General features: G+C 36.2%; 136 protein-coding genes, 2 tRNA genes, 1 other RNA gene and 3 pseudogenes (2 of these 142 cut by a window edge). 25 read left to right on the top strand and 117 right to left on the bottom strand.

The genetic code is table 11. The annotated features are described in order from the left end of the window. Nucleotides 1-722 carry the 5' portion of an arginine deiminase gene (gene arcA, locus A5816_RS03565; protein ID WP_086310730.1) on the bottom strand. The gene continues 508 nt to the left of window position 1, outside the view, so the window shows 722 of its 1230 coding nt (coding positions 1-722); the start codon lies at nt 720-722; its stop codon lies beyond the left edge, outside the window. 460 nt (nt 723-1182) lie between these two features. Between arcA and A5816_RS03560 the strand changes: the two genes are divergently transcribed. Then, entirely contained in the window at nt 1183-1884 is a 702-nt protein-coding gene (locus A5816_RS03560; protein ID WP_086310729.1) for a Crp/Fnr family transcriptional regulator, read from the top strand. 61 nt (nt 1885-1945) lie between these two features. On the opposite strand, the gene A5816_RS03555 is transcribed toward A5816_RS03560, so the two are convergent. The 8 genes from A5816_RS03555 to galE all read right to left on the bottom strand — a co-directional run bounded on the left by A5816_RS03555 (nt 1946) and on the right by galE (nt 9429). Further along, nucleotides 1946-2635 (bottom strand): CpsD/CapB family tyrosine-protein kinase, encoded by a 690-nt coding sequence (locus A5816_RS03555; protein WP_086311164.1) that lies wholly within the window; start codon nt 2633-2635, stop codon nt 1946-1948. A 377-nt stretch (nt 2636-3012) separates the two neighbouring features. Continuing rightward, nucleotides 3013-4029: a tRNA (adenosine(37)-N6)-threonylcarbamoyltransferase complex transferase subunit TsaD gene (tsaD, locus tag A5816_RS03550; protein WP_086310728.1), complete on the bottom strand. Its 1017-nt coding sequence runs from the start codon at nt 4027-4029 to the stop codon at nt 3013-3015. After that, nucleotides 4026-4490 (bottom strand): ribosomal protein S18-alanine N-acetyltransferase, encoded by a 465-nt coding sequence (gene rimI / locus A5816_RS03545; RefSeq protein ID WP_086310727.1) that lies wholly within the window; start codon nt 4488-4490, stop codon nt 4026-4028. The genes tsaD and rimI (A5816_RS03545) overlap by 4 nt, the downstream gene beginning before the upstream one ends. A 6-nt stretch (nt 4491-4496) precedes the next feature. Beyond that, the gene (gene rimI / locus A5816_RS03540; RefSeq protein WP_086310726.1) at nt 4497-5039 is read right to left on the bottom strand and encodes a ribosomal protein S18-alanine N-acetyltransferase; all 543 of its coding nucleotides are present in this window, start codon (nt 5037-5039) and stop codon (nt 4497-4499) included. Next, entirely contained in the window at nt 5023-5745 is a 723-nt protein-coding gene (tsaB, locus tag A5816_RS03535) for a tRNA (adenosine(37)-N6)-threonylcarbamoyltransferase complex dimerization subunit type 1 TsaB (protein WP_206676050.1), read from the bottom strand. Before tsaB ends, rimI (A5816_RS03540) begins: the two co-directional genes overlap by 17 nt. Before the next feature lie 193 nt (nt 5746-5938). Beyond that, complete coding sequence (locus A5816_RS03530) at nt 5939-6919, bottom strand: LacI family DNA-binding transcriptional regulator (protein WP_086310724.1); 981 nt, start codon at nt 6917-6919, stop codon at nt 5939-5941. A 24-nt stretch (nt 6920-6943) separates the two neighbouring features. Next, a complete protein-coding gene (galT, locus tag A5816_RS03525) occupies nt 6944-8428 on the bottom strand; it encodes a UDP-glucose--hexose-1-phosphate uridylyltransferase (protein WP_086310723.1) in 1485 nt (494 codons plus the stop codon). Nucleotides 8429-8439: 11 nt separating this feature from the next. Next, complete coding sequence (galE, locus tag A5816_RS03520; RefSeq protein WP_002308878.1) at nt 8440-9429, bottom strand: UDP-glucose 4-epimerase GalE; 990 nt, start codon at nt 9427-9429, stop codon at nt 8440-8442. A 247-nt stretch (nt 9430-9676) separates the two neighbouring features. On the opposite strand from galE, the gene A5816_RS03515 reads away from it, so the two are divergent. After that, nucleotides 9677-9844, top strand: coding sequence for a DUF3042 family protein (locus A5816_RS03515; protein WP_002288457.1), 168 nt, complete (start codon nt 9677-9679; stop codon nt 9842-9844). Between the two features lie 62 nt (nt 9845-9906). Here the strand turns inward: A5816_RS03515 and A5816_RS03510 are convergent, their stop codons facing one another. From A5816_RS03510 to A5816_RS03465, 10 genes are all read right to left on the bottom strand, one after another. Then, a complete protein-coding gene (locus tag A5816_RS03510) occupies nt 9907-11718 on the bottom strand; it encodes an FAD/NAD(P)-binding domain-containing protein (protein ID WP_086310722.1) in 1812 nt (603 codons plus the stop codon). Then, nucleotides 11715-12080 (bottom strand): DUF488 domain-containing protein, encoded by a 366-nt coding sequence (locus A5816_RS03505; protein ID WP_086310721.1) that lies wholly within the window; start codon nt 12078-12080, stop codon nt 11715-11717. Before A5816_RS03505 ends, A5816_RS03510 begins: the two co-directional genes overlap by 4 nt. Nucleotides 12081-12237: 157 nt before the next feature. Beyond that, nucleotides 12238-12633: a rhodanese-like domain-containing protein gene (locus A5816_RS03500; protein ID WP_002400381.1), complete on the bottom strand. Its 396-nt coding sequence runs from the start codon at nt 12631-12633 to the stop codon at nt 12238-12240. Nucleotides 12634-12650: 17 nt separating this feature from the next. Beyond that, on the bottom strand, nt 12651-13613 hold the full coding sequence (locus tag A5816_RS03495) for an ROK family glucokinase (protein ID WP_002400383.1): 963 nt from the start codon (nt 13611-13613) through the stop codon (nt 12651-12653). Further along, the gene (locus tag A5816_RS03490) at nt 13613-13825 is read right to left on the bottom strand and encodes a YqgQ family protein (RefSeq protein WP_002293902.1); all 213 of its coding nucleotides are present in this window, start codon (nt 13823-13825) and stop codon (nt 13613-13615) included. The genes A5816_RS03495 and A5816_RS03490 overlap by 1 nt, the downstream gene beginning before the upstream one ends. A 20-nt stretch (nt 13826-13845) precedes the next feature. Next, the gene (locus A5816_RS03485) at nt 13846-14544 is read right to left on the bottom strand and encodes a rhomboid family intramembrane serine protease (protein WP_002308868.1); all 699 of its coding nucleotides are present in this window, start codon (nt 14542-14544) and stop codon (nt 13846-13848) included. Nucleotides 14545-14563: 19 nt separating this feature from the next. Next, nucleotides 14564-15106 carry a 5-formyltetrahydrofolate cyclo-ligase gene (locus A5816_RS03480; RefSeq protein ID WP_086310720.1) on the bottom strand — a complete coding sequence of 181 codons (543 nt, stop codon included), beginning with the start codon at nt 15104-15106 and terminating at the stop codon, nt 14564-14566. A gap of 133 nt (nt 15107-15239) precedes the next feature. Further along, nucleotides 15240-16244, bottom strand: a complete 1005-nt coding sequence (locus tag A5816_RS03475) for an iron ABC transporter permease (protein WP_086310719.1) — start codon at nt 16242-16244, stop codon at nt 15240-15242. Further along, nucleotides 16241-17230, bottom strand: a complete 990-nt coding sequence (locus A5816_RS03470; protein WP_002329357.1) for an iron ABC transporter permease — start codon at nt 17228-17230, stop codon at nt 16241-16243. Before A5816_RS03470 ends, A5816_RS03475 begins: the two co-directional genes overlap by 4 nt. Further along, nucleotides 17227-18033: an ABC transporter ATP-binding protein gene (locus A5816_RS03465; protein ID WP_010732393.1), complete on the bottom strand. Its 807-nt coding sequence runs from the start codon at nt 18031-18033 to the stop codon at nt 17227-17229. The genes A5816_RS03470 and A5816_RS03465 overlap by 4 nt, the downstream gene beginning before the upstream one ends. A gap of 165 nt (nt 18034-18198) precedes the next feature. Between A5816_RS03465 and A5816_RS03460 the strand changes: the two genes are divergently transcribed. Beyond that, on the top strand, nt 18199-19155 hold the full coding sequence (locus tag A5816_RS03460; RefSeq protein WP_010732392.1) for an ABC transporter substrate-binding protein: 957 nt from the start codon (nt 18199-18201) through the stop codon (nt 19153-19155). A gap of 73 nt (nt 19156-19228) precedes the next feature. Here A5816_RS03460 and A5816_RS03455 read toward each other — a convergent pair whose 3' ends face one another. Further along, on the bottom strand, nt 19229-19747 hold the full coding sequence (locus A5816_RS03455) for a dihydrofolate reductase (RefSeq protein WP_086310718.1): 519 nt from the start codon (nt 19745-19747) through the stop codon (nt 19229-19231). Between the two features lie 87 nt (nt 19748-19834). Next, nucleotides 19835-19999: a 50S ribosomal protein L33 gene (rpmG, locus tag A5816_RS03450; RefSeq protein ID WP_002320810.1), complete on the bottom strand. Its 165-nt coding sequence runs from the start codon at nt 19997-19999 to the stop codon at nt 19835-19837. Nucleotides 20000-20211: 212 nt separating this feature from the next. Between rpmG and A5816_RS03445 the strand changes: the two genes are divergently transcribed. Further along, nucleotides 20212-20658: a DUF2188 domain-containing protein gene (locus tag A5816_RS03445; RefSeq protein ID WP_002338848.1), complete on the top strand. Its 447-nt coding sequence runs from the start codon at nt 20212-20214 to the stop codon at nt 20656-20658. 80 nt (nt 20659-20738) lie between these two features. Here the strand turns inward: A5816_RS03445 and asnB are convergent, their stop codons facing one another. The 4 genes and pseudogenes from asnB to A5816_RS03425 form a co-directional block, all read right to left on the bottom strand. Then, entirely contained in the window at nt 20739-22634 is a 1896-nt protein-coding gene (gene asnB / locus A5816_RS03440) for an asparagine synthase (glutamine-hydrolyzing) (RefSeq protein WP_002335776.1), read from the bottom strand. A gap of 343 nt (nt 22635-22977) precedes the next feature. Further along, nucleotides 22978-23091, bottom strand: a pseudogene (locus A5816_RS16020) (linear amide C-N hydrolase); the annotation flags it as partial. Between the two features lie 194 nt (nt 23092-23285). After that, a tRNA-Ser gene (locus A5816_RS03430) sits at nt 23286-23373 on the bottom strand. A gap of 143 nt (nt 23374-23516) precedes the next feature. After that, nucleotides 23517-24083, bottom strand: a complete 567-nt coding sequence (locus A5816_RS03425) for a TetR/AcrR family transcriptional regulator (RefSeq protein WP_002308856.1) — start codon at nt 24081-24083, stop codon at nt 23517-23519. A gap of 255 nt (nt 24084-24338) precedes the next feature. Here A5816_RS03425 and A5816_RS03420 point away from each other — a divergent pair, with 255 nt between their 5' ends. Together A5816_RS03420 and A5816_RS03415 are read left to right on the top strand one after the other, a co-directional pair. Continuing rightward, nucleotides 24339-25670: a DUF1576 domain-containing protein gene (locus A5816_RS03420; protein WP_002338850.1), complete on the top strand. Its 1332-nt coding sequence runs from the start codon at nt 24339-24341 to the stop codon at nt 25668-25670. Then, on the top strand, nt 25636-25989 hold the full coding sequence (locus A5816_RS03415; protein WP_002338851.1) for a hypothetical protein: 354 nt from the start codon (nt 25636-25638) through the stop codon (nt 25987-25989). The genes A5816_RS03420 and A5816_RS03415 overlap by 35 nt, the downstream gene beginning before the upstream one ends. Before the next feature lie 89 nt (nt 25990-26078). Here the strand turns inward: A5816_RS03415 and A5816_RS03410 are convergent, their stop codons facing one another. Both A5816_RS03410 and A5816_RS03405 read right to left on the bottom strand, forming a co-directional pair. After that, entirely contained in the window at nt 26079-26498 is a 420-nt protein-coding gene (locus A5816_RS03410) for a cupin domain-containing protein (protein WP_010732335.1), read from the bottom strand. Beyond that, nucleotides 26499-26843 (bottom strand): carboxymuconolactone decarboxylase family protein, encoded by a 345-nt coding sequence (locus A5816_RS03405; RefSeq protein WP_010732334.1) that lies wholly within the window; start codon nt 26841-26843, stop codon nt 26499-26501. 371 nt (nt 26844-27214) lie between these two features. On the opposite strand from A5816_RS03405, the gene A5816_RS03400 reads away from it, so the two are divergent. Together A5816_RS03400 and A5816_RS03395 are read left to right on the top strand one after the other, a co-directional pair. Beyond that, the gene (locus A5816_RS03400) at nt 27215-27811 is read left to right on the top strand and encodes a TVP38/TMEM64 family protein (RefSeq protein ID WP_002329369.1); all 597 of its coding nucleotides are present in this window, start codon (nt 27215-27217) and stop codon (nt 27809-27811) included. A 126-nt stretch (nt 27812-27937) separates the two neighbouring features. Further along, nucleotides 27938-29737, top strand: a complete 1800-nt coding sequence (locus A5816_RS03395; RefSeq protein ID WP_038398723.1) for a glycerophosphoryl diester phosphodiesterase membrane domain-containing protein — start codon at nt 27938-27940, stop codon at nt 29735-29737. 277 nt (nt 29738-30014) lie between these two features. On the opposite strand, the gene A5816_RS03390 is transcribed toward A5816_RS03395, so the two are convergent. Next, nucleotides 30015-30227 (bottom strand): hypothetical protein, encoded by a 213-nt coding sequence (locus A5816_RS03390; RefSeq protein ID WP_002329372.1) that lies wholly within the window; start codon nt 30225-30227, stop codon nt 30015-30017. A 448-nt stretch (nt 30228-30675) separates the two neighbouring features. Here A5816_RS03390 and A5816_RS16210 point away from each other — a divergent pair, with 448 nt between their 5' ends. The 3 genes from A5816_RS16210 (at nt 30676) to A5816_RS03365 (ending at nt 32524) form a co-directional block, all read left to right on the top strand. Beyond that, nucleotides 30676-30825 (top strand): hypothetical protein, encoded by a 150-nt coding sequence (locus tag A5816_RS16210; protein WP_002293931.1) that lies wholly within the window; start codon nt 30676-30678, stop codon nt 30823-30825. 270 nt (nt 30826-31095) lie between these two features. After that, nucleotides 31096-31482 carry a YxeA family protein gene (locus tag A5816_RS03380; RefSeq protein WP_086310716.1) on the top strand — a complete coding sequence of 129 codons (387 nt, stop codon included), beginning with the start codon at nt 31096-31098 and terminating at the stop codon, nt 31480-31482. A 739-nt stretch (nt 31483-32221) separates the two neighbouring features. After that, nucleotides 32222-32524 carry a DUF5960 family protein gene (locus A5816_RS03365; RefSeq protein WP_038398716.1) on the top strand — a complete coding sequence of 101 codons (303 nt, stop codon included), beginning with the start codon at nt 32222-32224 and terminating at the stop codon, nt 32522-32524. 538 nt (nt 32525-33062) lie between these two features. On the opposite strand, the gene bsh is transcribed toward A5816_RS03365, so the two are convergent. After that, nucleotides 33063-34037: a choloylglycine hydrolase gene (gene bsh / locus A5816_RS03360; RefSeq protein ID WP_002287105.1), complete on the bottom strand. Its 975-nt coding sequence runs from the start codon at nt 34035-34037 to the stop codon at nt 33063-33065. A 162-nt stretch (nt 34038-34199) separates the two neighbouring features. Here bsh and A5816_RS03355 point away from each other — a divergent pair, with 162 nt between their 5' ends. Continuing rightward, complete coding sequence (locus A5816_RS03355; protein WP_002295273.1) at nt 34200-34457, top strand: hypothetical protein; 258 nt, start codon at nt 34200-34202, stop codon at nt 34455-34457. A gap of 369 nt (nt 34458-34826) precedes the next feature. Here A5816_RS03355 and A5816_RS03350 read toward each other — a convergent pair. From A5816_RS03350 to A5816_RS03235, 24 genes are all read right to left on the bottom strand, one after another. After that, nucleotides 34827-34900, bottom strand: a tRNA-Ile gene (locus A5816_RS03350). A gap of 377 nt (nt 34901-35277) precedes the next feature. After that, nucleotides 35278-36309: a GH25 family lysozyme gene (locus A5816_RS03345; RefSeq protein ID WP_086310714.1), complete on the bottom strand. Its 1032-nt coding sequence runs from the start codon at nt 36307-36309 to the stop codon at nt 35278-35280. Beyond that, nucleotides 36306-36590, bottom strand: a complete 285-nt coding sequence (locus tag A5816_RS03340) for a phage holin (protein WP_086310713.1) — start codon at nt 36588-36590, stop codon at nt 36306-36308. Before A5816_RS03340 ends, A5816_RS03345 begins: the two co-directional genes overlap by 4 nt. Next, nucleotides 36583-36972, bottom strand: a complete 390-nt coding sequence (locus A5816_RS03335; protein ID WP_256925990.1) for a hypothetical protein — start codon at nt 36970-36972, stop codon at nt 36583-36585. Before A5816_RS03335 ends, A5816_RS03340 begins: the two co-directional genes overlap by 8 nt. Nucleotides 36973-36984: 12 nt before the next feature. Beyond that, nucleotides 36985-37113 carry an XkdX family protein gene (locus A5816_RS03330; protein WP_086310712.1) on the bottom strand — a complete coding sequence of 43 codons (129 nt, stop codon included), beginning with the start codon at nt 37111-37113 and terminating at the stop codon, nt 36985-36987. Nucleotide 37114: 1 nt separating this feature from the next. Further along, nucleotides 37115-37561, bottom strand: coding sequence for a hypothetical protein (locus tag A5816_RS03325; protein ID WP_086310711.1), 447 nt, complete (start codon nt 37559-37561; stop codon nt 37115-37117). 11 nt (nt 37562-37572) lie between these two features. Next, nucleotides 37573-39672, bottom strand: coding sequence for a BppU family phage baseplate upper protein (locus tag A5816_RS03320; RefSeq protein WP_086310710.1), 2100 nt, complete (start codon nt 39670-39672; stop codon nt 37573-37575). Continuing rightward, nucleotides 39672-40721, bottom strand: coding sequence for a hypothetical protein (locus A5816_RS03315; protein ID WP_086310709.1), 1050 nt, complete (start codon nt 40719-40721; stop codon nt 39672-39674). Before A5816_RS03315 ends, A5816_RS03320 begins: the two co-directional genes overlap by 1 nt. Further along, nucleotides 40722-41741 (bottom strand): phage tail protein, encoded by a 1020-nt coding sequence (locus A5816_RS03310; RefSeq protein WP_086310708.1) that lies wholly within the window; start codon nt 41739-41741, stop codon nt 40722-40724. 8 nt (nt 41742-41749) lie between these two features. Further along, the gene (locus A5816_RS03305; RefSeq protein ID WP_086310707.1) at nt 41750-42577 is read right to left on the bottom strand and encodes a phage tail family protein; all 828 of its coding nucleotides are present in this window, start codon (nt 42575-42577) and stop codon (nt 41750-41752) included. Then, on the bottom strand, nt 42567-47576 hold the full coding sequence (locus tag A5816_RS03300; protein WP_086310706.1) for a transglycosylase SLT domain-containing protein: 5010 nt from the start codon (nt 47574-47576) through the stop codon (nt 42567-42569). Before A5816_RS03300 ends, A5816_RS03305 begins: the two co-directional genes overlap by 11 nt. 18 nt (nt 47577-47594) lie before the next feature. Beyond that, the gene (locus tag A5816_RS03295) at nt 47595-48215 is read right to left on the bottom strand and encodes a Gp15 family bacteriophage protein (protein WP_086310705.1); all 621 of its coding nucleotides are present in this window, start codon (nt 48213-48215) and stop codon (nt 47595-47597) included. A gap of 5 nt (nt 48216-48220) precedes the next feature. Next, on the bottom strand, nt 48221-48649 hold the full coding sequence (locus A5816_RS03290) for a hypothetical protein (RefSeq protein ID WP_086310704.1): 429 nt from the start codon (nt 48647-48649) through the stop codon (nt 48221-48223). Nucleotides 48650-48699: 50 nt separating this feature from the next. Beyond that, nucleotides 48700-48954, bottom strand: coding sequence for an immunoglobulin-like domain-containing protein (locus tag A5816_RS16490; RefSeq protein ID WP_373404613.1), 255 nt, complete (start codon nt 48952-48954; stop codon nt 48700-48702). A gap of 265 nt (nt 48955-49219) precedes the next feature. Continuing rightward, nucleotides 49220-49477, bottom strand: coding sequence for an Ig-like domain-containing protein (locus tag A5816_RS03280; RefSeq protein ID WP_179189708.1), 258 nt, complete (start codon nt 49475-49477; stop codon nt 49220-49222). Continuing rightward, nucleotides 49477-49986 carry a phage tail tube protein gene (locus A5816_RS03275; protein ID WP_086311162.1) on the bottom strand — a complete coding sequence of 170 codons (510 nt, stop codon included), beginning with the start codon at nt 49984-49986 and terminating at the stop codon, nt 49477-49479. Before A5816_RS03275 ends, A5816_RS03280 begins: the two co-directional genes overlap by 1 nt. 50 nt (nt 49987-50036) lie before the next feature. Further along, nucleotides 50037-50426 carry a minor capsid protein gene (locus A5816_RS03270; RefSeq protein ID WP_086310701.1) on the bottom strand — a complete coding sequence of 130 codons (390 nt, stop codon included), beginning with the start codon at nt 50424-50426 and terminating at the stop codon, nt 50037-50039. Continuing rightward, nucleotides 50426-50776 carry a minor capsid protein gene (locus A5816_RS03265; RefSeq protein WP_086310700.1) on the bottom strand — a complete coding sequence of 117 codons (351 nt, stop codon included), beginning with the start codon at nt 50774-50776 and terminating at the stop codon, nt 50426-50428. The genes A5816_RS03270 and A5816_RS03265 overlap by 1 nt, the downstream gene beginning before the upstream one ends. After that, nucleotides 50776-51123 (bottom strand): putative minor capsid protein, encoded by a 348-nt coding sequence (locus tag A5816_RS03260; RefSeq protein WP_010738765.1) that lies wholly within the window; start codon nt 51121-51123, stop codon nt 50776-50778. The genes A5816_RS03265 and A5816_RS03260 overlap by 1 nt, the downstream gene beginning before the upstream one ends. Then, nucleotides 51120-51521, bottom strand: coding sequence for a hypothetical protein (locus A5816_RS03255; protein WP_086310699.1), 402 nt, complete (start codon nt 51519-51521; stop codon nt 51120-51122). The genes A5816_RS03260 and A5816_RS03255 overlap by 4 nt, the downstream gene beginning before the upstream one ends. Nucleotides 51522-51525: 4 nt before the next feature. Next, complete coding sequence (locus tag A5816_RS03250; protein ID WP_086310698.1) at nt 51526-51885, bottom strand: hypothetical protein; 360 nt, start codon at nt 51883-51885, stop codon at nt 51526-51528. After that, nucleotides 51885-52241, bottom strand: coding sequence for a fibronectin type III domain-containing protein (locus A5816_RS16205; RefSeq protein ID WP_172891819.1), 357 nt, complete (start codon nt 52239-52241; stop codon nt 51885-51887). Before A5816_RS16205 ends, A5816_RS03250 begins: the two co-directional genes overlap by 1 nt. After that, a complete protein-coding gene (locus tag A5816_RS03240) occupies nt 52231-53193 on the bottom strand; it encodes a hypothetical protein (protein WP_010738769.1) in 963 nt (320 codons plus the stop codon). Before A5816_RS03240 ends, A5816_RS16205 begins: the two co-directional genes overlap by 11 nt. Before the next feature lie 19 nt (nt 53194-53212). After that, on the bottom strand, nt 53213-53791 hold the full coding sequence (locus tag A5816_RS03235; RefSeq protein ID WP_045172268.1) for a phage scaffolding protein: 579 nt from the start codon (nt 53789-53791) through the stop codon (nt 53213-53215). Nucleotides 53792-53903: 112 nt separating this feature from the next. Between A5816_RS03235 and A5816_RS03230 the strand changes: the two genes are divergently transcribed. After that, on the top strand, nt 53904-54284 hold the full coding sequence (locus A5816_RS03230) for a DUF2513 domain-containing protein (protein WP_086310697.1): 381 nt from the start codon (nt 53904-53906) through the stop codon (nt 54282-54284). Nucleotides 54285-54297: 13 nt separating this feature from the next. Here A5816_RS03230 and A5816_RS03225 read toward each other — a convergent pair whose 3' ends face one another. The 21 genes from A5816_RS03225 to A5816_RS03130 all read right to left on the bottom strand — a co-directional run bounded on the left by A5816_RS03225 (nt 54298) and on the right by A5816_RS03130 (nt 68651). Continuing rightward, nucleotides 54298-55434 carry a phage minor capsid protein gene (locus A5816_RS03225; RefSeq protein WP_086310696.1) on the bottom strand — a complete coding sequence of 379 codons (1137 nt, stop codon included), beginning with the start codon at nt 55432-55434 and terminating at the stop codon, nt 54298-54300. Between the two features lies 1 nt (nt 55435). Next, nucleotides 55436-56995: a phage portal protein gene (locus tag A5816_RS03220; RefSeq protein WP_086310695.1), complete on the bottom strand. Its 1560-nt coding sequence runs from the start codon at nt 56993-56995 to the stop codon at nt 55436-55438. Further along, nucleotides 56989-58314, bottom strand: coding sequence for a PBSX family phage terminase large subunit (locus tag A5816_RS03215; protein WP_086310694.1), 1326 nt, complete (start codon nt 58312-58314; stop codon nt 56989-56991). The genes A5816_RS03220 and A5816_RS03215 overlap by 7 nt, the downstream gene beginning before the upstream one ends. Beyond that, a complete protein-coding gene (gene terS, locus A5816_RS03210) occupies nt 58280-58990 on the bottom strand; it encodes a phage terminase small subunit (RefSeq protein WP_086310693.1) in 711 nt (236 codons plus the stop codon). The genes A5816_RS03215 and terS overlap by 35 nt, the downstream gene beginning before the upstream one ends. Nucleotides 58991-59032: 42 nt before the next feature. After that, nucleotides 59033-59257 carry a hypothetical protein gene (locus A5816_RS03205; RefSeq protein WP_086310692.1) on the bottom strand — a complete coding sequence of 75 codons (225 nt, stop codon included), beginning with the start codon at nt 59255-59257 and terminating at the stop codon, nt 59033-59035. 63 nt (nt 59258-59320) lie between these two features. Beyond that, entirely contained in the window at nt 59321-59977 is a 657-nt protein-coding gene (locus A5816_RS03200; RefSeq protein ID WP_086310691.1) for a hypothetical protein, read from the bottom strand. A 106-nt stretch (nt 59978-60083) separates the two neighbouring features. After that, on the bottom strand, nt 60084-60674 hold the full coding sequence (locus A5816_RS03195; protein WP_086310690.1) for a hypothetical protein: 591 nt from the start codon (nt 60672-60674) through the stop codon (nt 60084-60086). A gap of 22 nt (nt 60675-60696) precedes the next feature. Next, on the bottom strand, nt 60697-61704 hold the full coding sequence (locus A5816_RS03190; RefSeq protein ID WP_086310689.1) for a Kiwa anti-phage protein KwaB-like domain-containing protein: 1008 nt from the start codon (nt 61702-61704) through the stop codon (nt 60697-60699). A gap of 370 nt (nt 61705-62074) precedes the next feature. Beyond that, entirely contained in the window at nt 62075-62542 is a 468-nt protein-coding gene (locus tag A5816_RS03185; protein ID WP_086310688.1) for an ArpU family transcriptional regulator, read from the bottom strand. Between the two features lie 255 nt (nt 62543-62797). Further along, nucleotides 62798-63115 (bottom strand): hypothetical protein, encoded by a 318-nt coding sequence (locus A5816_RS03180; RefSeq protein WP_045172277.1) that lies wholly within the window; start codon nt 63113-63115, stop codon nt 62798-62800. 146 nt (nt 63116-63261) lie between these two features. Further along, entirely contained in the window at nt 63262-64224 is a 963-nt protein-coding gene (locus A5816_RS03175; protein ID WP_086310687.1) for a Lin1244/Lin1753 domain-containing protein, read from the bottom strand. Nucleotides 64225-64242: 18 nt separating this feature from the next. Next, nucleotides 64243-64956 (bottom strand): putative HNHc nuclease, encoded by a 714-nt coding sequence (locus tag A5816_RS03170; RefSeq protein WP_086310686.1) that lies wholly within the window; start codon nt 64954-64956, stop codon nt 64243-64245. Further along, nucleotides 64953-65852, bottom strand: a complete 900-nt coding sequence (locus tag A5816_RS16485; protein ID WP_256925988.1) for a DUF1351 domain-containing protein — start codon at nt 65850-65852, stop codon at nt 64953-64955. Before A5816_RS16485 ends, A5816_RS03170 begins: the two co-directional genes overlap by 4 nt. Next, nucleotides 65853-66563, bottom strand: a complete 711-nt coding sequence (locus A5816_RS03160; protein WP_086310685.1) for an ERF family protein — start codon at nt 66561-66563, stop codon at nt 65853-65855. Then, nucleotides 66560-66754, bottom strand: a complete 195-nt coding sequence (locus A5816_RS03155; RefSeq protein ID WP_086310684.1) for a hypothetical protein — start codon at nt 66752-66754, stop codon at nt 66560-66562. Before A5816_RS03155 ends, A5816_RS03160 begins: the two co-directional genes overlap by 4 nt. Next, nucleotides 66747-67067, bottom strand: a complete 321-nt coding sequence (locus A5816_RS03150; RefSeq protein ID WP_086310683.1) for a hypothetical protein — start codon at nt 67065-67067, stop codon at nt 66747-66749. Before A5816_RS03150 ends, A5816_RS03155 begins: the two co-directional genes overlap by 8 nt. 39 nt (nt 67068-67106) lie before the next feature. Further along, nucleotides 67107-67292, bottom strand: a complete 186-nt coding sequence (locus tag A5816_RS03145; protein WP_086310682.1) for a hypothetical protein — start codon at nt 67290-67292, stop codon at nt 67107-67109. A gap of 16 nt (nt 67293-67308) precedes the next feature. After that, nucleotides 67309-67539, bottom strand: a complete 231-nt coding sequence (locus tag A5816_RS03140) for a helix-turn-helix domain-containing protein (protein WP_002290430.1) — start codon at nt 67537-67539, stop codon at nt 67309-67311. Then, nucleotides 67536-68090 (bottom strand): hypothetical protein, encoded by a 555-nt coding sequence (locus A5816_RS03135; protein ID WP_086310681.1) that lies wholly within the window; start codon nt 68088-68090, stop codon nt 67536-67538. The genes A5816_RS03140 and A5816_RS03135 overlap by 4 nt, the downstream gene beginning before the upstream one ends. Nucleotides 68091-68153: 63 nt before the next feature. Next, complete coding sequence (locus A5816_RS16200) at nt 68154-68306, bottom strand: hypothetical protein (protein WP_179189687.1); 153 nt, start codon at nt 68304-68306, stop codon at nt 68154-68156. A gap of 120 nt (nt 68307-68426) precedes the next feature. Then, complete coding sequence (locus A5816_RS03130) at nt 68427-68651, bottom strand: helix-turn-helix domain-containing protein (protein ID WP_002320146.1); 225 nt, start codon at nt 68649-68651, stop codon at nt 68427-68429. Nucleotides 68652-68805: 154 nt separating this feature from the next. Between A5816_RS03130 and A5816_RS03125 the strand changes: the two genes are divergently transcribed. The 5 genes from A5816_RS03125 to A5816_RS03105 all read left to right on the top strand — a co-directional run bounded on the left by A5816_RS03125 (nt 68806) and on the right by A5816_RS03105 (nt 73145). Continuing rightward, on the top strand, nt 68806-69177 hold the full coding sequence (locus A5816_RS03125) for a helix-turn-helix domain-containing protein (RefSeq protein WP_002320147.1): 372 nt from the start codon (nt 68806-68808) through the stop codon (nt 69175-69177). A 6-nt stretch (nt 69178-69183) separates the two neighbouring features. After that, on the top strand, nt 69184-69612 hold the full coding sequence (locus tag A5816_RS03120; RefSeq protein WP_086310680.1) for an ImmA/IrrE family metallo-endopeptidase: 429 nt from the start codon (nt 69184-69186) through the stop codon (nt 69610-69612). A gap of 64 nt (nt 69613-69676) precedes the next feature. Continuing rightward, nucleotides 69677-70996 carry a DUF4041 domain-containing protein gene (locus tag A5816_RS03115; protein WP_086310679.1) on the top strand — a complete coding sequence of 440 codons (1320 nt, stop codon included), beginning with the start codon at nt 69677-69679 and terminating at the stop codon, nt 70994-70996. Between the two features lie 72 nt (nt 70997-71068). Further along, a complete protein-coding gene (locus tag A5816_RS16480) occupies nt 71069-71761 on the top strand; it encodes a hypothetical protein (protein WP_256925987.1) in 693 nt (230 codons plus the stop codon). Between the two features lie 160 nt (nt 71762-71921). Beyond that, complete coding sequence (locus A5816_RS03105; protein ID WP_086310678.1) at nt 71922-73145, top strand: site-specific integrase; 1224 nt, start codon at nt 71922-71924, stop codon at nt 73143-73145. A 103-nt stretch (nt 73146-73248) separates the two neighbouring features. On the opposite strand, the gene A5816_RS03100 is transcribed toward A5816_RS03105, so the two are convergent. Both A5816_RS03100 and gdhA read right to left on the bottom strand, forming a co-directional pair. Continuing rightward, on the bottom strand, nt 73249-74595 hold the full coding sequence (locus A5816_RS03100) for a glucose-6-phosphate isomerase (protein WP_086310677.1): 1347 nt from the start codon (nt 74593-74595) through the stop codon (nt 73249-73251). A gap of 111 nt (nt 74596-74706) precedes the next feature. Beyond that, entirely contained in the window at nt 74707-76056 is a 1350-nt protein-coding gene (gene gdhA / locus A5816_RS03095; RefSeq protein ID WP_086310676.1) for an NADP-specific glutamate dehydrogenase, read from the bottom strand. A 116-nt stretch (nt 76057-76172) separates the two neighbouring features. Between gdhA and A5816_RS03090 the strand changes: the two genes are divergently transcribed. Beyond that, nucleotides 76173-77426, top strand: a complete 1254-nt coding sequence (locus A5816_RS03090; protein ID WP_086310675.1) for an NAD(P)/FAD-dependent oxidoreductase — start codon at nt 76173-76175, stop codon at nt 77424-77426. Nucleotides 77427-77496: 70 nt separating this feature from the next. Here A5816_RS03090 and ybaK read toward each other — a convergent pair whose 3' ends face one another. The 3 genes from ybaK to A5816_RS03075 are packed head-to-tail and all read right to left on the bottom strand — an operon-like array spanning nt 77497 to nt 79951. Next, nucleotides 77497-77982 carry a Cys-tRNA(Pro) deacylase gene (gene ybaK, locus A5816_RS03085; protein WP_010732283.1) on the bottom strand — a complete coding sequence of 162 codons (486 nt, stop codon included), beginning with the start codon at nt 77980-77982 and terminating at the stop codon, nt 77497-77499. 22 nt (nt 77983-78004) lie between these two features. Beyond that, nucleotides 78005-78757, bottom strand: a complete 753-nt coding sequence (gene aroD / locus A5816_RS03080) for a type I 3-dehydroquinate dehydratase (protein ID WP_086310674.1) — start codon at nt 78755-78757, stop codon at nt 78005-78007. A 15-nt stretch (nt 78758-78772) separates the two neighbouring features. Next, complete coding sequence (locus A5816_RS03075; RefSeq protein ID WP_010732281.1) at nt 78773-79951, bottom strand: class I SAM-dependent rRNA methyltransferase; 1179 nt, start codon at nt 79949-79951, stop codon at nt 78773-78775. Between the two features lie 228 nt (nt 79952-80179). On the opposite strand from A5816_RS03075, the gene A5816_RS03070 reads away from it, so the two are divergent. The 3 genes from A5816_RS03070 to A5816_RS03060 all read left to right on the top strand — a co-directional run bounded on the left by A5816_RS03070 (nt 80180) and on the right by A5816_RS03060 (nt 83696). Then, nucleotides 80180-82300 (top strand): LTA synthase family protein, encoded by a 2121-nt coding sequence (locus A5816_RS03070; protein WP_086310673.1) that lies wholly within the window; start codon nt 80180-80182, stop codon nt 82298-82300. Nucleotides 82301-82471: 171 nt separating this feature from the next. Continuing rightward, complete coding sequence (locus A5816_RS03065; protein WP_038398678.1) at nt 82472-83197, top strand: FtsX-like permease family protein; 726 nt, start codon at nt 82472-82474, stop codon at nt 83195-83197. Further along, entirely contained in the window at nt 83187-83696 is a 510-nt protein-coding gene (locus A5816_RS03060; RefSeq protein WP_038398676.1) for a hypothetical protein, read from the top strand. The genes A5816_RS03065 and A5816_RS03060 overlap by 11 nt, the downstream gene beginning before the upstream one ends. A 72-nt stretch (nt 83697-83768) precedes the next feature. Here A5816_RS03060 and A5816_RS03055 read toward each other — a convergent pair whose 3' ends face one another. The 3 genes from A5816_RS03055 to A5816_RS03045 are packed head-to-tail and all read right to left on the bottom strand — an operon-like array spanning nt 83769 to nt 86264. Beyond that, the gene (locus tag A5816_RS03055) at nt 83769-85217 is read right to left on the bottom strand and encodes a HAMP domain-containing sensor histidine kinase (RefSeq protein ID WP_002290405.1); all 1449 of its coding nucleotides are present in this window, start codon (nt 85215-85217) and stop codon (nt 83769-83771) included. Next, entirely contained in the window at nt 85217-85933 is a 717-nt protein-coding gene (locus tag A5816_RS03050) for a response regulator transcription factor (protein ID WP_002290404.1), read from the bottom strand. The genes A5816_RS03055 and A5816_RS03050 overlap by 1 nt, the downstream gene beginning before the upstream one ends. Continuing rightward, a complete protein-coding gene (locus A5816_RS03045; RefSeq protein ID WP_002290403.1) occupies nt 85914-86264 on the bottom strand; it encodes an SdpI family protein in 351 nt (116 codons plus the stop codon). The genes A5816_RS03050 and A5816_RS03045 overlap by 20 nt, the downstream gene beginning before the upstream one ends. A gap of 143 nt (nt 86265-86407) precedes the next feature. On the opposite strand from A5816_RS03045, the gene A5816_RS03040 reads away from it, so the two are divergent. From A5816_RS03040 to A5816_RS03030, 3 genes are all read left to right on the top strand, one after another. After that, nucleotides 86408-87181: a Cof-type HAD-IIB family hydrolase gene (locus tag A5816_RS03040; RefSeq protein WP_002290402.1), complete on the top strand. Its 774-nt coding sequence runs from the start codon at nt 86408-86410 to the stop codon at nt 87179-87181. Between the two features lie 171 nt (nt 87182-87352). Continuing rightward, nucleotides 87353-87719: a transfer-messenger RNA gene (ssrA, locus tag A5816_RS03035) on the top strand. A 221-nt stretch (nt 87720-87940) separates the two neighbouring features. Next, nucleotides 87941-88243, top strand: coding sequence for a DUF5960 family protein (locus A5816_RS03030; RefSeq protein WP_086310672.1), 303 nt, complete (start codon nt 87941-87943; stop codon nt 88241-88243). Nucleotides 88244-88277: 34 nt separating this feature from the next. On the opposite strand, the gene A5816_RS03025 is transcribed toward A5816_RS03030, so the two are convergent. The 35 genes and pseudogenes from A5816_RS03025 to A5816_RS02865 all read right to left on the bottom strand — a co-directional run. Further along, the gene (locus A5816_RS03025) at nt 88278-89546 is read right to left on the bottom strand and encodes a LysM peptidoglycan-binding domain-containing protein (RefSeq protein ID WP_086310671.1); all 1269 of its coding nucleotides are present in this window, start codon (nt 89544-89546) and stop codon (nt 88278-88280) included. Nucleotides 89547-89556: 10 nt separating this feature from the next. After that, complete coding sequence (locus A5816_RS03020; protein ID WP_002325376.1) at nt 89557-89820, bottom strand: holin; 264 nt, start codon at nt 89818-89820, stop codon at nt 89557-89559. Nucleotides 89821-89834: 14 nt separating this feature from the next. After that, the gene (locus A5816_RS03015; protein ID WP_002325375.1) at nt 89835-90041 is read right to left on the bottom strand and encodes a BhlA/UviB family holin-like peptide; all 207 of its coding nucleotides are present in this window, start codon (nt 90039-90041) and stop codon (nt 89835-89837) included. A 77-nt stretch (nt 90042-90118) separates the two neighbouring features. Continuing rightward, nucleotides 90119-92356, bottom strand: coding sequence for a BppU family phage baseplate upper protein (locus A5816_RS03010; RefSeq protein WP_086310670.1), 2238 nt, complete (start codon nt 92354-92356; stop codon nt 90119-90121). A gap of 23 nt (nt 92357-92379) precedes the next feature. Continuing rightward, nucleotides 92380-94671, bottom strand: a complete 2292-nt coding sequence (locus A5816_RS03005; RefSeq protein ID WP_086310669.1) for a phage tail spike protein — start codon at nt 94669-94671, stop codon at nt 92380-92382. Between the two features lie 9 nt (nt 94672-94680). Then, nucleotides 94681-95418, bottom strand: coding sequence for a phage tail protein (locus tag A5816_RS03000; protein WP_002305373.1), 738 nt, complete (start codon nt 95416-95418; stop codon nt 94681-94683). Nucleotides 95419-95468: 50 nt separating this feature from the next. Then, a pseudogene (locus A5816_RS16690) lies at nt 95469-96893 on the bottom strand (phage tail protein); the annotation flags it as partial. A 120-nt stretch (nt 96894-97013) separates the two neighbouring features. Beyond that, nucleotides 97014-99173, bottom strand: a pseudogene (locus A5816_RS16685) (phage tail tape measure protein); the annotation flags it as partial. 16 nt (nt 99174-99189) lie between these two features. Continuing rightward, the gene (locus tag A5816_RS02990; RefSeq protein ID WP_002305377.1) at nt 99190-99372 is read right to left on the bottom strand and encodes a hypothetical protein; all 183 of its coding nucleotides are present in this window, start codon (nt 99370-99372) and stop codon (nt 99190-99192) included. A 2-nt stretch (nt 99373-99374) separates the two neighbouring features. Further along, nucleotides 99375-99737 carry a hypothetical protein gene (locus A5816_RS02985; RefSeq protein ID WP_002286510.1) on the bottom strand — a complete coding sequence of 121 codons (363 nt, stop codon included), beginning with the start codon at nt 99735-99737 and terminating at the stop codon, nt 99375-99377. Beyond that, on the bottom strand, nt 99734-100234 hold the full coding sequence (locus A5816_RS02980; protein ID WP_086310667.1) for an immunoglobulin-like domain-containing protein: 501 nt from the start codon (nt 100232-100234) through the stop codon (nt 99734-99736). The genes A5816_RS02985 and A5816_RS02980 overlap by 4 nt, the downstream gene beginning before the upstream one ends. A gap of 40 nt (nt 100235-100274) precedes the next feature. Further along, complete coding sequence (locus A5816_RS02975) at nt 100275-100886, bottom strand: phage tail protein (RefSeq protein WP_086310666.1); 612 nt, start codon at nt 100884-100886, stop codon at nt 100275-100277. Nucleotides 100887-100897: 11 nt separating this feature from the next. Further along, nucleotides 100898-101302, bottom strand: coding sequence for a hypothetical protein (locus tag A5816_RS02970; protein ID WP_002319774.1), 405 nt, complete (start codon nt 101300-101302; stop codon nt 100898-100900). Then, nucleotides 101295-101696: a hypothetical protein gene (locus tag A5816_RS02965; RefSeq protein WP_002318246.1), complete on the bottom strand. Its 402-nt coding sequence runs from the start codon at nt 101694-101696 to the stop codon at nt 101295-101297. Before A5816_RS02965 ends, A5816_RS02970 begins: the two co-directional genes overlap by 8 nt. After that, nucleotides 101686-102039 (bottom strand): head-tail adaptor protein, encoded by a 354-nt coding sequence (locus A5816_RS02960; protein ID WP_002318247.1) that lies wholly within the window; start codon nt 102037-102039, stop codon nt 101686-101688. Before A5816_RS02960 ends, A5816_RS02965 begins: the two co-directional genes overlap by 11 nt. Next, a complete protein-coding gene (locus A5816_RS02955) occupies nt 102029-102340 on the bottom strand; it encodes a hypothetical protein (RefSeq protein WP_086310665.1) in 312 nt (103 codons plus the stop codon). Before A5816_RS02955 ends, A5816_RS02960 begins: the two co-directional genes overlap by 11 nt. Next, entirely contained in the window at nt 102337-103212 is an 876-nt protein-coding gene (locus tag A5816_RS02950; RefSeq protein WP_086310664.1) for a hypothetical protein, read from the bottom strand. The genes A5816_RS02955 and A5816_RS02950 overlap by 4 nt, the downstream gene beginning before the upstream one ends. Nucleotides 103213-103221: 9 nt before the next feature. Then, nucleotides 103222-104382 (bottom strand): phage major capsid protein, encoded by a 1161-nt coding sequence (locus A5816_RS02945; protein ID WP_002318250.1) that lies wholly within the window; start codon nt 104380-104382, stop codon nt 103222-103224. Next, nucleotides 104382-105068 carry a head maturation protease, ClpP-related gene (locus tag A5816_RS02940; RefSeq protein ID WP_002334510.1) on the bottom strand — a complete coding sequence of 229 codons (687 nt, stop codon included), beginning with the start codon at nt 105066-105068 and terminating at the stop codon, nt 104382-104384. Before A5816_RS02940 ends, A5816_RS02945 begins: the two co-directional genes overlap by 1 nt. Continuing rightward, nucleotides 105031-106209 carry a phage portal protein gene (locus A5816_RS02935; protein WP_086310663.1) on the bottom strand — a complete coding sequence of 393 codons (1179 nt, stop codon included), beginning with the start codon at nt 106207-106209 and terminating at the stop codon, nt 105031-105033. The genes A5816_RS02940 and A5816_RS02935 overlap by 38 nt, the downstream gene beginning before the upstream one ends. 19 nt (nt 106210-106228) lie before the next feature. Next, nucleotides 106229-107923 carry a terminase TerL endonuclease subunit gene (locus A5816_RS02930; protein ID WP_086310662.1) on the bottom strand — a complete coding sequence of 565 codons (1695 nt, stop codon included), beginning with the start codon at nt 107921-107923 and terminating at the stop codon, nt 106229-106231. Beyond that, nucleotides 107901-108215 (bottom strand): P27 family phage terminase small subunit, encoded by a 315-nt coding sequence (locus tag A5816_RS02925; protein WP_002286538.1) that lies wholly within the window; start codon nt 108213-108215, stop codon nt 107901-107903. The genes A5816_RS02930 and A5816_RS02925 overlap by 23 nt, the downstream gene beginning before the upstream one ends. A gap of 102 nt (nt 108216-108317) precedes the next feature. Further along, nucleotides 108318-108599 carry a hypothetical protein gene (locus A5816_RS02920; RefSeq protein ID WP_086310661.1) on the bottom strand — a complete coding sequence of 94 codons (282 nt, stop codon included), beginning with the start codon at nt 108597-108599 and terminating at the stop codon, nt 108318-108320. 4 nt (nt 108600-108603) lie between these two features. Continuing rightward, complete coding sequence (locus tag A5816_RS02915; RefSeq protein ID WP_086310660.1) at nt 108604-108948, bottom strand: HNH endonuclease; 345 nt, start codon at nt 108946-108948, stop codon at nt 108604-108606. A 25-nt stretch (nt 108949-108973) separates the two neighbouring features. Continuing rightward, the gene (locus A5816_RS16195) at nt 108974-109141 is read right to left on the bottom strand and encodes a hypothetical protein (protein ID WP_179189686.1); all 168 of its coding nucleotides are present in this window, start codon (nt 109139-109141) and stop codon (nt 108974-108976) included. A 451-nt stretch (nt 109142-109592) separates the two neighbouring features. Next, nucleotides 109593-109805 carry a hypothetical protein gene (locus tag A5816_RS02910; protein WP_086310659.1) on the bottom strand — a complete coding sequence of 71 codons (213 nt, stop codon included), beginning with the start codon at nt 109803-109805 and terminating at the stop codon, nt 109593-109595. A gap of 23 nt (nt 109806-109828) precedes the next feature. After that, complete coding sequence (locus A5816_RS02905; protein WP_086310658.1) at nt 109829-110065, bottom strand: hypothetical protein; 237 nt, start codon at nt 110063-110065, stop codon at nt 109829-109831. 237 nt (nt 110066-110302) lie between these two features. Continuing rightward, nucleotides 110303-110719, bottom strand: a complete 417-nt coding sequence (locus A5816_RS02900; RefSeq protein WP_010729117.1) for an ArpU family phage packaging/lysis transcriptional regulator — start codon at nt 110717-110719, stop codon at nt 110303-110305. Nucleotides 110720-111058: 339 nt separating this feature from the next. Beyond that, a complete protein-coding gene (locus tag A5816_RS02895) occupies nt 111059-111355 on the bottom strand; it encodes a hypothetical protein (RefSeq protein ID WP_086310657.1) in 297 nt (98 codons plus the stop codon). Next, the gene (locus A5816_RS02890; protein ID WP_086310656.1) at nt 111355-111561 is read right to left on the bottom strand and encodes a hypothetical protein; all 207 of its coding nucleotides are present in this window, start codon (nt 111559-111561) and stop codon (nt 111355-111357) included. Before A5816_RS02890 ends, A5816_RS02895 begins: the two co-directional genes overlap by 1 nt. Further along, complete coding sequence (locus A5816_RS02885; RefSeq protein ID WP_086310655.1) at nt 111558-111761, bottom strand: toxin PIN; 204 nt, start codon at nt 111759-111761, stop codon at nt 111558-111560. The genes A5816_RS02890 and A5816_RS02885 overlap by 4 nt, the downstream gene beginning before the upstream one ends. Nucleotides 111762-111780: 19 nt before the next feature. After that, entirely contained in the window at nt 111781-112101 is a 321-nt protein-coding gene (locus A5816_RS02880) for a hypothetical protein (RefSeq protein ID WP_086310654.1), read from the bottom strand. A gap of 92 nt (nt 112102-112193) precedes the next feature. Further along, nucleotides 112194-112595: a hypothetical protein gene (locus A5816_RS02875; RefSeq protein ID WP_086310653.1), complete on the bottom strand. Its 402-nt coding sequence runs from the start codon at nt 112593-112595 to the stop codon at nt 112194-112196. 122 nt (nt 112596-112717) lie between these two features. Then, on the bottom strand, nt 112718-112960 hold the full coding sequence (locus tag A5816_RS02870; protein WP_086310652.1) for a hypothetical protein: 243 nt from the start codon (nt 112958-112960) through the stop codon (nt 112718-112720). Beyond that, on the bottom strand, nt 112957-113038 hold the final stretch of the coding sequence (locus A5816_RS02865; protein ID WP_086310651.1) for a hypothetical protein. 116 nt of this gene lie beyond the right edge of the window; 82 of the gene's 198 nt are visible here — the last part of the coding sequence; its start codon lies off the right edge, out of view; the stop codon is at nt 112957-112959. Before A5816_RS02865 ends, A5816_RS02870 begins: the two co-directional genes overlap by 4 nt.

Below are 113038 nucleotides of genomic sequence, written 5' to 3'. Positions count from 1 at the left end.
TCTAAAGCTTTTGCATTTGTTCGTTGAGAAATCCCAACTGCTACTACTTTATCGCTTAAGATTAATTCGTCTCCACCTTCGATATGATCTGGATTTTCACGATCCAACCATACTTCGATCCCTTTATTGGCAAATCTTGGATGATGTTTCAAAATATATTCTGTAAACATCGATTCACGACGACGTGCTTCAAAAGTCATCTTATTGACGGTCATCCCATTTCCCATTGATGCGGAAGGATCGCGTGTAAAGTACAAGTTTGGCATTGGGTCCATGTAAAATGGATAGTCGTCGTCTGCTGAAAGATCATATAGGCTGCTAGAACGTACCTCGATATCTTTTGTACGTACCCCAGCCATGATTTTATCTACCATTTCTTGTGTTTCCATTGATAGAAGGAACTCATGAAGACCATCTCTTACTGCATTCGATACGATATGAGATTCATCCAACATTTTATTCAAGAATTGTTCTTTGACGTTGCCTGCGTCAATCGCTTCTGCTGCTAATTTTTCCAAGTAAAGAGTTTCGACGCCTTCGTTTTGCAAGGTCTTTGCAAAGTTGTCATGTTCTTCTTGAGCAATCGGAAGATATGGAATATCATCAAACAACAGACGATCCATAATATCTGGTGTCAAATTTTCCACTTCTTGTCCAGGCCGTTTCAGTAAAACTGTCTTTAATTTCCCTATTTCAGAGAAAACGTGAATAGGTTTATCCATGTTGTGTTGCCTCCTTCTTTTTGATTACATGTATAGGATAGCCTCCTTTTGTAATCACTTTCATAATTTTGTCTCATTCAAAATGAGACATCCCTCACATTAATATTCGATAATTAAATAATTAAACGTTTTTCTAATTTTAAGCGTAATTTATTCATTTTTTATTCTGTATACACTTCCAAAAAAATATTTATTCATCTAAAAAATTTTTTTGAATAAATTGAAAAAATAAACTATACTAACATTGTTAGCGTTTGCTATATGTATTATTATTGTTTTTTATACACAAATACTTATCTTCAAAATAAATTATTCAATGTGAATGTATATTTTTTACATAATAACAAATTAAATTTGTAAAGTATTAAAACTTATGTGTAATCCAGATATGTTAAAACTTTACAAATTCTTTAAAAAAAGTAACAATAAATATAGTGAACAATAAGGAGAGGACTTTTTAATGCGTGTTAATAAAATCGATTTTCACTTTTCAAAACTCAGATATCAACCTGATTTTGAACATTTCTCGGATGAAGAGTTCCAACAGATCAAGGAACATACTGTTCTTCGTTCCTATAAGAAAGGACAAATCCTTTTTGATGATGGAGATCCTAGACAACGGTTATATATCTTGACCAAAGGACTTGTTCGTTTAGAACGTTACGATGAAAGTGCCACCTATTATTATTATGATTACGTGACTACCAATAACCTTTTTCCTATGTCAGGAATGTTCGGAGAAGAGACCTACACTTATACAGCTCAAGCGATGACTGATATCGAAACTTTCTATCTTCCTGTTTCCTACTATGAAAAATTAGCACGAAAAAATCCTGAACAACTGATCTATATGATCCAAAAAATTTCTAAAGTAGTCGAAATACATGAGTTACGTATCCAAATTGGATTAACTTCCAGTGCTTTTGACCGAGTGAAACAAAATCTATTCATTTTGAAAGAAGAACTTGGCGTACCAACAAAAGACGGCCATATCACCATTCCTTATCCAATTACCTTAAAAGAATTAGCAGTGAATAGCGGCACGACACGGGAAACTGCTGGACAAGTAATCAAACAACTACGTGATTCAGGATTGTTAGATTATCACAAAAAGCATTTTACTTTCTGTAAGACCGCTACTACTCCAGCTATGAGAGAATAACGCGACAAAAATAAACAGCGATCCTGATATTTATCGGAGTCGCTGTTTATTTTTGTTTCGTCTATTCAAGTGATTGGTAATAATAAGTGAGATCACTCTCTTTTTTTGTTCCATTGTAAACTACACCTAATATATTTGCTTTTGCAATCTGCAACAGTTCTTTCGCTTTTAACAACTCTTGTTTCTTTGTCTTTCTTTCTCTGACAACAAGTAGCGTTCCATCCGTTTTTGCTGCAAGGATTTGAGCATCCGTTACAGTTGCTACCGGAGGCATATCAAAGATGACCAGATCAAAGTCAAGTATCAGTTCCTCTATTATCTCTTCCATTCTTTTCGTCCCTAAAACTTCCGAAGGATTCGGCGGCTTTGGACCACTGGGCAAGACCCAAAGATTTTCTATATGTGTTTCAGTTATGTAATCGTCCGCTATCCGTTCACGCTCACTAAGTAAATTACTCAATCCTTCATTATGTGGCAATTGAAAAGACAATGCTACAGTTGGTTTCCTCAAATCCGCATCTACAAGTAAGACCTGTTTTCCACTATTTGCAAAAACTACTGCTAGATTAGCGGCAGTAATAGATTTCCCTTCATCTGGGCCGGAAGAAGTGATGACCAATGTATTCAATTCCCGATCAATCGCTGCAAACTGGATGTTGGACCGGATCGTTCGATATTTCTCGGCAGTAATCGATTGATCAGCTAGTGCAACTAAAGGAACCGGAGAGGCAGCTATTTTCTTTTTTTTCATATTCTCTCTACTTTCTTTTTTCATTTTGTATTCAGACTTTCTATGTACACGAATAAATCCTATGATTTATTGAATTAATCATAGCACAGGAAAAAAACGAACACAATTTATATAATAACTATTTTTTATTATATAAAATAGCATAAAACGTTTTGAAAATAAGCTCTAATATAAATTTAAATAACACATACTATTAAAAGTAGACAAAAAAATAGGGTTGTGACAAAAATCTGTCACAACCCTTATTACAATAAATAGTGTTCAAAAGCTTGCATCTACGGTAATAAATTCAACCAAATCAAAAACATGTGAAGCTGTTTTTTTCTTTGCTGTTCTTATAACTTGATGCAAGGCAGCTTTTTCGCACTCTCTTTCATTTATTCAGATAAAACCAAGCTTGGATCAGCATTCAACTGATAGCTGGCAAAATTTCTTTTTTGCATTTCCACATGTGCTGCTGCTCCAATCATTGCAGCATTATCTCCACAAAGTCTCAGAGGTGGAATCACTAATTCTACTTCAGGGAGTTTAGCTGACAGAGCAGCTTGCAATCCTTCACGCAACCCTTGATTGGCCGCTACACCTCCAGCTACAATCAGTTGCTTGACTGGATAATTTTGACACGCTCGAAGTGTTTTAGTAATCAATACATCAATCACACTTGCTTGAAAGCTAGCTGCTAAATCATTTTTGTCTAGATCTTCTCCACGCTGTTGTGCATTATGCACCAAATTGATAAATGCACTTTTTAATCCACTAAAACTGAAATCATAATTATCTTCATGGATCATCGCTCGTGGAAAATGATAATTATCTTTTCCTTGATGAGCTAGCTGATCGATTTCTTTTCCACTTGGATAAGAAAGACCTAATACTCTTCCAACTTTGTCATAAGCTTCTCCTGCTGCGTCATCTCTTGTCTCCCCAATGATTTCATATGATCCATCTTCTTGCATATAGACTAATTCTGTATGTCCTCCGCTAACAAGAAGTGCCATCAATGGAAACTGGAATGGTTTGACCAGACGTGCGGCATAAATATGACCTGCCATATGGTTCACAGGAATCAGCGGCAATTGGTGTGCCCAAGCAAAAGCCTTAGCTGCAGAAATACCAATCAATAAAGAGCCGACGAGTCCAGGCCCATAAGTGACAGCGACTGCCGATAAATCTTTTGCCGATACACCAGCTTCTACCAGTGCATCTTCCAAGCATAAGGTTATTTGTTCTACATGATGGCGGCTAGCTACTTCAGGCACCACTCCGCCAAAACGTTTATGACTGTTTATTTGGGAAGCAACGATGTTAGATAAGATCTCTGTTCCATTTCTAACGACCGCTACACTCGTTTCATCACAACTTGATTCAATTGCCAGAATCAATTCTTCATTCATTTTATCGTCTCCGTTTTTAACTTTCTGCTCATAATGATCGCATCTTCTGTCGGATTGCGATAATATGATTTCCGTTTACCTAATATACGGAACTTTTCTGATTCATAAAGTTTTCTTGCTGCTTCATTAGACAGACGTACTTCTAAAAAAACATGCAGCGAATCTTTTATTTGTTCCGCAATCAGCAGATGTAGCAAATGCCGTGCATAGCCTTTTCCTTGTTCTGAAACTGCAACAGCGATATTTGTGATTTCGACTTCATCCATTACTTTCGAATACCCGACAAAACCACAGATCTGGTTATCTTCAACTAAAAGCAAATAATCCGTGTGGGGCTGTTGGATATCTGTCAAAAACTGCATCTTCGTCCAAGGTGAGCCATATGGATAAGCATTTTCGCTAATTGCCCATACGCATTCTGCCAAATATGCTTCTTCAAAATCTTTTTTTCTGCAAATCAACTAATCTCACTCATTTTCTAAAATTTTTATCATATCCAACGCATCTTCTTTTGTTTCAGTGTAATATCTTTTTTTGATCGTCGTTGCTTGAAACCCTAATTTCCGATAAAGTCTTTGCGCATCCTGATTACTCATACGTACTTCCAATGACATCGTCTCACAGCGATTCATTATAGCAAAGTTCTCGATTTCGTCAATAAGCAGCGAACCGATTCGTTTACGCTGATATGCCGGTCGAACAGCAATATTCGTGATATGACAATCTAAACCGAACGCCCTTGAACCGACAAACCCGATCATTCTTCCATTATCAAAGATCCCTAAATATAGATGAGGGAGCGGTGACTTCAACTCTGACATAAAAGCACTTTTTGTCCATGGCAACTCGCCATTATAGACTTCTCGTTCGACATCCAACAGCTCTTTGATATCTTCTGTAGTCAATTCTCTTAGTATATAGCGACGATCGATTTGTTCGATTGTTTTTTCTGTATAGATCATTTTATCTTGAAAAAGGCTTCTAGCATATGCTTTAAATTTTTTCAACATAGCTTTCGTCTCCAGGCGTGTGCGTCTCTAACCATTTCTCTTCAGCTTCTACTCGTTTTAAATAACGAGGGAGAAAAGCTTGTTTATCTGCAGCTGGTTCATCCAACGCACCTAATTGAGCCACAGTCACACCACTTGGGATATCCCATGCTGGAACTGTATTAATCATCGCATCAGGCAGCATTTCTTTTATTTCAGAGATGAATTTATGACAATCACTCCCAACGAAATAAATAGCTTCATTCAGCTCTTGTAGTTGTGCAAACAAATCAGAAGCAGCAATATGTACATCTTCAAGTACAGTTTCTAATCTATTTTCTTTCCAGCGGTATGCCCCAGCATAGACATTTTTTCTTCGAGCATCAAACATGGGCACAATCATTTTATTCACCCCGACGCAATTAGCCGCGATGGCTTTCAGGCTAGACACTCCTATTAGATCTTTATCTAGTGTATAAGCAATCGTTTTCGCTGTCGTTACACCTATACGAAGTCCGGTATAAGAACCGGGACCATCAGAAACCGCGATTCGGTCAATGTTTTGGGGACTCATTTGAAGATCTGCAAACAATTGGTCAATGGCAGGCATCAGCGTCACACTGTGGTTGCGTTTGATATTTGTCTGTATTTGCCCAAGAATTTGTTTGTCTTCCACCACACCGATCGCCAAAGTTTGATTTGCAGTATCTATTCCTAATGTAATCATATATTTGATCCTTTCTGCTATAACATTCTTGCCTTCCATTGTAGCATACTTTTTTATTCCAATGATGAAAATATCAAAGGCAAAACTAGTACAATGATACATGATTATCTGCTGACCGGCAAATCTAGTTTCTTCTTTACATACACAAAAAAAGCTGCGGTATCACGACACTTTACCACAACTTTTTCTTTTTTTATTTCGTCGACTCTCGAACAATCAACTCTGTTTCCACAATGATTTTTCTTGAAACTGGTGCTTTGGAATTACTTAGTTGAAGGATCGTCTCCACTGCTAGCTCTCCCATCCATTCCGTATAAACTTTCACAGTAGAAAGAGAGGGTGTTACATATTTCGCTACACTGACATCGTTGAAACCCATCACGGAAATATCTTCTGGCACCGTTAAACCTGTTTCTTGAATCGCTTTCAGCGCGCCAATCGCTAATGCATCATTAGCCGCAAAAAGTGCATCAGGAATCTGCTCATTTGTTTTTAAATATTTTTTAACCGCTTGATAGCCTGACTCGACAGAAAAATCTGCTTCGATAATTGAACCTTCGTCGTAGCCTTTTTCTGCTAAAACTTGTTGGAATGCCATGATTCTAGGATCCCTTAGTCGCTGATGGTTTTTCTTTGTATATTCTGTTCCAGCAAGCATCGCGATATGTTGTGCATCCTGGGAAACAAAGTGCTCAATGACTTTTTGAACACTCGACTTAAAATCGACAACTATAGAATCGATTCCTTGAGAAGTGCCATCAGAATCTACCAGAAGCAGGGCTTGTTGAGATTGTTTCAAATCCAACAGCTGAGCTTCATCGAATTTCCCTAATGCGATCGTTCCATCCGCTGGAAGCTCACTAATGGAATCCCACGTTTCTTTCAACAAAGTAACGTTTGCTTCTTCTGCCTTTTTTTCGATTCCTAAACGAATAGACAAATAATAAAGATCTTCAAGTTCTTCTGTATCATCGTACCATTGGATCAGACGAAGGGTTTGCTTAGCATTCGCTGCATTTTTGCGGTGCTTCGTATAATTCAAGCGTTCCGCTGCTTCAAAAATTTTTTGCTTTGTGGCTAAGCCGACGGAAAGTTCAGGATCGTAGTTGAGCACTCTTGAAACAGTAGCAGGAGAAACTCCTGCCAACTGAGCGATGTCTTTAATTGTTGCCATTTGTCTCTCCTCCTTTTTTTCCGTTTATAAAATCGCAGTAAACCGCTCAAACGCTGCTTGACCTTTTTCATCTCGCTTGAATACTCCAGCATCTTCCAAGACACGAGCAAAAACCTGACCTACAGCTTTTTGTACAACATCAGTGACCGCGTCTTTCGTCAAATCAGGATGCTCTTTTTTCAACTGTTCTGCCCATGGACGATGATATTCAGCCATCTGGTTTTCTTCTCCCAATAAGAACCGCTCTACTTCTGCTAGTTCCGGTTTCAAACGAGGTGGTAAAACAGCAAGCCCCATTACTTCGATCAATCCAATGTTCTCTTTCTTGATATGTTGGACATCTTTATGCGGATGAAAAATACCATCAGGATGTTCATCTGAAACATTATTGTCTCGAAGGACAAGGTCCAGTTCAAAATAATTGTCCCTTCTTCGTGCAATTGGCGTAATCGTGTGGTGTGGTGTACCATCTGCTGAAAAAGCCTGGATTTCTACTGTTTCATCCGAATATTCTTTCCACTTTTCCAACACTGAATTGGCTGCTTCAATCAGCAACTCTTTATCTGTTGATTGCAAACGGATCACAGACATCGGCCATTTCACAACTCCTGCGATGACTTGCGGATAATCTGCTAATTTGATGAGTTTTTCTATTGGTGCTTTTGCCATAGGAAATTCATGACGTCCTGCCTGATAATGATCATGAGAAAGAATCGATCCTCCAACAATCGGCAAGTCAGCATTTGAACCAACAAAGTAATGAGGCAAGACTTCAGTAATCCGAAGCAGTCTAACAAATGTTTCCTTTGAAATTTTCATTGGGCGGTGCTGCTCCGATAAAATGATCGAATGCTCATTGTAATAAGCATAAGGAGAATATTGGAATCCCCAGCTTTCACCGTCTAGATTCATTCGAATGATTCGATGATTGGTACGGGCTGGATAATTCAAGCGTCCTCTATATCCTTCATTTTCCATACACAGCATACATGTAGGATAATCTACTTTGGCTGCCTCGCGTTCTGCCGCAATTTGTTTTGGATCTTTTTCTGGTTTAGATAAATTGATCGTGATTTCCAATTCACCATATGCTGACTCTGCTGGAAATTTGATATTTTTAGCGATGGCTCTTGTTTTGATGTAATCATTTTTCTTACTTAAATCAAAGAAATAATCAGTTGCTTCCTCTGGACTTTTCGAATAATGCTGTGCAAAGAATGCATTGACAACGGAAGGCGGCGGTGTAAGAAAATCCATCAATTGTGCTTCAAAAATCTCTTGTTCTGCTGGTAATTCTGAAAGAACACCATTTTCTCTTGCCTTAGCGACAAGCTGGTCCAATAAGTCTACTGATTCTTCCTTAACTGGTCTTACTTCGACGCTTTCTAGAGCGTCTTCTCCTACCATCCCTAAAAGACGATTCTGTAAATATAAGCGGTCCATTTCCATCCATCCGCCAGCTTCGATCGCAAGTGTGGCAAAATCACAAATCGTTTGACTGATTGACATATCTCATTCCCCTATTCTTCATAACCATTTGGATGGCTGACATGCCAATCCCATGCTGTTTTGATAATTGCTTTGATATCTGTGTATTCAGGTTTCCAGCCCAGAATCTCTCTCGCTTTTTCACTTGAAGCGACTAATCGGCTAGGATCTCCAGCTCTTCTTGGTGCTATTTCTGCTGGGATTTCTTTCCCTGTCACTTCTCTAGCTGCTTCTAACATTTCTTTGACCGAGTACCCTTTATTACTGCCTAAATTGAAGAAGTTGCTTTCGTTTCCTTCTTTCAAGTATTCCAAAGCTAAAATATGTGCGGCAATCAAGTCTTCTACTTGAACATAATCTCTAATACATGTTCCGTCTGGTGTATCGTAATCGTCTCCATAAACAGCCAATGCTTTTCTTTGACCAAGAGCTACTTGTAAAATGATTGGGACAAGATGCGTTTCTGGTGTATGATCTTCTCCGATAGATGCATCTGCTTTTGCTCCGGCTACATTGAAGTAGCGCAAAGCGACATAGCGCATGCCATACGCTTGGTCACACCACTTCATCATTTTTTCCATCATCAATTTGCTTTCACCATACGGATTTTTAGGATTAGTTGGTGTATTTTCCGTGATTGGAGACTCTTTCGGCTCTCCATAAGTTGCTGCAGTAGAAGAGAATACGATTTTATTCACGTTGAACTCATGCATAACTTCAAGTAAGATTTGCATACCATATACGTTGTTGTTAAAATACATCAATGGTTTTTCGACAGATTCTCCTACTAAAGAGCTTGCAGCAAAATGGATTACTCCTTCAATCGGTTCCTTTTCAAATACGGAACGTAGAAATTCTTTATCCCGAATATCACCTTCATAAAAATGAGCATCTGGATGTACTGCTTGTTTGTGACCTGTGAGTAAATTATCTACCACAGCGACTTGATACCCCTTTTGAACTAGCTGGTCTACAGCGTGCGAACCGATATAGCCGGCTCCGCCTAGTACTAAAATTGTCATAAAAAACACTCCTTTGATTAGTGAAATTGTGTTTGTTGATTCTATATAATTTAAAAAACGAAGTCTACTTTTATGGTGGAAAAGAAGAAAGTAAAATTTCGTAAATATATCTGGTAAATTTATAATAAAACATTTAGTAAACATTTTCAAGGATTTTTTGCAAAGGTTTACAAACAAACGTAAAACTAGCCTTTTTTTCTCTTTTGTTCCATAATAGATATAACAAATAATAAATGAGGTGGATTCAATGAAAAAATTTGTATCTGGAATATTAGTAGGTAGCTTGGCAACAGCCGCTGCCGTTGCTGGTTTGGTCGCTTCTGTGAAAAAAACAGTGATCGATCCGATTGACGAAAAAGAGGCAATGATCGAAGAAAATCGTAAAAAAGCAATGCGCAAACGCGTTTCTCGTTAATAATTATTTAAAAAATACGCATGAAGACTTGTGAAAGAACAGATAAGTCATCATGCGTATTTTTATTTGTCAGTCAATATAAGTTGTGCTATTTTATCTGCTTGTCTCAAATTCCATGGATCTGTATAAGGTCTAGCTGCTGCTGCAGTTAACCAATCCACACCTTCAACTGGTATTCCATAGCAATAAAAGCCAGACTGGATTTTCCCGGAAGCATCAATCACGCGATTCGTGCCTCGCTCAACATCTATAGCTTCTGAATGATAACTTCCTGTATTATCTGAAAATGAAAAAGGGCGAACAAGTTTATTTTCCTTCAAATTTTTTATGACAGGATTACTTGAACGAGAAAAGCTTGTTTGTGGCAAACGAGCTTCGATCAAATAACGACTGCTGATTTCTTTATCTTGTAGAGAAATAACATAGCTGTTTTGCTTTTGCTGAATATCAAGCGGCGGTTCGATCAAATGAAAAATCCCCGCATCTATCAGTGCTGCTAACTCTTTCGTCCGAATAACTGGCGGACCAATCGTTAAAAAGCTGTTTAGATGAGTAAACCATCCCCACAGTATTTCTTTGTATTCCTTAGCCGAAAAAACGTGCCATTCAATAGCCTGCCGGATTGGATCACGCCAGTCTTTCAATGCATCAAATGTCGAAGTCAATGCCCCTGTGCAATTGCCTTTTTCCGCTTCTTTTATCTGCCCTTCAATAAATGCTCGGCTAGCTTCTGCAAAGGACTCATCCTGATAGGTAAGAGGAGTTTCCAGACATGACCAAGACCATTTGTAAGGAAGTAATGGTGGATACTTTCCAAGACACTCTTCTGAAGAGAGGGAAAGAAAATCATGCTCAAAAGCTTTCCTTGAAATCGGCAAGTGATGTTCTTCGATGATTTTCTTGTAATAAAACAACTCAGCATCTTTTTTCAGATAGTCAAAAAATGTTTCGCCAGTCAAAAGTCCCGATCGATGCCATTGCTCAAGGTTCTCTTTTGTAAGTAGCCGTGGCCATGCCATTGCTCCGCCTTGCTTTTGATTTCTCCCCCGAGGATAATAAGGAAGACCTCTTCTTGACCCGCTGTATACAATCGGTTCCTTGCCAGATGGATGATAGACCAGTTTTCCCTTTTTGTTTTCGAAGCGTCCACCTCTTGATACCGTAAACAATCCGACATAATCAAAAAAGCTTAAACCAAGCCCTCTTAAAAAGACATTTTCTTTTGGCGGTATCCTTGAAAGATCGACATCTGCCGGATTAGAAGGAAGCTGATACAGTAAATCATTTTTCTTTGCATAGTCTACCCAGGCTCTTTCCTCTTCTGTCTGATCATTTTCCCAATGACCGCTCGCTAAAATGAGCTGATCGACAGGATAGCTTTGCTGATCTGTCTGTAAAAGGAAACCGTCTTTTTCTTTGCTGACCTTTTTCACTAAAGAATAGACAAGCTGAGTAGAAGCTGGAAATTCTTCTTGCAACTTTGAGAAAAACCAGCGTTGATAAAGTCCGTATAGGCAACGAGTAGATTGATGATCTTTTTCCAGACGGTTAATTTCTTCTATAAATAGTTGCTTATTTTGGGTTACCGTCTGTTCGATATAATCTGTAGCAGGTCCTTTACTCCATTGAAACAAATTAGGTCCCGGCATTACCGTTCCCCCACTGGACAACGTTTCGTCTGTAAAAAGTGTCACTTGTTGAGAAACAGAGTTCATTAATAATTCTGGTGGCTGATTCAACCGCCAAACTCGACCGCCTGGACCTTCTGGATCAAAAAGAATAAGTTCAAGAGAATGTCTGCTCTGATTATTATGGAGAATCCTTTCTGCTACACTTAATCCTCTAGGTCCGGCACCAATGATCCCTATTTTCATTTGTACACCTCCTTTTCGATAAATTCTTTTAACACAACGGCATGGTTCTGGTGCTCGTTTTTTGCACCATAAACGAAAGTAATGACTGGATGTTCTTTCATAAGTTGGGTGAGTTCGGAAACAGCTCGTGTCTTTTCTTCTTCAAAAGATAATTCTTGCTGATATTTCTTTGCAAATGAAGCAAAACGTTCTGGTACATGATCAAATGCTTTGCGTGCTTCATTACTAGGCGCAATTTCTTTCAACCATAGATCCAAGCGTGCTTTTTCTTTTGAAATTCCTCGTGGCCAGAGCCTATCCACGAGTATCCGAAAGCCATCCTCTTCTTCAGCATCAAGATAAACACGCTTTAATTTGATCATAGTTATTTCCTTCTTTCTGCCTGTTTGCTTTTATATGTAGATAATAGCACAAAATAAAAAATGAACGACACAACTATCCCTCGCGTCGTTCATTTTTTCTTAGTCAATACCTGATTATTGATCTAGCTTTTCCAAAGCTGTCATAAAAATATATGCTTTATACTTTTTTGCTTTTGATTTTTCCAGACCAGCCGTCATAACCACCCTTAAGCAAATAAATCTCTTTATAACCTGCTTTACGTAATTTATTTGCCGTACGGATACTCAAGCTTTTCTTTTGATCGTAGATATAGACAGGTTGGTCTTTTCGAATCGATCCTAGTGAATCTTTCAAAACAGTGTAAGGGATGTTTCTTGCACCTAAGATATGCCCTGCATCAAACACATCTTTTTCGCGAACATCGATTACTTGTGCTTTTCTCATTCCTTCTCGAAACTCTTCTTCTGTCAAAGTCGTTGCTGAACGCTTGGCCATTACTCGTAGATAGACTTCCCAAAAGATGATTGCAAACACAATCAATAGCAAAATGATATTAATTACCCATAAAACCATGTGATGCCTCCGTCTTTTTAAGCAAATTTCAAGGCTAATGAGGCAGCGCCAATGACACCAGCTTCATTTCCAAGCTCTGCTAATTTGATTTTTGTTGATTCTCTTACTTGTGGGAAAGTGAATTCTTTAAAATATTTCTCTACACGGCTGCGTAAAAATTCTCCTGCTGCCGATACTCCGCCGCCTAACACAATACTTGACGGATTCAATGTATTCCCCAAGTTTCCGCAAGCTAAACCTAAATAGAAGCATACGCGATCAACAACCATCAATGCAAACGGATCGTCTTCTTGAGCCATTTCAAAGATATCTTTACTTGTTACTTCTTCACCGTTATCTAACATTGCTTTCAGTTTTGAATCTCCTGCGTATTCTTCTGCCAAGTAACGACCTAGACGTACCACACCAGTAGCGCTAGATACAGTTTCTAAACATCCGCGTTTACCGCAAGTACATTCGAACCCTTCAGGATCCACAGTGATATGGCCGATTTCTCCGCCTGCTCCGCTCACGCCATGGATCAAATTCCCACCAGCAACGATACCACCGCCAACACCTGTTCCTAGAGTAACGAATACAACGTCTGGATCGTTTTCTCCAGCACCTTTCCATCGTTCACCTAAAGCAGCCACATTCGCATCATTATCGATAGCGAATTTGATTCCTGTCCCTGCTTCAATCAATTTTTTCACAAATTGTACTTCTGTCCAGTTCAAGTTATATGCGCCAATAACCGTTCCAGCTTCACTGTCCACGCTTCCTGGAGTACCCATACCGATTCCAATAAAGTCTTCGGCTTTCATATTATATAAATTCAATCGATGGTTGATTGATTCGATGATTTCAGGAACGATATGTTTGCCATCATCCAAAATATTGGTATCGATGCTCCATTTTTGTTGAATCTCTCCTTCTGGTGTTAAAATTGCAAATTTTGCTGTTGTTCCACCTAAATCAATCCCAATAATTTTCTTGTCCATTACAAATTTCCTTTCTTTCGGCTTTCTTCAATTCGGTGCTCTCTTTTTAATATGCGCCACGCTGTCATGTATGTATCATGATCGATCAAACGGCTATCATACAGATTCCGCAATTCAATAGTCATCAATTCAATATCATAGATGCGTGCACCCACATAGATAAAGATGCCAAATTTTTTGAACAGCTGCTGTACATCATATAAGCTCTCCATCTTTAAGCACTTCCTTCATATTATACAAGTAAACCATATTTTTTTAAACCCAGTAAAATACATATTACAAAAAGAAATACAAAAACTAGTGTAGAAAGAATCTTCTGGTGTATCGAATAGCTTGTCTGCTGTTTCGGTAGCCCTAAAATGTTCCCTAATACTAATCCGCCCACCAGTCCGCCGACATGTCCCCAAACATCTACAGAGGTGTCAAGAAGACCAAAAACAAATGTCATCGCAATAAATAAAAGAAAATGTCTGACTAGTTGTTGGATCGCCGTATTATATTTAAAATGAAATCCTAAAATAAACAACGCACCAAACAATCCGAATATCGAAGTGCTTGCACCACCAGACAAAACATTCGCTTCGTTGAAAGCAAAACTTGCTGTATTTCCCATTATTCCGCTGAACATATAGATCAGGAAAAACCGCCAGTGACCGTATATTGCCTCAATTTGTTGCCCCATAAAATACAATATCAGTGAGTTCATGACGAAATGCATCACTCCAAAATGGATGAAGATTGGTGTCACTAAGCGCCACCATTCATTGAAGTGAACAAGATAAGGACCATACATTCCAGTATAATAAGGAATTTCAAGACGCGGAAACAACTCCATTATAATGAAGACTATTGTCTGTATCCCCAAAAAAACATAGGTCCATAACGGTCGCCTCAACCACGCACGCATTTTTATTTGCTGTTGATAATTCATGAAAACCTCCCATTTCATTTTAGTCAATAAATAATTGTTGGATCTTCTGATCAAAACTTTCCGGTTGCCATTGTTCATTCAATTGTTCTCGAAAAACGAGGCTGCATGTTTTTCGATGAAAATTTTTTAAATACCGATCGTAATAACCACCGCCAAAACCAATTCGATAACCGGCTCTATTGTAGATAATCCCTGGTACAATGAGGAGGTCGATCATTTCCGGCAAATAAAGCTTCTCTGATTGTGGCTCGAGAACGCCAAAACTCGAACGTTCAAAAACGGTGTGTTCATCCATTTCATAAAATGCCATCTGACGTTTTGGTAAAGTTTTAGGAACAACTATTTTCTTTTGTTCTTTTTTCGCCCGTTGGATAATCGGCTGTGTATCCAGCTCAAATTCATTTGATAAAGTCGTCCCTATCACTTGTGCCGACTTCCAGTACTCGCTTGCGAATAGCTGTTCACAGATTCGCTGTTCTTTGTCCTTTTTCTTACCGCTTTTGGCCAGATTTTTCAGCTTTTCAATTCCTTGCCGGCGTAATTTTTCTTTTATTTGCTCCAAAAAATCACCCTTCCTTCTCTCATAAAATGGTATAGGAAAAAAAGAAAAATAGCAATCGAACTTTCAAATAAATGTATAAATAAAAGAAAAAGAAGACCTAACAATGATTGGCCTTCTTGCCTTTTAATGAACTTCAACTGCTCAGCACGTGTTTTTGTCTGATAAACAATACATACAGAAAATATGGCGCACCAAAAAAGGCAATCAAAATTCCTGTCGGTATCTCCCCACTTGGTAGAATCACTCGTGCAACAATATCTGCGCTAAGTACAAAAACGGAACCAAACAAACTACTTAGAATAAAGGTCCAGTGATTTTCTTTACGTACGACTAGCTTCGCAGCATGAGGAGCTAGTAGTCCTACAAAGGATAAACTCCCTGTCACCGCTACGCTACCGCTTGCTAAAGCAACAGCTAACAACAAAAGGATTTTTTGACTTTTAGCCACATTTAGCCCTAATCCTTGCGCGCGTTCTTGACCAAATGATAGCAAGCCAATCCGCTGCGCATAAAATCCTCCTAGCGGAATCAAGATAATCGCCCATGGAAGAAGCGCCCAAACATAGGACCAGCTCGCACCCCAAATCGATCCCGCCAACCATGCATTGACAAATCCATAATTTTCCTTTGACAATTGGATGGTACACAACAACGTTAATGCAGAAAGACCAGCATTCACGGCAATACCAGACAATAAGATACGATTCATCCCTAAAAATCCGTTTCGATCATAGGCCGCAAGATACACACAGCAAGCAGCGAGAATACCACCTATAAAGGCTACGACTAGCAACAGAAACGGCAGAGAATATTGTGAAAAGAAACCTAAATAAAGCATCACTAGAAATCCAGCTCCCGCATTAATCCCCAATATGCTAGAATCTGCCAATTCATTTCTCGTCACTCCTTGCAAGATATAGCCAGAAACGCCAAGACAAGCACCTGCTAATAAACTGATCAGTAATCGAGGAACTCGAAACTCTCCAACAATCAGCGCCAAAGAAGAGGAGCCTTTCCCTATGAACGTGTCAAAAAGCTGATCAAGATAAATAAAAGGCGTGCCAATCATCAAACTACCTACAGACAAGACGATAAGTAGAAAAAGCAAGAAATACAACGTCCAATATATTCTTTTCACCGTTGTTCCCTCCTTACTTGTATCAGTAAAAACGGAACGCCAATCAATGCGATGACTAATCCAAAAGGTGTTTCAAAAGGTGGATTGATCATCCTTGCTGCAAAATCCGCCAACATGACCAGTCCGCCTCCAACTAAAAAAGAGACAGGTAGGACATAACGATAGTCTGTCCCAACCATTCCGCGAACAATCGGCGGAACCAACAGCCCAATAAATGAAACAGGTCCGACTAACGAAACGGCAATGGCTGCTAACACTGCAACTAGACAGAAAACAATCAACCGTGTTCGTTTAGGATGACCTCCAAGAGCTAATGCATGGGTTTCACTCAAACTAATCAAGGATATCGCTTTTCCTAATGAAAAAGAAACCAAGACAGCAAGTACATATACAGGGAACAACACTGTTAACTGTTTCCATGTGATATTGGCAGCTCCACCTACAAACCAAAAAGCAAGATCCTGCTGTAGATTAAAAAATTGGGTAAGTGCTTGACTGATTGCAGTAAAAAAAGAACTAATAGCTACGCCAGCTAAAATCAGCTGTAAAGGATTCATGCCCATTTTCGAAAACTGCAAAAAGCCAAATACGAGCAAAGTCACAGCAAAAGAACCTGCCAATGACACCAGAAACACAGAAAAGCCAGAAGCTTTGGGCCAAAAAGCAAAACTAAGAGCCATTGCCAATGAAGCACCAGCGTTGATTCCTAGTAAACCTGAATCTGCTAACGGATTTCTTGTCACTCCTTGCATCAATGCACCGCTCAATGCAAAACAACTCCCTACGAGAAATGCCCCTGCGACCCGAGGCAAGCGAATGTTTCTTATGATTTGATGACTTTGTTTTGATCCATCAAAATCAACCAACGCCTGCCAAAAGGCTATTTTTCCCACACTCGCTGCGCCATTTGAAAGAGCAATAAAAAAAATGATCAAAAGAACAAAACAGATCAAAAGCAAGAGTTTGTTTTTTTTCCTAGCCTTCATAGTTGATCCTCCTGCTCTTTTGGCAACAGATCATACGTCAGAAAAACTGGTTTATTCGTTTTTGGTAGTGTGACAATCGTTGCATCAATCTCAAATATTTTTTTCATACACTCTTTTGTGATCACTTCTTCAGGTGTACCTTCCGTAATTAATTCACCGTTTTTCATTCCTAGTAAATAATCAGAAAAACGTGAAGCAAGATTAATGTCATGGATTGACATCAAGATCGTTGTTTGTTTTATTTGATTGATTTGAGTCAATAACTGTAGGATCTCTAATTGGTGTGACGGATCTAAAAACGTCGTCGGCTCGTCCAAGATCAAGATATCTGTTTCCTGAGCAAGTGCCATAGCGATCCAGACACGCTGAGTTTGTCCACCAGACAACGTTGCGATATCTCGCGTGCGATATCCAGACAAACCTGTTGCATCCAAAGCCCACTCGATTGCTTCATGATCTTGTGCATCCATACCGCTAAACAGTTTTTGATAGGGATATCGTCCGTAAGATACTACTTCTTCTACTGTCATACCTATAGGATGTTCACTAGTTTGTGCTAATAAAGCAATTTTTTTTGCAAGTTCTTTTGAACTGTATGTAGATATATCAGAGTCATTGACAATGATCTTTCCTGATTTCACAGGTAGTATACGGGTAAAGCTTTTCAATAAAGTAGATTTTCCACTTCCGTTTGGCCCAATCAAGCTCGTGATTTTCCCTTCAGGAATCGTAACAGACATGTTTTCAATAATTTTTTTATTTTCGTAGCCGGCTGCAATATCAGCTGCCCTTAGTCTCGTCATTTCACCCATCCTTTCGCTGAAAATCATTCTCAATTATGACGCTGTTTCACTCTTTCGTCAAGCGCTACTTTCATATCTATAGCTAAATGAAGCGGTTGACAGCATTCGAAATATCAGGAATAATAACCAATGAGAAAGATTCTCAATTATGTCAGGAGGAAAGAAATGAACTTAAAAACAAAAGTATTCACATTATCTAGCATGTTGCTGTTGGCTGGGGTATTGAGCGCTTGCTCTCCCTCTTCAGATAAAGAAGCAGCTACACCTGCCAATTCGACGACCTCATCCACCAGCACGCATACAGTCACAGATACGCTTGGACATAAAGTCGACATTCCAAACGCACCTAAACGGATCATCGGTAGTTACTTAGAAGACTATCTGATTTCCCTAGGAGAAAAACCTATCGCCCAATGGACAGTGGGCAGTGGTTCTATCCAAGATTATCTGCAAGATGATTTGAAAGATGTTCCAACTATTTCTTATGATCTTCCTTACGAGAAAGTATTAAGCTTCGAACCTGACTTGCTGTTGATTTCTTCTTCCGCTACTGTCGAAGGTGGGAAATACGAGCAATATAGTAAAATCGCGCCAACTTATGTCGTAAAAAACGGAACAGACGTCACATGGGAAGAACAACTAAAAGATGTCGGCAAGGCTTTAGCAAAAGAAAAAGAAGCGGAAAAAGTCATTTCCGATTATCAAAAATCCGTCAAGAGCACTCGCGAAGAATTAGCAGATAAAATTGAGAACAAGACAGCTGCAGTGTTATGGGTGACCAACAACTCCGCCTTCATGGTCAGCAAAAATCGGTCAAGCGGTAGAATCGTATATGACGATCTAAAATTTGGTGTGCCTGATTTAGTAGAAGAAGTGTCCAAAGAAGCCACTTCTGACTGGTCTGCTGTTTCTTCGGAAAAACTAGCTGAATTAGATGCTGATTACATCATTCTTGTGAACAGTGATAAAGATGCTGCTATGTTCAATGAACCAAGTTGGAAGAATCTCAAAGCAGTGAAGGACGATCACGTACTGCAATTCGGACCTGAATCTAGCTGGCTATATAACGGACCTATTGCCAGTCAGGAAATGGTCAATGATATCAAAGAAAAGTTAAACTGATTTTAACTAAAAAAAGCATCTTCACGTTCATTCGCGAGATGCTTTTTTATTATTAAAAACTGAATACCGGATATTATTCTTCTTTTGAAACAACCCTATTTCTTACTCTTTCCCATTTTTGAAAACGATGGGCATATAAATTTTCCTGATCCGTTATTCCCTCGTGTTCCTCTATAAGAGCGAAGTCTGAAAAATCGATATCCCCAATATACGTATCTCCTTCAAACGTGCTATCAATCAATGTCCGCCAGATTCGACCGGTGTAAGGAAGAAGTTCTTGAAAAATCCGACTGCCACCCGAAACATAGATATCTTCTGAGATTGTTTGACTATACGCCAAAAGTTCATCGATTGAATGCATCGCTTCTGCATTTTCTTTCGTGCGAAAGTTCGGTTGCGTTGTCAATACGATGATATGGCGATAAGGAAGTGAGAGATCGCCCATTCCTTCATAGGTCTTTCTTCCCATCACTAAGATTCGATCCATTGTATGTTCACGAAAAAAACGCATGTCATTTGGCAATCGCCACGGTAGCAATCCATTTTTGCCGATCAGACCATTTCTATCTTGTGCCCACATTGAAATAAACATATCATCCGCTCCTTATGATTTTAGATGGTTTGAGATAAAAAAAGTCTCAATTCTTTGACCAGCAAGGAATTGAGAACTTTAAAAACATTATTTTGTTTCACGGTGCAAAGTAACTTTGCGTTCGCGTGGGCAATATTTTTGTTTTTCCAAACGATCAGGATTGTTACGTTTGTTTTTGCTTGTTAGGTAGTTACGTTCTTTACAAGAAGTACACTCTAAAGTGATGTTTACGCGCATGTTTTTCCCTCCCATTTTTACAAGAATCCTCTAAGATGACTCTCAGACTTGATTATCTTACCATGATTTTTTCTAGATTGCTAGTGTTTTTCACGATTTTGTTAAGTAAAACTACTTGACGATAAATACAACGGTTTTACTTCTCAAACAAAATCTTTTTCTTTTTGTATAAATACCCTTACACTTGTTTATATAGATTATGTTTTTTAATAAAGGGGGATACTAATATGCCATGGAACATGAAGGACTTTCCTGCATCAATGAAAAACTTAGATAAATTGACAAGAAAAAAAGCAATCGACATCGCAAATGCATTATTAGATGAAGGGTACCCTGATAGCCGTGCGATCCCAATTGCCATTGATCAAGCAAAAAAATGGTATGAAGATGCTAGTGAATCAGAAAAACGAACCTTCGAAAAAGAAAAAAATCCAAGCAAGACGGATGAACACGATACGAATCCTCGTGCCGGAAAACTTCTTGATTCAGATGTGATCGTAGAATATGAGGAAGAACAATGGATCGTGAAATCTAAAGGGGCAAAAAAGGCAAGCAACCATTTTGATACAAAAAAAGAAGCAATCGAAAAAGGAAAGCAAGTAGCTCAAAACAAACAATCAACTTTGATCATCTATAAAAAAGATGGGACAAAAGAAAAAGAAATCAGTTACTGAGCACTTAAAAAGAAGCATAGAAACAAGGAGATCATCTCACATGCTTCTATGCTTCTTCTCATATTGTTGTTTCTTTTTTATCAAACAGTCACATAGTCGATTGCTTCTGCTTGCGGAATCGTTTCATCGACAAAGTAAACTTTATACCATGTCAAGAAACTGAAGATCGTCCAGATTTTACGTTGTTCTTCTTTACGTCCTTCGTGATGGTCATCTAGCAACTTCATGATTTTTTCTTGATCAAAAAATTCTTTTGCAAAATCTGCTTCGAATAATGCTTTGACTTGTTCGTAGCCGTGTTCTTCTTTCAACCAAGCTTTGATTGGCACGGGGAATCCTAATTTCACCCGATTCGACCACTCTTCTGGAAGATGTTTGTTCGCAGCTTGTCTGAAAATATCTTTTGTATTGTTTTGATTCAACAAGAACTTACTTGGTATTTGTTGAGCCAATTTCATGACTTCGATATCCAGTAAAGGTACTCGGACTTCTAGAGAACTTGCCATAGAAAGTTTATCTGCCTTCAACAAAATATCTTTTGGCATCCATTGATGAAGATCGACGTATTGCATCTTATTGACTTCATCTTTGATTCCTTCTGTTTTCTCGTAATGAACAGTCATTATTTCATTCACAGACGGCGCTGTTTGATATTTTGGCGTCAACACTTCTGATGCTTCTGATTCTTCGAACACTCGAGCATGCCCGATAAAATATTCTTTTGCAGGCGCAAGTGATTCATATAAATGGATACGTCCATGGAAATTTTTCATTTTTCCGATTTTACGTCCTAAATTATAGCGCGTTCCTTTTGGCAATTTTTTCAATCCTTGAGCAATCACACGGATAAATTTTGAATTCGTGTGGAATCCATACGTTTGGTAGCCCGCAAATAGTTCATCTGCCCCTTCTCCTGATTGAACCACCCGTACACTTTGTGAAGCGAGATTTGCTAAAAAGTACAACGGCACGCAAGAAGGATTTGAGTCTGGTTCATCTAAGTGATACTGGATCAATGGGAATGCTTTAAAAGACATGTCTCCGTCAATTACAGCTGCCGTATTGTCTAAGTCCAATAATTCTGTTAGTTTTCTAGCTTCAATCGCTTCATTATAGGTTTTATCATCAAACCCGATTGAGAAAGAATGATCTGGTTTCAATACAGAGGTTACATAACTGGAATCGACCCCGCTGGATAAGAAAGAACCAACTTCTACATCGCTGATTGTATGTGCTTCAATAGAAGCTTGGACAGTTTCGTCGATTTTTTCGATCCATTCTTGTCGAGAATGCGTTTCTTTTGTTTCAAAATCAGCATCCCAATATTGTTGAATGTCCAGTTTTCCGTCTTTATACGTATAATAATGGCCTTCAGGCAAACGATAGACACCTTTGAAAAAGGTTTCACCGTTTAATGGAGAATATTGGAAAGTCATATAAGGTTTCAATGCTTCTTTATTCAATTCTTTATTAAAATCAGGATGAGGCAAAAAACTTTTGATTTCTGAACCAAACATAAATGTTCCGTTCATTTCTGCATAATAGTATGGTTTGATCCCAAAATGGTCTCTCGCGCCGAATAACTCATTTTTTTCATTATCCCAAATAGCAAAAGCAAACATTCCGCGGATTTTTTGCAATAATTCTGTTCCCCATTCTTCGTAACCATGCAAAAGGACTTCTGTATCTGCATGTGTTTGAAAAACGTGACCAGCTGCAATCAATTCTTCTCTCAAAGGCTGATAATTATAGATTTCGCCATTAAAAATAATGATCTTTGTTCGATCTTCATTGTAAATAGGCTGAGTACCGCCCTCTAAGTCAATAATACTTAATCTTCTGAATCCTAAAGCAACGTGTTTATCGATATATTCACCTGAACTATTAGGTCCACGGTGAACGATTCGATCCATCATTGTATTAATAATTGTTTTTTTGTTGTCCTTGTCGTTAACAAAACCTACAATACCGCACATTTAACTTTCACATCCTAATATAAAATTACTGTTTATTTCATCCATATGCATCTTATCATAGAATAAATAGCGGACGAATATTTTCTCTCTTACAGTTTCGTCACGTGAAAACAAAAGATGAAAGTTTCTGTTTTTACAGAAAATAAAGTCCCAATATCTAATTTACCATGTTTTCTTTTTTGAGGCTATCTTATTCTCTTCGTGTTAAAAAAATATTATTGGATGCTGTTCAAAAAATAGCCTCCAGACAAAAAGACACGACCGAAAGATCGTGTCTAATTATGACTATATAAGAAAATACGCAGCCAAAGAGAGCTCTTCATTCGCTCATTGACATAGTTGAATTGAAATTATAATTTCTTGGAATGATAGTAACTACTTCATTATAAGAAAACTCATAATCAAAATTCCTTCCAAAATAATGGTCTTTCGTTGCATAAGTGATCGCGATGCACATCGCTTTTCCCCTAAACCAAATCGTTTTTACACTTTTATCTTACATCTGGTATTTTTATATCAAAAGAAAAGTCCAAGGAGATTTATTTCCTAGCATGTATGAAAGATCGTACTCAGAGGGAGTCAAAAAATATTTTGGGCTAAAAATACAACAAAAAAGACACGATCGAAATCGTGTCTAATCGTTGATATATAAGGAAGGTACGGGATTTGAACCCGTGCACCACATTACTGCGGTTCGCCGGATTTCGAGTCCGGTGCATTACCACTCTGCCAACCTTCCGTAAGTACTATTTTTAAACTTTTTCCACGAAATGTCAAGCCTATTTCTAACAGATAAATAACAGAAACCGTTTTTTTACAAAAAAAGTCCATTGACAGTTTACAGCCAACGGACTTACCGATCAAATTCATAATGATAGAACACTATCTGATTGTTTCAGGATTATCTAGTGCTAAAATCGAGTCAATTGTCCGTTTGATCAGTGCGATGATTTGTTCTTCTGTTGGATGCATGATGTTTGATGACATCAATGATGCTAAGCCAGTCACCGCTACCCATGTACCAGTATGCAAGGCATCGATATAATCATCCGATAATTGATTGTATCTTTCATCTTCTTTGACTATTTCACGGAAATAGTTGTAAGAAAAATCATGCATTTTCTTTCCGTCCCCATGTTCATCAATGTACAATGCCATGTAAAGACTATGATGTTTCTTTGCAAAGTAGATATAGTTCAAACCGAGATCAATGATTTTATCACCCGTGCGCTCAATAGGGAAAACATCTTCTTTTAGTTGTTCAAAGATTGAATCCAATAACGTATTTTTCAAATCTTCCATGTTTTTGAATTCAAGATAAATTGGCTGAGTCGAAATCCCCATCTTTTTCGCAATGTTTCTCGCAGTAAATCCTTTAAACCCTTCCTTTGCAACAACATCATAAGCAGCTTTTAGAATTTGATCCTTGGTATAGACTTTTCTTCTCATTAAAACTCCCCCACTTCTTTACTGCAGTATATGTTGTTTTATTGTACCCTATTTTTAGTATTTTTTGCAAACATTTTACTCAAAACGTTATATTTTAAATTTTTTTCTCAGTCTTCTTTAACTTTTTTTGCAAAATTAAAAAAATTTGGTTAAATTCACTGGGTTCCCTTACATTTTTAGTTTTAACCTAAATGATAGTTGACCAAATCTTTCATTTCAAGTTATAGTTAAAGAAAACGAAAAAGAAGGTGTGTAATGGAAAACGAAACTGACGTTATTTATATTCATCCTCAAAAAAGAATCGTTTCACAGAAAAGAAAATATTTTTATCTTAGTTTTACAGGTGCTTTTTTTCTTTTTATTGGCTTAGTTTCTGGTACACCTGCTGCTAATTGGAGTGGACTACTGACTATTCTTACCTCGCCAAGCAATCTTCTGACAGATTATTTTGCTTTGGGTGGTTTTGGAAGCGCATTTATAAACGTTGGGATCTTGACCTTACTTTCTGTGCTTTTGGCTTACCGGCAAAAGGTGATTTTAAATGGCCCCTTATTCGCTTCGATTTTAACAGTTACCGGTTTTTCTTTTTTTGGCAAAAACCTTTATAATTCGATCTCGATCATTTTAGGTGTATACCTGTATGCTGTATTTGTCAATAAACCTTTTTCTCAGTATATTATGATAGGACTGTTCGGCAGCGCATTGTCGCCGGTCGTTAGTTACATTACTTTCGGTATGCGCTTTCCTTTGCTAGTAGGTGTTCTACTGGGCAATTTGGCCGGTATAGCAATTGGTCTTCTTCTTCCGCCATTAGCTGCTCAAACTTTAGTTTTCCATCGCGGGTTCACGCTTTATAATATTGGATTTACCTCAGGCTTGATTGCCATGGCTTTTACTGCTGTTTTGCGATTGTTCAGCTACTCGATCGTCGAGAATACATTGGTTTCCAATGAATATCATTCCCCTCTCGTCTGGATCATTTTCGGCTTTTTTTTGCTGACAGTCGGTTTTGGTTTCTATTATAATTCCTTTCGACTTTCGGGTATTCGAGAGATTTTCGATTCATCTGGAAAACTGACAACTGATTTCATTGCTAATTCTGGTATCGGTGCTACTTTGATCAACATGGGGCTAGTTGGTCTAATGCTTTCTTCTTATGTTTTGCTGGTTGGTGGTAAGTTAAATGGTCCTGTCATCGGTGCTATTTTATCTGCGGTTGGTTTCAGTGCTTTTGGTTGTCATTTAAAAAACAGTTTTCCGATACTAGTCGGAATCTTTCTTGCTTCTTTGTTTGGGACGTTTCATGAGATCACCAGCACCGGCATGCTCGTTGCCGCTGTGTTTGGGACAGGTCTCGCGCCCATAAGCGGTTTTTACGGCAGTTTTTACGGTGTAATAGCTGGTATGTTACATATTGCTCTTGTCCATAACGTCAGCACTTTGCACGGAGGACTCAATTTATATAACAGTGGTTTTTCAACTGGATTCGTTGCAGGTATCCTTGTACCGATACTAGATAACTTTACTGCTGTCAGAAAGGAAAAAAAGACACTTGGAAAAAGAATTATCAAAAAGAATCATCGATGAGCTTCTTACTTATCTATATTCCCACGAAATAACTGAAATACGTATTGGCGTAGAATTTGCTGAGGAGGGACTTTTCATAGAAATACAGGGCACAACAGAAACTCAGCCAGAAGATCTAGATGTACTTGCTGATTTGCTGAACAATCCTCGAGACCCAAGCATGGAAATCTACTATCAGGAGCTATTAGGTAATCCTCGACATGATCGGGAAGATTATCATCTGCTAGGTAGTTTGATTGACGATGTGGAAATCATGTATGCCCAGCCGATTATCAATATCAAGATTTTCCGGCGTGCTTCTCCTCGCCCCTATTATTAGCCTATTTTACAAAACAGCTTCATCCACCTAAAACAGCTCCTGAAAGTTCGATTAAAAATCTACTTTTAGGAGCTGTTCTAAGCTTGATATTATTGATTTTCCAATCCTTCGTATAGTTCATCTGTTACAGGTTCTAAAAACTCTGAATTACCAGCAGTGATCGCCAAATGTTCAAACCAACTATCTTTTGTCGCACCATGCCAATGTTTAATCCCTTTGTGCGTTACGACGACATCTCCAGCCATTAATCGTCTTGCTGGCTTTCCTTCTTCCTGATACCAGCCTTCTCCTCCGGTCACAAGTAAGATTTGATAGCCGTCTGTATGGACATGCCAGTGATTGCGACAGCCTGGTTCGAAAGTTACATTACCTACACCAACAGAAACTTCGGGATCGTTTACTAACATATTCAGATAGCTTTGCCCGGTAAATACTTGAGCGTATGCTTCGTTTTTTTCACCTGCTGGAAAAATCACGCCTTTTTGTATTTCTTCGTGTTTTGTCATCATTTACGCCTCTTTCTTATCTTCGCTATTTTCTTCTAGATAGATTTCTTTTGCTAAACTAAAAGCCGACCAAGCTTTTGGCCACCCTACATAAAAAGCTAAATGGGTAATGATTTCTGCTATTTCTTCACTAGTAATGCCATTTTGCTTGCCAATTTTCAGATGAGCCGGCAATTGTTCAAAATTCCCTCCTGATATTAAAGCAGATAGGGTGATGATACTACGCTGATGAGGAGATAATTCTTCTCTTGACCATACTTGTCCAAATAAAACATCGTCATTCAATTCTGCAAATTTTGGTGCAAACTCCCCCAATTGATCTCTTCCTGCGGTTTGTTTTTCTGCCATTTTTTTATTTCCTCCGTTCGTGATTGCTAGGTGATTCAAACACTGTTCTTAGCCTTCATCCTTATCTATTGTTTCTTCGCATTTTATTTTAAGCCCCATTTTTTAACCTGTCCAATGCTTAGTTTATTCCATCAGTATGCTTTCCAAGCATAATTGTTAACGTTTTCTATCTTTTTTCTATTTTTTGAAAAAACAAGATATTAAATAAGTCTTTAGTTGGATGTTTTTTTGAGATTATTCTTTTATACTTATAATGAACGTATGATGAACTTACAAAATTGTTTGTTTTCTGTCATCTTAAAAAGTGGCGCAGACAGTTGCTTTTCTAGTAAAGTATAGATATCAAAGAACCTCTAAGGAGTTGATGAATAATGAATATTGCTGCCTCTCGAAAACTGATAAATTTCATTTCTATTATCGGATTAGGTCTATCAATCGCACTGACGATTTATTTTATTAATTTAGGTGTTTTCAAAGATTTGAATGCTTTAAGAGGATTAGTAGGTGATTCGATCATTTTAGGTCCGGTCATTTTTATCTTCATCCAAATCTTGCAAGTGGTTATTCCAATCATTCCTGGAGGAATCAGTACTGCAGCGGGTGTCCTGATATTTGGTCCTTATGCTGGCTTTATTTACAACTATGTTGGAATCTGTATTGGTTCGATTATTATTTTTCTTCTAGGAAGACGTTACGGAAAACCATTCATTCTTTCCATGATCAGCGATAAGACCTATAACAAATATATTGGCTGGTTAGACAATCAAAACCGCTTTGAGAAGCTGTTTGCTCTAGCTATTTTTCTTCCGGTTGCTCCGGACGATGCGTTATGTTTGATGGCTGGATTGACAAACATTTCAGTGAAGCGATATACACTGATTATTTTGATTGCTAAACCACTATCGATTTTCTTATATAGTATGGCTTTGATTTATGGAGGACAATATCTAAGTGGTCTTCTTGGTTAATATTTATTTTGCAAAATCAGTTATTGATTGATTACCAATGTTAATTCTGGGAAAGGGTCTGCAAGATACATTGCGCCCTTTCCTTTTTCATTGGATTTGCGCTACAATGTGAAAGTAGGTGATAGGATGAATTATTTGAAACGTAGCTTAGGCAACGCGTGGGATTTTTTGAAAGGAACACAAGCTTATTTCCGTGATGTCTTGCTGATGCATGGCTTTATTTTATTTATTTGTTTACCCTTATTGAGCAGTACGACTCGTTTTATTTTGCACCGAGGAGCGATTGACTATTTGTCTTATGACAATATTCCTTTGATTTTCTCTCAGCATCCTGGAGTTCTGCTGTCGTTAATCGCCGTTTTACTGACGATTTTACTATTGGTTTATTTCGAATTTGCATTTCTTTTGATGAGCGTCTTTTTTATTAAAAAGAAAGAACCGGTTTCTTTAAAGCAGCTCTTGCACTTGACGATACTTCAACTGAAGAAAGTGAGACCTATTACTTTTTTGTTTTTTCTTGCTTATTTTTTATTGATTCTACCGATCAGCGGGTTAAGTTTCAATTCTGATTTACTGTCAAAAATAAAAATCCCTGCTTTTATCATGGATTTTATTTTTGCTAACCGCTGGATCGTCGTCAGTTCCTTTTTACTCGTTTACATTTTTCTTGGCTATATTGGGATTCGTTTGATTTTCGCTTTACCTGAAATGATTTTACGAGATCGACCTTTTCGAGCATCCATTCGAGAAAGCTGGTTGCTGACCAAATCACGTCTTTTTGCCATCATGGGGCAATTTATCGTGATTGGCGGTACAATTTTACTTCTTTCTTCTTTAGGATATATCGTTGTTATTTTGGCACAAAGTGTTGTTGAAGAATTTTTCCCGAATTACGCATTGATCAGCGCTGTATTTGCGATGACGCTTTTACAAGGAATTTTATTATTCAATATCGTGATGTCTACTGTAGGAATTTTTTATATCATCGTTGATTTCATGGATGACGAAGGTTTCTTACCAGAGATTCCCAAGTGGTTTACGCCGCAAACACCCAACGTGCGTTTATCTGCGCTGAAAAACACTGGTTTGACCCTTTTTGCAGTTTTTTTCGGTATTGGCGTTTGTCTTTACAATATGGATTATCTGACTTCGGCAGTTCAGACAAAACCAGTGACTGTATCTCACAGAGGTGTAAGTACGCAAAATGGGGCGCAAAATACTTTAGAAGCACTTGAAAAAACAAGCAGAGACTATCATCCTGATTATATAGAGATGGATGTGCAGGAAACAAAAGATGGCCGTTTCGTAGTGATGCATGATGCAAATCTTCGTCACTTAACAGGGGTAAATCGAACACCACAGGATTTGACATTGAAAGAATTGACAAATCTTACGGTTACTGAAAATGGGTTCCAAGCCCCTGTGTGTTCTTTTGATTCTTATTTAGAAAAAGCGCATGAATTGAACCAAAAATTACTTATTGAGATCAAGACCTCTAAAAAAGATTCGGATGACCTGGTCGAACGATTTGTTCAGAAATACCGCAAAGCGATCTTAGAGAATCATCATATTTTGCAAAGTTTGACGTACCAAACTGTTTCTGATTTAAAAGAAGCAGAACCAAACTTTTATGTGGGCTATATCTTGCCTTTCAATATCGTTGGACCTCCTGTGACGCCTGCTGATTTTTTGACAATGGAGTATAGTACGATCAATCGTAACTTCATTAATTCTGCCCATCAAGATGGAAAAAAAGTATATGTATGGACAATCAACGATTCAGATGCTATGAGTCGCATGATGTTTTATGGTGTGGATGGTATCATAACCGATGAGATGGGACTACTAAATGAAAGTGTGAAACAAACAGATGAAGAAATCACTTATTCAGACAAGCTACTAAATTTTGTTTTGGGTGTTGGCTAATCAAAAATAGTTGATGAAATAAGCCTTTATACAACAAAAAACGCATGACCTGCTATCGCAGGTATATGCGTTTTTTGTTTGACATTCATAACGTGTCCTTAACTTTCTCTTGATTCCTTCATCGCACGAACAATAGCTAAAATAGCAGGAATTGCAGAGATCACTGCAAGAATAATTCCCATTTTCCCTGAACTTTTTCTTTTTGGCATATCTTCTCGCTCCCTTCTGTCTTTATTTATATTATAAGGGAGTTCTTGCGAATTCTCAAAAATACTGTTTAAGAAACCAATTCAGCAGGTGCACTAATATCACAGAATTTTACGAGCATGCGGTACTTGCTTTCATGGATGATTGGATGGTCTCGTTGGTCATAACTTTCAACATACACGACAGCCGTGTTGTTATATGTACGTTCAATACAGCCGATTAGTTCGTGAGATACGCCAATCGGTTTGCATATATAAGTTCTTCCTACTTCTGCTTTTACCATTTCATTCCCTCTTTTCTTTGTTTTTCTTTATTTTATAATAACAAATCTCCCTCCATTTGAAAACGTTTTATTCCGCTTTTTTATTTTTATTTGATTTATTTTTTACTTTTTAGATAACTATTTTCTTATCATAATTCTAGATGTTGTGACAAAAACGTTTGTTTATATTCTTATGTTGTTCGTGTGTTCTTTTCATTATCCTGCTAAATTATTTACAAGGGGGTGAGCATATGATCTATATCCAAGCAATAGTCTTTGTAACGTTGATGGTTGGACTACTTATTGGCTTGAAAGAAAACAGCTGATTGATTTAAGAAAAAGTAAACAAGAAAAGTGATAAATGCTTTTTAATTGCATGAAAAAACGGACGATGCTAAACTTGTTACAGGTTCGAAAGTTTAAAGGAAACTTTCAAGAACTGAATTACATTACAAAGGAGATGAATTTTATGACGTTTACAAAAACAAATATGCAATACCGCGTAGCCTTTGATACAACTTCTAACCGTTTTATGGCGATTGATGCACAAAACGAAAATAACGTTGCGTTTGGTATTACAATTGAACAAGCAGTCCGAGCATTAAATGAATCTAGATAAGGAGTGACCCATTCCAAATGGCGACTGATGAGATCTCGGAAAATCAATAAAAGACGTTTGTAACGGTGATCCGCGACAGACGTCTTTTTGTATTTTTTACATACATTTGGTCATTATATCTGTCATTACCTCTTGACCTAAATAAAAATATAAGTTTTAATATCAATTATCGTCGCTTTTTATGACAATATTGTTAGCTGTTTCGATGATGATATTTTGTTATGATCTGTATAATATTCTATAGAATAAAAATAAAAAAGGAGAATTTTCATGAAAAAAATTTTAGGGTTGATCGTTATCGTATTGATTGCTTTTATAGGTTGGAAAGGCTGGGAATACTATCAGTCTACTTATGTAGGAAAAGATTATTATGCAGTAATCAAAGCACCAATGCCTGCAGAAACTGATATTAAAGCAGATAATGGAGAAGTAATTGGAAAAGGGTTTAAATATAACGTAGATGCGTATGCTGAAAACGGTGAAAAAAGACAATTGGATTTTGATGTCATTACTTCTGGCGACTCTGCTAATGGTTCTGCTTATCCTGAAGGAACGATCTTGCAGTTGAAAGCAAGCGAAAAGCGAATTATAGAGAAAAAAGTAATCACTAGCGATAAAGTACCTTCATCTATAAAAGACAAATTAGGGCTATCTTAAGATTAAGAAACTATCGTAAAAAAGCACTCGATTTGAGTGCTTTTTTGTTTGTCGATTTTAGAAAACAAAAAAATAGAATTGGTCTTCGAAGTCACTTTCCTGTTCTTCCAGTCCTTAACCAAAGAACAAGGCAATGAATCGATTCCCATACAAACAAGGGGATGTGACAAAATTCTTGTCACATCCCCCTTTTTCCGAATAAACGGTGCTAATATGTGTTATGTACCTAAATGGGTACCAGTTTTCATTTTGAAGCGAACATGTTTCTATCACTGATTTTTTAAATCTAGCGAAAACCCCTTATTTTAAAGGCGTTCGTTCAATTCTTTCGCAAGGTCTTCAAAGCCTGGTTTGCCTAGAAGTGCGAACATGTTTTTCTTATATCATATATACATTTTTTACTTTTTTTCTCTTTTATACCGTTATAAAACGCTGAAATATCAGCATTTTATCTATCTCCTGCTTTTTCTATTTTTTCTGATTTTTAATATCACTATCACCAAAACTATCACTAGTTTTTCTATTATTTTTACTTTTTTATATGTATATTGAAACAGGAGTTAGAAAAATTAATAGAAGAACGAAAAAAGTCCTCAACCAAATTTAATTGTCTGGGGTCTTTTTATAAAAAGAAATGCATATTATCGTTTAGATATTGTCAATACATATTCAGGAAAATCTATTTTAGGGTTTACAATAGGAACGTTTGTTCGTATACTCTTTTTGAGGTGAACTTTATATGTTAATGGAAGGAAAAACACAATTATGGTTTAAATTTGATCCTTCGAATAGATTTGTCAAAGATTTTTATAAGGTGTGGGATTCAGAAGTTTTCTTTTTAGCAATCGAAGATAGCTTATTAATCAATCTCTACTATTCTAATAAGAACTACTTTAAAATTCCTGCTGCGAAAACTAGAATGAAGAAAGATGTATATTTTTTGTTTGATATCGTGACTGACGTGCCAGACGCACGGAGCGATCATCGGCGTTATGACTATATAAAGTATACTTTCGTTGATCCAGAAAGGTATATAGATTAAAATAAGTTACCTAAAAAGGACAAATACAAATTTTATTATCTTATTTATAGTAAGAAGATAATTTTAAGATTGCGAAATACGATACTATTTGTAATCTATAGTATCAGTCCTATAAAATAAACATCTAATTAATTACTCTAAATCCTAATTATAAGCCTTTTTTCTCACTTTTTTTCAAAAATATGGTATGCTTCTTAGTGAATTCAAATATAAAAGAGTTTAAAGCGTAATACACTTATGGGGAAGTGGTTTGGGGTGCGCTTTAAACTCTTCTTTATTATTATCTCACAGCATACTTAAAAGGTCTATGGATTAAGTTATGTAAAAAAGTGCCTCTTTAAACGTCCTAAAATCCAAAAAAGAATAGCATAATATACACTATCGTTGATCCAGAAAACAGGTAAATAAATTTTGCAAAAGCAATAAGTTAAAAACATTACAAAAAAGACAAGGATATCACATCAAGAAAAAATGTTTTGAAAATATCTTTGCCTTTTTGTATTATATCTATATTAAATACTCAACCACAACATACTAACTAATTTATATATTTAATTTGTTGTTTTTCTATAATTGGATAACTAATTAACTTATGACTATCTAAGTCTTCTTTATTCATATCAATTGCAGTAATTTGGCTGTCCTCATATGTCCGATAATAATAGATTCCTTTGTCAACATTGCAACAAGAAGAATAAATTGTATATTCATATTTTCCATCACCAACATCACACAAACCTTTTTGTTGTTCTACTGAACCTAAGATATGGAAAAATTGACTAATACTTTCTGACTCTGAATCTCCAGATACAGAGTTCAGCTTCGTAAAAGTCGCTTTAACAAAACGAGAAACTGAGGACAAATCTCCAGGCAATCCTATCCCTCCCATACCGCGGCTATAGGCATTCAAACTTATTTGATTTGAAAAATTATTTTTAGGAGTTTCACTCGATAAGACACGATAATTGTTTAAATTAAATAATTGATAGTCAAATGAAGGATTATTGGTAAGAACACCCACAGGGTTATCATATATATGAAGTCCATCTTTCATACTTTCAATGACAATTGATTTTTCTTTATCAGCTAATAGCCAATGTAAAGGGGATAAAGGAAGTTCATCACTATAATTTATATTTGCTAAATTGATATTTTTTAACAATTTTTTAGCTTCTCCTACTGTTGAGCATTGTCCTAAAATCCAAGGAATAAATTCAAAAGGAGATACATTGTCTTTCCCTTCTTGTATTTCTTTATAATCAGCATACCCAGAAAAATTTAGCCCAGCCATACTCAATCCTTTTTCATTTGTCGCATCGTAATAAAGAGGGTAGTCAGCTATACCAGCGGCAATACCAATCATTGCATAATGAGTATCCAAATCATTTACCTTTCGAAAATTCAACTTATAATTTCTTGGAGTAACAGTGACTACTTCATTGTAAGATATTTCATAATCAAAATTCCTTCCAAAATAATGATCACTTGTTACATAAGTAATAGACGTACACATAGTTTATTCCTCCTAAATATTGTTCTGTCCACGTTCATATTACTCCAAAGTTTTCCTCATTCCAAAAGAAAAGCACAGAATACACGAAGAAGCGTTTCTATTTGTATAAACTATATCAAAGTTCTATACTTAAATTATCAAATAAAAAGGACGTGAAGATAAATGTCAAATTTAGAAAACAAAGAAGAAAAAGTTGTAAACAAAATTGTTTCTGTTGTCAATAAACTGGATAAAGAGTTAGACGAACTTGATACGTTATCTGAAAATCCAGAAAAAAAACATAACCTAAAAAAATGGTTAGTTGAACGAAAGGCTATTCACGAAATTAAAAAAGTTCTTCATGAAGCTGATAAATATGAAAAATATGATGAAAAAGAACTTGATAAAGAATTTAAAGAAATCAATGACTTATTACTCTGATCTATTAAACGACTCATTATGAGTCGTTTTTTATATAAAGAAATTATCTAGAGGTAATCCAAATATAAATATTGATTGTAGTACAAAAAAGAAGCGTCCGAAGACGCTTCGCTGTTTAAATGCGTAAAAAGATTGGGAAATTGATTCATCAGCTATTACGATTATTATAATCTCATCCTATAAAAAATCAATACTAAAAAGCTATTCTTTCGAGTAGCTCTGAACAGATGTCATCATAACTTATGAAGGAAATAGACATAAGATTGTGTATAAAAAAATAACCACCCGAAGGTGGCTGAAGAAAGCTTTTATTTACATGAATACTCTTCTAAGTAATTTTAACACAGAACTAACTTAATTACTATAGTATGTACCCTGTAGGACTCGAACCTACAACCGAACGGTTATGAGCTGTCTACTCTGACCAACTGAGCTAAGGGTACAGAGTACCATCACAACTCCTGCTAAACAAAAGAATGCACATAGTCTAGGTGTGCTAAGTGATGGTATTCCATTCTTTTTGTTGTGATGGCATATTTATTATTACACATTTAATAGCAAAAAACTAGATTATACTTATTCTTTGTAAAATATATTATTTTATGCTATTATTTCCAAGTCATAAAAAGAAAAAAGCTTCAGATACTTATCTTTTTGGGGAAAGACTCTAGGGTGAGGGAGTATCTGAAGCTTTTTTCTATGCTCATTATCTCACATGGTTATTTTTTAGTCTATTATTTACTTTAATTTTTTAGAAAATTGAAAAAAGACCTCAGTCCAGAATAATTGATTGAGGTCTTTTTACAAGAAGAAAAGCATATTATCGTTTAGGTATTGTCAATACATATTCTGGAAAATCGATATCGATAGTTTGTCCATCAATTACATCGCCTTTTAATTCATTGGTTCGGCGTAATTTGATAAAACATTTTCTACCAGCAAATTTCTTAATGTCCATTGTTCCATCCAGTCCTAAAGGCATACCTTCTGGAATTTTATAAGCTTTATTTACGTCTTCACGCACCAAACGTTTTGATTCACAACGCCCCAATTCTAACTTGGGGTTTTCGGCATCCATAAAGAATATATAACCATGATTAAAAGGTTGTGCCCCATTTTGAGGAACCAACCAACCGGCGCCACGAAATACACCTAAACTAAACTCGTTAAACACTTCTAGTTTAGCTAAATAATTACCATTCTTTTTAACTGGCGATTTTGCGATGATATTATCATGTTTACTTGGGGTAGGGATTTCAGAACTACTATCAGCCGAATCATTATCCTTCCCTTTTCCCGCATTCGCATAAGCATTCCAAGCATTAGCATCACCATAGAAGTAATTTTTATCATAAGGAGTTGAAGTATATTGCCACATAACTGCATTAGGCCAGTGCTTAATAGCAGGGAATTCCGATTGATAAGCTGCTACCCACAGACCATAATCAGCTTGAACAATTTCTGAGAAATCTTCTTCAAATAATACTGATGCAGAAGTATAAACTAATGCCTTGATACCCGTCTTCTGTTGAATACGATCGAGCATCTGTTTAAGTACTCCTGTTCCTTGTCGTCCATACATCTCATAATCAAGTACTAAAATGCCTTTTCCAATATACCCTTGGACATTATTTAAAAAGAAATCAGTTTGAGCTTTCCAATCTTCTCCGTTAATAAAATGATAAACTCCAAAAGGTTTACCGGCATTAACTGCTTGTTGCACAAAAGGATCACAGTAACAATCAACAAACCCTGTTCCTTCAGTTGCTTTAAACATATAAGCATCAGCAGGATAATCTACGATATTTTTTGATCCATTATTATTTGATAAATCTACTACATTCAATGTCATTGTTTTTCTCTCCAATCTTTTGGTTTTTTATAACTTAAAGCTTGCTGACTATCTGAAAATCCTTTTGTTGTTGGATCGACAATATAGCCATATAAGGCAAATACCAACGCAAATAATTGTGCAGGATTCATCACGATGTTTTTCATAATTTGCACAACACCATTCCACGTTGTAACATCAGCTTCTGTCACATGTGCAACGGATCCGATAGTACTAAACAAAAACAAAATAAATGGCACCCAAAACTGCGGATTTTTAAATCTAGTTTTCCAATTAATCATTCGATACTCCTTCTTTCAATTTAATATTTTCTAATTTCAATACTTCATTTTCTCGCTGTAAAAGTTCGTTCTGTCCTTCTAATTTTTCAATTTCCAACTTGTAGAAATTGATTTCTTTTTCATACTTTTCTTGGAGCTTTTCGACTTTTCCTTCGAGTTTGTCTACTTTTTGCTGTAGTTGCTGATTTAATTCTTTATATTGCTCATACAATGAAGTAGCATTCTTAATGTTTTCATTTTCTAAAGTCACTTTGTTAGTTGACTTAGTTGCTAAAAATGTTCCAACTGCTGTAATTAAAGCAGTAACTACCATTGCTAAGTGCTGTTGCTCAATATGCAAATTACTGACCTCACTTCCATCCACAATAAAAAGCGTACTCATTTGAGTACGCTTCTATTCTTCACTATTAATAATCTCATTCGCTTCTTCATCTGTGATACATAACGGAACGAACTGTCGAACCTGTTCTTCTGTAAAACAGCCCCAGTCAAACATCATTTTCACATCGCTAAAACTAAACATGCTACTCGCCTCCTTCCGATTCTGGATTTAGTTGCTCTTTAATTTCTGCAATATCCTTGCTGTTTTGAAGCGAAGCAAGCATTGTCTTTGAATTGATTTGTGCTAAACTGTCAGCTTTTTCTTTCAATGCAGTATTTTCCTGTTTAATTGCTACATCGTTTAGCATGAGTTTAGCATTGAGCTGTTTTAGATTGCCATTCTCGTGTTCCAGTGCCTCATACACTGCTTCAAGATTATTTAGCTTATTGTGATCCAATACATTCGTCAAAACAATCCATTGGTTCAATTTAGGATCAAACATCTGATCAGCGATCGTTAGCGGTTCGCCATCAGCACGTACCCCTTCAAGTGGTGGCTGATCTGTGTAAGGAACGGATACAAGCATGTCATCCAACACTTTTCCTGCGTACTCTCCGCCAGTACGCCCGTATTTCCAAATGTTTTTCATTCATTTCACTCCTAGTCTATATAGTATTGAATTGGTGCTAAAAACAAGTTGACTGTTCCCCTAAATGAAGGTAGACCGCAAACGCCGTTCGGTCGGATATAAGCCATCCCGCCATTGTCTAAAGTATTGCTACTTTGTGGTGGTAACAAGAATTGATACTCATAATTATCAGTTGGATTACTTGGTCTAAATCCTTCTGGAATCGTACAAAAATCTTGTGTACTTAGCGTGCTACCTTTTAATGATCCACGGAACATTACTAGTTTTCCAATTCTCCTGATTTGTCCCTGTTTGTTCCATGAGTGACCATTGATTGCTGTTAGATTTACCCATCCGGTATCTTCTGGAACTGTAGCAACTTCTTTTCCCGCTATTTGCAAACCATCCTCAAAGTTTTTAAGCCCTAAAACAGTTTCAGGCTCGGTTAAGCTCACAGAATCATTCAAGCCTTTTTCAGTATATTCAGGTGTGATATCCCAACTGTAATCATTCGGATTGTTGCTGTCTTTCAAGCCTTCACCGAAGTATTTATACTCACTAATATTCGGGGTTCGAGTATTGCCTTTTTCGATCTTGAGCCAGTCGATTTGACATGCGCCAGGATTATCTGTTGGGGTTTGATTTATGGCAGCTATTCTAGGGTCAGCAGCTACTTTATCTACTGTAACAGTTAATGACCACACATCTGTGACTCCTTCCACAGGTGACAAATTACCATACCCAGCAATGCCTGGGTTAAATAATCTAAAATTTTTATCCGCTGGTTTAGTACCCTTAAGCGTTACAGTGTAAGTTTCTCCCACAACAAAAGGCTCTGTCATAGTACCAGTATATATTTCTGCACCACTAGACTTGACTGGAAATTTAACTGTAGGGTCAGCAATATCCTCACCCAAAGCCACCTTACTCAAATAATACGGTGCATCGAGTAGATTTGGCTGGTATGGTGTGGCTGTTGAGCCTTCTTCGATTTTGATGTTATAGCCTAAATAACCTGTACATGCACCAGCTGAATCATTAAACCACAAAGATATTCTAGACTCTTCTGTAGTCACAAAATTAGCAGCTGTAGTAAACGTAACGCTATAGGTCGTTCTATTGGTACCCACAGGTTTGTTTATAAGCGCCCAAACAGACCTTACTTCTGTTCCCTCTCTTAATCGAATATTACAAGATACCGCGCCAGATGGCACTTCCATATCCGCCCATATATCAACGCTGAGAGAATAAGTTTTGTTTGGTAACAATGTGCGGAGGTTTAATAGTTTTCCAGCCGGAGGCGCATCTGCAGTTCTTGTAACCGCAATGTGGTCTACTCCATCTTTAGCGGTGTAACCAGTTTGAGAGCCATTGTTGTAAAAATCATTAAAACCTACATTAGGCGCAATATTAGGGTTCCCCGAATAATCATAGCCCCCGAAGTCGATGCTGTTGGAGTACATCTTTTTCAGCTTGCCGAGATCACCGATTTGCTGATTGGTTTGATCAATACGATCATTTGTCTTATCAATATTAGTATTGAGAGTTGCGACATCTTGATTGGCTTTCGTGATTTTGTCGTTTGTGTCTTTTAATTTCGCCTCAATCTGCGTTTCAGATTCCGCAATTTTCTGTTCAATCTCTTGCTTCCCATCAGCTAGAATTTTTTCGATTTTGTCAATGGTCTGACTGAAACCATTGAAATAATAATCTTCTAGTTCTGGTGTACTATCATCGATTTGACTGCGTTTGATGTCAAAAGTAAAACGACCAGCTGTATCTAACGAGCGGTCGTTTGGAAAATCAATATATACGCTACCTTCTACTTTTCCGACATATCCTAAAATATTATCTTCTAATACGATAGACACAATACCATTCACACGATCTTCAATGGTGGCAAGATAGTCATGTTTTCCATATCCGTCTTCTGCTGTTGCAGATTTAAATATCAAGCGAATCGGAACAGTCGTCCCTTCGGGTAAGCTTTGAGGGATGCCGTTTTTCCGAACTAACTTCATTCGAAGCTTAGCTGTTCCTCGATCATGCGACCAAAAAACAACATTCGTATCATTGGGCTTAATTGCTTCTGCTTGGATCATAATGATCGATTCATTCATTTTATAAACCATCAGCTTAACACCTGCCCATTGTTGATAATCAATCCTCGACCAATAATTCTGTTTTCAGTTGTCGCAAATCCTGCAGCTGGCTTGGCATATCTAGCAGTTGCTGCATCAACGTACACCCCAATGTTATTGCCTGAACCCTTCAAGTCGCCCACGCTAAACTCTGATAGCAAACGAACTTGCACAGCTATGTCTTGATTAATGAATGTTGTTGAACCATACATATTCATCTTAGAAGTCCCACCTACGTATACAGCGTTATATGCCAAGGATTTAGTATTCTCCGCAAATTTACACTGACTAATAGCCATATAGCCACTCTGTTCATTGACAATTCCATACTGTCTTCCTTGAAAAAGTGGAGAATTTGCAGCATCAACGATCTGCATTCCGACGATTTGACAATAGCCAGTACATGTTGCGAACATAATACTTCTAACTTTTACTGGGCAATCAGATACTTGAGGGTCTAATGTGCTGGTATCGTTTAAAGGACGTATGACAAACGTTCTAAACGTTAAACCGTTGACAAGTACGTCTTCCAAATACACCCCATCACTAATCCAAATAGTGACAGTAGAAGTTGTAATGAGCGGAACCGAATTAACAGCAGTTTGAATCGTGAGAAATGGTTTCTCTTGAGATCCATCTCCAGTCTGGTCGTTTCCATCCTTTGAAACATAGATACTGATAGGTTCGTTATACCCTCCAATGATTTGTTGGACTGCTTTGTTTAATTGCTCTACTTGTGCTTTTTGACTAGCGGCATTTGTAATTAATTCACTAATTTGTTCGTCCGACAGGTTTTCATGTTCTAATAATCTTCCGTGTAATGTATCAAAGATTTCTCCCTTATTATTTACACGTGCATCCACTACTTCGTTAGGAGAATCACCGCCTGAATGAAGCACGAGATTATCAATACGACTGTTCGTTGATTTGTCTTGAACAGATAGTTTCTTTTCAAGATTGTTCAGATAATCAACGTTTTTATTGAATGTTTCTTTCCATTTTAAAGCGATATTATTTGATATTAGTTTAACAAGCCCCATCTACATCAGTCCTTTCTTAGCAAGATTTGCCAGTATTGAAGTGATTGTTTTCTTGGTATTTGATAATACAATCTCTGGCGCTTTATTAGGGATAGCTGGATAATCAGTAATTCCCACAACTTGAATGTAGGTACTTATATTCAATGGTTCATAAACAAAAAGAACCTTATCCCCTTTGTTAAGAGATACGGCCCATTTTAGTGTTACGGATCCTGAAACATCTGGATAGTCGTGTAACTGCTGTTTTAGATATTCAAGCATGTTATTTTGATTTTTATAGCGTTCATCCTCTATTGGATCTTGTATCCTGATACCAAATCGCTGAGATAAAGTGCTGGTATAAGTGACTGGATTAAAGTAATACGAGTCGTCTTCTTTTTTCTTACCAAACCCTTTAATTTGTGTTTTCAAAGCATAAGTATCAATATCAAACGACACTTCATCCGTATTATATTTATATCGGATTTGTTGTTCAGTTATATTTCCATATTCTGAAATGGGGTAAAATACTAAATGCTTATTGTTTGGTATCACAACTGCACCGTAATCTTCTAAAATTTCATTAATAAGATTTAAATAATTATCATTTCCAAAGTTCTCCTGTTCCTTTTTTAAAAATACATTGTTGGGATCTACAACTTCCCAACTAAATCCTCGGTTTCCAGCTTTAAAAATATGAGTCAGAAGATCATTGATTGATTTTGTTCCAGATATGGTGTCATATTGCCAACCATCTTGAATAGTGTAATAAACATGAGTTGCTACTACATCTTTATAGATTTGGCTACCAGAAGCATAGGGTCTCATCTGCTTGATTGAATACTGCTGACCATCAAAAACAACATAGTTTTCATAGTCAATTAAATCAAAAGTTACCTGATTCCTTTTTGTCTCTGGTACAGTCACAGATAACTCCCACGTTTCATTTTGTTGCCACGAGACAGAAAAAGAATCCTTATCGTAGTTAATAAGGATTTCCTCTTTTGTTTCTTCATAATTACGTATTAATATGTTTTTCAAAGTATCACCTACTTATACAAGAAACGGAAATCCCAAGAAGATTTCACTCTAGTAATATTTTGAATTTCGATTTCATTGACCCCTTCAGCTAAAGTGATTAGTCCATGGTTTGTATCAATACCACAACTTACACCATTCAATTTTGGGTATACACCATCCAAAACTAACGTCTGCCCTAAATTAGTTGAGAGAGAAGGATAATAAATGAAACGATCGCCTGTGGTCTTGTTGAAAATAGTCGCATTTCCTTCTGATTCTCCTTCGAGGGTAATACGTAAATCTGACTCTCTCGGATCAATTTCAAAACTGCCAGCATTAAAAATCTTAAAGAAACTAGTATTGTGTGTATAGCTAAAGTCTTCAGAAACTAGACCTTGAGAAAACTGCCAATCCTCATCCAAACTGAAATCAGATAAAGTCGTTGCAATTGATTCAGAATATCCTTTATAGGCGGAAAATGATACAACACAATTTCCTTTAAAATATGCCTTTTTGGTTACAGTCATACTCTCAACAATCACTGGGTATCTTTTACCAGGTTCTTTCGTATAGATAAAGTAGTATTCAGCTTCTTTATTAAATAGTTCTCTCAATTCTGTTTCAGTCAAAATAAGGTCATTCAGATTGTCTGCAAAATAATCAAATTCAAGAGTAATAGGAAAGGAATCAAATGAGTGTGTCAGCAGCTTTTGTCCTACTGAACCTGCATAAGAAGAAAATTCGTTTTTCGGTACAGGCATACCAATATTAATATCAATAATCTTGATTCGATAATTTGCTAGTAAGTCAAATTTACCTGTACTAAATTGAAGGAATACTGATGTTCTATCTTCCATTAAAATTCTTTCCTCTCGTATATAGTTTTCTTGCTAATGACGAACCAGTATATTCATCTACGCTTTGGCTGACTTTCTTACCGTCTAGATGACTAATTACCTTAACTGGACGATTATTCAGAGCTTGAGACAACTTCTGAAGTGAACTTTCTGAAATTTCGCTTATTAAAAATCCACTCGAATTGCTTGATACATTATTTGCTGAAGCAGGTCTAAATTGTTCCCTCGAGCGGATTGCTTTTATAATCAAGTCATCTGCAGAAGGTTTAGCAGGATTTATCATAAATTCTTTTGGATAAGCAGGGTCTTCCCCAATCCATGCTAATTCAGGACCATTTATTTCTCCACCGTCAGCATAACCATGTCCCATTCCGATATTTGCAAAGAAGCCAGCACCTGTTCCATATCGAGCCATGATATATCTTAAGCCGGCTAAGATATTATCATATCCATTAAAAATATTGCCATGACCTGGCATCTTATAAGCATTGAAAGTAGCACTAATTGTTTGCATCAATCCCTTTGCTAAGTCTCCAGTAATGGTATTAATATCTGTATAACCACCTTGAACAGCTTTCTCATTTCCGCCTGATTCTGTTTGAATCTGACTAATGATTCTGTCTATATGCCCTTTATCTGTTGGAAATCCGACCATTTTTGCAGCTTCAATTACTTGGCTTCGCCATCTTTCTGCCCCCGAACCAGCTGGAGAACTACCGCCTCCTGCTTTGAAAATATCTCCTGATCCTAATTTACCAGTGATATGCAAATGGTCGTAATGATCATTATCTGGCCATGGTTCCCATGAACCAGTTGCTGGTTGACCTGATTGTCCAGTTCTATCACGCACTTTCCCTTGTGTGATAACATATCCAACTTTATCGGCAAAATTCTCAAATACCCAGTTTGCAGGATCAAAATATTTGCTTGAACCATTCATACTTGATGGATAAGCAATATCAATCGCTTGATGCTTCCCATGCCAATATGGATCTCCTGGTCGGTAACCTGAAGTAATCCCGCTCATACCGAATTTCCTAACGGCTTGGTTTGCAATATCTACTAAATATTTATAGACATTATCTGCCATTGCACCATCGAAACTGCCGCCTCCATTTTCTTCATTAAACTTATCAAAGAAGTTTTGTGCGTATTCGATAATCTTATCTTTTATATTGGAGATACCACCTGCAGCAACTTTATATTCAGCTGAATCACCAAGGTTATCTAAAAAGTCAGAGACACCGAGTTTATCAGCAATCGTATCATAAGCTTTGCCGGCACCATCTGAAACGAAAGACCATACATCTTTAGCTTTATCTTTAACCCAATCAAACACATTTGTGATAGTACCCCAAACACCGTCTTTGTGTGCGGGTAGCCCCTTTGTCATTGCCAAGAATTCTTTAGACATATGATGGGGTAAGATTGAAGTACCAGCTTGCAGAGGACGAATTTCTGGACCGCTAACACCAACAGGGAAAATACCTTTAGATGGATGATGAGCAAGCTCGAATCCTTCTTCCCCAACCAGAGCAATTTCGTCTTCGGTCAATCCACTAGAACCTTTTGCATGAGCACCAAATTTGAACTTAATAAGGTCGTTTCCCCAATCTTTGTTCAATGCATGTATCAAATGGCCAATACCGTGTGCGACACCTTCAACAATGGATCCCATGTTTGTTTTCATTTCATCCCAAGAACCTACAACTTCACCTGTTTCACCATCAACAGCACCTTTATGTTCTCCGGCTTGTTGGGTTGCTTGATCTACTACTTCTTTATGGGTTTCTTGGGCTTTCTTTATTGATTTATCCCTTTTCTCAGTAGCAGCTGCGACAGCATCATCTCGCTCTTTCTTTGCTTGTTTCACAACCTCATCATACTGCTTCTTGGACATAGTGCCATTTTCATAGCGTTCTTTGTCTGCTTTTTCAACAGTTTCTTTATATTTTTTATCAGCGGCACTTATTGAATCATTTGCTGTTTTTTTGGCATCTTTAATGATCGTGTCACGTTGTTCTTTAGAATTTAAGATAGCAGTTTTCATTTCTTCATGAGAGAGTTTGCCTTTATGATCTTTCAAATCCTGCAAAATATCTAGCTGTTTTCCTGAAGCTATTTTCGTTTCTTTGCTAATTTGCTCGTTCAACTTAGACTGCGCTTTACTCATGTTTTTCGCATAATTTTCTTGCTCTTCTTCTAACTCTTTGTTCAATTCTTTCTTGTACTTTTTGCTATCTTTTCCATATTTTTTTGCGATATCTTGGAGTTCTTTGGTACCACCTTTTTCAATTTTTTCCAAATTGGCATAATGCTTATCAGAATAAACTTGCATATCCTCGAGAGTTTTTTGATGATTCTTTTTCTGTTTATCATCATTTTTCTTTTGTTTAGTTAGGGCTTTGTCAGCTTCTTTTTGAGTCATTAATCCGTTTTTGACGAAATAATCATAATCACTTTTAGATGATTTTTCTTTCTTTTTATAATATTTTTGTATAGAGTCTGACATATCTTTGAATATTTCAAGCGTTTTGGCTTTCTGATTCTTTAATTCTTTATCACCCTTCGGTGTTTTAAGAGCTATCTTATTAAGTTTTTCCATCTCTTTGGTGTAAGTTTTAGAAAGCTCTTTGGCATTGGAACCTACATTTTTGTTAAATTTCTTAGTTATGTCATGTCCTATATCTCCCAAAAGGTTCGTTAAATTAGGTGCATAGCTTTTAAATCCTTTGCCAATATCTTTCCCTAGATTTTTACCTAATTCAGTTCCGCCAAGTCCACCCAATCCTGCACCAATTGCAGTTCCAATTCCTGGTAAAATAGCAGTTCCAATAGCTGCTCCTGCCGCACTTCCGCCTAAAGAACCACCAAAAGCCCCTAGTTTTGAAGACGTAGAACCTTTTCCTAATAATTCAGTCGCACTTGCTAATACTCCTATAAAAGGCAAAACTTTACTTATTCCCTTACTTAGTTTAGCTAAACCGCCCAATTTTGAAACAGATTCAACTACTTCATCCGTGATACCCGTACCAGATTTTGGAACTATAGTTTGAGCTATCTCAGTTCCAGCTATGTTTTTTCCAGCTGATTTTTTGCCAAAGGAAAAACCACCTCCACTCAAAAAATCAGTGACTTTTTCGACGGCAGTTAATTCTAATAAGGTTTTTCTAGCTTCTTTTAACATGGTTATAAATTCATAGCCTTTTTTAACAGCAAACATCACGACTAATGCTTTTCCGAACAACTCTATTTCATCTTTATGTTTTGCTATTTTTCCTATGATTTCATTTATAGCGCCTAGTGGATCTTTTAATGCTTTAGATTTATCATCAACCAATCCAAAAAGATCAGCGATATCAAAAAATAATTTTTTACCCTCTTCCCATGCACCTGAGAGAAAAGTTTTCCCTATTTCTTTGACATTTTCACCAATCTCTACTAAATCATCACTATGATTAGTTAAATAGGAGAAAGTTTTATCTAAAACGTTATATACATCACCGAAAACATTCTTTCCAGTATTAGATAGCTTAGGGAGTTTTTTTTCTGCTAAATCAAGAAGTTTGTTGCCCATAGGTGTCAGCTCGTCAGTGATTTTTCGAATATCACTTCTCAAACGTACACTGAAAGTTTGTTCTGTATTTTCTTTTGTTTTTTTAGCTGTTCCAGATACATTATCGAATGTATCATTTACATTTCCTAAACTTTCAATTACTTTCATTGCGTTATCTTCACCAAGTGCTGACCAAATCGTTGATGCTGTTGTTAATTTTTCTTGCTGATTTTTTGTATTTTTTAGATCACTAATGATATTTTGAAAAACATCGCTAGCAGTTGCCTTTCCATTCTTAAACTCTTTAAATATTTTTTGCGTACCTTTAGAAAAGCTTCCCAAGTTCTCTTCGATGCGACCGTCATTCAAAGAAATAGTAAACTCTTTAACAAAATCGTTTACTTTATCTAGATTGTAAGCCCCTGATTTTAGCCCATTATCTAAAATAGAAAACATACTTTTGGCATCGAAACCTGCTTGTGACCAAATTTGTCCATATTCTGCTAGGTTATCACCTAGTTCGTCAGTTTTATCTAGACCAACTTGTGCGCCTTTAACCATGTAATCAAAAGCTTCATCAGAAGACATACCAAAATTTGTCATCAAGGAATTAATACCCCTTAACGATTCATTTAAATCCATACCAAACTGATCTTGTAAAATAGACGCATATTGGGATATTTCTTTTAACTTATCTGCTGGCATATCACCAAGTTGTGTATTCACTGAACCCACTATTTCAACAGCTTCGTCCATTGATTCTACAAAACCAGTATTATAAAAATCATTAATAACATCACGATATTTGTTAGTTTGATCCGCATTTAATCCCAATGTATTAGTCAATTTATTACTAGCATCTTGAAGATCAGTGACACGATCAATGACGTTGAAAGATGATTCTTTAAAAGCATCGAATCCTTTTGAAGCTTGTTCACCTATAAAAGTACCTGCAATAATTTCTTGCAAATTAGAAAACCCTTCTGATGCTTCATCTGTAGTTTCTTCTAATTTTTCAATGTTCCTAACCGCTGAACTTGTATCTGCTTCTACTCTTGTTTCAGTTTTAGAAGGAATACTAACTAGGTCATCTTCTAGAATTTTAAGTTCTTGGTCATCAACTTGAGCGGATACTTTTGTACTTATTTTTTCAGGAATGTCTTCCAAATTACCTTTTACTTTCTCGATATCTTTCAACAATTCGTTATCGTCTAAAATGACTTTTGTTTCGGTCTTCTTTCCAATTGTTTCATCAATCTTTTGTTTTGTTTCTTCTGCTTGTTTTTGAATTTTATCTGTTCCTTGCTTAAAAGATTCATCCATTTTATCACCAGTATTAATACCTAATCGTGATAAAATATCATCAATTAAAGAAACGTCATTTTTGAACTTTGGCAAATTTGAGAGCATAACATCAATATTTATCGTCGCATCTGCAGACATTCTTTAATTACCTCCTTTCTACTTTTTTGCTTGAGCAGCTAGCATTTCAAAGATACTTCCTAGCTGATCATCTAAATTATTTACTGTTTTTTCTGAGTCGAGGGCATAATATCCTTGTAATTCTAATAGATTCGTAAGCGCCTCGCCTTCTAATCCATTAATACTTCTAGAACGAATAGATAAAATTCGTTGAAAATGAGTATTTTCGCTTAATCCAAATAAAAGAGTTTTAAACGTGATGAAGTGCATTCGCCCTTTTTCTTTTAATAAATCGATGCCGTAATCCGCTAAAAATGAAGAATAGATCGCTCCAGCATCTTGAGAATAAGAATAAAGTTTTTCTGGCACAGTATCTCCAGACTCCTGATCACTATCGTTATTTCCATATGGACTTTTTTGTATATAATTGCTTATTTCTTCGATTGCTGATTGCTTCTGTTCAAAAGTAAAATTACTAACTGGAGATTTATTGTCAAAATAAAATAAATCAAAAGCTTTATTAATTTTTTCAAACGATTTTAAATTTTTATCTTCCAACAATTCATAGAATTTAATTACTACATCAAACGAAAGATCAAATTTATATTCTTCTCCTTCAATGATTAGTGTGTTTTCTAAATCCTCAACCAAATCAAACATTTAACTCACTTCTTTTTATGTTTGTTTTTATAATATTTATCGGCGGTCTTTTTTCTTTCGACCATAATATTTCTAAATTCTTCCTGCAATAAATTAATAATTACAAATAAAGCTTTGGTACTACAGTTATAGTGTTGATAAATTCGATTTCCTTCGCCTTTTCCTAAAATTTGATCAAGTGTTTCAATAGATTGATCTCGCATATTTACTGTTTCTTTTTGTACAAACTTCTTGTACTTCTCACTGCCGGCATCTTCTATTTTTTCCACACGTTCTTGCATCGTTTCTAACTGAGCAGGAATCTCAATATTGAGATTTGTTAATATTTGATCGATTTCGTCAGAAATCACAACAGTATATTTTTTCCCTGCAATTTGAATATTTTTCTCTAAAGATAATTTTGCATCTAAGTCAATTACATTGTTAATTGCCATTGTTTTTCCTCCTAAAAAAGAAGGATGATTTGTCTCATCCTTCTTTCACTTTATTCTTGTTTGATTGGTACATCTGCTTGATCTAGTTCTTTATCGTCTTTGTCAGCAATGTAGACTTTCACGGCATCTGTAGCTTTCAAATCTTTCCTGTAATATTCAAAGTTCGGTGGTTGAGCTTGTCCAATAGGCACAGAATAGATTCGCTCGCCATTAATATATAAACCTACTTTTTCCACCAGTGTCCCTTGATATGTACCAGTTACCCATGTACTGGTACCTGGTACATATTCATCTACAGTTAAGATTTTGGTTTCGACAATAGCCGTATATTCTTTTTCTGTAACAGCTGACTCTACACCGCTATATATAGCACTTAAGCCGTAAATATGAGAGACGCCATCTTTAATATCACTAAATGTCTTTGTGATTTTGCTATCAACGATATATGCTGCACCAGAATCGACATGATCTTTGTATGCTTTTGCTGACGTCGCCCCATCTGGACAGTCCGCAGTTACAGTAACCTGTTTTTTCTCTGCATCATATTCGAACGTCAGATTTTGGGGCGGTTTAGGGTGTCGTAACAGTTAATGCACAATCAGCACTTTTATCTCCATCTACTGTTTTTACAGTAATTGTAGCTGTTCCTGCTTTAACAGCCACAACCTTCCCTTTGGTATCAACCGTAGCTATGGTTGAATCGCTAGATGACCATGTCACATTTTTATTCGTAGCATTTGCTGGTAAAACGTTAGCTGTAAGAGTTTCATTTGCCCCAGCAACAAGCGATAACGTTGTTTTATTAAGCGTTACGCTTGTGGGGCTAATTACTCCCCCGCTTCTTCTAAGACCGGCTTTCCGTTGAATGCTAATGTGAAGCTAAATGTTTGTTTTGCATTTGCAGCCCCACCAAATGGAACGATTGCTGTCATAGTAACAACAGATTGAACTTTATTTCCTTTTGCATCTGTCCAACGTGCAAGCGTGCGTAATTCATCGCCAATGGACAAGAAATGTTTTGCCACATAATCTTGTGCAGGATCTCCGAATACTCGATGTCCAGATAAAGCAAAAGTAATATTTTTACCTGTTACGCTCGAATCAGTGAAACCTTCGCCATCATAATATGCTGTTGCATCAGTGGTATCTGCCGCTGCAGGTGTAATAGTACTGATTCCAGCTGCAAGAACGGCGAAGTTCGCTTGTTCGATCTCATCCAAACTTGTGTGACCTAAAACATCAATTTCTACTTTATTTTTAAAGTTCAATAGAAATTCTTTGTGGGTATCCTCACCTGTCCCTGTTTCTCCTGCAAAAAATTGCAACTGCATTTTCATAAATTGCTGTTGATTTGTTTTTGACATATTTTTCATTATGTTTCCTCCTATTATTTGAATTGATGCACGTTTATTTTTATATCTAACAAATAAGTAGATAGCCCCTCATTATCTTGTTCACTTGCAAAAGGAGTATCACTTATTTCTGAACTAATAAATTTAAAACTTTCATTGCTGGATTCTAAGGATGGGAGCTCATCTAAATGATTAGAAATGAGCCACAAAGTATGATTTGCTTTTTCTTGATCTTTTGTATTAAATCCCACTTCAAAAAGCATTTCTCTTTCTTTTGTACCATCAAAGTATTCTTCTATTGTTCTACTTCCTGGAAGAGAATAGATACAAAGGGTGTCTTCTCCATCTAGAAATCCAATTACACAAGGCATTGGCATTCCTTCTACTGAATCAATCGAATCAGCTAATCTTTCTAAGAGATCCATTAAAGTTTCCCTCCTTCAACGAAAGCTTTTCGCCATGCATTGATATGCTTAGATTTTGCGCGCAAATCCCATCTTCTTCCTGTACCAGGAGTTGTGTAATTTTTAATTAGCGCAATTTTCCCTGACTTCGTCACTATCAAACCTCTGAATTGAGCTTTGGCATAAGGAACTGTATAAATGATATGGTTCTCCCGTGCATAAGAATCACTGCGAAGGTGGCCTTGACGTTTTGGAGCATACAAGTTCATATCCATGTGCATCTGATTAGTCATAAAAACAGTAGCCTTTTGTATGTTCATAACAGACAGTTTTCTGTTTATACCGTTTTTTTCTACTTCAATATGCAGCATTATAAAACCTCCAATTCATACGAATAAACTTCGTTGCTGAAAGGATTTCGATTATCTACTATAGTCACCAAAGTATAGGCTGTACCTTCAAATATGATTTCTGATCCTACATGTTCCTTTGTGATTTCAGGAAATGGAGTGGATACTCCAGCAAATAAAAAAGCGATAGCATTAGCTACCACTTTTCTATTATTATTTGAACCACTATAAATCGTTTGAGGTTGAAAAATCATATTTTCAATTGTAACCTCAGCATCAAATATCGGCTTTTGCCATTTATCAATTCCTTTTTTTCGTCTGAAAATGATGGACTGATTACAATAATCTTTTGGCATCTGTGGAATCATTTGTAATTCACTCCTCGATAAAGAAGTCCTGTATAAATTAATTCTGCATAGGCTTCTGATGAAACCATTGTTCTACCATATGTGGCTGAACCAACACTGGCACCTTCAATTCGCATTCTTCCAATGCTGACACTAGTTGGTGTACCACTAAGCATTTCTTGTAAGGTTGTTTTCCCACCATTTAAAAACAGATATTCCACTTGGATGGCCATTGCCAATTTAAATTTTTGTACCCTGTATTCATTTGAATCTTGAATTAAGTCGTTTTTCAAGTAGAAATCAGCAGTCAAACGATTAATCTGACGTTCAGCATAAGGTTCTAATTCATCGAAAGTTTTTTGATCAGGAATTTTACTAAAACCTAGCTTTTCATACTCTTCGTACGTTAAATAACTCATAGTTTTAGCCTTTAGCTTCATTCAACAAATCAACAAGTTTAGCAGTCGATGTGTTAGGCGCAAACTCAACGCCTAAGTCAGCTAATTCTTTTTTCAAAGTTTCCCGATCTGGTTCTTCTTTGTTTTCTAATTGCTGAAGTTGTTGTTTCAGTTCCTGAACTTCTTTCTTCAACGCCTTATTTTTATCAAGCAGTGCGTTGTATTGAACCACTGTGTAAGTTTTTCCACCTGTTGCCGATTCTACAATATTATATTTTTTACCTGATGCATCAAGTTCTACAATATCGTAGCCTTGGGCTTTATAAAATTCTTTGTCCGTATCAGTAAAAACTTCAACGACTCGATTTGCTTTTTTAGCTTTCATTAATTAGATCCTCCCTTGGTTAAAATAATCGGCTCACTCCAAGCTGATCCAAGTTTGTTTTCATTTAAAAACTCAGCTTTTTCTATTTCATTTGAGCCTTCTCCTAGTTCGTTAAAGGTTTGTACGTATAAATAAAATTTGTCCCCTTCAACTAAAGATGGAACATTTTCTGCAGCCAAAGTCCAACTATTAGTTTCACTATAACCCATCATTTTGGCTTTATGTGGATCTGATTCATTAGCGTTTGCGTAATGGATAACATATGATTTTGCCCCTTCCACAGGATCAAAGGAGACAGATACTGATCCATCTCCATTAAATTTACCTGTTGGATTTTGGGGCGCATTAGGGTGCAGATGGTGTTACGACAAATGATACTCCATCCGTTTTTGTTTCAAACAAAATGACATCGTCATATGATTGTTCATAATACAAGTAGTTACCTGCAGTTGAGGCAGATGGTTTATCTAGACCAACAAAACTGTATTTTTCTGGTGCACACATACAAGGGATATGAATCAACATCATTTGGATTGTTTGTGCAGTTGGATCAGCAACAGCACCAGTAGTAAAATCGTATAGAGTTTTCATGTAAGCAGAAGGAACAGCTGGTTCAATCGTTACTTCATCTAAACGTTTTACTGCTCGATCAATCACACCGTTGTTATTTTGTACTGATAACGTACGTTGTAACCCTTGCGCATTTTTTAGAATAGTGCTGACAGTTGGAGTCACATATAAAGAACGTCCAACAGCTGGAACTGCGGCTTCATCCATATCGGTCATCATTTTATCAAATTGAGTCAAAATATTTTCAGTTGTCAATTCCAGTTCTACGATTCCCTTACCGCCATCTTTTGCTTTCTTCAAAGTGTAAAGAGAAGAAAACATTTGTTTGTCTTTTTCAGGAATTTTTTCAAGATCATTATAAGCTTTGGTGATATTGGCAATAGATGTTACATAGTTCGTTTCATCAATATCTGAAGGGTCTACCAATGTATCCCAGTAACGTTCATTTGTTAATTCATAAGTTTCCCATTGATTTTCGTAGTTGGCACTAGCCCCTGTAATCGAACGGCGTGTTCGATCTTTCCGTCCATTTTTAATTAATAGTTTAGGAAGCTTAACAGTTTTTGCTCCTGCCCATTTGATCAGGTTATTTGATGGGGAATTCCAAAGCTTTTGAGAATATAAAATTCCATTTTCTGAATAACGTTTTTGTAGCGCTTGTTGGTAAGATTCTGCATAGTTTAAAGTTGCATTATCAGCAAACATTTGCAGATTCATTGATAAAATATTTTTATGCATTTTAAATTCCTTCTTTCTTTTATTTAACTAGGTCGCTTGTCATTGCAGCAATCATTTGCGCTGTTTCATCATTAGGAGGGACAGCGTTTGACGGATTGCCTTGAAACGTTGCTTTCTTCTGATCTGGATTTGGTGGCGGTGTTGTTTCTCCTTCAAAGAGATATCCGTCACTTTCCTTCAATGTATTTAATTGTTCGTCTAATCCTTTGATTCCTTCATCTGTTAATTCCAGCTTTTCACTATCAAGTAAAGCTTTGGCAGCCTTGATATTACGAGCGCCTGCTTGAGTAAGAGCTAGTTCGATTGCGGATGTTTTTTTGATTTCAGCAATCTTACTTTCTGAATCAGCTTTTGCTTGATCGTATTTTTCTTGAAGGTCTGACAATTGAGTGGTTAGTTCTTCATTTCCTTCTGCTGCTTTTTTCAGGCTATCTAATTCTGTTTGATTGGCATCTAACTGCTCTTTGTATTGATTTACTTGTTGCTCTGCAGCTGCAACATTACTACTCAATTCATTAACAGTTGCTCCATGTAACGCCATGACTGAGCCAATTTGTTCATCTGATAAGCCTAGTTCCTTTAATTGTTCTCTTTTCATTTGGTCCTCCTTCGAATATTTAACGTGGCAACGACCACGAGAGTATAAAAAATAAACCTTTTAACGCCATGTTCAGGGCGATATAATTGTTGTATAGAAAGGAGCTAAATATATGGAATTAAAACCTGATTTAATTAGAGATATTTTATTGTATTCAGAAACTTTGCCATTCAGAAAAAGCGCATTTCAAAATGAAATAAATGAATCTTCTTTAAGAGAAAAATATTCTCAAGATGAAATCATTTACGCTATATCAAGAATGGGCGATGATGATGCTAAATTAATCAATGGATGGGTCAAATACGCTTCTGATAAACCCTACATGTGGTGTATAGGATCTCCAACTTACGAAGGTCATCAGTATCTAGAAAACATTCGTGATCCAAAAGTTTGGAAAGTTGTGAAAGAAAAAGTTTCGTTGGTAGGAACTGCCTCAATAAGTATTATGGGACAAGTAGCTCTGGCATATATCCAAAAACAGCTCGGTATTTAAATCCGAGTTGTTTTTAGTTTAAGGCTTTCTCACGACTATAATCCCGCACAAGGAAATCATGTTCTTTCACTAATTCTCTAATCTTTCCTTGTTTAAAACGGATCATGTCTTTGCATCTTTTCTGCATGACTTCATCACCTAAAGATTCTGCAGCAGACAAACGCTTCTTTTGATAACGAATGTCACGCTCTAATCTTCTGTGTTTCTGCTGGATCTCAGCATTTCTTTGTACTTCTTCTGGATCATATTGTGGCTGATTATTTGTATTAACATCTGGTCTACCAGGATAAAGAATATGTTTACAGTTTGTTCCTTGAGTTCCCCAAGGTTCACCATAACCATGATCATAAATAGACGGTAAATGCTGAAATTCTGGTGGTGCTTTGGACTTAGGAACTGTGAGAACCCATCCACCTTGAATATCGGCACAGGCTTTTCTAGCTGATAGATGGCTACTCATTAGAGCAGTTACACAATCAAAATCTTGCATTCTTTTCAGACGTAAATCGTTAAATGTTCGATGCGTTGTGCTTTCAATTACAGTTCTTGAGTATGTTTCAAGAGTCCATTCACGTCCTGCTTTGTCCTTGAATCCTGATTTAATTCCTTCATCCACCATTTTATAGACGTTATCTCTTACGGCTTGTTCATGCGTTTTGAGACCTGTTAAGGTTTCTAGGGTGGATTGTTTAAGAATTGCCTGATAAGCTCTCATAGCTGAGTTCTGGCTGTAATTCGTAGTGATAAGCGTCTGATTTATATTATTATTCAAGTCTAAGAATGTTTGATGTAAGAAAGAGTCCAACATCTGATTGACATCATCAGATACCGGCACGCTTTTTTGTACCATTCTTTCCAGTTCCTGATCAATCTCATTGATAATTTGAATGCCATTATCTTTGATAAGCTTTTCTATTTGGCCTTGAGTAGAGTTAGTATAGGAAGCCAGTAGATTAATAACCTTTTTGTTCAAAACGCCCATATAGTTTAATTGCTGTATCTGCCATAACATCACGTTTTCTTTATTCACTTTGTTAAGGTCTTTCTTTAACATCATTTTGATGATTAAATCAAAGATACGATCTTCTAATTCTGAATAAATGTTCGTGATAGCATCCGCTTGGTTTTGCATATTATCTGGAGTAATCAACTCAATCACCTACATCATACATAGCAGCTTGTGCATTTCGTTCATCTGTTCCTGCATCTTGGGAAGGCATTTCCTCTTTCAAGTCATCCAACCATTCTTTTAATTCCTGATCACTTAGATTGTAATTACGGATAAGAAACTGTTTCTTTGGCATCACGCCAGCAACCACAGCTTTTAAATCATCTTCTTGTTGTTTATCTTGATTGACAAAAATACCATCTTCAAAACTGATATCGACTTTATAATCATCGTAATTTAATTCAAACAATGGTTTTCCAGTTGAATTAAGTTCTGCATAACCTGCCAATTCAAAAATCGAATGTACTAATTCATTAATGGCTTTTTCAACCATTGTCAAATAACTAGAGCGTGTTTGATACGTCATTGAGTTATTAGAGACAATTTCAGTTGCTGTTTTTAAACCATCATCAGCGTAGCTCATTGAACCAACTGATAGCCCTACTTGTACCTCAAACTCTTTAATCCAATGATCAATGGCATCTTTATACTGAACTGTTCGTATTGCCGTAGTAATATCTTTTATTCCAGCACTTTCTGCCCCATACATCCCTACAAATACATTTTGATCACTATCAAACATTGGCGGATGGGCTTCATCCGTTTTAAGAAACTCAGCAGGAACTACAACACGCCTTTGTCCCATTTGAATTTCCCAAGCAAATTGATCATGAGTATTGTTAATGGTATCTAAGATTTCTTTTGCATTATCAACGATTCCAACACCTAACGGACTTTCTAGAGATTTGTTGTTTGCACCAGGTGTTCTGAAATAAACAAAAAGAGGACGTCTCAATCCTTCTAAGATGACTTCCTCTGCTAAATCAGGGTATAAAGTTTCTAATGGTACTTGTTTACCGACAGAACTTTCCAATTCTGACTTATAAAGCTCATTAGAAATAATGTACTTACCATCTACCCACTCATGGAATTCTAATAACGTGTAGTAATAATTTGTATCATTTTCTGTTTGAACTGACCTAGTAGCAATTGCACATTCGCTGATTTCATTTGTGTTAGAACGCAAAGGATAAAACTGATCTGCTCTAATCCAAGAGATTTTGATTTTATTCCCATCGATATAAGGACGCATAGCAAATCCACCAGAAGCAATTCCCTTTTCAAGATTCAGTTCAAGAAGATTATAAAAATTATTGTTATACAGTGTTTTCGCCAAGAACGTATTTGCTTCTTTTAAACTATCTGATTCTTCATCATCAGGATTCCTTAAAGCAATCTTGCATTTCTCATTAAAAATAATACTCGCTAATCTTCTTGCTGCAGTCTTGGTTACATTCAGCGGATTAAATGGGCGTTTATTTTTTTTACCAAAAGAGGTTATATATTTAATTTCTGGGAAATTATTCGCATAATAACGAAAATTTTCAGCGATTCTCTCATACTCATATGGATCAATATCAATTTTAGGATGGTCTGTGATTTTACCAAGTTCTCTGCCATTCAAATTCATATCTATTCGTTTCACTCCTTTCTTAAAAAAGTTTTTGATGCGCTGGATCATACTCATTTTCTCACCTACCATTTCAGTCCTAAATCACTTAGATTATCTTTTACAAAATATTGGAACTGGTCACATGTATGGTCACCAACTTTGATAACTTTTGGATCATCTGACTGTAAAGTATCTTCATCCCATCGATAATCACGATGCTCTTTAATAAATATTTTGTTTGCTTCTGTATCCAAATAAAAAAACCTGCCTTGTGCAAGGAGGTTCTGTACATAATCGATCATATCCACTTTTTTAGCTTTTGCTACTGCATGAAACCTCTCATTGTAATCTTTATAGTATTGATTTTTTAGAGCGCCTTCCGCCGAATCAATAGTGATTTTGTAGGCATACTTATTGTATTTTGTTTGGCATCGCTCAATAAAATCATGCAAATCTTTAGAAAGCTCATCAGGTGCCTTCTTATTTACTTTTCCTTCAGGAGAATAATAATAAGTATCTAATAAAATGACATTTTTCTTTTTGGTAATAGCGTAGCAACCACAGGTAGTCGCTGATATTTGGTGTCCACTATCGATTGAAAAACAAATCTGAACGATGTAATCATCATCTGGTAGCTCATCAAGCGGATGGAAATGATCCATGTTATAGATGAGCGTACCCAGACCAATCACTTCGCCTAAGTAAAGCCATCGATAGTAATCTTCATCATTTTCTCTATACGTTTCTATCAGCTTTAATTGTTGCGGATCCGTAAAACCTAACTCATCATCTTTATAAGTCGAGTGGTCCACTAAATGATCATCTAGGCGTATGCATTTCTCTACCCATTCATTAACCCAATCATATGGATTCTTGGGTGGATTCCATGAATAGTAAACTTGTACTTGATCTACCCATGGTGACCGTTGACGGATAAAGGTTGCATTCGTCTGGTCAAATACTTCTTCGCTTTCAAAATTTGCGGCTTCTTCATACCACAAAGCAATGACATCACCAATTGCATTTGATTTTAGTTTTAACGGATCATCAACACCATAAAAATAGAACTTAGAGCCAGTACGTTTATGAATGATTCGCAAAGGAGAAGTACGAAACTTATATTCTTTTGAAATGCCTAACATTGAAAGTGCCCACTTGATTTGTTCATAAACAGCATCTCTTAAATACTTATGCTGACTCATCATGCAGACAACATTTACTTTGTGCTTAGCTTGTGTGTGCTTCTTCATTTCCGTTGCTAATTTCAGACTGATAACAGATGATTTAAAAGAGCCACGTCCGCCTTTCATTAAAATATAAGGACACTTTGCATGCCAAACTTTATAGAAATGTGGGTTAATCAAGTCCTTAGTCTTAATTTGAGTTTGTTTCTTGGCCATTAATGCCATTTGAACCAGCCTCGCTTTCAACTAACGGAATGTCATCAATAATTACAGTTTGTTCTTCTGACGAATCATAACCATCATCTAACTGATTCAATTGTGCTTTTGCTAAATTGACTTGTACCTCCATTAATTCTAGTTTCTTTCTACGTTCATCATGTTCATCAGCTATTGAGACAAATTGTCTAATCAAGCTAGCTAATGTTCCCATTGCTCGAGACTGTGCATTCATAAAGTTCGCTTGTTTGTCCCAAGCATACTGCAAGCCATATCTTTCGCTACTACTGTTTTTTCCTGAAGACCATCCGACTTCTTCTTTTGATAAATCATCTGAACCAGAAACATACATGATTTTCTGTGCTCTGATAATAGCCGTGTACTGGATCATGATATTATTCCATAAGATATCCTCAGGTTTAGAGGTTGCAACCTCATTCATAATTTCTAACGTTTCTGAAGGTAACCAATTGGCGAAAAGCCCATGTTTTACAGCGTTTTTATTTCTGTCAGGCGCTCCCCTGTTATTAGGTATGGTTGCGTCCTTGGTTGCAACCTTTTCTTGAGACCAGTAACGGGATTTCCATGACTTTACTGTGCTGATGGATACACCATACTTTTCCGCTATTTCTCTATACTTCAACCCTTTTTCATAATCATCTTTAGCTAGTTCGTATTTCTTCACATGTGACACCACCTCGCTTGTTTGCAACATTTGTTTTGTAATCTACACATACTTTGAAAGATTTTCCTGTATGTGTTTATCTGAATAGAAACCATGACCACAATAAACAAGTTTGCATTTATCAATCTCTTTTGGCGTAGCTTCTCTTGTCATTTCAATGATGGAGTATTTCTTTTTAATCTGGACTGATTGTACAACCCTCACTGGATCATCATTATTTGGATGCGGGTATTTATTTGTTAGTGATAGATACCAGTAGTTTCTCATGATATAGCCTCCTTCATTTAAAATAAAAAAACCACTCAATTAAGGAAGTGGTTTTAATAGTATTTATCCATTTTTTTCAATTAAAAATCGCTGATAAGCTTCAGGATCTTGAATAATTTTAAAATATTCAATATCTCTTTTGGTTGCTAATTTACTTAGTTCTATTTGGTCCTGATTACCTTCAATTGTTTTTTTCAATTTTTCTGTTAAAGGTTGACCTAGACCTCTTTTAAAGTTAAAGCCTATCAATTGTAAAACATTTAATGTCTCAATAGTAACAATCTTTTCTAAAGGATTAAGACTTTCTAATAATTTGGTGGATTCTTCACCTGAAAGTTCACTGGCAAAATCTTTGAATGCTGGAATAATGTTATTAGTAATATAACTAATATCATCAGTAGTAAGTTTTTGAGCAACAAACTCATCTTCGTAAATCTTTATAGCCCTCAAAAGCTGATTTTTATCAGTTATCAAATCATTAATAATTTCTTCTAACTGAGCTATAGTAGCTTTATCATCTTTTTTTTCTCTTGTAGCTCTAATTTTATCGGATATAGTTGAAGCTGTATTTCTAATTGCTATTTCTGCAACATTTGCCGCTAATCCTATTAATTGAGCATTCGCTTGCTCATTCATTTTATGCACCTTCTTTTCTTTTAGTTCTTTAAATGTATCATAATAAGATTGTACTTTAAAAGAAGTAATCAATAATTTACTCATTATAAAACCTTCATTCTTCTAAAATAAAAAAGACCACTCAACGAGTGATCGAATATATAACAAAATAATATTTCTCTTTTGTTTTCAATAAATTCAAATATAACGTCTAATTTTTTAATAACAAATAGACATTATTGAAGTATTCATGATATCTTAAATTCTCTTCATCCTCTAGATCATTTTCTGAAATATTTGTGATAAAAGCCACCTTTTTAGATTTATTTGTCCCAATTATTTGTATCTCCCCTTTATATATTCCAATTTTTGAGAATAAAAAAATTGGGTTTACAATAATTTGATCCATTTTTATCATTACACTAATTATTACACAAACTAAAGATAATATTAATAATAAATCAAATAAAGATTCTGTAGATTCAAAAATAAAGGGCAGCATTAATGAGAGTATAAAAAAACTGTACTGTTCCAACGAAAGCGATTCCTTATGTCTAAGTTTAAGTAATTTTTTTTGTTGATTAGTTTTAATTTTTTTTATTTGTATTTTCATAAATATAGATAAAGTTACTTTATAAAGAATAACTGTAATAATTATTATTATTATGAAACAAGCACCCTGTACTAGATTGCTTGTTTTATTACTTTTAATAAAAAAATTATAGAGGATGATCATAAAGACAGGTGAATAACTTACTAACCAAAACATTAGCTCAACTACCTTAATTAATTTTATGTTCATCGATCACTCTTCACATCCTTAATTAACTATATGCTAAATCAATCTTTCGAGTTAAATACTTTTCAACAATCTTATCTTGAAATAAATGAAGCAGTGGTTTTATATCCGATTCTTCATCTATTTTTAACTTATTATCATTCTCAAAGTCTATAAAATCAAGTAAGTCGACTAATATGCCTTTTTCTTTAATGATATCTTTCTTTTTCTCAGGGCTAGTCTTAATTTTATTATATAGCTCTTTAAGTTCGTTACAACGATCATAATAGTATTGTTCAATTTCATCGAAAGTAACTCTACCCATATTTGCTAGGCTTCTTGAGTATAAATGATTAGAAGCTTTGACTCTAAACAGTTCTTTCGATTCTTCGTCTGGGAACATTGGGAGTTTGATTAAGTTTTCAATATTTTCATTACGCATTTTAGTTATGTGATCACTGTATTTAAAAGCAAATTCAAAATTTCTTGGCTGAATTATATATATTGTTTCATCGTAAATTATGAACGATATTGCACCACCCAAATCAATCATAATATGTTCATTTTCAATAAATTGTTCATGTTCAAAAATCGCTGTCTTCTTTTTCTTTCCACTTTTTCTAATACCTTTATAGTATCCAAAATAGACACATTCTTCTTCAGAATAAAACTTTACTAAATGAAAACTACTACGCAACAGATTATCTGTATCTTTAGATTTATGTATCATGGCTTCAAACATCTTATTTTTAACCTGCTTAAGAGAATCATATTTACTAAGACTCAAGTCTAATTTAGCAATTGAATCCATAAGGGTCAATTCATGGTTATAAGAATTTATACTAAATTGTTTATTATCATTATCCCAATAATTTTCTAAATTTGGTTTAATATCTTTTTTTATCCAGTCAACTAATTTATTTGACACATCAACTTCTATTGCCTTATATTTTTCATCTTGTTTTACATGCTTCATATAAAAGAACTCTGTGGATATTTTATCTAATTCAACTTGATTGAATAAGTCCATGATGATTTTTGTTTTCTTTTCCATATTGACACACCCTTTTAATTAATATCTGCTACATTAATTAAATCAAAAAGAAGTCAAGAAAACAATCGCTTTCTAAAACTTCTTTTCTAGCAGATATAATCATAAGGATTATGACAATAATATACCACGAACTTATGTTCCCGTCAATGATAAGTAATAGACAGCAGCATACGAAGAATTTAGACGGAGTTGCTGTCTATCGAAGCTTAATTAAACGATGAGGGAGATTTCCTCCCTTACATTTTATTTTGTCGAAGTCCTGTTTCCTAATCTTTCGACACTATCATAATACATCATTGAACAGGTAATTGATTGGTATAAAAAAGAAACCAAATGGGTAATAAAAGGGTATAAAAAGTGTAAAAACTGGCTACTTAAAAGCAACCAGTTCTAATGCTGAAGCAAATTGGATGATAATCTTGTTTGATTCTAGTTTGACAGATTCTTCACTAGTATTATTTCTTTGAGCAGTTACATAAATTGACAGCCCATTGATGTAACGATCATAAAATATTTTTTTACGTCTTTCAGTCACATCAGGCTTGTGCGGATGCTGAATAGCAGAGTATCCTCGAACAAACAATTTATGCAAATACTCAAATTCTTCTTGTGCTTCTTCTCTATCTATCAACATTCGTTCAGCTTCAAAAACATTATTAGCTGTAGATGGCGGAACCAAGGAATAAGATGCCGTCACTTTTGGCTCACGAGGTTGTCCTACTCTACATCTTGCTGATAGATATGCTGAAAGGAAAACACCAACATTATGTTTTGTGCGGTCCATATCAACATCTTTTGCGCTTGGTGTCTCATATTTCTTTACATCGAAAAGTACCATCCTCTGATTCCCCCAATTATGATATAATACTTGTGTCAGAAATATTATTCATAGTCGGAGGAATCCGGCTTTTTTATTTGTCCTCTTTTCCGTTAAACAAAATTATTAACATAAAAATGGATAATACTAATAAAATGAATAGATAAACCATTTACTCCACACCTCTTATTCCTAAAACCACATAATCATCTGTCAATTAGATAACGTTTCTAGAATCACTGGTAATTTGACGCTCTTCGATTTTCATCTCTAGCATTATTCTTCCTCCAAATACTTATATTCGTGTCCTTTTTTATCAACGTGATTCCGCCACGCATACGTCCGAATAGTTCCGCGCGTATATCCAATTTCTGCAGATAACTCTCTTGCCGTTCCTTGCATCAAAATGTTACCTTCGTGTAAAACAACGATGATTTTTCCTTTGCGCTGTTTTCTTTTATCTGGCTTTTTTCGTATTCGTCCGTTAGCAATCTTTCCTAGTCGCTGAACTTCAGCAATCACTTCTTCATCTTCTTGCCAGCTTTCAAAATGCGTCAGTTCGATGATTCGTTTCATTGCTGCTCTCTTATCCATTCTGAGATTCTCCTTTCAATAATTTGAGTATTTGATCAAGTGCGCTCTCGCGTCCGCCATGGAACGTGTTGAGCCACTTATCTTCATACGATGTACTTTGTCTTAAAGCTTCTTGATGCATTAGTTCAATCTGTGCTATAAGTTGTCTAATATTCAAGTGCCCCACCTCCCGATAGATTCGGTATCTCCTTTTTCCGTTTCAAATATTCTTCAAAACGTCTGTCAATTTCGGCTTTTTCATTAGAATCTAGTGCTTTTTCTTCTTGCTGTTTATCTACCCAATCAGGTAATTTTTCACGTCGCACATTATTTTGATACTTTGAATTTAAAGGTTTTGCTTGCTGATTTTTACGTTTTTCCTCTTCACCTTCAATAGCAGCCTTACTAAACAGACGTTTGTTGAAACGATTCTTGAGGATACCTTCTAAATATTTCCATCTGCGATTATTATTTTCGATTGCTGTATTTACACCATGGATCATCCAAGCATCTGCTTGTTCAATGGTCAGTCCTGCTTCTTCTAGGTCTTTTAACCAAAAATTGATATTGTCTCCCATAGTATTTCCATACGGACTACCGAATCCATTTTTTTCGAGATAAGAATATATTTGGAGCGAATACTGTTCTGATTCAGTAGTATTTTCTTTACTTTTATTTCCTTTACTTTCCTTTACTTTACTTTGTGGATTAATGTTTACATTATCTCCATTAGAAGAAGAGTTATTGTTTACATTAATTACGTATTGGGTTGGTTTTGGTGATTTTCGTCTTTTTGTTGCTTCGAAGTACACGGCTTGGATGTTTTCAGATGTCAGCACCTTAGCCGAATTGAACAGGTCTTCGTTAAAGAATTCCCATGCAACCAAGCGGGCTACAATCTGATCTAATAATTCCTTGCTTACTCCAGGCAGGCGTTTTAAAAGGGTCGCTTTGGTTAAATCATTCCACACAATGAAGTATCCTTTTTTATATACCGCACATAGCAGTTTGATAACCGCAAGCTCACCTTTTATGCCAAATTCCCCAGCAATAGCCTCTATTTTTTCATCTTCGAAAATATCAACATCAAGTGGAAAATAATCAAGACCATCCTTTGTAGGTCTTGCCAAGTCATTACCTCCTAGTACTTATGCAGTTTCTAATTCAAAATATCCTTGTAATACTTCTTGCTCTTTAAATTCATCTAAAACTTTCTTAGAAGTCAGTTTCAGTTTTAAAATATCTTCTTCCTCTAATCGGACCGGAATAATTTTATTCGCTTTAACAAAATAATTTACACCTTGCTGATGCTGTAGTTGGTGATGTTTACGACATAGTGCCATGAGCAGCAATAAACGATGATTGGTTCTCTTTCTATTTTTTCCTGCTCCCACTGATTGAAAGTGAGCAATGTCTGCATGTTCCCCACAAAGACAACATTTTCGATGTTTCAAAGAGGAATAAAACCAGTAATCATCTTCTAGAAGATAAATGTAATCTCCAGGAAGCTCGATATTTGCTTCTAAGACAAAATCAATTAAGAAATGAATCCATTGGTTAGCCTCATGGCGAGTAGCTAACCGATGGGAAAACACTTCTCCTGTACGTCCTTTGTAGTAATATTTCATCAATAGCTCTGTTCTTTCAGGGTAATCGTTGCTATATCTCGCAATATCCCGAATCAATGAATGAGAAAGAGCGTTTTGCTTTGATGTAATCTTTCGATTGTCATGGACCTTTACTTCTACATAAAGTTCTTGTCCATCCGCTAATAAATTTAAGAACTCACGATTGATTGGCTTACTAGACTGTATTCGGAACCAATTATTTTTCACTTCAAATACTTTAGCTAGGAATCTCATTCGTTCATCTCCACCTGATACTTCACGCCTAAATCTTCGATTGTCTTTTTGATAATGGAAATTTGTTTTGCCGTTCCTGTGATATTTAAAGTAAATGAGTAAGTCGGTTCATCTTCGCTTTCTTCTGCATGTAGTTCTTTGTGTACTTCTACAGCCGTTTTATTTGGTAAAGCTTGCTTGATTTCTGCTTCTGCTTTTTCTAGTTCCCTTTGTTCTTGCTCTAAAACTTCCTTAGCTGCTGCATCTATCTTTGGAAAGATATTAGCAGCCGTTAAGCCTTCATCAATCAACATGACCCAAGAATGTGGTTCTAGCTTGTTTGCCTTTGCGTAACTTTCAACTAGTTTTTTATTCTGTTCTCTTGTGTCTTTTCTTTGTTTTATCTCAATACATTCAGCTAGAATCTCTTGTTCAATCTTTTTAGTAAGTTTATTTTTAGCAGTAAAGTTTGAAGAGTTAAGCCATGAAGACTTCAACTCTATTTCTGAAACTTCTAATCCATAATTGGTAGCTTGTTCGGTTAGTTCAGCTAACACAATTGCTTTTCGATCTTCCTTAGTTTTTTCTTCAAATTCTTTGATTTGAGAATCAATTTTATTCGAAACCATTTGTATTTCAGTGCTGTACTCTTTAATTTTTTCTTCAAAAGATTTCAATGGTTCGTTAAAATCCTTTTTCACTTCTTTTCGTTTATCATCAATCAAAGTAAAAATTCTCTTCAATTCTTTACGAGCTTTTTTAGCATCTGCAATATCCGACTCTTTAAAAATTAAATTGTCATATTTTTGGACTGTTGCATTGATGAGTAAAGCTAGTTGATCCTCATTAGTAATATTGATAATGCTTGGTGTGTACTCTACGTCAAACAATAATTCTGTTGAAAGTTCGTTAGACATTTAGAAATCCCCCCATGATAATGGTGCTTTATTTTCTAATTTTCGATCTGGTTCTTCTATTACATTCTTTTTGAATTTTTTTTCTGCTTTGAGTTTTAGACCATTGACATAATTTAAAACAGTTCCATATTCATTTCTGTTTAATTGGTCAAATGGGGTGGTTATCTCTGTTTTTTCATGAATATTCGCTTCTAATATTTCCCTTTCTTGATTGGTTATTTCCGATACACTTTGTATGATTTTTTCTAAAATAGCTACTTGCTTTTCATCTATTCTCTTAGGTGGTTGAAGTGGTTTGCCTTCTTTTTCCGGATCTTGTCCTGTCGGGATTAAGAACAATGTAGTGAGAGCATACTTAAGCGCTCCTGTTTGTGCTTTGTAAACCGCCTTATCACCTGAATCTTGACCGGTTCCGATGCCTTTGAATGCAATACTTTCTCCTGTTTCCCCATCGGAAATATAGTAAATAATTTCTAATGTCGTGAGATTTTCCGTCTTCCCTTTGGCAGTCGTAACTTGTTTAGTTATTTCTTTAACGACATCTGGGATCATAACTAATTTTCTTTCGGCCATTTTCTTACGAACTACTGCTTTAATATCACTTTCAGTAGCGTAAGAATAATTATGAAAATCATTAAAACCGTTCTCTGGTATACGTTCTATTTCTTCTATAATTGATGCAAGCTTACCGATCAATTTTTTCTCAGTCATATCTCCACCGGCTTTCCAACACTATTTTCAATGAACGCTTTTAAATCATCTTCACGAACATACTCGTTTTCAATTGAATAAACTGTTTCCCCTGGATACAGAGGTTTACCTTGCCAGTCGAATGCCTTTGGTTCTTCTTCGTCAGGCAAAGTTTGCAATGGATGATCCAGTGCTTGTCCAAAGTCATTCATGCCGATTACCTCCGTTCATGAAACGCATTAATTCTTCAATAGTCATTTCTACGTGCTGATGTTTTGGTTGTTCAATACCGAAAATATCCCTTAAATAATGACAAACTTCGCATGGACATTCTGCCTTTTCCATAGATTCGGTCCAAGAAGTCAAACTATTGAGTAAAGCAATTCCTGATTCAGAAATAGCTCCGCCAATCGAAGAAATTCCTTTCCCTGTATTCATATCAAATGTGGAAATAGCGTATCCAATATCTTCTTTTTTCAATTCTTCTTTTAATTCAGCAATCAGATTTTCAATTTTTTTATTCATGTGGTAAAATCTCCTTAGTTATGTTTTTTATGTTACCGATTAGCGACGGCCATCGCTGGTCGGTCTTTTTTGTGTTGGCATTTTGAAACTTTCTCTTACAGCAGTAACAACTACTAAAGTCCCCCAATAAATCAGCGCATATGCCGGGTTAATACTTGCCAGTATGATTGCTACTAGACTCATGAGCAAAGCGCTTTTGACAGTCATTTTAAATACTGTTCTCATTACTTCATTCTCCTCTCTAATTAGTATTGCGTTCTTCCCATTCTTTAACTAATTCAAAATCGTATTGCAAAACACCTCTAACTCTTCGGGAAGGTAATGGATCATTATTTGAGTTAGTCCATTTGGAAATAGTAGCTACTGAGACACCGAAATATTCAGCAATATCTTTAGCTTTCTTCCATACTCTTTCTTTTGGCTTCTTTTTTGGAGCTAAAGGAACCACTTTTTCCATTTGTGAAACTTTCATTTTAACTCTCCTTTCATGTATCCTTGATTAATCCAATATGATAATCGCTCTTCACTTAGTTTCCGAATATCGATACCTAATATTTCACACAAAGTACTAATTAGAGTTACCTCAACCATGATTTCATCTAAGTACTCATAAGCGTATGAAATTATTTGTTGACGATCATCAACGGTTAAATACTCAACGTTTTTGAGAAGAATTTTTTCGACATATTGTTTCTTCTGCTTTCGCTCATCGGATTCAATTATTTGAAGCTTATCTAGTGAAGAAGGATCTCTTCTATAAACATCACTATCAATAGATTTGAATAGTCCAAAAAATTCATGAATCACTTGCATAGTAAAATTAGAATCTCTGAAATGATCCGTTAACACTTGAGCATTTTCTATTGTTACAGGCTTAGTCTTGTGTGGCGTTGTCCAGTCACTCAATGATTGTTGAGATACATTAACTTGCTTTGCTATTTCTTTCTTCGTTTTGCCACTCTTATTTATCACTTTAATTAATGATTCTCGAATGATAGCTGATTGTTTTAACAGCTTAAACACCTCAATTTCTTATTCGCCCGTATATCAATACGAGCAATTTTTTTATACTATTAATTTAAAGAATCAAACGAAAGCTGCTTCGTCTAATTCACGTTCAAGCTCTTTTTGAACTTCTTCAACTAAACGATCAAGTTGATCATCTGTGGCACATTTGATGATGTGAACTAGTCTCGGCCTTGCATCAAGTACGATGTTTATTTTTTCTTGTCGTGACATGAAAAGCACTCCTTTCTTAGTTAACTAATAATTTGTAGACAATTGAAACAATAATAGAAAGTAATATTGGCAAAACAATCGTACAAAATTTACCTTCAAGAAAATCCTTATCGTTCTTTTTCATTTGATCACCTCTCCATGTGTCACTTTGTTACTTTGTTGATTAAAAAAAATAGTCCAATCAAAGGATAAAACAGTGGCAATTTTCATAGCTACAAATGGACTAGGACTTCTCTTGCCACTCTCAATCATACTATAATAAGAACGCTGAATTCCTGATCTTTTAGCTACTTTTTCTTGAGTTAAATTTTGTTGCTCTCTTTTTTCAATTAGCCATTTCCTCATCATATACCTCCTATTGAAGTGTCATTTCGTTACAAATACATTATAAGTAACATATAGTTACTTGTCAATGCAAAAAGTAACAAAAAGTTACTTATTTTTAGATTCATTTATACGTAACAGCGTGTTACCATTTATATAGAAAGTGGGTGTCGAAATGTTTCCAGAAAAAATCAAAGAATTGAGGCTTTCAAAGAAAATGACGCAACAAGAAGTTGCTGATAAGTTAGGAATTACTCGCCCTGCTTATACAGCCTATGAAAGTGGAAAGAGAGAGCCTGACTTTTCTATTCTTCAATCTTTAGCTAATATTTTTGATGTTACTACTGATTATTTATTAGGAAGAAATAAAACGCCAAAATGGGCCGATGAAAATGATTTAATTGAATTAGATAAAATGCTCGATTCCAACGTTAACATGGCTTATGGTGGTGAAACATTAACAGATGAAGAGAAACAACGGGTAAAAGATGTTTTGACAGGTCTATTTTGGGAATTTAGAAAAGAAGACAAAAGTAAAGAGAAGTGATTTTCTATGGAGATGGACGTAATTAGTCTAGTTGGCAAACTGAAGCAAAAATATAATTCAGCTAATCCCTTTACTATTTGCGAAAAAATGGATATTCAGATTAGGTATGTTCCTTTTTTGAATAATCCAAAGGGACAATTTCAAGAACTGTTAGGGCGTTCAGTTATTCTTCTAAATCACGAACTAAAGTATTCTGAAGAACGGTTCTATATTTGCGCTCACGAACTAGGTCACGCAATTTTTCATCAAGGTTTATCTAGTTATTATGTCTCTACTCGAACCTCCAGAAGCAAATCAGAAAGCGAAGCGAATTGCTTTGCCGCCAATCTTATTGTTTCTCTTTATAAAGAAGATAATGATCAATACCCTAGAAAAATTGAAGATTTAACAAATTTGTATGGACTTCCTAAAAATTCGTATAGATTTTTAATTTAATTGGCGACTATCACTACCTGCCTTTAAGTGGGAGTAAATTTTTATAAATAGGATGATTTAGTTAATGGGAGTATTTGATTTTTTACAAGGTAATAAATATAAAAAGCAAGTTGAAGAACTAAAAAACGAACTTAATATGCTCAAGGAAACCAGACTTTCAGTAGAACAAATGACTTTAATAGAACTTAAGGAAGATATTCAAAAAAAGCAAAAAGAAATAGAACTTTTGGAAAACAAAATTTCCGATCTAATAGAAAATAAAGAAAAATATAATAGTCAAGTTATAGATAAAAAAAATGAGCTTAAGGAACTTAAGCAAAAACTTATTTCAACTGAAGATAGTATTGAAATGGAATCATTTGGTTTATACGAACCAAAATACAACTTTGCAAGCTCTTTAGCATACAAAGAGCAATTACAAGTAATCAGAGGATTACAAAAAGAAGAAATAAAGAAAAAAACAGCTACATATTTTTCGGAGAATTGGACTGTAGATGGTAGTCTAGCAAAAGGACGAAAAATGACAAATGATAATATCAAACAAATACTTAGGTCTTTCAACAACGAATGTGAAGCAGCTATCAATAAAGTTAAATATAGCAACCTAGCCTCTATTGAGAAAAGAATACAAACTTCTTACACTCAACTAAATAAAATGAATGAATCAGTTAAAGTAGCTATTACTCCAAATTATTTAGATCTTAAAATTCAAGAATTATACCTTGCCTTTGAATATGAACAAAAGAAACAAGAGGAAAAAGAATTGTTGCGTGAACAACGAGAAAAAGAACGAGAAGAAAAAGCTCTTCAAAAAGAATTGCAATCTAAGAAAAAAGTAATTGATAAAGATATTAATCATTATAAGAAAATGATTGACGAGCTAAATGAAAAATTAAAATCAGTTTCTGAGGAAGCAAGAGTTGCTTTAGAGCAAGAAATCCTAGATTTGCAAACTAATGTACAAGAGAAAGAAGAAGAAAAACAAGAACTGGATTATAGAAGCGCACATGCTTCCGCTGGATATGTGTACATTATTAGCAACATAGGAGCTTTCGGTCAAGATGTCGTTAAGATTGGAGTTACTAGAAGACTTGATCCATTGGAGCGAATAGCAGAATTAAGCAGCGCCTCAGTACCATTTAAATTCGATGTTCATGCCCTAATATTTAGCTATGAGGCTTATCAACTGGAATCTGATCTTCACAATTACTTTGACAAATATAGGATAAATAAGATTAATCACAGAAAAGAATTTTTCAGAGTTCCTATAGATGAAATCGAAAGTAAATTAGAAGAATATAAGAATTTAACTATTGATTTCAACAGAAATCCTGATGCTGAGGAATACTATCAATCGATTTCCATTAATAATAAGGATTTATAAGAAAAATTACTTGTGGGCGACTATCACTACCTGCCTTGAAGTGGGAGTAAAAAAATTTAGGAGAATTGAAAAGTGTCGAATTTATTTCTTTTTATTATATTTGCTAGTATAGTCTGTTTTTTTATCGGTTTAATATCATTAATATTAAATTTGATGAAAAATAAAAATAAAAAAACAAGTACTATAATTACCATTTTTTCTATCATAGCTTTTATTGTAAGTGTTACCGGTTTTGAAAAAACTTACAATGCTAGAACAAATAATTCAAATACGGGCTATGAAGCTTCGTCTTATGAGTCTTCGAATTATCAAACTTCTTTAGAAGAAAAGATAGAAGACAGTTCTTCAGCAAATAGCAACTCTCAAACTTCGAATTCAGATACTTCTAGTTTTGAAGATTTTATAAATACAAAACCTGATTTCTCTACTTTCGTAGAAGAGTATTATAAATACGAGGCTGATGGAAAAGCTAGTGAAGTAAGAAGTTATTTATCAGGTACTCCAGTAACATGGTCAGGTACAATTATTGAGACAATGCACTCCAGAATAGCTGTCATTGCCGATGAGAAATATAACGGAACCACTTGGGAAAATCTTGAGGATAATCTACGCCCTTACATATTTTTTGCTAAAGATATTGATCAAAATAAGGTCTCTCAATTTAAAAACGGAGATCATGTAACAGTTTCCGGAAAAATTACTTCTGGTGGTTCAAAAATTGCCAATGCTCAATGGGATATTCATACAGAAAATATCTCTAAATAAACAAAGATTTGCCTTCGGGCTTTTCTTTTTAAACGCAAAAGAACATAAGTTCGTATAAAAACTCTGCTAATACGACGATTTTCTAAATATTCGTTCAAATAACATACCTCCCCTAAAATATTCTTATTATTAGGAATGAAATACGAAAGGATTGGTTTTAATGGCTTCCATTAAAAAGTACTATTTAAAAAAATCAAAAGAATATCGTTATGAAGTCTATATATCAAATGGAATTGATCCTGGTACTAAGCTACAGAAAAAGATTCATAAAAAAGGGTTTAAAAGTCATGAAGAAGCAGAAAGATTCGCAAAAATTGTCGAAGGCGAAATAGCTTCGGAAGAATATACACAAAATAACCCTAAAAATTTGACTATAGAAAAGTTTATGGACGATTGGATTAATAACTATAAAATGAATGTTAAAGAAGGAACAAGAATTGTTCACAGAGCAAATATAAAAATGTACATCAATCCGTATATTGGAAAATATAAACTAGATAAATATACTAGAGCTGATCATCAAAGATTCATCAATCAGTTACTTACTAAAAAAGGTTTAGGTAGAACTAAGGAAGGTCTCTCAGTAACAACAGCCAAAAGTATCAATGCCACTCTTAGCAATGCTTTCAAAAAAGCTATTCAGTTAGGATATATAAAGAATAACCCTACTAGTTTTGTTGAGTTTCCAAGAAATCCATCTGATAAAAAGAAAGTTAAATATTATACTTTTGATCAATCTGAACTATTTCTCGAATTTGCCAAAAAAGAAAAATCATTTATATGGTATCCCTTTTTTCTTATTATATTTGATCAAGGATTGCGAAAATCAGAAGCTTTAGGGCTTCAATGGGCTGATATTGATTTTTCTCAGAATACACTTAATATTAATCGTGAACGACTTGGGGCTGCTGAAAAAGGAACTAACAAAGGTTTGATTATTACAGATGACACAAAAACCCCATCTGGTACACGATCATTGCCTATGACAAAACGAGTAAAGAAAGCCTTATTGACTTTAAGAAATCAAGTCATAAAAGAATTTGGTTTTTTACCTGAAACAGATGATCACGAAGCATTTATTTTTATAAATACTTACGGTAAAAATAAAGGTATTCCAATAAGAGATCGAACCGTTAATGGTGCTTCTCACAGAATTGAAAAACATGCCAATCTCCCCCATATAACTGTGCATGATGGTAGACATACTTTTGCAGCTAGAACGAGACAAGCAGGAATACCTTTAGAAGATATCAAAGATTTTTTAGGTCATAAAGATGTTTCTACTACACAAGTCTATGCCCATATTTCTCCCGAAGTGAAAAAAAGATCAATGAATCAACTAGAAAACTATATAGAAGAGCAAATAAAAAAGCACTCAAATTGAGTGCTTTTTTTAAGTTCACTATCACTAAAACTATCACTAATTTTATTTAGAAGCGAACATGTTTCTATCACTGATTTTTTAAATCTAGCGAGAAACCCTTATCTTACAGGCGTTCGTTCAATTCTTTAGCAAGATCTTCAAAGCCTGGTTTGCCTAGAAGTGCGAACATGTTTTTCTTGTAAGCTTCTACACCTGGTTGGTCGAATGGGTTGATTCCATTCAAGTAACCTGAAATACCTACAGCAATTTCAAAGAAGTACATTGTGTAACCCAATGTGTAAGCATCCATTTCTGGAATTTTGACTAGCAAGTTAGGTACGTCACCGTCTGTATGAGCAAGCAATGTTCCTTCAAATGCTTTTGTATTTACGAAGTCCACTTCTTTTCCTTGCAAGTAGCCTAGACCGTCTAAGTCTTCTGCTTGTTCAGGAATCGTGATTGATTTACGAGGTTTTTCAACTTTCACAACTGTTTCAAAAATATTGCGGCGTCCTTCTTGGATGAATTGTCCTAAAGAGTGCAAATCAGTTGAGAAGTTTGCGCTTGAAGGATAGATGCCTTTTTGGTCTTTTCCTTCAGATTCGCCATACAATTGTTTCCACCATTCTGAGAAGTATTGCATTCCTGGTTCATAGTTGATCAACAACTCAGTTACTTTGCCTTTACGGTAAAGAATGTTGCGCATTGCTGCGTATTGGTAAGCTTCGTTTTCTTCTAGTTTGTCGCTTGAATAAGCTTTGCTTGCATCAGCAGCTCCTTGCATCAATGCGTCGATATCTGCTCCACTAACAGCGATTGGTAACAAACCAACAGCAGTCAATACAGAGAAACGTCCGCCGATATCATCAGGAATCACGAAAGTTTCCCAACCTTCTGCATCTGCTTCTACTTTAACTGCACCTTTTGCTTTGTCTGTTGTAGCGTAGATACGTTTGTTTGCTTCTTCTTGTCCGTATTTCTTAACAAGAAGCTCTTTGAATACACGGAAAGCAATCGCTGGTTCAGTAGTTGTTCCAGATTTTGAAATAACGTTTACTGAAAAGTCGCGATCACCGATTACTTCGATCAAATCAGCGATATATGTTGAGCTGATTGAATTTCCGGCAAAGAAGATTTGTGGTGCTTTGCGTGTGTCGCTATCTAATAGATTGAAGAATGTGTGATTCAAGAAGTCGATCGCTGCACGAGCGCCTAAATAAGAACCACCGATACCGATAACAACTAATACTTCAGAATCAGATTGGATTTTTTTAGCTGCTTCTTTGATACGTGCAAATTCTTCTTTATCATAGTTCGTTGGTAAATCGATCCAGCCGCGGAAGTCGCTTCCTGCGCCAGTACCTTCCCGTAATTCGTTGTGGGCTGCTGTTACTTGGCTTTGCATGTACCCTAACTCTTGTTCGTTGACAAACGGTGCTACTTTTGAATAGTCAAAATGAATGTGTGCCATTTGTTCTCCTCCTTATAGGTTTACTCTACAGGTAATACTTTACGTTTTTTTTTATTATTTTTCAAGCAAATAAACAAAATGCTGACAATATTTCCAAGAAAGTTTCATTTTTTAAACTAAACCTTCTGCTGCCATTGCTTTGGCAACTTTTTCAAATCCAGCAACATTTGCTCCAAGAAGCAGATTTTTTTCGTCACCATACTCAGCAGCTGTTTGGCGACACGTATGGTAAATCGTTTCCATGATTTGATCCAGTTGCTCATCCACTTGTCCTCTTTCCCAAGTCAATCGCTGGGCGTTCTGACTCATTTCTAAAGCAGATACTGCCACTCCTCCAGCATTAGCAGCTTTTCCTGGACAATACCACACGCCTGCTTCATGAAGAACAGAAACAGCTTTTACTGTACATGGCATATTAGCGCCTTCTGCTACGATTTTGATCCCATTTTCTACTAAGATTTCAGCCAAGCTTTCGTCTATTTCGTTTTGAGTGGCACATGGCAAAGCGATATCCGCTTTTTCTTTCAATGTCCAAACAGATTCTCCAGCATGATAAACAGCAGAAGGACGTTGGTTCGCGTATTCTGTTAAACGTTGGCGCTTGATTTCTTTGATTTCTTTCAATAGTGACACGTCTATTCCTTCTGGATCATAGATATACCCGTTGGAATCTGAACATGTAACCACTTTTCCGCCTAGTTCTTGCACTTTTTCGATTGCATAAATGGCTACATTCCCGCTTCCGGAAACAAAAACTGTTTTTTGATCAAATGAATCTTTTTCTTCATTCAATAGATGTTTGACATAATAGACCAATCCGTATCCAGTCGCTTCTGTACGTATTTTGCTTCCCCAGAAATCTAGAGGTTTACCTGTCAACACACCAGTATCATATTTTTTCAATCGTTTATATTCGCCAAACAAATAACCGATTTCTCTAGCTCCTACACCGATATCTCCCGCAGGAACATCAATCGATGGCCCGATATGTTTTGACAATTCCAACATGAAACTTTGACAAAAACGCATGATTTCATTATCAGATTTCCCTTTAGGATCGAAATCACTCCCACCTTTTCCTCCGCCGATTGGCAGACCGGTTAAACTATTCTTGAAAATCTGTTCAAAAGCCAAAAATTTCAAGATACTTAGGTTGACACTGGGATGGAAGCGTAATCCACCTTTATAAGGGCCGATAGCTGAATTGTATTGGATACGGTAGCCTCTATTTACTCGCCAGTTTCCTTTATCATCTTGCCAAGGGACTCGAAATTGAATAATTCTTTCTGGTTCTGTTAAAAGTTCTAAAATATTCTTTTTGATATATTCGGGATGAGTGTCCAAAAAAGACATCACTGTGGGCATAAATTCATCGATTGCTTGTAAAAATTCTTCTTGTCCTTGATCCTTTTGATGTAGCTTTTCTTGAATTGCTTGAACATATTCTGTTGCGTTTGTCATTGTTCCACGCTCCTTTGCTTATCTTCCCTCATTTTAGCTCATTTTCTCTTTTGGCTCAAAACATTTTTTTCTGTTTTCTTTCTTCAAATATGCTACACTTTCCTTGAGGTGAGGGAATGGAAAAACTGTATGATGTGATCGTAGTCGGCGCTGGAACAAGCGGGATGATGGCAGCGATCAGTGCAGCTGAACAAGGCGCACGCGTACTTTTGATCGAAAAAAACAAAAAAGCAGGAAAAAAACTACTGATGACAGGTGGTGGTCGGTGCAACGTCACGAATAATCGTCCTGTTGATGATTTGATCGCACATATTCCTGGAAATGGAAAGTTTTTATATAGTACATTTGCGCAATGGAATAATTTCGATATCATGAACTTCTTTGAATCACAAGGCGTACATTTAAAAGAAGAGGATCATGGACGGATGTTTCCTGTGACAAATAAATCAAAAACGATTATTGAAGCATTGCTCAATCGTCTGAAAGAACTAGATGTGACGATTCTATTCTCTACTCGAGTAGAGAAATTGATCCACAAAGAACATAAAATTTACGGTATACGCACGGAATTCGAAGAGTTCCATGCTCCTGCCGTTATCTTAACGACTGGTGGTCGGACTTATCCCTCTACTGGTTCTACTGGAGATGGGTACAAAATCGTGAAGCGAGTGGGTCACACGGTGACGCCTCTTTATGCGACAGAGTCCCCCTTGATATCGGATGAACCGTATATTCAGGAGAAGACACTTCAAGGGCTTTCTTTACAGGACATCACTTTACGTGTTCTAAATAAAAAAGGCCGTGTATTGACTGAACATACGATGGATTTACTTTTCACCCATTTCGGTATTTCTGGTCCGGCTGCACTGCGTTGTTCAAGTTTTGTCAATAAAGAATTAGAAAAAACGGGAGAACCAGTGACACTTTCTCTGGATTGTTTCCCTACACAAACCAAACAAGAGCTTATTCATTTATTGACAGAAAAAAGTAAAACCACCAAAAAGAACTTGGTAAATGCTTGGCACGGTCTATTACCTGAGCGATTGTTGGTTTTCTTTCTTGAGCGGCTTGAAATGGACAGCCTAACAGGACAACAAGCCTCTCAAAAACAAATTCAAGATTTCGTTCAATTATGCAAAGAGTTTAAGTTATCGATCAACAAGACTTTTCCTATTGAGAAATCATTTGTAACTGGCGGAGGGGTTTCTCTAAAGGAAATTCATCCTAAAACGTTGGAGAGTAAAATCATTGATGGTCTGTATTTTGCCGGAGAATTACTGGATGTCAATGGTTATACTGGCGGCTTTAATATCACAGCGGCTTTCGCTACAGGACATGTAGCAGGAATGAATGCTGGGCAAAAAGCATAATGTATAAAAAAGAAAGAAGGAGACTGGGCAAACAACATCCCGGCCTCCTTCTTTCTTTTATACGTATGATTTATTGTTTTATATCTGCAAATTGTCCGCTCGTTAATGCACAGATATCTTGCGGTGCTAACTCCATCTGCAGCCCTCTTCTGCCAGCTGATACAATGATTTGTTCATAGCTTTCTGCTATTTGATCTAAATAAGTAGGAAATAGTTTTTTCATTCCTATAGGCGAGCAACCACCACGTATGTATCCGGTCGTTGCTTCCAAATCTTTCAAATGAAGCATTTCTACTTTTTTATTCCCTGAAACTTTTGCTAATTTTTTTAGATTCAATTCGGCTTCTCCCGGTATCACAGCAACAAGAGGCCCCGTCACATTGCCCACAGCAACCAGTGTTTTGAATATACGAGATTGGCTCTCTGGGAGCTGTTCGGCGACAGAGGACGCACTTAGATGGTTTTCGTCCCATTCATATTCGTGTTCTGTATAGGGAATCTTTTTTTGTTCGACCATACGGATCGCATTCGTTTTTACTATTTTTTTCTTTGCCAAAAAATATCACCTCAAACTTGTTCTACAACGGTTCATTTAATAATTGGATAATTTGCTTCAATGCTTTGACCGGTAATTGTCCTGGAGCAGAAGCATTGCTTAAGGAACCAAACGTCATGACGGATCCTGTCGTTCCGCCAGCCAGACGAGAAATTTTCCCCAGATCGCCCATAGACATCGTAATGATAGGCATGGAGACAAAAGCATTTGCCCGTCTAGTCAACTCCATCAATCGCAAAACATCTCGTTCATTATTGGGAGTCACTGCCAACTTTCCGATATCAGCGCCAAAATGTTCCATGACATTCAGTCGGTAAAGCAAGACAGGGTCAGCTGGTGTTTCTTTAAAATCATGACTACTGATGATCAAAGGGATATCTAAAGATTTGATTTTCTCTATCAGTCCTTTCCCTAAACTTTCAACTTTGAACAACTCGATATCGACCATATCTACTAATCCAGTGTGTATCACATATTCATAAAGGTCGCGATACTGACTAATCGATATGTCTTGTTCCCCGCCTTCAGCTAAGGTACGGAACGTAAATAATAACGGCAGCCCATCAAGCATCTCATGGATAAGAACCAATGTTTCTACAACTTCATCAAAAGAAAAAACCTCACGATAATGATCGACTCGCCATTCTACTAAGTCGGCCCCTGCTTCACGTGCAAGAACTGCTTCACGTAATACTTCATCTCGGACGGCTCCGATAAGAGGCGCACAAATCTTTGGTCTACCGCTTCCTATATTCAATCCCTTTATCCGAACCACTCTGCATCGCTCCTTCTAATGGTTATTTTTAATTTGATAAACAAACACTTTCAGATAATTGCCTTCTAAAAAGGTATCCGTCGTCTGGAAATCTTTTGGCAGACGATATAAAGCAAGTTGTTCAAAAGAAACATTCTTGGCATGGAATTCCTCTTCGATCATTGTTTGGAATTGTTCGATCGAGACATTTGCAGCATTTGTAGACGCAATAAGTATCCCGTTTTCTGCTAAAATATCCAGACTATCCTTGACCAGTTCCCCATAATCTTTTGCTACGCGAAAGACTTTTTTCTTGTTTCTGGCAAAACTTGGTGGATCCAATACAATCATGTCATATAAAAATTGTTTTCTTTTTGCGTATTTGAAATACTCGAATACGTCCATAACAATGATTTTTTGCTGATCGACATCCAGGCCATTCACTTCAAACTGTTCCTGTGTTTTTTTCAAACTGCGTTTTGCTAGATCGACACTTGTCGTTTCGATTGCCCCTCCCATTGCGGCAGCAACAGAAAAGGCGCCGGTATAACTAAACATATTCAAAACTGTTTTCCCAGAAGCGAAGCCTTCTGCTAATGATCCCCGTACTTCTTTTTGGTCTAGAAAGATACCAGTCATTAATCCTTCATTCAAATAAACGGCAAATTTTACTCCGTTTTCTTTTACGATCAAGGGCTCCGGTGCCTCTTTTCCGTAAATGAACTGGCTCTCAGGCAGATTCACTGATTCAAAACGAATTTTCTCATATCCGCCGATGATTTCCGGATAGATTTCACGAAAAGCTTGAATCAATAATTCACGATGTGTATATAACGTCTCGTTATACCAAGAAAAAACAGCATAACCTGCATAATAATCAATAATCAGACCGCCGATTCCGTCTCCTTCTCCATTGAATACACGAAAAGCGGTAGTAGAATCATCTGTAAAAAAGAAAGTTCTTTTTTCTTTTGACTTCACAAAAAGTTCTTCAAAAAATGATTGATCAAATGGGATATCCTGCTGGCTCAATACCCAACCGATCCCTTTATTCTGCTTTCCTAGATATCCTTTTGCGATAAATTGGTTTTGCGGATCAACTAATTCCACCCATTGCGTGGTTTCTTTTTGGGGATGTGCAAGGTCTTCTTTTTGGATCAGTGGATATCCTTTTTTCAATCGACTGCTTGCTCTTTTTTTTACTTGTACTTTCATTCCTTCACCTGCTTTAGCTTTCTCTTCTCAAGTATAACAAAAAACATAGGTCTTGTCTTACTGCTCCTTTTTCATCAAGCTTAAAGAAAACCTTAATGAAACAGCACAAAGTTCTGGTTTCAATTGACACTATATTGTCATACTAGTAAAATAAATGAGAATAAGTGAGCTGTGTAACATGGTTTCATGACACTTCTGTGATTAAGAAGTGCAGAAAGGAAGATTATCTTGAAATATATAAAAACACCTGCCTTTTTGAATAAGAGGCTCGGATTTTTTTCTTTACTAGTCGTTTTACTTTGGTTGAAAACGATTTTTGCCTATTTGGTCGATTTCCATCTCGGAATTGAAAGTGGCATTCAATACTTTATCTTGTTTATCAATCCTATTGCAACTACACTGTTATTACTTGGAATTGCTCTTTATATCAGACGCCCTAGAGTTGCTTATATCACAATGATGGTCATTTATTTTCTTTTGACATTGCTTGTTTTTTCGAATGTCACTTATTATCGAGAATTCACGGACTTCATTACGATCAACACGATTTTAGGTGCTGGGAAAGTAGCAAGTGGTCTGGGCGAAAGTGCCATTCGACTGTTTCGCCCATATGACGTGATCTATTGGATTGATTTCATTCTCTTGACTGTTCTACTGATCGCCAAAAAAATCAAGTTGGACCCTCGTCCGATTCGAGCAAGAATGGCTTTTGCGATCTCTACATTAGCCGTTATGATTTTCTCAGGAAATCTTTTTATGGCGGAAGCTGATCGTCCAGAATTATTGACTCGTACATTCTCTCGGGATTATTTGGTCAAATATCTTGGCTTGAATGCGTTCATGGTTTACGACGGCGTTCAAACTTACCAGACAAACCAAGTGCGGGCAGAAGCAAGCCCCAATGATATGAAAGAAGTAGAAAATTATGTAAAAGAACATTACGCAGCACCAAATGATGATTTGTTTGGACTTGCTAAAGGAAAAAATGTGATTTATATCCATTTAGAAAGCTTCCAACAATTCTTGATCGATTATAAATTGACAGATGAGAATGGTGTCCAGCATGAAGTTACACCTTTCATCAATAGTCTTTACCACAGCAATAGCACGTTCAGTTTTGACAACTTTTTCCATCAAGTAAAAGCAGGAAAAACAAGTGATGCGGAAACGCTGATGGAAAATTCATTGTTTGGCTTGAATCAAGGCTCCTTGTTCACACAATTAGGCGGAAAAAATACTTTCCAAGCTGCACCTGATATTTTAAGTCAAACAGAAGGTTACACAAGTGCAGTGTTCCATGGGAACGCCGGCACATTCTGGAATCGAAACGAGACCTATAAGAATTTAGGATATGATTATTTCTTCGATTCTTCTTATTATGACGTTAATGATGACAATTCGTTCCAATACGGTTTGCATGATAAACCATTTTTCCAACAATCTGTACAATACTTGGAACGTCTGCAGCAACCATTTTATTCAAAATTCATTGCTGTATCTAACCATTATCCTTATTCGAAATTCACCAATGACGAAGCTGGATTCCCGTTAGCCAATACAAACGATGAAACGATTAACGGTTACTTCGCGACAGCCAATTATTTAGACACTGCCGTACAAGAATTCTTCAACTATTTGAAAGAAAGCGGCTTGTATGATAATTCAGTTATCGTTCTTTACGGTGACCATTATGGTGTCTCGAATTCTAGAAATAAAAATCTAGCTGAACTAGTTGGAAAAACAAGTTCTACTTGGACAAATTATGACAATGCACAAATGCAGCGTGTCCCTTATATGATCCATATTCCTGGACAAACACAAGGCGGGATCAATCACACTTATGGCGGCCAAGTTGATGCTTTGCCTACACTGCTCCATTTACTAGGTGTAGATACAAAAAATTATATTCAGTTAGGACAAGATCTATTCTCGAAAGATCATGAACAGCTTGTTTCTTTCCGTGATGGCGATTTTGTTACTCCAAAATATACTTACTACGGTGGTACCATCTACAGTAACGAAACTGGTGAAGCCATTACTGAACCTACTGAGGAAGTACAGAATGAAATTGATTCACTCAAAGAAAAAGTTGATAAACAGTTAGCTGTTTCTGATCAAATCAATAACGGTGATCTTCTTCGCTTCTATACGAATAGTGGGCTAGACCCAATTGATACCAGTGATTATGACTACAAGAATGGCTTAGAGAAATTAAAAGAAGCTGAAAAATCTCTAGGTAACCAATCAACTAGTGTCTTTAGTCAACACAACGGACAATCAACTGTTGATCTTTATAAAACACAAACGTATCAAGAACTTCACGGAACGACCACAAGTTCTTCCGAATGACAAATCAAATCTGAAAGGAGCTGTGACAAACATCTTGTCACAGCTCTTTTTTCACAACCTCTTGCTTTTTGCAAGAGGATTTCTGGTTTTGGTTTTAATTCGTGATTTTACTAAAGGAATTTCATACTTTATTCATATTCATTTTTTATACTTTTTATAGAGGTGAAAAGTATGAAAATGATCCGCTATGCTACTGCTCGATTAATTTATTACAAAAAGCAAACAATACTCTATTGTTTATTTTCAAGCTTTTCTGCTTTTTTATTGATAGCATGCCTGACTCTTTACCATTTGCAATCGGCTTTAGCGAATCAAGTCCAAGATCGGCTTTCATTTATCGGTGCTTCTGCATCTACGGAGCTTCTTCCGGCTTTAGAATTAGCTAGCCGATTTTATCTAAAAGGCATATTCAGTTTATTTTTTCTGTTTGCCTTCTTTTTTATCTTTTTCTTTTACTATTCACTCAGGCAAAACCAGCAAGAATTGATGAATTGGCGCCTGACTGGTCTTTCTAAAGCCAAACTGTTCCTTTTTATTTTTTGGCAGCTGTTCTTCCCTCTCTTTCTTTGTTGTATCTTGGTTTTATTGTGGATCGTCAGCTTCCAGTCGATTTATGAAACACTGCTTCAAAGGATCAATTTTCTTGTCTTAAAGACTGCTGAGCTGCCAGATATCCGTGATATCTTAACTTCAGTAAGCGGACTTACGATTCCGATGGATCAGCAGACTTTCTTTACTATCGATTTTCAAAATGATCTGTTTTTCACAGATATTCTTAGAGGCTTTGCTCAAACACTTGTTGGACTTAGCGGGTGCTGTCTGATTCTCAGCCTATTCCCATTCACTTTTTTTATCCATCACTTGCAAAGCAGGAGGCCTAAACGTAATGAAACCTGAATATTTGATTAACGCTGACCATTTGACCGTTATCTTGTGTCCCCTCGAAAAACAGGATAAGATATTGGAGCACTTAAAAAAAGAAGTTCTAGTTGCTAATCTGGAAAATTTCGCCATCGTTCAAAAAGATTGGCCAATGTTTCCTTACCTAAAGCTCAAAGACCATGTGCTGTTAGATTTACCAGAAAAGGGAATCAAACAAGATCGTTTAGCCTATCAAGAAAAACTTGATATCTCTTCTTCATTACTTAATTGTGCGGCGACTGATCTTACGCCTTTTGAGAAAGTAAAGCTTCAATTGCTTCATGCGTTGCTTTCCAAACGAAACAATATTGTTATTGAAGATACATTTGATGAACTTAGTATATTGGAGATCCAAGAACTGCTCCACTTGCTTTCTTATTTAGCTCATGAAGAAAATCAAGGTATTTTACTCTTTACGCATGACGCTACTATTGCCCAAAGTCCTTACATTGATCGTTTAGAGCCTGCGGGTTAAATCAGTCATTTTATTATAAGAAAACAAGCGATATAGAAGATCGATTCATGATCTTTTATATCACTTGTTTTTTTACTCTTCTTTGATTTCTACGTCAGGCAAACGAACAGTGAATTTCGTTCCTTTTCCTAGTTCGCTTTCTACTTCTAATTTTCCTTTATGCAGGCGAACAAGCTGCTGCACGATTGGTAAACCTAATCCTGATTCACCATATTTTGTATTTTTTCTTGAAGGATCTACTTTATAATAGCGATCCCAGATACTTTTCATTTGTTGTTCAGACATTCCAATTCCCGTATCTTCGATTGTGATGATCGTTTCAAGATAACCTTTTTCCAGGGTAACCATGATTTGGCCGTTTTCGGTAAATTGTATCGCGTTTTGAATAATATTGACCATGATTTGGACAAAACGGTCATAATCCGCGTAAACATCGATATCATCATCGGCTTTCAATGTTAACGTATCCCCTGCTGCCTCTGCTTTAGCTTCTAACTGGGCAACAATATTTCTCAATGTTTCTGTACCATTGAATTTTTTAATGACCATACTGATTTGATTCGTACGGATTTTTTCATAATCCAAATTTTCATTCACTAAACGGATCAGACGCTCTGTTTCATTCTTCATCAATTTAATCGCATTTTCTCGCTGATTCTCAGGGATTGCATTGTATTCCAACCCTTCCAGAAGACCGTTGATTGTCGTAAGAGGTGTTCTCATCTCATGGGAAGCATCTGCCATGAATTGTCTTCGACGATTTTCTTGTTCTTCGATTTCTGCTTGAGATTCTTTCAGTGAATTCGTCATTTTATTGAAATCATCTGCTAACTCATCAAATTCATCTTTATCATGTACGGGAAGCTGTACATCAAAATTGCCATTCGTCACTTCTTTCGTCGCATTCCTTAAACGATTGATCCGCTTGACTTGGAATGCTGCAAAAGCATAACTGGCAATGACCGCCACAATACTGGAAAAAATAAAACCTTTGAACAGGTTCAGTGTAATTGGACGAACACTGTTATCGATATTCCGCGCAGGTTGACTGACTACAAGTGCTCCATAGAATTCATGATTCAAATTGAATGGTACAAGTGCGTAAGAGGTCGCCTGTGCTTGCCCTAAAATGTTTTTATTCGATGTGAATTTCTCTTGACGCCCACTCCTCAGATTTTTCCATTGATCCGTTGTTAAGGTAAAATTCAGCAATGCTGTATTGGTCGGATAAATGACACGTTCATTTTTGTCGATGAATATAAAATTCACATTTTGTTCTGTCAGTACTTGCTCCGTCAACAGCAACGCATTTTGAAATGCCTGATCTTGACTAAACTGCGGAAGTGTATCGGCATAGGTTTGCGTTGTCTTTTCAACTGATTCAGCGTATCCAAACAGTTGCTGATAATTGTTTTCTTCAATCGTCTGTTTTGTCAGTTGCGTAAAAGAAACTCCGACGATCAATAAGATCAACGCGACCATTCCACAAAAAGCCAAGAGTTGCTGATACAAATAACGCATTAGGCAACACCAGAATCATCAAATTTGTAGCCGACTCCCCAAACAGTTTGGATAACTTGTGGTCCGACTTTTTCAATTTTTTGACGCAATTTCTTGATATGGGCATCTACTGTCCGTTCATCACCAAAATACTGGTAATCCCAGACTAGTTCAAGCAACTGTTCCCGAGAAAATACTTGTCGTGGTTTTTTTGCTAAAGTAAACAATAGATCGAATTCTTTAGGCGTCAAGCCTTCGATGGGCCGATTGTCCAGATATGCTTCTCGTGTTTTCGTATTCATCTTGAAATGACTGGTCTCAATATCAAAATGATCATCTGAAACCGCTGCTTCTTCTCTTGCTTCTGCCAGCTCGCTACGGCGATGTAAAGCTTTCATTCGAGCAATAAGCGTCAGCGGACTGAAAGGTTTCGTCACATAATCATCTGCCCCCATCTCTAAGCCAATCACCTGATCACTTTCAGAATCTCTAGCTGTCAGCATGATAATCGGCACTGTGCTTGAAACTTTGCGGATCTCTCTTCCTACTAGCATGCCGTCCATTGTAGGCAAATTCAAGTCCAATGTAATCATGTCCCAATGTTGGGGGTTTTCTAAAAAGGCGTCGAGCCCTTCTTTTCCATCATACTTGAAGGTTGCTTCCCAACCTTCATTTAAGAAAAACATCTGCATCATTTCAGAAACAGATTGATTATCTTCAATCATTAAAATATTCATTATCGTTCCCTCCAGTTTCCAGGTCATATCTCTGTAATTTTTTTTCTGTCATAATAAAAATGGGCATAATTGGAAATACCAATAATAGCATTTCAATCAAAAAATAATTCGTATGTCCAGACGTCTTTAAATAATAACCGATCAATGTCATCAGTAAGCCCATAAGGAAAAACCAGTTCCCGCTTGTCTTTTGTGCTAGACGCCAATGAGCGTCTGTTTTTGCGGCAAGAGGCGAATGGTACCCATAAAAAGGCAGGTTTCCTTTTGAGGGCAGAATCCGAAAAAGACTGCCAATTATTAAGAATAAGATACCAATACTGAAAAAAATCATTCTTTCCCTCCTAAATTCTCTTCTTATAGTATACTCTATATTGTTGACTGAACCAATATGTTCAGGAATTCTTCACGAAAGGTTTGTCTTTTGTTCATTCTTTGTTAAGATAAACTTATTCCAATAAAAAAGGAGTTTTATTTGTGTCAAATTATCGTGCAATCACTTTCTTTGATCTTGATGGAACATTACTAGATGCGAAGTCAAAAATCACACCCGAAGTGGCAAAAGCTATGAATGCATTAAAAGAAAACAACGTTCTTCCCGTCATCGCCACAGGACGTACAGAAGCAGAAATCCACTCGATCATGGAAGATGCGGGCATTACTTCTGCGGTCACCATGAACGGTTCTTTCATTCGAGTAAACGGTGAAGAAATCTACTCTCAAACATTTTCTTCAGAAGAATGTCAGAAAATGTATGATCATGTACAGTTGAATGGGCACGAACTTTCTTACTATAACGACCAAAAAATCTGGTGTACCGGTCATAGCCAAACAATGATCGATGCTTATGACTTTATCCATTCAGATGTGCCGGAAATAGATCCTCTAGGCTTTAAAGACAATACAGTAAATATGTTACTTATCTTATCTCAATCGGGTGACGAATACTATCATGAACATTTTCCTGAGCTAACTTTTTATCGGAATGGTCCTTACTCGATTGATACAGTGAAGAAAGGAATCTCAAAAGGCGCAGGTGTCAAACGACTGAAAAAAGAACTTCAATTAGAAGAAGTTCCTACTTTTGGATTTGGCGATGGTCCGAATGATTTTGCCTTGTTGGAAGCTTGCGACAACAAAATCGCTATGGGAAATGCCTATGATGGATTAAAAGAGCTTTCTACTTTCATCACAAAGAAAAATACAGAAGGCGGGATTGTCCACGCATTGAAGCATTTTGATCTGATTTAAGGACATTTTTTCGGAACTGGACCCTTTCTAAAAAAAATCACTTATTTTTTCTTAAGAAAGGGACAGTTTTTATATAAATAATGGGGTATCATCCGCTTTTTTATTGAATTTATCCCAAAATGTGCTATACTGATTTTGTATGAAAAATACACGTAACCCTTGTTAGCTAACGGGGACGTTACGGATTCGACAGGCACAGTCGAGCTTGAATTGCGTTTCGTAGGTTACGTCTACGTAAAAACGTTACAGTTAAATATAACTGCTAAAAACGAAAACAACTCTTACGCTTTAGCTGCCTAAAAACAGTTAGCGTAGATCCTCTCGGCATCGCCCATGTGCTCGAGTAAGGGTCCTAACTTTAGTGGGATACGTTTCAACTTTCCGTCTGTAAGTTGAAAAAGAGAGTATCAGACTAGCGATACAGAATGCCTGTCACTCGGCAAGCTGTAAAGCGAAACCTCAAATGAGTTGACTATGAACGTAGATTTTTAAGTGGCGATGTGTTTGGACGCGGGTTCGACTCCCGCCGTCTCCATTGTGAGATTTCAGCAGATTTCGCTAGATGCTTAAATCCTTATTTTATAAGGGTTTGAGCATTTTTTATTTTCGCTTATTTTCTTTAAATGAATGAAAATGGCATTCAAAATAGCATTCAAAAAGAACACTTTTTAATATATATGTTCCATCCATATTATCAATGATATTCCTACTTTACAAAAAGAACATTAGTTCGTATACTCTTTTCGAGGTGAACTTTATATGTTAATGGAAGGAAAAACACAATTATGGTTTAAATTCGATCCTTCGAATAGATTTATCAAAGATTTTTATAAAGTATGGAATTCAGAAGTTTTCTTTTTAGCAATCGAAGATAGCTTATTAATCAATCTCTACTATTCTAATAAGAACTATTTCAAAATTCCTGCTGCAAAAACTAGAATGAAGAAAGATGTATATTTTTTGTTTGATATCGTGACTGACGTACCGGACGCACGAAGCGATCATCGGCGTTATGACTATTTGAAGTATACTTTCGTTGATCCAGAAAGGTATAAAGATTAAGTATGTACTCCCCTCAAAATTGAGGGGATATTTTTTAATATGATAGTACTTGTCCTGGATAAATCAAGTTAGGATTTGATAATCCATTGCGCTGTGCTAGTGCTTGATACGTTGTACCTAGCTTAGATGCGATTGATGATAAATTATCGCCTGATCGAACAGTGTATGTTCTAGTAACACTTGCTGTTCCTCTCACTTTTAGAACTTGTCCAGCATAGATCATATTCGGATTGCTTAGTCCATTTAACGAAGCAAGTGCTTGATACGTTGTTCCATATTTTGTAGCAATTGAAGATAGTGTTTCTCCATATTGAACAACATGAGTTTGGATAGCAGCTGATGGTTTATCTGGAACAGTTGTAGAATCTGGCAAGATTTCTACATTTGATTTATCAATCCAAGATAAAATATTTGCAAGTAAAACTTTGTTGCCGTTTACCTGTTGAACCTTGTAGCTTTCTCCTTTTACCCATTGTGGGATCGCTTCTCCAGTTGCCCAGTTTTTCGCTGAGAAATTCACTTTCACAGTGTCCCCCACTTTAATTTCTGATTTTGGCGTATCATTAGCTTCTTCCCCTGCATCCGTTGCTGGAGTGTCTGTTGCTGGTTTATCTGAACCTGTATAACCGTTATCTGTAATACCAGTTAAATCGATATTACCATCTAATCCACCAGCAATATAAGTTGAGGTAAATTGATAGATGCCAATACCGTCTAACGATGGGAAAATATTCCAGTTAGGAGTTGGTGTTACATTATAATCAGGATAAGCAGAGATCCATAGCGAGTCTGGAAACTCTTTGATTACTTGCTGATAATAAGCATTAGCCAATAAGAACGGCTTGCCTGAATAAAGCATTGGAGTATAGCCTGCTGCTTTAATTCGACGCATACCATAAAGAATGGCATCCGTATTTGCTTGTTTATTAGAAGATGCTCCGCCTTCAAAATCAATCGCTACAATTGAACCTTTAGGCGTTTGAATCTTTGGCAAGAAATAATCCATCGTTTGTTTAGCAATCGCTTGAGATCCCCACACATCCCACCAAATATAGGTATGCGCTCGTTTACCTTGAGCAATCGCAGAAGCAACTTGCGTGGAGTAGGTCCATTGGTCATATAAACCAGCTCCGTTATAACCACCAATTTGTGCAATAGCAAATTTATCATGAGCATACCCAAATCTTCCGTTCTCCCCTTGATAAATCGACCAATCAACACCCTGATCATTTTTTGCAGCAAACACATTCACAGGCAACAAAAAAAGAGCCACAACGGCTCCTACAAAAATTTTCTTTTTCATGTTTTTCCTCCTACTTTTTTAATTTAGTTTGTGTATAAATACCACTTGCAATGCCTCCAGCAACAATTCCAGAAAGTGCTAATTGCTGCCATGATCCCAGTTCGGGATATGTCACTGCCAAAACAACTGCAAACAAAACCCCCACAAGACAAGCAGCTGGTGCTAACCATTGTGAGGGGATTAGTTTTGGCTTCTTCATTACTTCAACTAAAATCATTACTATTGGACTTATGATTACGCCCGTTCCAATAATTTCATTAATTGCTTTTTCCATAATCTCACCTCCTTTTATTTTAATTTTTCGTGGATTTTTTCCACAGTGCTTTTGATATCTTCCACATCTCCTAAAGCATTTGTTAACTTGTCAATCGTGTTTTGATATCTTTCTTCCCTCTCATTATTTTGTTTCATTACCCAAATAAACAAACCAACAAACAATACTGCAAAACTTATTTGTTCAGGATTTGAAAGCAACGACTCCAATAATTTTTCCATGCTGTAGCATTCACTCCTTTTTCATTGCAAAATAAAAAACACCCTCCTTTGAGCGTGTTGGTAGCAAAATTCGTATTTTATACAGGTTTTACTTCTGATATTTTTAAGGATAATAGTTGTGTTGCAAACATGATTCCTCCAGCAGCTGTTTCTATAGTAAACTCTACCTTATCTCCTGTAACTAAAGTGTGGACGTACTGACCAGCTTGAGTAGTCATATAATTGAAATTCACGCTACTACCCAAGTTAGTAAAATTCGTATCACTTCCATTTTTCCTGATTTTTACATAGGCGTATTTTAATGTGTTATCTCCATGAAGTTTTACAGAACCCTCGAAAAATAAAACACAATCTCTAGTTGCTGTTAAAGTATTTCCATCACTACCTATCGTGTAAGGTAAATCACTAGAATTGTGGGCAAAATCCGTAGCGATAAGAGCCCCTATAGGTATTTTAGTACCACCAGAAACTTTAGAAAGATTTGCACCTTCACCATAAATGGCGTACAAAGGCATTTTATTCTCTATCTCATCAACCCTACTATTCGTACTCTTTATAGCGGTCGCATTAGCATTCGCTTTTGTTTGAGCATCCTTAGCTGTGGTATCTACTTCATTAATTGAAGCAGTCAACTGCGAATTAATCTGCGATACTTTCCCATCGGTATAATTGTTTGCTTTACCTGTGATTTCAGAAATTTTAACATCTGTGGCCAGATTGTCTTCGACATATTCTGGTGCTAGATCCCAGACATAATCTTTTGGATTGTTTGAGTCTCGCATGCCGATTCCTCGGTATTTATACTCACTAATATTCGGAGTTCGGGTGTCACCTTTTTCTAGTTTTACCCATTCAATTTTTACTGTTCCTTTCGTTGATTGTGGCAATTGAAAAATATTCAATGCATTAGCCGCACCATCAATATGTGCTTGTGTTACTTTAAATGTGAGTTGCCAAACATCAGTCAAACCTTCTATAGGGGTCATGTTCCCAGCGCCTAATGATCCCGCACGTAAATAAATACCAAACGTTTGAGTAGCTGGTTTGGACGCTTTCATCGTAAAAGTATAGGTTTGACCTAATATATATGGTTCATTAAGATAAAAACCTGCTGGCATATATTCACTATTTTGGATTGGAAACTTCACTGTGTCTATTTTAAGGATATTCTTACCCAACGATGTTTTACCTAGCCAGTAAGGGTCATCAAGTAAGTTAGGATGATACGGTGTTGATACTTCGCCTTCTTCAATCTTTATAGTGTAACGGATGTTTAATTTTCCCTTGAAATTAGTATTAGATAAGTTAGCTTGTAACCAAACAGATTTATGATTAGTTATTACTGGTGGTATAATATGATTACCTTCCATCGTTGTAAGTTTATACCAGATACCAGCTTGTGGGTTGATTACGTCACCAATTAATGTACCTTGTGCTCCTTCATTCCCGGCCTTATTAATTCGGTAACTCATTCTAATACGTCCTTCCCACGATACATCAGTACTAACTTCTGCTGTTAATGTATAACTTTTATTTGGCTCTAACAGTGAGAGTTTGTGACCATTACCAGCATATACATTCATATCACCACTATGTTTACTAAAATCAAAGCTTACATAATTCCCGTTAACATCTGCTTTAGTGATGCCCTCTCCCATTAGGTCCCAATCTTCAAAAGAAAGTTTTCGCATTAAATTCGGATTACCACTATAATCATAGTCCCCGAAGTCAATGCTGTTACTGTACATCACTTGTAAGTTACCTAACTTAGAAATTTCTTCTTTCAGAGCATCTAACTTGTCTTGTAGTGTTTTAGCTTGACCAGTTAAATCAGTAATCTGTTTATTTAAGCTATCCACTCTACCTTTAATTTCAGCCATAAAAGCATCAAAAGTTTCATTATACTTTCGAATCAACTCTTCCAATTGCGAAACATATTCATCGGCTTGGCCTTGCGAAATGTCAGACACTCCTAGTGAGAAAAAAATGATATCTTGCGTCGTTAAAATTTGATTATCTTTTCTATATTCTACGTAGCAGTGTTTATAGTATCCTGCTTCACTCATAAATGTTCCATCAAGAGAAAATGTGACTTCTTCACTAGTTACGCTAGTTGCAACACTATCTACGTAACGGTTAGATGGTGTTGTTCCTTTTAAAGTAAATGTTCCACCACTCGTATCCATCTGTAAGCCATTTAAAAATGGTTTAACAGTCACCGTAATTCCTTTGTCACCTTGACGAGCCACAATAGCTTTGGTGTAGTTTAATTCTTTGCTGAAATCTAGAGCCAAATTATATAAACTGCTAGCCATTTATATACCTCCTTGTCTTCGTTTTAAAAACGTTTTTGGTCAAGCACTGTGCTATCATATGCTGTATCCTCTTTTAATCTAATATCTTCATACCCTAGACGGTGTGCCACTAAATTCCATCTAACTAATACGTTTGGCTTACTAGTTTCAATGATGAAATGGTCAATATCTTCATGAGTAACAGCACACAAAACTAGTTCTGTAGGTGTCACATGTGTCATATACCGACTTAGATTTACTGTCTCAGCAAACATGGGATCAATATCAACACGAACTTTACCATCATCACCTGTAACGGCTTCCCCATAATCAGCGAAATAATATTCTGGCGTTTCATAAGCGTTCAATAGTCGTTGTCCATAATGTTCTGTTGGTACGGTTGAGTTTTTAGTACCTCTAACAGTAAAATCTTTATATACTTGTACCGTTGATTGTTCAAACCTAGCAAGTTTCCCATCTTCCCATGAACCAAAAAAACAACCCGGTAACGTTAGCATACCGTCACTAGTAAATTTCATAGTCCTGCCAGCTACTTTAAACTCCCATGAACTACCCGCACTACCATTAATGCTTAAAGAACTACCGTCGCCATCAGTTATATAACTAGCATTGCTATACCTGAAATTGGGCGCACCAAAAGATAGAAACGGTTTGTTATTGCCATTATCCCACGTACTAAAAACCAAATTTCCCTGTGGATTTCTAATCATGAAACCACCACCAGTTTTCATAGTGTATGATACAATACCGGCATCAGCACTTACATAATCACGTGCTTCTAGCTCCATAATATCTTTGTTAACTTTTTTTGAATACCAAGTCATTTTGCCATTGGCAATACTTGTTCTATAATCAGTGCCATCACTAATTAATGTAGTACCTCTAATAGTAATCCCTACTATCTCACCAGCTGTAATAAACGAGGCATTGAATCCGCCATCTAGCGTCCATGCGGTGTCATACGTTCCATTAATACCAGTTTTAGAGAAACCAATACCAGCATTGTTAATTTGTAAAACATTCCGTGCGGTATTCTTATCTGGCGTGTCCATAATCAAAATACGACTAGGTGCTTCTTTAGGATCTAATAAAACATAGCCGCCATCTTGACCAGTAATCATATCAGTTTGATGATCTACAATATCATTGATTAAATCACTGATTCCGCCACCATTTTTCATTTGATCAATGGCATCATTAATCAAATTGCTTACATTATTCTCTGTATTTTCTAAGAAGTTTGTTTTGACGTTTCCTACAACTAATTTATCGTATGAATTAGTTAAAACATTAAACGTATATTCCACGATTCTCGCTGACATATTCACTTTTAACTGTGGATGATACACATCTACTCCGTCACCCATCGAAACTTTTTCTAGATCAACAAATTTTTCATAGCCTCTTTGATGCCTCAATGGTACTAATTCAATCGAACCACTCACTTGTGGTTTTTGTTTATCTATGTTTGTTTTCAACCAGTCTTTAGCAGCTTCCCTTAATGTGGCTACATCAGTTGCTTTGTCTTTAAAATCAACAAAAGAAACATATCCAGCAGGATAATCATCCACATAATCCGTGAAAATGACTTCTTCTGGTAGAGTGATCTCTTCTTCTCCTTCTGAAGAGCTGCTAATGAATGGATAAACTCCAACTAAAACACTTTGAGCATCTATCTCTAAGTCAAGACCAGTTAAGTTTTTAGTATAAATCGCTTTGATTTTATGATCCGTACCTAGCCTTTTTTCATGACGTAATGTGTTATTATCTTTTAGAAATTCACCATGAAATCGATCTAGAATAGATCCCTCTTTTCCGCCAAAGAATTCTAAAAAATTCGCCTTTTCTATCTTCACATTAGCAAGCGTATCTACTAATGATGTGAAAGAAAACTGTGAAGGAATAGCTGGTTTCGCTAAAGCTTTTGCGTTTTGCCATGCCTGAGTAGCAGTGATCTTTTCTGTTCCACTGTCATATTTATTCAACACCGATTTTCTTATATCATTGAAAATAGGTTCAGCTTTTACTTCTATCGTATTGCCTATTACAGAAGTCTTTGCATAATAAATCCGTAGACGCTGTTTTGCTCGATTTTCATCTACATAACACTGAATAATACGTCCTTCTACAATCAAATCTGCATTAGTTCCGCTTATTGGATAAGTACCCTGAAATATCTCGGCTCCGTTTAATTTATTGCTAACAGTAGCTGTTAACCAGTCTGACAAAGCGCCTAAACCTTGCGTATCATATAAATGTTCAGCTAAATTATTCGCGTCGTTTTTATCATAAATAGTTATTAAATTATCGATCATCTATTTCACCTACCTTAACCCATTACGATAAATTTGTATTTTGCTCAAACCAGTACAATTAAAATAATTAATATCCACTTGCAATGTCGGATATTGCATGGTCTTCATTTTGTTGGACCGATCTAAAATATCTCCGTCCGATTGCTCTTCGTAGCAAAGCATCAAATCACTATCAATGACTACGTCAGTTCCTACTACTAAGCCTTCAAAACTAAACACATAATCATTTAAGATGAACTGGCATGAAGTAGCTGAAGGAGTGATGATAATCTTTGGAAAACTTTCTTCTAAACTATTATTCAGCAAGTTAAATGACTGTGGTTTATCTACGGTTATTGGTACATCTTCTTGAACTCTTGCGAATGGTTTCGCAGTGATATTTACATCAAACTCTCCCCATTCAACGATATCGTTTTCTGCATCCCCAATATCGATAGTCTGGATAACGTAATAGACGTTGGGATCATCAGAGAATTCTAATTTCTTTGCATAGTTTAACCAATGACGCATGATATAAAACGATTGCTTGAACGCTTGATGGTCTTCCACATCCTCTAAATAGTTATAGTGCAATGTAAACGACATATCTTCAAACGAGTAATCTTGTACTAAGCCACCTAACCTACCTAAAACAGAAGTTTCAACTCTCTGTCTTTTTGGAGAAGGTATGGTTGGTCTTTCAGCTAAAGCCAATTTATGCAAATAATCAGGAAATCCATCGATTATAGAATGTATACAATCAGTCATTTTTTCACATCCTTTTTAATACTAAAAAAACAGGAGAAATACTCTCCTGTTTAACGCCATGCCGAAGCATTATCATTTTGAACTTTTGTAATGCTATCAATGATTTGTTGAGTTGTTTGCTTCATAGTAACCTCATCTGCGTTACCATCAATTGTGAAATTGAATTCGTAGTTGTTCACAGGTTGAATCGTTTGTGCCCTAGATGAAACTGAGGTGCTACTCAAGATACGATCACCAATTTCTTGCAGAACAGATTTTTTCAAAGGTAAAACTGCTTCAGGTCCTGCTTCACCAACACCGATGATATTAGGAGAATTAAACACACTACCTTTCGCGTACCAATCAACACCCAACGTTGGAATTTTTCCCTTCAATGGATTGAATTCCCCGCTCAACTTAAAATGTGGTAACGGAATATGTGGTATAGAAATATTCAGATTATTAAACATTCCGCTGATTGCATTCCTAATCCAATCAATTGGAGCGCTAATAGTCTTTTTGATACCTTCCCATATGTTAGCAATCGTACTTTTAACATTATTGAATATGCCGGAAACAATACCTGTTAGGTTTGACCAACCGCTTGAAATTGCATTTTTTCCATCGTTTACTTTAGAGCTAATGGTACTTGTAATTCCATTCCAAAGATTTGAAGCAGTATTTTTGATACCGTTCCAAATTCCACTAATCCACGAAGATATACTATTCCAAACGCTTTGAATTACACTATTTGCTGCATTTGTAGCATTGCTTATACTGCTTGTCACACTATTCCAGGTATTTGATGCACTATTCTTGATAGCATTCCATTTATCAGTTAACCAGCTTGTGATGGCAGTCCACACGCTGATTATACCGTCTTTTGTTGATTGGACTAGATTATAAACTATAAGCTTTATACTATTCCATACGGTACTAGCTGTACTTGCTATTGTATTCCACGTACCAGTCAACCAAGTAACAACACTATTCCAAATATTTATAATTCCATCCAAAATAGCATGGGATAAATTAATAATAAAATCTTGAATAGGTTGCCAGATTGCAATTGCCGTTTGAGAAATAGTATTCCAAGTGTTTGTTAATACAGTTAGAATATTATTCCACACCATTGTTAATGTATTTTGTATGTTTTCCCATATACTGGAAAACCATGTCACAATAGGATCAAATACATTATGCAATGTAGTAATGATATTATTCCATGTATTCGTTAGGAAATTTGTCATGCTATTCCATGTATTACTTAAGAACTCAGAAATAGGAGTCCAAACAGCTTGCCACGCTACATAAAATAGCTGTTTAGCTACATCAAAAATACCTACGATAACATTAATAGCCGCTTGAATAATTGATGTGATGAATGTCCATGGGATTTGCACAATACCCACAATATCATCCCATATGATTGACCAAACTTTTTTAACGCCATCCCAAACATTTGCTGCCCAATCAACAAAATTCTGCCAAGTTTCTTTTACTCCTTGCCAGATGTTTGATGCGCCTTCGGTTAAAGACTCCCATAAGTTATTAAACCATTCAGTTAATCCTTTCCATAAGTCTTTTACATCACTAACAAACTCGCTCCAAGTCTCTTGGACTCCTTGCCAGATATTGGAAGCCCCTTCGACTAATCCGTTCCATAACTCTCCAAACCAATCAGAAACACCTTGCCAAATATCTTGAACCCAATCTACAAATCCAGACCAGGTTTCTTTGACTCCATCCCAAACTGATGAGGCACCTTCTTTTATGCTTTTCCAGGTATCGCCCAACCAATCGGTGAATTTTTTCCATAAATCACTAAACCAGTCAGTGATTGCGCCCCAGTTTTTTATAATTGCTATAACTCCAGCGATAGCAGTAATAACTGCTCCTATTATTAATGTAGTAGGACCACCTAGAGCCATGAAGCCAACTATTATTGGCATTAATAAAGTAAATGCAGCAGTCAATCCGCCAATTGCTACGGCATAATCCTGTACTGGTTGTGGAAGATTATTAAACGCATCAGCCATCTTTCCTAGAAAATCAATTACTGGTTCGAGTGCATCTATGATTGTGTTGCCTATAGGAGCTAATGAATCCTTTAATTCAGCTATTTTCCCGTTCAACTCTTGCAACGGAGTAGTAGAATCTTCATTCATTTTTTGTGCAGATCCACTAACATCATCAAATGTATGGTTAACATCAGTTAAAGATTGGACAACTTTCATCGCATTATCTTCGCCAAGCGCAGACCAAATTGTCGAAGCTTTATTTAATTGGTCGTATTGACCATCCATATTGCTAAAATCTTGAATCATGGAATTAATAACGTCTTTTTGTGTTCCTCCGCCATTTTTCCACTCTTCAAAAGCTTTTCTAGTACTTTCACTAAACATATCCATGTTTTGCTCAAATCGACCATCTGTTAACGATATTCCCATTTCCTTAACTAAGTCATTGACTTTATCAAGGTTATAAGCACCCGCATCTAAACCATTTTGAAGCATTCCGAACGTTTCATCAGCTGAATATCCCATTTGACTCCATAATTGGCTATATTCTGCCATATTGTCGCCTAATTCGTGCGTTTTATCTAAACCGTTTTGAGTACCCGAAACCATTAAATCCATTGCATCTTGAGCGCTCAAGCCGAAATTGACCATTAAACCATTTACACCACGTAACGTTTCATCCATATCAGCGCCCATGGTGTTTTCTAGGACCATAGCTTGTTCCGTGATATTTTGTAAATCTTGATTATTTAAATCGCCTAAATTACGCTTTACCAAAATCAATGCATCTGTGGACTGATCTAACGATTCTCCAAAACCTTTATAATAAATGTCTCTGGCTACATTCGTTAATTCTTCAGCCTCTTGTTTAGTCAAACCAAAATTAGCTTGTATCTTACTCTGGGAACTACCTACACTGTTAGCTGAGTCCACTGCTTGTTTCCCTAATTCTGTAAGCTTATCGCCAATGTCGCTTAAAACGTCAGAAGCTTCCATTAAATTATTCATATCTATTTTGCTTCCGATATCGTCCAAGTTAGTTGTATCTACATTTTTAGCAGCTTGTCCTAACTCTTCAAATTCACGTTCAGCATCATTAAGCTTCGCTTCCATCTGCATTGCTTCTGTGGATGTAGCGCCAAATTCAGACTGTGTAGCTTCTAACTGTCGTCTTAGGATATCTATCGTTTTCTCCGCATTTTCAGATTGTTGAGAAACAAATTCTTGGGCTTTCGCTAATTTCTCGGATTCAGAAGCTGATTGACCAGTAGTTGCTTGCCATTTTTTGTATTCGGATTCAATCAGAGAAGCACTAGCTTGAACATTTTTCTGTTCACTGTCCAACTGTTGCATTGTAGACTCGTACGTCTGTATTTCGCCTTTTGCTTGAGCTAGGGCATTACTCGTTTTATCAATTTCGTTTGACAAACGTTGTTGTGCTGTTTGTTGATTAATCAGTTCTCTCTCAAGTTTCTGAACTTCGGTGGAATTTTCTCCATAATATTTTTTGGCATTGGCTAAACGTTGACTAGTTACTTCAACTTTTTGACTTTGTAATTCATACTGCTTTTCTAAAGAAGATAATTTACTTCCTAACTTGTCTGATTCAGAACCAGTCTGTTGTAATTGAGCTTGTTCTAGTTTTAATTCTGCTCTATTTTTAGTTAATTCAGCACTGATTTCTTTTAACGTAGATTTCAATCCGTCATCGTTAGCTATGAAAGTTACTTCTGCTTCTGTTCTCTTTTTAGCCATTTTTTACCTCCTTTCTTTAGTTTTTCTGGGATTGGTTTATTGCATAGTTTTTCCATCCTTCATAAGCACTCTTGTTGTAAGCCATTTGCAAAATGTCATCTAAACAGATATCGCTTAAAACCAAATCTGAAGGCATAGAAAAAACGTCGGTCAACATCGAATAGACATCGACCCACGTTTCAACTAAGAGCTTTGGCATTTTTACTTTTGAAGCTTTTTTTCCTTATTTGCTTTTTCGAATTCTTTTTGATAGGCATCTCGTGCTTGTTTGAACATCATCAATTGATAAATATAGCTGGCAGTAGCCATATCAAAATCCCATTTATCGATAAATTCATCGAATGAAATATAATCAGTCATGTTCGCTTGGCGGTAAGCAATATACACAGCCTTTGCACCTTGAATAACAGAAATATCCATGGATCCTTTTCCCACAGTCATTTTTGCAAACTCGTCTGTGTTAAAATCTCTATTGATCATCAATAATTTCTTGATATTCAGTTTAGGTTCTAAATTCAAAATTGTTCCATCGTTTAGTTCAATTTTTGAGTAATCTTCGTTCATTTTGCTTCCTCCAATTTTTCTTCTTGTTTGATTGGTACATCTGCTTGGTCTAGTTCTTTATCGTCTTTGTCAGCTATATAGACTTTCACAACATCTGTTGCTAACAAGCCTTTCCTGTAATATTCAAAGTTTGGTGGATCAGCCTGACTAATTGGCACGGAATAAATCCGCTCGCCGTTAATATACAGACCTACTTTTTCTACCAGTGTCCCTTGATATGTACCAGTTACCCATGTACTGGTACCTGGTACATATTCATCAACCGTGAGTATTTTTGTTTCAACGATTGCTGTGAATTCAATTTCGGCGATTTCAGATTCCACATCATCATAAAAAACACTCAAACCATAAACATGAGTGTCTCCTTCTGATATTTCTGCAAATGTTTTAGTAACCTTTCCATCCACAATATAAGCTGTCCCAAAATTTCGACCGTCTTTATAAGCTCTTGCGCTTGTCGCCCCATCTGGACAGTCCGCAGTTACAGTGACAGTCATTTTCTCTGCATCATAAACGGCTGTCAGATTTTGGGGCGGTTTAGGGTGCTTCTGTAGTCGTTGTAGTAGTGGTTGTTGAACTCTTTTTAATCACATCAGCAGATAGATTTGTCATCCATTGATCTGTTAAGTCTTCTTCAAGTTCTGCAACAATTGCTTCATGATAGAATTTACCAAATTCATCTTGCATAACTTTTGTTTCTAGTTCTAACGCAGCTACTTCATCCGCGCCATTTTCAATAGAGAATGTTAATCCTGTATTTGAAGTGCATGCTAACATACCAACTAACTTGCTATTTTCTTCGAAGTCATCCACGATCTCTGCAGCAAGTGAGAAATCTTCGCCTACGGAATCAGGACCGTAAGAGTAAATGCCTGGTTTAATACGTTCATCTTGTTTCAATCCATTGAAACGTCGATAAACTTCCATCGGTACATGTGCAGTAATTGTTACCGTCATATTGATTGGTTTAGATTTTGATTTTACTTCTGTCGCTCCACATTTTTTAACCACCGTTTGCATTTCTGTTTCGCCATCTAATTGTCCATTACAATCTGTTGCGATTGCATTTTCTGCGTTCTTAAAATTAAAAGCAATTCGTTTGATACTCACGTTATCGAACGTTGTTACTACAGTTGTTGTTTTAGCCATTATTGTTCCTCCTATTTATTTAATTTATCGAATTGACGAATCAGAAGTTCTGTAATCGGATCAAGTGCAAGACCTAATCCTCTTCTCATGAATTCGTCTGGCTGATTTCTTTTAGAAGTACCTATCCCCAAATCAGGATATTTTAAATACTCAAATTTTCTTGTAGGTCTAATGATGAAACCCAAATTAATATATTGAGTCTTAAGTGGACGACTATTTTTTGCGTGTTGGTGTCCTCTTCTTAAATCTGCTTCAGAAACAGGAATTTTTTCCGTAATCCTATCCACTGCAATATCTGAACCTTTTGATTTCAATGCTTCGTTAATCAGTCGTTCGCTCTCGCTTGAATAGCGTTCCATCCGCACAAGAAGTTCATCATGTCCATTTATTTTTAGCTCCCAACTATTTTTAGCCATGACAATCACTCTTCAATAATCGTCTAAACGTAAATACCAATTGATCGATATAGCGATCTTGATTTTCTAGTTTTAAATGGTTGGGATCCATTCTCTGAAAACGAATCGAACGATTTTGAATCAATGAAATAATATCTAGTGAATCTCCTGTTAAATCTTCTCTATTTTCTGAATAGAAAGTTAGATATAGATTTTGACCCACGCTATATTTTGGTTCAGTGATCATTTCTATTTCTCCTGTTTCGAGAATGAAGTAATTAAAATCATCAGGTAGCTCATCCTCGCCAACAGAGTCTTGAAAGAGTTTGAGCTTAAAATGTTCTTCTAAGGAAGTTTTGATAGCAGAAATTTGCTTATTTAAACGTTCTTTTTCTTTAGAATTATCAATCACCATATTCACCCACACTTTCAAGATAAAAATAGATATAAAAATTATCGTAATCGGCATAGATAACGTTGTAACGCATACTATCGATTACGATAAAATATTGATCTTTATTAAATTTCTTGGCGATTGGATGAAATGGAGTCTTTACTTTCTTAGTTAATTTCGATCCCATCGCATCCATAGATGTTATATCACTATCTCTCATGGAAAGATTTCTAAATTTTAAAGAAGTGATTTCTGTATCTTCTACACCAATTTTTTTTCCTAATTCATTTCTTTTTGTGGTTTGCGTCAAAATCTTTAACCAACCATCGTTGAACGTTTCTTCGAGTCTACGATTATTCGCCATTCCCATCACCTGCAATATATTCTTGTAGCGCATAATGTTGAATGAAACCTAATAACTCACTAGCGAAATTTTGTTCAAACTCATCTAAAGCACGATTCCAGTCGTATCTACATCTTTCGATTAGCAATCCGTATTCTAAGCTTTCAGGAGAAAAAGAAAGAGTTGTACTCACTTTACTTTGAAGATAAACAGCATTTTTAGCTATCATCTTTTTAATTAACTCATCTTCTTCGTTCCAGGTAACGTAAATATTATCCTTCACAGCTGTTAGCAATTCTTCAGTCACTTGTTCAGGCGTCATCTAACCACCGCCTTAATTGCTTTAACATATGCGTAAGAGCATTTTTTCTTGTTTACAAATGATAAATCTTCATCAAAAGGCGTGGAAGTCACATATCTCCCTTTGAAAAATAAATCTTCGTCAGCTGTTGTTACTCCAGCATTGTGCAAGATTTTTACTTCTTTAACTTTTTCTATTGGATCAGTAGCAAAACAAAAGTCTAATTCCTCGTGAACTTTAGGACCAATATTGAAATACATCATGTTCCAAAGCTGTGCCCACATCTCGGCTGTCCAGATTTGTATATTTGTTTTTTGCCCTCTAAGGTAGCGATATAGCCGATTAGAATCTAGATAAACCTTTTTCCAATAATTCGCTTTAGGACGGTTAATAATCCACTGTGCGCCTCCTGAATTAGTGTTTATAGTTTCCAAAGATTCTACTGTAACATTTACAATGTTTGCCATATCTTTTAGAATATTTTCTCCGTTTTCACAGCTTCTAATATAATCAAGACTTAGATAACTACAGCAGTCGCTACAATACCAAACATCATCTTTAGAAGGCAATTTGCGCAAATTAATTCTTTTATTGAAAATGACATCCGAATCGATATAGAAATATCGGTCGTCCTCACGCGAATGATCTTCTTCTAAATATTTCCACCATAAATATGGTTTAATCGAAGGAATATACTCTTTGTCGTCCCGCAGATCATCGTACACATGAACTTCAACGCCATATTCCTTCTCAAAAAAAATAGGAATCTGATCATCGTGTCTGCTGAAAAGCAATACGATATCTTTGATTCCTAGTTTCTTCAGATTAGTTAAACAAACTTCAAGCTCCCATTTAAACCGATTGATTGCCGGCTGACAAAGAATATACTTCATTCTGATCACCTACGCTTGTGTTGTAGTTGTTGTGGTTGTTGGTTTTGTAGTTGTAGTAGTAGTTCCCAAAGCGCTAATATCTAATACAATGAAACTATCGTTACGTTTAGGTTGACCGTTTGCATATTGTTTAGCTAGATAAATGCGTTCGTCTTCAACAAAATGGTATTCATCTGAAGCTTCAATTTTCAGCGTAGATCCTACACCCATAAAGTAATCTGAAGCTACCCCAATAACTGCTTTTCCTTCTGGCACAGCTGTTGACTGCAAGTCTGAAACTGGTACTGGCAATACTTGTACATATTCTCCATTAGCAGTTAGTACAGTCTTAGCTGGGAATACTTTAGACCAGTAATCAGTTGGATTCACAATTAGGACCACATCAGAAGGATTCACATTACGATAAATCGGATCATCTACACCTTCGATATTGAATTTTGATAGTCGTGCCATCAAACCGCCCATAGTTGCAGCATCTAAAGCTGTAATAGGTTCTGCTGTTTTTTCAGCATATTCTCCGCTAGTTTGTTTACTCATATCACGCATCATTCCGACTGGCATATCTTTACCAGTACCATCAACAATTGCTTGTTCTAATGCAATTCTCAATGATTCTACTAAAACAGTACGGACATAACGATCTAACCATACTGGACCTAAGTCAAGCATTGCCTTACATACAGGAATATAACCTGATAGCTTGAACTGCTTCATGTTAATTACGTCAAAGCCATTATCTAAAACTTTTTTAACAGCTTCGCAAAGCTTACCCCACCATGCTGGATTGACTCCGCGTGACACAATCCATTCTGTTACACCAGTTGTGTTAACAAAAGTAATTTTTTGCAATAGTGGATGAGATTGTTCTAAATCTTCAAACACACGTTCAAATACAGTAGCTGGCACTAATTCTTCGACCCCTGCAAAACCTTCGTTATTCACTACTTCGTTATAGAATTTTGTTTCTTGTGTAGTTAATACACGCTGACCACGGTTCATTAATACTAATTGATCTTGATTTTTTGCTGTTGCTTCTTCTAAAATTTTATCCTGAATTTCCTTAGATAAGCTTACCATAGCTGCGCTAAAAGATTCTTCGTTACCATCTTTAAAAGCTTTCATCAATTGGTCACTTGCAGCTGTTACACCTTTTAAATTTTTAACTGTCATTATTTTGCATCTCCTTGTCCAAATGTTTTATTTAATGCTGCTGTAAATGCAGCAATTTTTTCTGCTCTTTTTTCTTCAACGTCATTCAAAATTTCTTCAACGCTTTGTTCTTTTTTAGCTTCAGTACCTGCGCTATTTTCTGCATCGATAATTTCATCGACCAATCCATAACTCAAAGCTGTTTCTGCATCCATAAACGATTCTTTTTCAAGAAGTTCTTGCAATGCTTCATCTGTGCCATTGAATCGTGTTTTATATGAAGCCTTTACCGATTTATCAATTGATTCCAATTGATCAGCAATCGTGCGGAAGTCATCGACATTTCCTTCTCCATATGTGGAAGCGCGGTGAATCATCAATTGTGCATTGTTGTAAATTTTTATAGTATCGCCAGCCATCGCGATAATTGAAGCAGCACTAGCGGCTAAGCCGTTAATCACAACGTTAACTTTTGCTTTATTTGACTTAAGTAAGTTCCCAATAGCAATCCCTTGGAATACGTCGCCACCATTTGAATTAATCACCACTTCAATTTCTTCTTGATCACCTAGACTATCCAAAATATTTTTGATTCCCTTGTCAGTATTCCCCTCAAAGAACCAACTAGAACCAATAAATCCCTGAATAAAAATTTGTGGTACTGTGCCTTCATTCTTTACTGCTAGAAATGTTTTCATTGTCGTCATTCGCCTCACCTCCTTTCGATACTTGTTGGTTGTTTTTAGTTATAAATATTTCATCTGCCATCGCCTTATCAGAGCGATCATTTCCAACGCGTTCTCTTCCTTCGTTGATTGTAAATACCCCATTTCTAATGCCTACATCAATAGCGTCAACCAAATCTTTGAAGCTAGTAATCTTGATCATAGTTGTATCAACACGTACAAAATTCCCTGACAAGTATTCTTCTGCTTCATAGAGACTAGCGTTAAACGCATCCTGAATAAGTTCAGCAATCGGTATGATTTCGAACATTAAAAAAGCGTCCACTTGATCCGATAACCCACTCATGTCTCCCTTTAGTAGGTTTTTCGGAACGTGAAACGCTGCTGCTGTCATCTCAAAGATGTCGTCTATTAAGTTTTTTATATCTCTTGAATTGCTTTGGAAGTTTCCGCTGAAGTCTAGCAATTCATACTCCTTTTGTAGTTGGAATACTGCCCCTGCATTGTCCGCTTCCATGAATGCTTTGAACTGTGAGGTCATCATTTCATTTATTTTTCCCTGAGTGGTGTTGTCTTGAGGTCTGAACAACTCACCTTTCAGTACGTATCTACGAGCGTTAGAACGCTTGTAAACATTCATAGCACTAGAAATGAGTTTCCCATACGCTTGATAATACGCATCGACTAGTTGCCTAATTTGTTGATCTGCGTATTTTATATAGATAACCTCACTTTCTAGAAATTCTCTATCAAGAACTATGTTATTAATTTGCACTTGAGAAAACACATCATCTTTTAATGCATATTCTGTGACATCCCAACTATCCGCAATAAATATTTCGCTAGAATTATTAGACGGAGAAACGATCAATACTTCATTGTAGAATATTAATCTCCTGATCAGTTTTTTTCTAAATTCTGTTGCATTATTTTTCTTATTAGGAGCTACATTCAGCCTATAGTAAAGATCATTCTTTTTATTTTTTCCATCTTCATATGACTTGAATTCCGCTTTGCTCATCGCATTTGCAATTAAATCAATGCAAGTTTCAATTGCAAATTTTCGATACACAAAATCAACTTGCAATTTACAATAATAATCTTCTAGAGAAACTGTCGCCTTTTTTGTGAAGTATCCTACCGCCTTTTGAAAAATCCCCACTTTCTCACCTCCTTTCAAGTTAGAATACTAGAGGAGTAAATCCAGTTCCTGTATTTTCTACTGAGCTATTTGTGACTGTTACAGGAGCAGAATCATAAATATCATCTAAAAAATTCAAACCATGAAGGAATGAAAAAAAGCCATCCGTTTTTCTAGTTTCAGGTTCTATTTTTTCATAACGTATATTCCCATTAGAAATATGCTCTTCATATACATTCATGCAATACCAACGCATAATTGCATCATCGCCAAAATATAAACGTTGATTAATAAAAAGGTCATCAACCAGATCTTTTAACATACCATGTGTAACAGATCCGCTTCGAACAATTTCCACAGTAAAACCTGCTTCTTCTAAAGCGGGCTTCAATATTTTTGCACGGTACATATCCATAGCGATTTTTTTAATGTAATATTTATTACTCATTTCAAGAAACCAACCTACGATATAATCTGCTTCTATATTTTTCCCATGAACGATTTGTGATTTGCCTTGATCTATAGAAATATCTATAACCTCTCGTTTTATGTTCTGTAATCGAAGAGCTGATTCGTGGATAAAAGTATGTTGTGTAAAATAAACATCTTTATCATATTTTCCTAGCAACCCAACGCTGGCAAAATCTCGTCTATCAGCAAAATCGACTGTTCCTATCACTTCATCCATTTTTTCAGGAAATTCTTTTTCTTTCGTATGAAGAACATCATCATATGAAGCTACAGCAAATCGTGTATCTTCCATAGGTCTGTTCATTCGTTTTGTCATGAACGTAAGTCTTAAACCAGCATTACGTTGCATTTGAGAGTATTCTTGAAACATTTTCCGTTTTAAATCTGCATTGTAATTAATAGTCGGACAAGCTTTTTCCCACATATCGGGATCATCAACTTCATTATCGTTATCCAAGCGACAAATAAATGGAAACAAACTAGAAAATTCTGCTCCATCCTTGTCAATTCCAAGTTCTCCAGAAAGAATCATTTTTGATTCTTCTATAATGTCATCAAGCGGACCACCACGAACATGACCATTAGTTGTATCATAAAATTCTCTATAATCTCGAATTTTACCACCACCAGAAGTAGCCACATTTATCATTGAATAATCTTCATTTTCGTGAATTTCATCAAAACGGTTTGCACCTGGTCGCTTACCATCTTTTGTTCTAGCGTTTGCCGTGTTATAACGAAGCTTGCTATTTGTAGCGATATTTTGAATAACTTCCTTCGTAGCTTTAAACACTTTTTTATCTAAATCAGGATGATCTTTAATTACTTTAAATACATCATCAAAACTAGTCTTTGCTTGGCTTTCGTTATTGGCATAAATATCAATATCATAATTTTTAATACCGTGTTTTGCAGTCAGCAAGAAAAAATTGTTCCAAGAAGCAAAACCAGTTTTACCATTACCACGTCCCATTAATGAAAGATATCTATTGAACACTAGCGTTTTATCTTTTTTCCATCGGACTCCATAAATAAAACATTGTAGAAATTTTTCCCACGGAATTAATTCAAATGGAAAGTATTGTGCTGGTATCTTGATTGAATCCTCTACCATTTGCTTATCGAAGTAAATATCTTCTCTAGTAAAGACTCTTTCTTCTAGATACTTTTTTAGCAATAATTGCTCTTTGCATACCTTGATAGTGCCTTCTTCTATAGCTTTGAACCAATTTTCAATATGCTTATAACTCAGGAATTGATTCATTTGCTTCACCTACCAATTCAGGAGTAATGGCAAGTTTATCCAACATCAATCCCATTTGTTTGTTGACAGAAACAAGCAACGCTACTGATTCATTCTTTTTACCATTCTCCAGTCTAATGCCGTTCTCGGATATATCTTCTTCCAGTGATATCGCCGTTTCCCATAAACTGATATAACGATCAACATTATCTAAGAATGGCTCAATATTTGTTTTCTGACTTTCCAATTGGCTTATTAAAGAGCGGCGTAATTTTTCTCTGTAGCGATTTTGAGACAATTCGTTTTTAAACATTTTAGCCCTCCTTTCATGATAAAGTTCGAAAAAATCTCTTTTCCTGACAGCCCCCTCCGTTTCATCACCCCCAAAAAATTTGCGATTTATTTTAAGGGGGGGTTATCTCACCATCGGAATGAAAGCTTCAGCGAAGTCAATGTAATAATTAATCTCTTCAATGCTATATCCAAAAACATTTTTTATTCTTTCAACGTTATTATCTTTATTCAACGCTTCTCTTACTTGATTCACTTTGTATTTGCTGCAACAGTTATCTGATAACAGATCTCTAATACCTACATAGCGAACGTATATCAAACGTTTAATTAATCCTTGTGTATAAGATGAATACTCTTCAAGCTTTTCTGTATCATACTCTCTGCCATTGTCATTGATGACCATATACTTACCACCTTTCACTTGCGTCGAAGTTAGCAAAGCTTTCTATCTTCTTCTCTTGTTTATCCAATGCTGTAAGATATCTGCCATGAACTTCATTATGATGTTCAACACATAAACAAATAAGATTATCTAAATCTAAAGCTAAGTCAGGTCTATCCTTGACTTCTTTTATATGATGAACGTTCTCTACTCTATGATACTTACCTAGTCTTCTACACTCTTGGCATTCATAGTGATCTCGTTTCATCGCTTTCTCTCTAAGCTTGCGCCATTTAGGAGACTGATAGAACTTAACCAAACGATCTTCTCTTATCAACTGTAATAGCCATCTATAGAATTCCTCGGTCATGTTCCGTCTCCTTTCGCAATCTTATTTAATGCTTAGCTATTTTTTTGCCATACAATGAAATAACTTCATTGCTTTCCTTTCGTTTATATGTATCGCTCTTTATTGGTCTTCTATACTCATATACTTTTTCGCCATTACCTTTATGAACAGTGATTACTTCATACTTCTGTTCTAAGTATTGTGGTCTATACATTGTTGTTACCTCCTTTGTGCAAAATAAAAAGACCACTCAAAGAGTGATCTCATATGTACGTCTCCGCTTGGGACACATCACTTGAGAGGTGTACGGAGTTCATTCAAATTAAAGCAACCTACACACAGGCAAGTCTAATACTTCCTGCGCCTACCCACTTCCTCAATACCTCGGTTGCTAAAAGTCACTGGCAAGGAATCGAACCTTGCATGAATAATCTTACCGTTTAATCCCTCTTTAGAATTACATAGTTCATGTCCAAATATTGTTTAAGGTGTCGCCCAACTGGTTCGCAAGATTATCTTACGTTGGGACTGTACTGCGATCATCCTAAACCGCAATATTTAGATGTTTACAGGTTCTTGCTACTTCGACCTATATAAACACTAAACCTAAAGTCGATTATTCTACGTGGTAGCGTCTACCCTTTCCGCCACAGTGACATAATTAATTACCTTACTTTGATAAAATTAGACTCATACTTCAATAAATTGTAACAGTACTGAAGACTTGCGTATGCTTCATCATATGTTAAGTCTTCTTCTTTTAATAATTGAGTTAGTTTTTCTCCAACCTCTTTAACGCTTGATCCAAAAACTTCTTCTGGTTTATTGTTGCGTTTGAATTTACTCAAATAATGTTCTCGTGTACTTTCTTTATCCATTCGTTTTCCCTCCAATGCATAAATTAATTAGTTAATTGTTGCTCATTGATCTGGAGAGCTATTTCTTCTTCTATAAGCTCAACGATCTTCCTTTTTGTCGAATTTAATTCGAACTTATGATCCATTAAAGTAAGCTTTATGTTCTTAATCTTTTCACCTTCGAATTCTTTGATAATATCTTCGATTCTTTGGTTTACTAAAATAGCTAGTTGATCAATTTTTTCGGAAGCATTATTCATTTTATATACCCTCCAATACATAAATTAATAAACAGCAACGGATGATAGATAATAAGAACAATTTAGAAGGAGTTGAAATTCACATCCTTATTCTTAATATTTCCGCTGCTGTCTATCGAAGCTTAATTAAACGATGAGGGAGATTTCCTCCCTTACATTTTATTTTGTCGATCCTGTTTCCTAATCTTTCGACACTATCATAATATCACGTTAAAACACTCAAAAACCCTACACTATCCCTACAAAAACCCTACAAAATCAACGATACTGAACTAACACACCTTTTTTGTATGCTTCTGCAAATTCGATCAACGCGATAGATTTCAATTTTTCTACGTTCTTCTCTCCATATCCTCGTATCAATTGACCTATTTCATAATTAGAGTGCTTATTAACGTCACAGAAGCTGTAGTAGAGTATCTGACGGCTAATCAGACTAAGAGCCATCAAAGCCGCTAAAATCGCATCTCTTTCCGCTTCTATATCCATCATCTGAATAATCGCGTCTTCTGTCTTATTGCCATGCTTCGGTGCCTTCGGCATATCGGTTATGATAGGAGACTTAATATCTATCAAAGAGCGACCTGCCATCCGCTCCAAACGCCGAAAGTTCTTCAGCACATCTCTCGCATTACATCTTGTCTGTTTGAAATCTACCTCTCGTAACAATTGCATCAAGTCAAACCGCTCCTTTATGTGATATAATAAACTTGTGGAATTTATTAGAACAGTCGGAGCGATCCGGCTTTTTTATTTGCCTTCTTTACGACCTTCTTCTTTCCCGATAAAGTAACCTAGCATTAATGTCATGATCCAAAAGATAACTCCTACAATAATTTTTACTAACATTTCGTTTCCTCCTCTATTAAATCTAAATCTTCAGTCATCTCTCGCATTACATCTCGTCTGTTTGAAATCTACCTCTCGTAACAACTGCATCAAGTCAAACCGCTCCTTTATGTGATATAATAAACTTGTGGAATTTATTAGAACAGTCGGAGCGATCCGGCTTTTTTATTTGTCATTGATTAGTTCCATATCCACCAATCTCGCTACAGCTAAATTCTCTTTGCTTTTCGCTAGCCACTTATCGCATTCCATCGTGTTTTCAATGCGAATGATTGCTGAGTGATTATAGACATACTCTACATATCCACGAAACGGATAGATGAACTCTTCTGCTTCACAGCGAACCATGTCACCGACTTTGACTTTTGGTTTCTTACGTTTTTTAGGATTCTTTGTCGGCATATCTAGCATTAAACCGCCGATACCATGACTACTAGCGTAGAATCCGTCTTTTAGTTTCATTACTCTACCTCCTCGTGATCGACAGTGACCAGTTCATATACTTGCGTTAATCCACCAAGTCGTTGTGAAACTCGGTTAGCTTCTTCGAGGCTATCAAACCATCTCGCGTTTTGAAGAAAATCTACAAGGATTACCGTATTATTACTTATAGAGCGTTCGTCACTTCTGTAAAATTGATTCCCGAACCTTACTACATAAATCTTCATTCTGTTTCCTCCCATTTACGATCATCATTTAATATCGAAATTCCAAACTTACGAATAGCCTCACTTGCATCAGCAACACACTGACTCAAAACTTTATATGCTTCTTTTACAGAAACTCCGTATTCTTTTTCAAACTTCGCCTTCAGTGCATTCAGTTCTTGTTCTCTTAGTTTTGCTACTCTGCGGTGTCTGGTGTTCATTCTGAGACCTCCTCGAACATCAAATCAAACAGTTATCCTTTATACTTAAGTCATTGTGTAAAGACTCTAGATAGATTTTATTGGCTAAGTCATGAATTTCACATAGGTCTTCTGTGTGCATGATTGAAAAGGCTAATTCATTAATAGTCGTATCATCTGCAATTTCTTCTAACCACTCAATAGGTTGTACTAATACATTGCCTGCAAAATCTGTTACTCTTGCAAATTCTTCACCCGCTAGTGTTGTAAAGTAATTAATTGTAACTACCTCGCCTTTGTGCCACTGCTTATACCCATTTAATACTGATTTTGTCAGTCTAACTTTTTGTCTTGGTTTCATTAGGATTCCCCCTTAACTTGCAAAATAGAAAATTCAAACTCTCAAACTGCTATACAACGCTCTTGATAACTTGCACGTAAGTTGCAAGCTTATCATTCCATCTCTTCCTCAATATGACATACTTCAATTGCAGGCATTTCTCCGTATTTTATCTGCATATACATAGTTTTTTCATTTATCGATCTGATAACTTTTTTTCTGCCAAATCGGTGAATTAAATCTTTAACTATCCAAACTCTCTCATTAAACATAGCAAGAGTTCTTTCTTTGGTATTACACAACGCTACTTCTATGGCATGGATTGGCAGTGCTAATAATCTACTACCACTTTTTAAATCAGAAAAAACAATTTCTATGCCACCATTTTCTTTCTCCATGGGCACTATAGAAAACTTAATTCCATCTATTTCGACAACATGCCCTACAAATTTATGATAGCCATCTTCACAAGCCAACCAAACATACATTTCTTGTGGATCGATACTGACACTCATTTCTCTTCCTCCTTTAGTTTGCTGTCTCTGACGTTTACGAAATCACTCTTTAAAGAAATCTTTCCATGTTTTAATTTTTTCAAAATCTCGTGATAGATACTTTAAGAAGCTCCAAATTTCACTTAGTACTTTGACCAAAGCAATCGACAATTCTCTGAAATACTTTTTCCTTCCGCTTCCTCCTCTAGGACGATTATTAACTCATCAGTATCTTCGCAACGTATTTCAAAAACATCTCTATGTGAAAATCGTGTAAAAACTTCTTCACGTGAATAATTAATGCACTCACCTTCATCAGCTGTACGCACCCAAAAAGCCGTACCGTTACCGACAATATCTAGCAACTCTTTTACTGTTATAATCATTCCGCTTCCTCCTCAATCGTCCAAGCATTTGTAAACTCATCTAAGTATGCTAGCTCATCTTCATTTAAATACCCATAA

The organism is Enterococcus sp. 3G1_DIV0629, from assembly GCF_002141285.1.
Taxonomy (GTDB): Bacteria; Bacillota; Bacilli; order Lactobacillales; family Enterococcaceae; genus Enterococcus_B; species Enterococcus_B lactis.
The sequence above is the reverse complement of the archived record's forward strand: the minus strand, read 5'-3'. Positions and strand labels throughout refer to the sequence as shown.

Coding starts and splice junctions, on each gene's coding strand:
- A5816_RS03025 (WP_086310671.1), bottom strand. CDS start 89,546: ATGAAAAAGAAAATTTTTGTAGGAGCCGTTGTGGCTCTTTTTTTGTTG.
- A5816_RS03105 (WP_086310678.1), top strand. CDS start 71,922: ATGGCTTCCATTAAAAAGTACTATTTAAAAAAATCAAAAGAATATCGT.
- A5816_RS03200 (WP_086310691.1), bottom strand. CDS start 59,977: ATGAGTAAATTATTGATTACTTCTTTTAAAGTACAATCTTATTATGAT.
- rimI (WP_086310726.1), bottom strand. CDS start 5,039: ATGTTGAAAAAATTTAAAGCATATGCTAGAAGCCTTTTTCAAGATAAA.
- A5816_RS03555 (WP_086311164.1), bottom strand. CDS start 2,635: ATGAAAAAAAAGAAAATAGCTGCCTCTCCGGTTCCTTTAGTTGCACTA.
- A5816_RS03185 (WP_086310688.1), bottom strand. CDS start 62,542: ATGGTACTTTTCGATGTAAAGAAATATGAGACACCAAGCGCAAAAGAT.
- A5816_RS16485 (WP_256925988.1), bottom strand. CDS start 65,852: ATGTCTAACGAACTTTCAACAGAATTATTGTTTGACGTAGAGTACACA.
- A5816_RS03240 (WP_010738769.1), bottom strand. CDS start 53,193: ATGCATAAAAATATTTTATCAATGAATCTGCAAATGTTTGCTGATAAT.
- A5816_RS03510 (WP_086310722.1), bottom strand. CDS start 11,718: ATGAAAATAGGGATCATTGGTGCCGGACCTAGAGGATTAAGTGTAGCA.
- A5816_RS03365 (WP_038398716.1), top strand. CDS start 32,222: ATGTTAATGGAAGGAAAAACACAATTATGGTTTAAATTTGATCCTTCG.
- A5816_RS16200 (WP_179189687.1), bottom strand. CDS start 68,306: ATGTCACGACAAGAAAAAATAAACATCGTACTTGATGCAAGGCCGAGA.
- A5816_RS03015 (WP_002325375.1), bottom strand. CDS start 90,041: ATGGAAAAATTATTGGAGTCGTTGCTTTCAAATCCTGAACAAATAAGT.
- A5816_RS03115 (WP_086310679.1), top strand. CDS start 69,677: ATGGGAGTATTTGATTTTTTACAAGGTAATAAATATAAAAAGCAAGTT.
- A5816_RS03405 (WP_010732334.1), bottom strand. CDS start 26,843: ATGGCAGAAAAACAAACCGCAGGAAGAGATCAATTGGGGGAGTTTGCA.
- A5816_RS03215 (WP_086310694.1), bottom strand. CDS start 58,314: ATGGCATTAATGGCCAAGAAACAAACTCAAATTAAGACTAAGGACTTG.
- A5816_RS03470 (WP_002329357.1), bottom strand. CDS start 17,230: ATGAAGGCTAGGAAAAAAAACAAACTCTTGCTTTTGATCTGTTTTGTT.
- A5816_RS02915 (WP_086310660.1), bottom strand. CDS start 108,948: ATGACCGAGGAATTCTATAGATGGCTATTACAGTTGATAAGAGAAGAT.
- A5816_RS03400 (WP_002329369.1), top strand. CDS start 27,215: ATGAATATTGCTGCCTCTCGAAAACTGATAAATTTCATTTCTATTATC.
- A5816_RS03515 (WP_002288457.1), top strand. CDS start 9,677: ATGAAAAAATTTGTATCTGGAATATTAGTAGGTAGCTTGGCAACAGCC.
- A5816_RS03530 (WP_086310724.1), bottom strand. CDS start 6,919: ATGGCAACAATTAAAGACATCGCTCAGTTGGCAGGAGTTTCTCCTGCT.
- A5816_RS03145 (WP_086310682.1), bottom strand. CDS start 67,292: ATGAGAACAGTATTTAAAATGACTGTCAAAAGCGCTTTGCTCATGAGT.
- A5816_RS03270 (WP_086310701.1), bottom strand. CDS start 50,426: ATGGATCTCTTAGAAAGATTAGCTGATTCGATTGATTCAGTAGAAGGA.
- A5816_RS03230 (WP_086310697.1), top strand. CDS start 53,904: ATGGAATTAAAACCTGATTTAATTAGAGATATTTTATTGTATTCAGAA.
- A5816_RS03275 (WP_086311162.1), bottom strand. CDS start 49,986: ATGAAAATGCAGTTGCAATTTTTTGCAGGAGAAACAGGGACAGGTGAG.
- A5816_RS03410 (WP_010732335.1), bottom strand. CDS start 26,498: ATGATGACAAAACACGAAGAAATACAAAAAGGCGTGATTTTTCCAGCA.
- tsaD (WP_086310728.1), bottom strand. CDS start 4,029: ATGAATGAAGAATTGATTCTGGCAATTGAATCAAGTTGTGATGAAACG.
- A5816_RS02955 (WP_086310665.1), bottom strand. CDS start 102,340: ATGACGCCTGAACAAGTGACTGAAGAATTGCTAACAGCTGTGAAGGAT.
- A5816_RS02870 (WP_086310652.1), bottom strand. CDS start 112,960: ATGATTATAACAGTAAAAGAGTTGCTAGATATTGTCGGTAACGGTACG.
- A5816_RS03425 (WP_002308856.1), bottom strand. CDS start 24,083: ATGAGAAGAAAAGTCTATACCAAGGATCAAATTCTAAAAGCTGCTTAT.
- A5816_RS03420 (WP_002338850.1), top strand. CDS start 24,339: ATGGAAAACGAAACTGACGTTATTTATATTCATCCTCAAAAAAGAATC.
- rpmG (WP_002320810.1), bottom strand. CDS start 19,999: ATGGGAGGGAAAAACATGCGCGTAAACATCACTTTAGAGTGTACTTCT.
- A5816_RS03485 (WP_002308868.1), bottom strand. CDS start 14,544: ATGAATTATCAACAGCAAATAAAAATGCGTGCGTGGTTGAGGCGACCG.
- A5816_RS03395 (WP_038398723.1), top strand. CDS start 27,938: ATGAATTATTTGAAACGTAGCTTAGGCAACGCGTGGGATTTTTTGAAA.
- A5816_RS03140 (WP_002290430.1), bottom strand. CDS start 67,539: ATGAAAGTTTCACAAATGGAAAAAGTGGTTCCTTTAGCTCCAAAAAAG.
- A5816_RS03090 (WP_086310675.1), top strand. CDS start 76,173: ATGGAAAAACTGTATGATGTGATCGTAGTCGGCGCTGGAACAAGCGGG.
- A5816_RS02980 (WP_086310667.1), bottom strand. CDS start 100,234: ATGACTGTCACTGTAACTGCGGACTGTCCAGATGGGGCGACAAGCGCA.
- A5816_RS03130 (WP_002320146.1), bottom strand. CDS start 68,651: ATGAGGAAATGGCTAATTGAAAAAAGAGAGCAACAAAATTTAACTCAA.
- A5816_RS03505 (WP_086310721.1), bottom strand. CDS start 12,080: ATGATCAAATTAAAGCGTGTTTATCTTGATGCTGAAGAAGAGGATGGC.
- A5816_RS03150 (WP_086310683.1), bottom strand. CDS start 67,067: ATGAATAAAAAAATTGAAAATCTGATTGCTGAATTAAAAGAAGAATTG.
- A5816_RS03295 (WP_086310705.1), bottom strand. CDS start 48,215: ATGTTTGATTTGGTTGAGGATTTAGAAAACACACTAATCATTGAAGGA.
- A5816_RS03205 (WP_086310692.1), bottom strand. CDS start 59,257: ATGAGAAACTACTGGTATCTATCACTAACAAATAAATACCCGCATCCA.
- A5816_RS03560 (WP_086310729.1), top strand. CDS start 1,183: ATGCGTGTTAATAAAATCGATTTTCACTTTTCAAAACTCAGATATCAA.
- bsh (WP_002287105.1), bottom strand. CDS start 34,037: ATGTGTACGTCTATTACTTATGTAACAAGTGATCATTATTTTGGAAGG.
- A5816_RS16210 (WP_002293931.1), top strand. CDS start 30,676: ATGACGTTTACAAAAACAAATATGCAATACCGCGTAGCCTTTGATACA.
- A5816_RS02900 (WP_010729117.1), bottom strand. CDS start 110,719: ATGCAATTGTTACGAGAGGTAGATTTCAAACAGACAAGATGTAATGCG.
- A5816_RS02965 (WP_002318246.1), bottom strand. CDS start 101,696: ATGGTGATTGATAATTCTAAAGAAAAAGAACGTTTAAATAAGCAAATT.
- A5816_RS02930 (WP_086310662.1), bottom strand. CDS start 107,923: ATGAATCAATTCCTGAGTTATAAGCATATTGAAAATTGGTTCAAAGCT.
- A5816_RS02945 (WP_002318250.1), bottom strand. CDS start 104,382: ATGACAGTTAAAAATTTAAAAGGTGTAACAGCTGCAAGTGACCAATTG.
- A5816_RS02885 (WP_086310655.1), bottom strand. CDS start 111,761: ATGAACACCAGACACCGCAGAGTAGCAAAACTAAGAGAACAAGAACTG.
- A5816_RS16195 (WP_179189686.1), bottom strand. CDS start 109,141: ATGTATAGACCACAATACTTAGAACAGAAGTATGAAGTAATCACTGTT.
- A5816_RS03010 (WP_086310670.1), bottom strand. CDS start 92,356: ATGGCTAGCAGTTTATATAATTTGGCTCTAGATTTCAGCAAAGAATTA.
- A5816_RS03290 (WP_086310704.1), bottom strand. CDS start 48,649: ATGGCAATTAACAATGTAATTGACTTAGATGCAAAATTATCTTTAGAG.
- A5816_RS02890 (WP_086310656.1), bottom strand. CDS start 111,561: ATGAAGATTTATGTAGTAAGGTTCGGGAATCAATTTTACAGAAGTGAC.
- A5816_RS03330 (WP_086310712.1), bottom strand. CDS start 37,113: ATGTTTAGTTTTAGCGATGTGAAAATGATGTTTGACTGGGGCTGTTTT.
- A5816_RS02940 (WP_002334510.1), bottom strand. CDS start 105,068: ATGACGACAATGAAAACATTTCTAGCAGTAAAGAATGAAGGCACAGTA.
- A5816_RS03445 (WP_002338848.1), top strand. CDS start 20,212: ATGCCATGGAACATGAAGGACTTTCCTGCATCAATGAAAAACTTAGAT.
- A5816_RS03345 (WP_086310714.1), bottom strand. CDS start 36,309: ATGACATTGAATGTAGTAGATTTATCAAATAATAATGGATCAAAAAAT.
- A5816_RS02960 (WP_002318247.1), bottom strand. CDS start 102,039: ATGGCGAATAATCGTAGACTCGAAGAAACGTTCAACGATGGTTGGTTA.
- gdhA (WP_086310676.1), bottom strand. CDS start 76,056: ATGACAAACGCAACAGAATATGTTCAAGCAATTCAAGAAAAGCTACAT.
- A5816_RS02970 (WP_002319774.1), bottom strand. CDS start 101,302: ATGGCTAAAAATAGTTGGGAGCTAAAAATAAATGGACATGATGAACTT.
- A5816_RS02990 (WP_002305377.1), bottom strand. CDS start 99,372: ATGCCAAAGCTCTTAGTTGAAACGTGGGTCGATGTCTATTCGATGTTG.
- tsaB (WP_206676050.1), bottom strand. CDS start 5,745: ATGATTACATTAGGAATAGATACTGCAAATCAAACTTTGGCGATCGGT.
- A5816_RS03030 (WP_086310672.1), top strand. CDS start 87,941: ATGTTAATGGAAGGAAAAACACAATTATGGTTTAAATTCGATCCTTCG.
- A5816_RS03325 (WP_086310711.1), bottom strand. CDS start 37,561: ATGAAAAACATTTGGAAATACGGGCGTACTGGCGGAGAGTACGCAGGA.
- A5816_RS03300 (WP_086310706.1), bottom strand. CDS start 47,576: ATGTCTGCAGATGCGACGATAAATATTGATGTTATGCTCTCAAATTTG.
- A5816_RS03180 (WP_045172277.1), bottom strand. CDS start 63,115: ATGGATAAGAGAGCAGCAATGAAACGAATCATCGAACTGACGCATTTT.
- A5816_RS03065 (WP_038398678.1), top strand. CDS start 82,472: ATGAAAATGATCCGCTATGCTACTGCTCGATTAATTTATTACAAAAAG.
- A5816_RS02920 (WP_086310661.1), bottom strand. CDS start 108,599: ATGGTCATCAATGACAATGGCAGAGAGTATGATACAGAAAAGCTTGAA.
- A5816_RS03465 (WP_010732393.1), bottom strand. CDS start 18,033: ATGACGAGACTAAGGGCAGCTGATATTGCAGCCGGCTACGAAAATAAA.
- A5816_RS03120 (WP_086310680.1), top strand. CDS start 69,184: ATGGAGATGGACGTAATTAGTCTAGTTGGCAAACTGAAGCAAAAATAT.
- A5816_RS03315 (WP_086310709.1), bottom strand. CDS start 40,721: ATGGGGCTTGTTAAACTAATATCAAATAATATCGCTTTAAAATGGAAA.
- A5816_RS03500 (WP_002400381.1), bottom strand. CDS start 12,633: ATGGTTTTATGGGTAATTAATATCATTTTGCTATTGATTGTGTTTGCA.
- A5816_RS03490 (WP_002293902.1), bottom strand. CDS start 13,825: ATGGAGAGCTTATATGATGTACAGCAGCTGTTCAAAAAATTTGGCATC.
- A5816_RS03260 (WP_010738765.1), bottom strand. CDS start 51,123: ATGATTCCACAGATGCCAAAAGATTATTGTAATCAGTCCATCATTTTC.
- A5816_RS03255 (WP_086310699.1), bottom strand. CDS start 51,521: ATGAGTTATTTAACGTACGAAGAGTATGAAAAGCTAGGTTTTAGTAAA.
- A5816_RS03005 (WP_086310669.1), bottom strand. CDS start 94,671: ATGATCGATAATTTAATAACTATTTATGATAAAAACGACGCGAATAAT.
- A5816_RS03320 (WP_086310710.1), bottom strand. CDS start 39,672: ATGGTTTATAAAATGAATGAATCGATCATTATGATCCAAGCAGAAGCA.
- A5816_RS03390 (WP_002329372.1), bottom strand. CDS start 30,227: ATGGTAAAAGCAGAAGTAGGAAGAACTTATATATGCAAACCGATTGGC.
- A5816_RS02910 (WP_086310659.1), bottom strand. CDS start 109,805: ATGGATAAAGAAAGTACACGAGAACATTATTTGAGTAAATTCAAACGC.
- A5816_RS03455 (WP_086310718.1), bottom strand. CDS start 19,747: ATGTTTATTTCAATGTGGGCACAAGATAGAAATGGTCTGATCGGCAAA.
- A5816_RS03075 (WP_010732281.1), bottom strand. CDS start 79,951: ATGAAAGTACAAGTAAAAAAAAGAGCAAGCAGTCGATTGAAAAAAGGA.
- asnB (WP_002335776.1), bottom strand. CDS start 22,634: ATGTGCGGTATTGTAGGTTTTGTTAACGACAAGGACAACAAAAAAACA.
- A5816_RS02895 (WP_086310657.1), bottom strand. CDS start 111,355: ATGAAACTAAAAGACGGATTCTACGCTAGTAGTCATGGTATCGGCGGT.
- A5816_RS03000 (WP_002305373.1), bottom strand. CDS start 95,418: ATGACTGATTGTATACATTCTATAATCGATGGATTTCCTGATTATTTG.
- A5816_RS03380 (WP_086310716.1), top strand. CDS start 31,096: ATGAAAAAAATTTTAGGGTTGATCGTTATCGTATTGATTGCTTTTATA.
- A5816_RS03190 (WP_086310689.1), bottom strand. CDS start 61,704: ATGGAAAAGAAAACAAAAATCATCATGGACTTATTCAATCAAGTTGAA.
- A5816_RS02875 (WP_086310653.1), bottom strand. CDS start 112,595: ATGAGTGTCAGTATCGATCCACAAGAAATGTATGTTTGGTTGGCTTGT.
- A5816_RS03160 (WP_086310685.1), bottom strand. CDS start 66,563: ATGACTGAGAAAAAATTGATCGGTAAGCTTGCATCAATTATAGAAGAA.
- A5816_RS03060 (WP_038398676.1), top strand. CDS start 83,187: ATGAAACCTGAATATTTGATTAACGCTGACCATTTGACCGTTATCTTG.
- A5816_RS02880 (WP_086310654.1), bottom strand. CDS start 112,101: ATGAAACCAAGACAAAAAGTTAGACTGACAAAATCAGTATTAAATGGG.
- A5816_RS03045 (WP_002290403.1), bottom strand. CDS start 86,264: ATGATTTTTTTCAGTATTGGTATCTTATTCTTAATAATTGGCAGTCTT.
- A5816_RS03155 (WP_086310684.1), bottom strand. CDS start 66,754: ATGAATGACTTTGGACAAGCACTGGATCATCCATTGCAAACTTTGCCT.
- A5816_RS02975 (WP_086310666.1), bottom strand. CDS start 100,886: ATGGCTAAAACAACAACTGTAGTAACAACGTTCGATAACGTGAGTATC.
- A5816_RS03305 (WP_086310707.1), bottom strand. CDS start 42,577: ATGGAAGATAGAACATCAGTATTCCTTCAATTTAGTACAGGTAAATTT.
- A5816_RS03340 (WP_086310713.1), bottom strand. CDS start 36,590: ATGATTAATTGGAAAACTAGATTTAAAAATCCGCAGTTTTGGGTGCCA.
- A5816_RS03335 (WP_256925990.1), bottom strand. CDS start 36,972: ATGAGTACGCTTTTTATTGTGGATGGAAGTGAGGTCAGTAATTTGCAT.
- A5816_RS02950 (WP_086310664.1), bottom strand. CDS start 103,212: ATGAAGTATATTCTTTGTCAGCCGGCAATCAATCGGTTTAAATGGGAG.
- A5816_RS03170 (WP_086310686.1), bottom strand. CDS start 64,956: ATGAGATTCCTAGCTAAAGTATTTGAAGTGAAAAATAATTGGTTCCGA.
- A5816_RS03055 (WP_002290405.1), bottom strand. CDS start 85,217: ATGCGTTATTTGTATCAGCAACTCTTGGCTTTTTGTGGAATGGTCGCG.
- A5816_RS02925 (WP_002286538.1), bottom strand. CDS start 108,215: ATGTTTAAAAACGAATTGTCTCAAAATCGCTACAGAGAAAAATTACGC.
- A5816_RS03495 (WP_002400383.1), bottom strand. CDS start 13,613: ATGGACAAGAAAATTATTGGGATTGATTTAGGTGGAACAACAGCAAAA.
- galT (WP_086310723.1), bottom strand. CDS start 8,428: ATGTCAATCAGTCAAACGATTTGTGATTTTGCCACACTTGCGATCGAA.
- A5816_RS03460 (WP_010732392.1), top strand. CDS start 18,199: ATGAACTTAAAAACAAAAGTATTCACATTATCTAGCATGTTGCTGTTG.
- A5816_RS03265 (WP_086310700.1), bottom strand. CDS start 50,776: ATGCTGCATATTGAAGTAGAAAAAAACGGTATAAACAGAAAACTGTCT.
- galE (WP_002308878.1), bottom strand. CDS start 9,429: ATGACAATTTTAGTACTAGGCGGAGCCGGCTATATCGGTTCGCACGCT.
- A5816_RS03195 (WP_086310690.1), bottom strand. CDS start 60,674: ATGAACATAAAATTAATTAAGGTAGTTGAGCTAATGTTTTGGTTAGTA.
- A5816_RS03050 (WP_002290404.1), bottom strand. CDS start 85,933: ATGAATATTTTAATGATTGAAGATAATCAATCTGTTTCTGAAATGATG.
- A5816_RS03235 (WP_045172268.1), bottom strand. CDS start 53,791: ATGAAAAGAGAACAATTAAAGGAACTAGGCTTATCAGATGAACAAATT.
- A5816_RS03250 (WP_086310698.1), bottom strand. CDS start 51,885: ATGAAAGCTAAAAAAGCAAATCGAGTCGTTGAAGTTTTTACTGATACG.
- A5816_RS02905 (WP_086310658.1), bottom strand. CDS start 110,065: ATGTATTGGAGGGTATATAAAATGAATAATGCTTCCGAAAAAATTGAT.
- A5816_RS03125 (WP_002320147.1), top strand. CDS start 68,806: ATGTTTCCAGAAAAAATCAAAGAATTGAGGCTTTCAAAGAAAATGACG.
- A5816_RS03355 (WP_002295273.1), top strand. CDS start 34,200: ATGTCAAATTTAGAAAACAAAGAAGAAAAAGTTGTAAACAAAATTGTT.
- A5816_RS02985 (WP_002286510.1), bottom strand. CDS start 99,737: ATGAACGAAGATTACTCAAAAATTGAACTAAACGATGGAACAATTTTG.
- A5816_RS03220 (WP_086310695.1), bottom strand. CDS start 56,995: ATGGTAGGTGAGAAAATGAGTATGATCCAGCGCATCAAAAACTTTTTT.
- A5816_RS03020 (WP_002325376.1), bottom strand. CDS start 89,820: ATGGAAAAAGCAATTAATGAAATTATTGGAACGGGCGTAATCATAAGT.
- A5816_RS03100 (WP_086310677.1), bottom strand. CDS start 74,595: ATGGCACACATTCATTTTGACTATTCAAAAGTAGCACCGTTTGTCAAC.